107 protein-coding genes and 2 pseudogenes (2 of these 109 running past the window's edge) are annotated in these 115343 nt (G+C 61.1%); 57 read left to right on the forward strand and 52 right to left on the reverse strand.

Annotated features, from left to right (window positions below):
• From P3C18_RS10305 to P3C18_RS10355, 11 genes are all read right to left on the reverse strand, one after another.
• Positions 1–822: the 5' portion of a methyl-accepting chemotaxis protein gene (locus P3C18_RS10305; protein ID WP_275961766.1), read on the reverse strand. It extends 816 nt beyond the left edge of the window; the window shows 822 of its 1638 coding nt (coding positions 1–822); its start codon is at positions 820–822; its stop codon lies off the left edge, out of view.
• Positions 823–839: 17 nt separating this feature from the next.
• Complete coding sequence (locus tag P3C18_RS10310; protein ID WP_275961767.1) at positions 840–3056, reverse strand: chemotaxis protein CheA; 2217 nt, start codon at positions 3054–3056, stop codon at positions 840–842.
• Positions 3053–3391 (reverse strand): STAS domain-containing protein, encoded by a 339-nt coding sequence (locus tag P3C18_RS10315; RefSeq protein WP_275961768.1) that lies wholly within the window; start codon positions 3389–3391, stop codon positions 3053–3055. Before P3C18_RS10315 ends, P3C18_RS10310 begins: the two co-directional genes overlap by 4 nt.
• 10 nt (positions 3392–3401) lie before the next feature.
• Complete coding sequence (locus P3C18_RS10320; protein ID WP_182834340.1) at positions 3402–3770, reverse strand: response regulator; 369 nt, start codon at positions 3768–3770, stop codon at positions 3402–3404.
• 30 nt (positions 3771–3800) lie between these two features.
• Entirely contained in the window at positions 3801–4934 is a 1134-nt protein-coding gene (locus tag P3C18_RS10325) for a methyl-accepting chemotaxis protein (RefSeq protein WP_275961769.1), read from the reverse strand.
• 247 nt (positions 4935–5181) lie between these two features.
• A complete protein-coding gene (locus tag P3C18_RS10330) occupies positions 5182–5823 on the reverse strand; it encodes a response regulator transcription factor (protein ID WP_275961770.1) in 642 nt (213 codons plus the stop codon).
• A gap of 297 nt (positions 5824–6120) precedes the next feature.
• Positions 6121–7380, reverse strand: coding sequence for a cyanophycinase (locus P3C18_RS10335; protein ID WP_275961771.1), 1260 nt, complete (start codon positions 7378–7380; stop codon positions 6121–6123).
• A 108-nt stretch (positions 7381–7488) separates the two neighbouring features.
• A complete protein-coding gene (locus P3C18_RS10340; protein WP_275961772.1) occupies positions 7489–8253 on the reverse strand; it encodes a transporter substrate-binding domain-containing protein in 765 nt (254 codons plus the stop codon).
• 169 nt (positions 8254–8422) lie between these two features.
• Positions 8423–9706, reverse strand: coding sequence for an OprD family porin (locus tag P3C18_RS10345; protein WP_275961773.1), 1284 nt, complete (start codon positions 9704–9706; stop codon positions 8423–8425).
• 78 nt (positions 9707–9784) lie between these two features.
• Entirely contained in the window at positions 9785–10108 is a 324-nt protein-coding gene (locus P3C18_RS10350) for a hypothetical protein (RefSeq protein ID WP_275961774.1), read from the reverse strand.
• A gap of 67 nt (positions 10109–10175) precedes the next feature.
• Positions 10176–11945: a cyanophycinase gene (locus P3C18_RS10355; protein WP_275961775.1), complete on the reverse strand. Its 1770-nt coding sequence runs from the start codon at positions 11943–11945 to the stop codon at positions 10176–10178.
• Between the two features lie 509 nt (positions 11946–12454).
• On the opposite strand from P3C18_RS10355, the gene P3C18_RS10360 reads away from it, so the two are divergent.
• The 13 genes from P3C18_RS10360 to P3C18_RS10420 all read left to right on the forward strand — a co-directional run bounded on the left by P3C18_RS10360 (position 12455) and on the right by P3C18_RS10420 (position 23145).
• Positions 12455–13231, forward strand: a complete 777-nt coding sequence (locus P3C18_RS10360; protein WP_275961776.1) for an ABC transporter substrate-binding protein — start codon at positions 12455–12457, stop codon at positions 13229–13231.
• Between the two features lie 90 nt (positions 13232–13321).
• Complete coding sequence (locus tag P3C18_RS10365) at positions 13322–14011, forward strand: ABC transporter permease (protein ID WP_275961777.1); 690 nt, start codon at positions 13322–13324, stop codon at positions 14009–14011.
• Between the two features lie 15 nt (positions 14012–14026).
• On the forward strand, positions 14027–14722 hold the full coding sequence (locus P3C18_RS10370) for an ABC transporter permease (protein ID WP_275961778.1): 696 nt from the start codon (positions 14027–14029) through the stop codon (positions 14720–14722).
• Positions 14723–14731: 9 nt separating this feature from the next.
• Positions 14732–15844, forward strand: a complete 1113-nt coding sequence (locus P3C18_RS10375) for a succinylglutamate desuccinylase/aspartoacylase family protein (protein ID WP_275961779.1) — start codon at positions 14732–14734, stop codon at positions 15842–15844.
• A 20-nt stretch (positions 15845–15864) separates the two neighbouring features.
• Complete coding sequence (locus P3C18_RS10380) at positions 15865–16632, forward strand: ABC transporter ATP-binding protein (RefSeq protein ID WP_275961780.1); 768 nt, start codon at positions 15865–15867, stop codon at positions 16630–16632.
• 132 nt (positions 16633–16764) lie between these two features.
• Positions 16765–17712, forward strand: coding sequence for a MurR/RpiR family transcriptional regulator (locus P3C18_RS10385; RefSeq protein WP_275961781.1), 948 nt, complete (start codon positions 16765–16767; stop codon positions 17710–17712).
• A gap of 238 nt (positions 17713–17950) precedes the next feature.
• Positions 17951–18745: an outer membrane protein OmpK gene (locus P3C18_RS10390; protein WP_275961783.1), complete on the forward strand. Its 795-nt coding sequence runs from the start codon at positions 17951–17953 to the stop codon at positions 18743–18745.
• Between the two features lie 151 nt (positions 18746–18896).
• The gene (locus P3C18_RS10395; RefSeq protein WP_275961785.1) at positions 18897–19391 is read left to right on the forward strand and encodes an LEA type 2 family protein; all 495 of its coding nucleotides are present in this window, start codon (positions 18897–18899) and stop codon (positions 19389–19391) included.
• A gap of 50 nt (positions 19392–19441) precedes the next feature.
• Entirely contained in the window at positions 19442–19783 is a 342-nt protein-coding gene (locus P3C18_RS10400; protein WP_275961787.1) for a zinc ribbon domain-containing protein YjdM, read from the forward strand.
• A gap of 284 nt (positions 19784–20067) precedes the next feature.
• Positions 20068–20595, forward strand: coding sequence for an oxidoreductase (locus P3C18_RS10405; protein ID WP_275961788.1), 528 nt, complete (start codon positions 20068–20070; stop codon positions 20593–20595).
• The gene (locus P3C18_RS10410; protein WP_275961790.1) at positions 20588–22171 is read left to right on the forward strand and encodes a GGDEF domain-containing protein; all 1584 of its coding nucleotides are present in this window, start codon (positions 20588–20590) and stop codon (positions 22169–22171) included. The genes P3C18_RS10405 and P3C18_RS10410 overlap by 8 nt, the downstream gene beginning before the upstream one ends.
• 7 nt (positions 22172–22178) lie before the next feature.
• Positions 22179–22541 (forward strand): response regulator, encoded by a 363-nt coding sequence (locus P3C18_RS10415; RefSeq protein ID WP_275961791.1) that lies wholly within the window; start codon positions 22179–22181, stop codon positions 22539–22541.
• 1 nt (position 22542) lies between these two features.
• Positions 22543–23145: a hypothetical protein gene (locus tag P3C18_RS10420; protein ID WP_275961792.1), complete on the forward strand. Its 603-nt coding sequence runs from the start codon at positions 22543–22545 to the stop codon at positions 23143–23145.
• Positions 23146–23254: 109 nt separating this feature from the next.
• On the opposite strand, the gene P3C18_RS10425 is transcribed toward P3C18_RS10420, so the two are convergent.
• Complete coding sequence (locus tag P3C18_RS10425; RefSeq protein ID WP_275961794.1) at positions 23255–24601, reverse strand: beta-galactosidase; 1347 nt, start codon at positions 24599–24601, stop codon at positions 23255–23257.
• Positions 24602–24926: 325 nt separating this feature from the next.
• Between P3C18_RS10425 and P3C18_RS10430 the strand changes: the two genes are divergently transcribed.
• Both P3C18_RS10430 and P3C18_RS10435 read left to right on the forward strand, forming a co-directional pair.
• Positions 24927–25649, forward strand: a complete 723-nt coding sequence (locus P3C18_RS10430) for a transporter substrate-binding domain-containing protein (RefSeq protein WP_275961795.1) — start codon at positions 24927–24929, stop codon at positions 25647–25649.
• A gap of 34 nt (positions 25650–25683) precedes the next feature.
• Entirely contained in the window at positions 25684–25878 is a 195-nt protein-coding gene (locus tag P3C18_RS10435) for a hypothetical protein (protein WP_275961796.1), read from the forward strand.
• A 207-nt stretch (positions 25879–26085) separates the two neighbouring features.
• Here the strand turns inward: P3C18_RS10435 and P3C18_RS10440 are convergent, their stop codons facing one another.
• Entirely contained in the window at positions 26086–26766 is a 681-nt protein-coding gene (locus tag P3C18_RS10440; RefSeq protein ID WP_275962045.1) for a hypothetical protein, read from the reverse strand.
• Positions 26767–27123: 357 nt separating this feature from the next.
• Between P3C18_RS10440 and P3C18_RS10445 the strand changes: the two genes are divergently transcribed.
• The 3 genes and pseudogenes from P3C18_RS10445 to P3C18_RS10455 form a co-directional block, all read left to right on the forward strand.
• Entirely contained in the window at positions 27124–27849 is a 726-nt protein-coding gene (locus P3C18_RS10445; RefSeq protein ID WP_275961798.1) for an endonuclease, read from the forward strand.
• 79 nt (positions 27850–27928) lie between these two features.
• Positions 27929–28510 carry a DUF1415 domain-containing protein gene (locus P3C18_RS10450; RefSeq protein ID WP_275961799.1) on the forward strand — a complete coding sequence of 194 codons (582 nt, stop codon included), beginning with the start codon at positions 27929–27931 and terminating at the stop codon, positions 28508–28510.
• 317 nt (positions 28511–28827) lie between these two features.
• Positions 28828–29955: pseudogene (locus P3C18_RS10455) on the forward strand (FimV/HubP family polar landmark protein); the annotation flags it as partial.
• Positions 29956–30077: 122 nt separating this feature from the next.
• Here P3C18_RS10455 and P3C18_RS10460 read toward each other — a convergent pair.
• The gene (locus tag P3C18_RS10460; protein WP_275961800.1) at positions 30078–31190 is read right to left on the reverse strand and encodes a hypothetical protein; all 1113 of its coding nucleotides are present in this window, start codon (positions 31188–31190) and stop codon (positions 30078–30080) included.
• A gap of 261 nt (positions 31191–31451) precedes the next feature.
• Here P3C18_RS10460 and P3C18_RS10465 point away from each other — a divergent pair, with 261 nt between their 5' ends.
• Positions 31452–31802, forward strand: a complete 351-nt coding sequence (locus tag P3C18_RS10465) for a hypothetical protein (RefSeq protein WP_275961801.1) — start codon at positions 31452–31454, stop codon at positions 31800–31802.
• 276 nt (positions 31803–32078) lie between these two features.
• Here P3C18_RS10465 and P3C18_RS10470 read toward each other — a convergent pair whose 3' ends face one another.
• Positions 32079–34046, reverse strand: a complete 1968-nt coding sequence (locus P3C18_RS10470; protein ID WP_275961802.1) for a methyl-accepting chemotaxis protein — start codon at positions 34044–34046, stop codon at positions 32079–32081.
• Positions 34047–34201: 155 nt separating this feature from the next.
• On the opposite strand from P3C18_RS10470, the pseudogene P3C18_RS10475 reads away from it, so the two are divergent.
• From P3C18_RS10475 to P3C18_RS10485, 3 genes and pseudogenes are all read left to right on the forward strand, one after another.
• Positions 34202–35233, forward strand: a pseudogene (locus tag P3C18_RS10475) (DUF2804 domain-containing protein).
• Positions 35234–35996: 763 nt separating this feature from the next.
• Positions 35997–36824, forward strand: a complete 828-nt coding sequence (locus tag P3C18_RS10480) for an NYN domain-containing protein (protein ID WP_275961803.1) — start codon at positions 35997–35999, stop codon at positions 36822–36824.
• Positions 36825–36890: 66 nt separating this feature from the next.
• On the forward strand, positions 36891–38891 hold the full coding sequence (locus P3C18_RS10485) for an ATP-binding protein (RefSeq protein ID WP_275961804.1): 2001 nt from the start codon (positions 36891–36893) through the stop codon (positions 38889–38891).
• Positions 38892–38980: 89 nt separating this feature from the next.
• Here the strand turns inward: P3C18_RS10485 and P3C18_RS10490 are convergent, their stop codons facing one another.
• From P3C18_RS10490 to P3C18_RS10500, 3 genes are all read right to left on the reverse strand, one after another.
• On the reverse strand, positions 38981–39751 hold the full coding sequence (locus tag P3C18_RS10490; protein ID WP_346015629.1) for a gamma-glutamyl-gamma-aminobutyrate hydrolase family protein: 771 nt from the start codon (positions 39749–39751) through the stop codon (positions 38981–38983).
• Positions 39752–40141: 390 nt separating this feature from the next.
• Positions 40142–41638 carry a CoA-acylating methylmalonate-semialdehyde dehydrogenase gene (locus P3C18_RS10495; protein ID WP_275961806.1) on the reverse strand — a complete coding sequence of 499 codons (1497 nt, stop codon included), beginning with the start codon at positions 41636–41638 and terminating at the stop codon, positions 40142–40144.
• A 178-nt stretch (positions 41639–41816) separates the two neighbouring features.
• Positions 41817–43163 (reverse strand): aspartate aminotransferase family protein, encoded by a 1347-nt coding sequence (locus P3C18_RS10500; protein ID WP_275961807.1) that lies wholly within the window; start codon positions 43161–43163, stop codon positions 41817–41819.
• Positions 43164–43300: 137 nt separating this feature from the next.
• On the opposite strand from P3C18_RS10500, the gene P3C18_RS10505 reads away from it, so the two are divergent.
• The 12 genes from P3C18_RS10505 to P3C18_RS10560 all read left to right on the forward strand — a co-directional run bounded on the left by P3C18_RS10505 (position 43301) and on the right by P3C18_RS10560 (position 56450).
• The gene (locus P3C18_RS10505; RefSeq protein ID WP_275961808.1) at positions 43301–44218 is read left to right on the forward strand and encodes a LysR family transcriptional regulator; all 918 of its coding nucleotides are present in this window, start codon (positions 43301–43303) and stop codon (positions 44216–44218) included.
• A 330-nt stretch (positions 44219–44548) separates the two neighbouring features.
• A complete protein-coding gene (locus P3C18_RS10510) occupies positions 44549–45466 on the forward strand; it encodes an aldo/keto reductase (RefSeq protein ID WP_275961810.1) in 918 nt (305 codons plus the stop codon).
• Between the two features lie 36 nt (positions 45467–45502).
• Entirely contained in the window at positions 45503–46804 is a 1302-nt protein-coding gene (locus P3C18_RS10515; protein WP_275961811.1) for an MFS transporter, read from the forward strand.
• 307 nt (positions 46805–47111) lie between these two features.
• Positions 47112–47783, forward strand: coding sequence for a TetR/AcrR family transcriptional regulator (locus tag P3C18_RS10520; RefSeq protein WP_275961812.1), 672 nt, complete (start codon positions 47112–47114; stop codon positions 47781–47783).
• A complete protein-coding gene (locus tag P3C18_RS10525; RefSeq protein ID WP_275961813.1) occupies positions 47783–48367 on the forward strand; it encodes a YigZ family protein in 585 nt (194 codons plus the stop codon). Before P3C18_RS10520 ends, P3C18_RS10525 begins: the two co-directional genes overlap by 1 nt.
• Entirely contained in the window at positions 48364–48921 is a 558-nt protein-coding gene (locus tag P3C18_RS10530) for a DUF922 domain-containing protein (protein ID WP_275961814.1), read from the forward strand. The genes P3C18_RS10525 and P3C18_RS10530 overlap by 4 nt, the downstream gene beginning before the upstream one ends.
• A 169-nt stretch (positions 48922–49090) precedes the next feature.
• Positions 49091–50671 carry an ABC transporter ATP-binding protein gene (locus tag P3C18_RS10535; RefSeq protein WP_275962046.1) on the forward strand — a complete coding sequence of 527 codons (1581 nt, stop codon included), beginning with the start codon at positions 49091–49093 and terminating at the stop codon, positions 50669–50671.
• Between the two features lie 11 nt (positions 50672–50682).
• Positions 50683–51786, forward strand: coding sequence for an ABC transporter permease (locus tag P3C18_RS10540; RefSeq protein WP_275961815.1), 1104 nt, complete (start codon positions 50683–50685; stop codon positions 51784–51786).
• Between the two features lie 123 nt (positions 51787–51909).
• A complete protein-coding gene (locus P3C18_RS10545) occupies positions 51910–52836 on the forward strand; it encodes an ABC transporter permease (protein WP_160016037.1) in 927 nt (308 codons plus the stop codon).
• A gap of 275 nt (positions 52837–53111) precedes the next feature.
• Positions 53112–54194 (forward strand): BMP family ABC transporter substrate-binding protein, encoded by a 1083-nt coding sequence (locus P3C18_RS10550; protein ID WP_275961816.1) that lies wholly within the window; start codon positions 53112–53114, stop codon positions 54192–54194.
• Between the two features lie 199 nt (positions 54195–54393).
• Entirely contained in the window at positions 54394–55362 is a 969-nt protein-coding gene (locus P3C18_RS10555) for a 2-oxoglutarate and iron-dependent oxygenase domain-containing protein (RefSeq protein ID WP_275961817.1), read from the forward strand.
• A 140-nt stretch (positions 55363–55502) separates the two neighbouring features.
• Positions 55503–56450 (forward strand): adenosine deaminase, encoded by a 948-nt coding sequence (locus P3C18_RS10560; protein WP_275961818.1) that lies wholly within the window; start codon positions 55503–55505, stop codon positions 56448–56450.
• A 78-nt stretch (positions 56451–56528) separates the two neighbouring features.
• On the opposite strand, the gene P3C18_RS10565 is transcribed toward P3C18_RS10560, so the two are convergent.
• The 10 genes from P3C18_RS10565 to P3C18_RS10610 form a co-directional block, all read right to left on the reverse strand.
• Positions 56529–57062, reverse strand: coding sequence for a cytochrome b/b6 domain-containing protein (locus P3C18_RS10565; RefSeq protein WP_275961819.1), 534 nt, complete (start codon positions 57060–57062; stop codon positions 56529–56531).
• Positions 57062–57328 (reverse strand): PepSY domain-containing protein, encoded by a 267-nt coding sequence (locus tag P3C18_RS10570; RefSeq protein ID WP_160089032.1) that lies wholly within the window; start codon positions 57326–57328, stop codon positions 57062–57064. The genes P3C18_RS10565 and P3C18_RS10570 overlap by 1 nt, the downstream gene beginning before the upstream one ends.
• Positions 57329–57465: 137 nt before the next feature.
• Positions 57466–59559, reverse strand: coding sequence for a TonB-dependent copper receptor (locus P3C18_RS10575; RefSeq protein WP_275961820.1), 2094 nt, complete (start codon positions 59557–59559; stop codon positions 57466–57468).
• Between the two features lie 76 nt (positions 59560–59635).
• The gene (locus P3C18_RS10580) at positions 59636–60007 is read right to left on the reverse strand and encodes a DUF2946 domain-containing protein (RefSeq protein WP_275961821.1); all 372 of its coding nucleotides are present in this window, start codon (positions 60005–60007) and stop codon (positions 59636–59638) included.
• Between the two features lie 131 nt (positions 60008–60138).
• Positions 60139–60621, reverse strand: a complete 483-nt coding sequence (locus tag P3C18_RS10585) for a copper chaperone PCu(A)C (RefSeq protein WP_275961822.1) — start codon at positions 60619–60621, stop codon at positions 60139–60141.
• A gap of 89 nt (positions 60622–60710) precedes the next feature.
• Positions 60711–62090: a PepSY domain-containing protein gene (locus P3C18_RS10590; protein ID WP_275961823.1), complete on the reverse strand. Its 1380-nt coding sequence runs from the start codon at positions 62088–62090 to the stop codon at positions 60711–60713.
• 46 nt (positions 62091–62136) lie between these two features.
• Positions 62137–63660, reverse strand: coding sequence for a hypothetical protein (locus tag P3C18_RS10595; RefSeq protein ID WP_275961824.1), 1524 nt, complete (start codon positions 63658–63660; stop codon positions 62137–62139).
• Positions 63648–65693 (reverse strand): TonB-dependent receptor, encoded by a 2046-nt coding sequence (locus tag P3C18_RS10600; protein WP_275961825.1) that lies wholly within the window; start codon positions 65691–65693, stop codon positions 63648–63650. The genes P3C18_RS10595 and P3C18_RS10600 overlap by 13 nt, the downstream gene beginning before the upstream one ends.
• A 126-nt stretch (positions 65694–65819) precedes the next feature.
• Positions 65820–66206: a DUF2946 domain-containing protein gene (locus P3C18_RS10605; RefSeq protein WP_275961826.1), complete on the reverse strand. Its 387-nt coding sequence runs from the start codon at positions 66204–66206 to the stop codon at positions 65820–65822.
• Between the two features lie 82 nt (positions 66207–66288).
• The gene (locus P3C18_RS10610; RefSeq protein WP_275961827.1) at positions 66289–67206 is read right to left on the reverse strand and encodes a LysR family transcriptional regulator; all 918 of its coding nucleotides are present in this window, start codon (positions 67204–67206) and stop codon (positions 66289–66291) included.
• Positions 67207–67398: 192 nt separating this feature from the next.
• On the opposite strand from P3C18_RS10610, the gene P3C18_RS10615 reads away from it, so the two are divergent.
• The 4 genes from P3C18_RS10615 (at position 67399) to P3C18_RS10630 (ending at position 70934) form a co-directional block, all read left to right on the forward strand.
• Positions 67399–67608, forward strand: a complete 210-nt coding sequence (locus P3C18_RS10615) for a putative quinol monooxygenase (RefSeq protein WP_275961829.1) — start codon at positions 67399–67401, stop codon at positions 67606–67608.
• Between the two features lie 9 nt (positions 67609–67617).
• Positions 67618–68634 carry a zinc-binding alcohol dehydrogenase family protein gene (locus tag P3C18_RS10620; protein WP_275961830.1) on the forward strand — a complete coding sequence of 339 codons (1017 nt, stop codon included), beginning with the start codon at positions 67618–67620 and terminating at the stop codon, positions 68632–68634.
• 167 nt (positions 68635–68801) lie between these two features.
• Positions 68802–70685, forward strand: a complete 1884-nt coding sequence (locus tag P3C18_RS10625) for a PAS domain S-box protein (protein WP_275961831.1) — start codon at positions 68802–68804, stop codon at positions 70683–70685.
• A gap of 69 nt (positions 70686–70754) precedes the next feature.
• The gene (locus tag P3C18_RS10630) at positions 70755–70934 is read left to right on the forward strand and encodes a hypothetical protein (RefSeq protein ID WP_275961832.1); all 180 of its coding nucleotides are present in this window, start codon (positions 70755–70757) and stop codon (positions 70932–70934) included.
• A 146-nt stretch (positions 70935–71080) separates the two neighbouring features.
• On the opposite strand, the gene P3C18_RS10635 is transcribed toward P3C18_RS10630, so the two are convergent.
• The 3 genes from P3C18_RS10635 to P3C18_RS10645 form a co-directional block, all read right to left on the reverse strand.
• Positions 71081–72265 carry a multidrug effflux MFS transporter gene (locus tag P3C18_RS10635; protein ID WP_275961833.1) on the reverse strand — a complete coding sequence of 395 codons (1185 nt, stop codon included), beginning with the start codon at positions 72263–72265 and terminating at the stop codon, positions 71081–71083.
• Positions 72266–72391: 126 nt separating this feature from the next.
• Positions 72392–75520 (reverse strand): efflux RND transporter permease subunit, encoded by a 3129-nt coding sequence (locus P3C18_RS10640; RefSeq protein WP_275961834.1) that lies wholly within the window; start codon positions 75518–75520, stop codon positions 72392–72394.
• A gap of 12 nt (positions 75521–75532) precedes the next feature.
• Entirely contained in the window at positions 75533–76672 is a 1140-nt protein-coding gene (locus P3C18_RS10645; RefSeq protein WP_275961835.1) for an efflux RND transporter periplasmic adaptor subunit, read from the reverse strand.
• A gap of 138 nt (positions 76673–76810) precedes the next feature.
• Here P3C18_RS10645 and P3C18_RS10650 point away from each other — a divergent pair, with 138 nt between their 5' ends.
• Positions 76811–77455 (forward strand): TetR family transcriptional regulator, encoded by a 645-nt coding sequence (locus P3C18_RS10650; protein WP_275961836.1) that lies wholly within the window; start codon positions 76811–76813, stop codon positions 77453–77455.
• Here the strand turns inward: P3C18_RS10650 and P3C18_RS10655 are convergent.
• Positions 77442–77654: a heavy-metal-associated domain-containing protein gene (locus P3C18_RS10655; protein ID WP_275961837.1), complete on the reverse strand. Its 213-nt coding sequence runs from the start codon at positions 77652–77654 to the stop codon at positions 77442–77444. The two genes, P3C18_RS10650 and P3C18_RS10655, sit on opposite strands and share 14 nt — an antisense overlap.
• A 149-nt stretch (positions 77655–77803) precedes the next feature.
• On the opposite strand from P3C18_RS10655, the gene P3C18_RS10660 reads away from it, so the two are divergent.
• Entirely contained in the window at positions 77804–80209 is a 2406-nt protein-coding gene (locus P3C18_RS10660; RefSeq protein ID WP_275961838.1) for a heavy metal translocating P-type ATPase, read from the forward strand.
• Between the two features lie 214 nt (positions 80210–80423).
• Entirely contained in the window at positions 80424–80822 is a 399-nt protein-coding gene (cueR, locus tag P3C18_RS10665) for a Cu(I)-responsive transcriptional regulator (RefSeq protein WP_275961839.1), read from the forward strand.
• A gap of 221 nt (positions 80823–81043) precedes the next feature.
• On the opposite strand, the gene P3C18_RS10670 is transcribed toward cueR, so the two are convergent.
• Both P3C18_RS10670 and tesB read right to left on the reverse strand, forming a co-directional pair.
• Positions 81044–81631, reverse strand: a complete 588-nt coding sequence (locus tag P3C18_RS10670) for an HAD family hydrolase (protein WP_275961840.1) — start codon at positions 81629–81631, stop codon at positions 81044–81046.
• A 16-nt stretch (positions 81632–81647) separates the two neighbouring features.
• A complete protein-coding gene (gene tesB / locus P3C18_RS10675) occupies positions 81648–82517 on the reverse strand; it encodes an acyl-CoA thioesterase II (RefSeq protein ID WP_275961841.1) in 870 nt (289 codons plus the stop codon).
• Positions 82518–82716: 199 nt separating this feature from the next.
• Between tesB and P3C18_RS10680 the strand changes: the two genes are divergently transcribed.
• From P3C18_RS10680 to P3C18_RS10695, 4 genes are all read left to right on the forward strand, one after another.
• Complete coding sequence (locus P3C18_RS10680) at positions 82717–83637, forward strand: histone deacetylase (RefSeq protein ID WP_275961842.1); 921 nt, start codon at positions 82717–82719, stop codon at positions 83635–83637.
• A 247-nt stretch (positions 83638–83884) separates the two neighbouring features.
• Positions 83885–85051, forward strand: coding sequence for a class C beta-lactamase (gene ampC / locus P3C18_RS10685; RefSeq protein ID WP_275961843.1), 1167 nt, complete (start codon positions 83885–83887; stop codon positions 85049–85051).
• A 13-nt stretch (positions 85052–85064) separates the two neighbouring features.
• Positions 85065–85889: a class I SAM-dependent methyltransferase gene (locus P3C18_RS10690; protein WP_275961844.1), complete on the forward strand. Its 825-nt coding sequence runs from the start codon at positions 85065–85067 to the stop codon at positions 85887–85889.
• Between the two features lie 65 nt (positions 85890–85954).
• Positions 85955–86740 (forward strand): AbiV family abortive infection protein, encoded by a 786-nt coding sequence (locus P3C18_RS10695; protein WP_275961845.1) that lies wholly within the window; start codon positions 85955–85957, stop codon positions 86738–86740.
• A gap of 32 nt (positions 86741–86772) precedes the next feature.
• Here P3C18_RS10695 and P3C18_RS10700 read toward each other — a convergent pair whose 3' ends face one another.
• A complete protein-coding gene (locus tag P3C18_RS10700) occupies positions 86773–87906 on the reverse strand; it encodes an aminotransferase class V-fold PLP-dependent enzyme (protein WP_275961846.1) in 1134 nt (377 codons plus the stop codon).
• Positions 87907–88019: 113 nt separating this feature from the next.
• Here P3C18_RS10700 and P3C18_RS10705 point away from each other — a divergent pair, with 113 nt between their 5' ends.
• The 4 genes from P3C18_RS10705 to P3C18_RS10720 all read left to right on the forward strand — a co-directional run bounded on the left by P3C18_RS10705 (position 88020) and on the right by P3C18_RS10720 (position 91264).
• Positions 88020–89264 (forward strand): TIGR03862 family flavoprotein, encoded by a 1245-nt coding sequence (locus P3C18_RS10705; RefSeq protein WP_275961847.1) that lies wholly within the window; start codon positions 88020–88022, stop codon positions 89262–89264.
• 86 nt (positions 89265–89350) lie between these two features.
• A complete protein-coding gene (locus P3C18_RS10710) occupies positions 89351–90352 on the forward strand; it encodes a response regulator (RefSeq protein ID WP_275961848.1) in 1002 nt (333 codons plus the stop codon).
• 11 nt (positions 90353–90363) lie between these two features.
• Positions 90364–90819 (forward strand): PAS domain-containing protein, encoded by a 456-nt coding sequence (locus tag P3C18_RS10715; protein ID WP_275961849.1) that lies wholly within the window; start codon positions 90364–90366, stop codon positions 90817–90819.
• Between the two features lie 82 nt (positions 90820–90901).
• Positions 90902–91264 carry a VOC family protein gene (locus P3C18_RS10720; protein WP_275961850.1) on the forward strand — a complete coding sequence of 121 codons (363 nt, stop codon included), beginning with the start codon at positions 90902–90904 and terminating at the stop codon, positions 91262–91264.
• 33 nt (positions 91265–91297) lie between these two features.
• Here the strand turns inward: P3C18_RS10720 and P3C18_RS10725 are convergent, their stop codons facing one another.
• From P3C18_RS10725 to P3C18_RS10740, 4 genes are all read right to left on the reverse strand, one after another.
• Complete coding sequence (locus P3C18_RS10725; RefSeq protein WP_275961851.1) at positions 91298–92632, reverse strand: DEAD/DEAH box helicase; 1335 nt, start codon at positions 92630–92632, stop codon at positions 91298–91300.
• A 134-nt stretch (positions 92633–92766) separates the two neighbouring features.
• Positions 92767–93861, reverse strand: a complete 1095-nt coding sequence (zapE, locus tag P3C18_RS10730) for a cell division protein ZapE (RefSeq protein WP_275961852.1) — start codon at positions 93859–93861, stop codon at positions 92767–92769.
• Between the two features lie 188 nt (positions 93862–94049).
• Entirely contained in the window at positions 94050–95396 is a 1347-nt protein-coding gene (locus tag P3C18_RS10735) for a tryptophan--tRNA ligase (RefSeq protein ID WP_275961853.1), read from the reverse strand.
• A gap of 28 nt (positions 95397–95424) precedes the next feature.
• Positions 95425–96054: an alpha/beta fold hydrolase gene (locus tag P3C18_RS10740; RefSeq protein WP_275961855.1), complete on the reverse strand. Its 630-nt coding sequence runs from the start codon at positions 96052–96054 to the stop codon at positions 95425–95427.
• Positions 96055–96213: 159 nt separating this feature from the next.
• Here P3C18_RS10740 and P3C18_RS10745 point away from each other — a divergent pair, with 159 nt between their 5' ends.
• The gene (locus P3C18_RS10745) at positions 96214–96651 is read left to right on the forward strand and encodes a DUF1043 family protein (protein ID WP_275961857.1); all 438 of its coding nucleotides are present in this window, start codon (positions 96214–96216) and stop codon (positions 96649–96651) included.
• Positions 96652–96734: 83 nt separating this feature from the next.
• Here P3C18_RS10745 and cysN read toward each other — a convergent pair whose 3' ends face one another.
• The 3 genes from cysN to P3C18_RS10760 all read right to left on the reverse strand — a co-directional run bounded on the left by cysN (position 96735) and on the right by P3C18_RS10760 (position 100456).
• Positions 96735–98636 (reverse strand): sulfate adenylyltransferase subunit CysN, encoded by a 1902-nt coding sequence (gene cysN / locus P3C18_RS10750; RefSeq protein ID WP_275961859.1) that lies wholly within the window; start codon positions 98634–98636, stop codon positions 96735–96737.
• Position 98637: 1 nt separating this feature from the next.
• The gene (cysD, locus tag P3C18_RS10755; RefSeq protein ID WP_275961860.1) at positions 98638–99555 is read right to left on the reverse strand and encodes a sulfate adenylyltransferase subunit CysD; all 918 of its coding nucleotides are present in this window, start codon (positions 99553–99555) and stop codon (positions 98638–98640) included.
• A 142-nt stretch (positions 99556–99697) separates the two neighbouring features.
• On the reverse strand, positions 99698–100456 hold the full coding sequence (locus tag P3C18_RS10760) for a Nif3-like dinuclear metal center hexameric protein (RefSeq protein WP_275961862.1): 759 nt from the start codon (positions 100454–100456) through the stop codon (positions 99698–99700).
• 110 nt (positions 100457–100566) lie between these two features.
• Between P3C18_RS10760 and algW the strand changes: the two genes are divergently transcribed.
• The 3 genes from algW (at position 100567) to P3C18_RS10775 (ending at position 104637) form a co-directional block, all read left to right on the forward strand.
• The gene (algW, locus tag P3C18_RS10765; RefSeq protein ID WP_275961864.1) at positions 100567–101709 is read left to right on the forward strand and encodes a Do family serine endopeptidase AlgW; all 1143 of its coding nucleotides are present in this window, start codon (positions 100567–100569) and stop codon (positions 101707–101709) included.
• A gap of 127 nt (positions 101710–101836) precedes the next feature.
• Positions 101837–103891 carry a TonB-dependent siderophore receptor gene (locus P3C18_RS10770; protein ID WP_275962047.1) on the forward strand — a complete coding sequence of 685 codons (2055 nt, stop codon included), beginning with the start codon at positions 101837–101839 and terminating at the stop codon, positions 103889–103891.
• A 17-nt stretch (positions 103892–103908) separates the two neighbouring features.
• Entirely contained in the window at positions 103909–104637 is a 729-nt protein-coding gene (locus tag P3C18_RS10775) for a DUF4198 domain-containing protein (RefSeq protein ID WP_275961865.1), read from the forward strand.
• 109 nt (positions 104638–104746) lie between these two features.
• On the opposite strand, the gene hisC is transcribed toward P3C18_RS10775, so the two are convergent.
• The 10 genes from hisC to P3C18_RS10825 all read right to left on the reverse strand — a co-directional run bounded on the left by hisC (position 104747) and on the right by P3C18_RS10825 (position 112814).
• Positions 104747–105799 (reverse strand): histidinol-phosphate transaminase, encoded by a 1053-nt coding sequence (hisC, locus tag P3C18_RS10780; protein ID WP_275961866.1) that lies wholly within the window; start codon positions 105797–105799, stop codon positions 104747–104749.
• Positions 105800–105920: 121 nt separating this feature from the next.
• Positions 105921–107231, reverse strand: a complete 1311-nt coding sequence (gene hisD, locus P3C18_RS10785) for a histidinol dehydrogenase (RefSeq protein WP_275961867.1) — start codon at positions 107229–107231, stop codon at positions 105921–105923.
• Between the two features lie 122 nt (positions 107232–107353).
• Complete coding sequence (gene hisG, locus P3C18_RS10790; protein ID WP_090255484.1) at positions 107354–107989, reverse strand: ATP phosphoribosyltransferase; 636 nt, start codon at positions 107987–107989, stop codon at positions 107354–107356.
• Between the two features lie 157 nt (positions 107990–108146).
• Entirely contained in the window at positions 108147–109412 is a 1266-nt protein-coding gene (murA, locus tag P3C18_RS10795; RefSeq protein ID WP_275961868.1) for a UDP-N-acetylglucosamine 1-carboxyvinyltransferase, read from the reverse strand.
• Between the two features lie 12 nt (positions 109413–109424).
• Entirely contained in the window at positions 109425–109664 is a 240-nt protein-coding gene (locus P3C18_RS10800; protein ID WP_090255487.1) for a BolA family protein, read from the reverse strand.
• A 121-nt stretch (positions 109665–109785) separates the two neighbouring features.
• Positions 109786–110094 (reverse strand): STAS domain-containing protein, encoded by a 309-nt coding sequence (locus tag P3C18_RS10805; protein ID WP_275961869.1) that lies wholly within the window; start codon positions 110092–110094, stop codon positions 109786–109788.
• Positions 110091–110723 carry an ABC transporter substrate-binding protein gene (locus P3C18_RS10810; protein ID WP_275961870.1) on the reverse strand — a complete coding sequence of 211 codons (633 nt, stop codon included), beginning with the start codon at positions 110721–110723 and terminating at the stop codon, positions 110091–110093. Before P3C18_RS10810 ends, P3C18_RS10805 begins: the two co-directional genes overlap by 4 nt.
• A gap of 14 nt (positions 110724–110737) precedes the next feature.
• Positions 110738–111208, reverse strand: coding sequence for an outer membrane lipid asymmetry maintenance protein MlaD (mlaD, locus tag P3C18_RS10815; RefSeq protein ID WP_160016086.1), 471 nt, complete (start codon positions 111206–111208; stop codon positions 110738–110740).
• Positions 111208–112005: a lipid asymmetry maintenance ABC transporter permease subunit MlaE gene (mlaE, locus tag P3C18_RS10820; protein ID WP_275961871.1), complete on the reverse strand. Its 798-nt coding sequence runs from the start codon at positions 112003–112005 to the stop codon at positions 111208–111210. The genes mlaD and mlaE overlap by 1 nt, the downstream gene beginning before the upstream one ends.
• Positions 112005–112814, reverse strand: a complete 810-nt coding sequence (locus P3C18_RS10825; RefSeq protein ID WP_275961872.1) for an ATP-binding cassette domain-containing protein — start codon at positions 112812–112814, stop codon at positions 112005–112007. Before P3C18_RS10825 ends, mlaE begins: the two co-directional genes overlap by 1 nt.
• Before the next feature lie 246 nt (positions 112815–113060).
• On the opposite strand from P3C18_RS10825, the gene P3C18_RS10830 reads away from it, so the two are divergent.
• The 4 genes in view from P3C18_RS10830 to lptA are tightly spaced (at most 7 nt apart) and all read left to right on the forward strand, a layout consistent with a single transcriptional unit that may run on beyond the window.
• The gene (locus P3C18_RS10830) at positions 113061–114035 is read left to right on the forward strand and encodes a KpsF/GutQ family sugar-phosphate isomerase (protein ID WP_275961873.1); all 975 of its coding nucleotides are present in this window, start codon (positions 113061–113063) and stop codon (positions 114033–114035) included.
• A complete protein-coding gene (locus tag P3C18_RS10835; RefSeq protein ID WP_275961874.1) occupies positions 114035–114574 on the forward strand; it encodes an HAD family hydrolase in 540 nt (179 codons plus the stop codon). The genes P3C18_RS10830 and P3C18_RS10835 overlap by 1 nt, the downstream gene beginning before the upstream one ends.
• Before the next feature lie 7 nt (positions 114575–114581).
• Positions 114582–115151 (forward strand): LPS export ABC transporter periplasmic protein LptC, encoded by a 570-nt coding sequence (gene lptC / locus P3C18_RS10840; protein WP_275961875.1) that lies wholly within the window; start codon positions 114582–114584, stop codon positions 115149–115151.
• A protein-coding gene (gene lptA, locus P3C18_RS10845) for a lipopolysaccharide transport periplasmic protein LptA (RefSeq protein ID WP_275961876.1) crosses the window boundary here: on the forward strand, positions 115138–115343 show its 5' portion. The gene runs 337 nt beyond the window's last position; 206 of the gene's 543 nt are visible here — the first part of the coding sequence; its start codon is at positions 115138–115140; its stop codon lies beyond the right edge, outside the window. The genes lptC and lptA overlap by 14 nt, the downstream gene beginning before the upstream one ends.

The following is a 115343-nucleotide window of genomic DNA, read 5'->3' on the forward strand; positions in this document are numbered from 1 at the left end:
CAGCGAGTCAGCGGTCATGCGCACATCGCCCATGATCGAGCGCAGCTTGAGCACCATCTGCTGCAGGCTGTAGAGCATGCTGCTCTGGTCGCCATCTTTCAGGCGGATATCCACGGTCAGGTCACCGGCCGCCACGCGCTGCAGCGATTCCATCGCCGCATACGGCTCACCGCCGAGCTGGCGCAGCAGGCTGCGGGTAATCATTACGCCCAACAACACAGCCAGCAGCAGGCTCAGCACGATGCACGCAACGGCAACCGCAAACACCAGGTTGTAACGGTCATGGGCCAGGTCGTACTCGCTCTTGGCCACGGTCAACTGCACATCAACCAACTGGCCAAAACGGTCGGAGACCGGATCGATCTTCTGGTACAGCTCGCTGCTGATAAATTGCTCCAGGGCCAGTTGGTCGCGCCCCTCGAGAATACGCAGCAACTTAGCGTTGGCCTCGTCGGCTTCCTTCAGCAGCGGTTTCAGCTCATCAACCAGCACCTGCTCCTCACCCACCAGTCGGGTCGAGGTGAAGCTGGTCCAGCTCTGCTGAATCGCCTCTTCGGCCTTGTTCACGCTGCGCAGCGCTTCCTGCCAGCTGAGCGCGCCGATGCGGACCTTGTGCGTGGTATCGACGATGCTTACCGCGTAGTTGTCGGAAATCACTTTCAGATCACGCAGCGGTACAACCCGGTCGTTGTAAACCGTTTCCATGCCGGCGTTGGATTCGCGCATACCGAAAATTCCCAGCACACCGATCAGCAGCAGAAACAGGATAAGCACCCCTGCGAGCAGGAGCAGGCGGGTCGCCACCGTCATTTTGTCGAACATTTTCTTCTCCCGGCTTTTTATTGAGTCCGCGCCACGGCGGCAGAGCCATCTGCGCGTCGGAGGTTGGCACTGACTGAGTTTTCAGCGGCTGCACTGGCACGCTGAATCAAATGGGCGACATCAAGAATCAGCGCCACACTCCCGTCACCGAGAATGGTGGAGCCACTGAGCACCTTGTTTTGCGCAAAAATCTGTCCCAGGGGTTTGATCACCGCCTGCAGTTCACCAACCAGTTGATCGACCACCACGCCGGCGCGGTTGCTGCCGAACTGCAGCACCACCAGGCTCTCGCGCGCGCCAGCGCTCGGCGGCAGGCCAAACAGGCTGCGCAGGCGCACATAGGGCAGCGGTTCGCCGCGCAGGTTGAGCAGGTCATGCAGCTCGACCTGCGGGCCGAGGTCGACACACTCGACCACCTGATCCAGCGGCAGCACGAAGGCCTCATCGGCAACCCGCACCTGGAAGCCATCGATAATGGCCAGGGTCAGCGGCAAGCGGATGCGCACCGTGGTGCCCTGGCCGAATACGCTAAGCACCTCGACTTCGCCGCGCAATTTTTCGATATTGCTGCGCACCACATCCATACCCACGCCGCGTCCAGACAGGTTGGTCACCGTCTCGGCGGTGGAGAAGCCAGCCTCGAAAATCAGGCGGAACACTTCACTGTCGCTGAGCACCTGATCGGGCTGCACCAAACCCTTTTCCAGCGCCTTGGCGAGGATGCGCGGCCGATCCAGGCCACGGCCGTCGTCGGTCACTTCAATCACAATGCTGCCGGACTCGTGATAGGCATTCAGGCGCAGTGCGCCGCGCTGCGTCTTGCCGGCGGCCAGGCGGTCGGCCGAGCGTTCGATACCGTGGTCCATGGCGTTGCGCACGATATGCATCAGCGGATCGGCGAGCTTCTCCACCATCGACTTATCCAGTTCGGTGTCCGCACCGGTAATCAGCAGCTCGATGTCCTTATCCAGCTCCTTGCTGATATCGCGCACCACCCGTGGGAAACGCTGGAACACTTCACCGATGGCCACCATGCGCAGCGACAGCGAGGCATCGCGAATATGCTCGACCAGGGTCGCCACCGCTTCATTGGCTTCGCCCATGGCCGCCGGGCAGCCCTGGCGCAGCGACAGGCTGGCTGCCGCACCGGCAATCACCAGTTCGCCCACCAGGTTGATCAGCTCATCCAGCTTGCCGACCTCGACCTTGATAAACACCTGCTCATGCACGCGCTTGTCGTCGGCTTGCTTCTGCTTGCTCAGCGCCGCCGACACCAGCGGCGGCGCCACCAGCTGTTCTTCCACCAACAAGGTGCCCAGCGGCGGTGCCGGCTGCGGCGCGGCAGACTGCAGGGCGAGCACGCGTTGCAGTTCGTGGGCAGTCAGCGCGCCGCTCTTGAGCAGGATTTCGCCGAGTTTGCGCGGCGACTCAGGCAGGCTGACGATCAGGTTGAGGTAGGCCTCGATCTTGCTGTGCGGCGGCAGGATCAGCAGCTGGCTGTCCTCGCGAATAAACTCGAAGGCATCCTCGACCTCCTGCTTGCTGGCCTGGGATTCGAACTCAATCTCGAAGCCCAGGTAATTGCTTTCGGCATCAAAGTCTTCGGCCAGCGGCAGGGTATCGGTCAGGGTATGCAGGTAGACAATGCGCCCCAGCTTGCTCAGGTAGCGCAGAAACGACAGCGGGTCCATGCCGTTGCGCAGCACATCGCTGTTGGGCCGTAGCGAGATATGCCAGAGGTCGCTGCCGACTTCTTCGCCAGTCAACACATCGACCTTGCCGCTTGGCACCTGCGACAGTTGCGTTTGCTCAGGAAGCGGCGCCGCGGCAACGGGCTCGACACCTTGTTCCAGGTATTCATTGAGCTGGCTGATCAGGTGCGCGCGCAGCTCGGGGTTGGGGTCGATGGCTTCGCTGCGGTCTTCGACGGCGGTAATCAGGCTGCCGATGTAATCGCCGCAGGTCAGTAGCAACGAAAGCATGCTGCCATCCAGGGATTTTTCGCCGTTGCGCACCTGATCCAACAGGCTTTCCACCACATGGGTGAAGTTGATCAGCGACTCCAGGCCAAACAGCCCGGCCGAGCCTTTGATGGTGTGCGCGGCGCGGAAGATGGCGTTGACCCGCTCGGCGTTGTAGCCGTCGCTTTCGATTTCCAGCAGCGCATCTTCCATGTCCACCAGCAGTTCGCGGGCCTCCTGAACCAATGCACCACGGGCCTGATCAAGGTTCATGGGCGACCTCCGCGAGCATCCAGCGGAATCACCATGGGGTCGCCGAGTTCGGCCACCAGGTTGAGCAGATCGAGCACTTCACGCACTGCCGGCGAGTGCTGGATAAAAGCTAGGCTGCGGCCCTGGCGCTGCGCCTCGCGTTTGAGCAGCAGGAGGATCTGCACCCCGGTGCTGTCGAAATCCTCGACCGCACCCAGGTCAATCTCCAGCTGTTTATGGCTGCCCAGCAGGCCGAGCAGTTCATCCTTGAGCTGGACAGCGCTGTAGATATTGAATTCGCCTGCTATTTCGAAGATGTACCGTCCAGTTTCTTCACGACTGTTTATTACGGTCACGGCTACGTCCTCAGGGCAGAATCAGTTTCGACACTGCATCGAGCAGCACCGGCGGCTGAAAGGGCTTGACCACCCAGGCGCGCACGCCGGCGGCCTTGCCTTCGGCCTTCTTCGCCTCACCGGCTTCGGTGGTGAGCATGATCACCGGGGTGAACTTGTAGGCCGGCAACAACTTGGCCGATTTGACGAAGGTGATGCCGTCCATATTCGGCATGTTCACGTCCGAGACAATCAGGTTGATCTTGCGACCATCCAGCTTGCTCAGTGCGTCCTTGCCATCACAGGCCTCCAGCACGTCGTAGCCGGCGCCCTTAAGGGCAATGCCGACGACTTGCCGAAAACTGGTCGAGTCATCCACTACCAAGACCGTCTTTCCCATTACTGTGCGTCCCGTGGTTCTGAAGTTGCGTTAAAAGAAGGTGACCGAAGATTGCTCGACGCTGGCGGCGCGCTGACCGCTGTGCACGCGCTGCTGCTCCAGGGTGGTGTAGCTCGACTCCAGGCGGCGCAGCCAATCGCGGCTGGCCGGCACCACCGGCTCGCCCAGGCTGTCGCGCAGGCGCTGCATGTCCTCGCTGATATGCGAAATGATCTGGCTGACACGGTCCTGGAACTGCAGGTCAACCAATACCGCGTTGACCGTCTGCTCGACCTCACGACTGTTGTCCTGGAGCATCTGCAGGCGCTGCTCCAGCTGCGCCACACCATCGCCCAGCTCGCCGAGCACCTTGCCGACGATGCGTTCGGCGGCCTCGATGCCGTCATGGCTGTTGGTGTCCATCTGCTCGGCCCGCGCCACCATGGATTCCATGGAGCGGCCCATAATCTGCACCTTCTCGGTGATCTTGGTGCCAGTTTCGCCGGACATCGACGACAGCTTGCGCACCTCATCGGCCACCACCGAGAAACCGCGCCCAGCCTCGCCGGCCCGCGCCGCTTCGATGGCGGCGTTGAGCGCCAGCAGGTTGGTCTGCGAGGCAATCTTGGCGACATCCTCGGCCATGCCGTGCAGCTCGGTGACAAAACGGCTGAGTTCGCGAATCTCCACCAGAAAGCGCTCGCGCTCGCCCTGGGTGTCGTCGAGCATCTTCACCGCCTGCGGCAGTTCGACCTGGGCGCTGCGCAGCACCTCGAACACGCCGCCACCGTCTTCGCCGGCGCCGAGGTCCAGGGCCTGGCTGATCTGCTGGCTCATGCTGATAAATTTCTCGGTCAGGCCGCCAGTGGCGCTGGAGGTCTGGCCATTGACCAGTTCGATATGGCGCATCCACAACGGCAACACCGCATCGAGCAGTTCGCGCAGCGCCGTCAGGTTGCTTTGCACCTCATCGAGGGCCTGCGCCGACACCTGCGGCTCAAGCACCGCTTGCTCCAGCGCCGGGCTGGCGACCAGCAACCACAACCACAGCAGCAGCACCGCGGCGGCCAACAGGCCGTGCCACCAGACGTCAGCCAGCACCAGACAGGCTGCCGGTAACAGCAACACACCAGCCACCAGCCAGGGACGCGAAACGTAAGCAAACAGTCGTGGATGCTTGATCATGGGGATTCTCGGTACTGACGAGGGAGGTTAGCGCTACCCGTGTTACAGCACGACGCCACAGCGCCGCGCTGGAAAAACTATAGGTCAGGCTCAGAGCATCAGCGAACCGACCACGCACTTAACGGCGACAAGCCACCTGATGGCTTACTGCCATCTGCTGCGGTGAGCTTATAAAATTGACGCCAAAAGGCTTATCAGTGATTTACCGGTGGGCGCAGGTAAATCTACCTAGGTAGAAAACGCGGTTTTAGTCGTCCAGCTTGATAATCCCGCGGCGCAGGGCATACATCACCAGACCGGCGAGGTCGCGAATGGCCAGGCGTTCCATGATCTGTGCACGATGGGTATCCACAGTTTTCACGCTGAGATTGAGGATAAACGCCACTTCCTTGTTGCTCTTGCCCTTGGCCAGCCAGTACAGCACTTCCTGCTGGCGACTGGTGAGCAGCTCCAGCGGGTCTTCGCCGCCGCGCCCGGAGGCCGCATCAATCACCTGCCCGGCCACTCGCGGGCTGAGGTAACGGTGGCCGCCCAGTACCGATTGCAGGGCCAGTTGCAGCTCGATCACCGCCGCATCCTTGAGTAGATAGCCGCTGGCGCCCATCTGCATGGCCTTGAGTACATAGTCGCGGGTGTCGTGCATGGACAGCAGAATCACCGGCAGCTGCGGCCAGCGTGAACGCACCATGGTCAGCGCTTCCAGCCCCGAACAGCGGCGCATGGTCAGGTCGAGCAGCAGCACATCGGGCTGATGGCTTTCGACCAGCGCCTCGACCTGATCACCATCACTGCCCTCGGCCACCACCTGATAGCCTGCCTCGATCAGCAGCGAGCGAATGCCCGCACGGACCAGTTCGTGATCATCGACCAATACAACCCGCGCAGACATTTACAGACTCCTCAGACGGGGCATACCCCCGGTACAACTGGCAGACACCGTTCCCTGGCTTGGCATTGTTATCGTGCAACGCCTGGCAGCCGGCTGACCAGCCCCAAACGCGCGGCGCATTCTGCGTGAGGGCCAACAGCCGAACAATCAGCCAGTTACTGAGGCGAAATGTAGGGCAGATGCGCGCATCGTGCAGGAAACCTTGCCCACAGGACTGAAATAGCAAAGCCACTTCCTAACAGAAAGTGGCTTCGCTCAGTGGCCGCCGCCAGCAAAAGCCGGCGGGCCGCAGTTCGCTTAGTTAGGACGGAAATCCATCAGCAAACGCAGGTAGGAAAGCATGTTCTTGCCGCCAACGGTGCCCTGGTAACCGTGGCTATCGAACTGGCTGCTTTTGAACAGATCGACGCGAAAGCGCGGGTTGGTTTCATAAGTACGCCCCAGAGTCGTGGTCACGCGGCTGTCGAACAGATCGGCGCTGACTTTGACGAACTCGCGCGGTTTGCGCCGGCCAGCGCTGGTGCTGTTGTTCGGGCTGCTGAAAATATCGGTGGAGGCGGTCATCGCCGAGCTGTAGCGCTCGCGGCCGCGCAAGCTGGTCTTGCCGCTGGCGATGACGAACTGGCCGGTTACCGGGCGATAGCGATCACCCGCCGTCAAGTAGCTACCCAGCACGTCATACAAGGCGTAGCTGCTGCCGGTACCGCGCTCTTTGTTGCGCAGATCGAAGATAAACACGCCGTTTTCACCGATGACTTCCATTTCCACCTGGCCCAGGGTGGCGTTGTTCTGCACCAGCAGCGCGGTGTTTTCATCGACACCGAAGGCAAACGGCACCTGGGTGTGATCCGCCAGGCGCACGATACGGCCCTGACGGCCACGCTCGCTAAAGTGGGTATCGAGCAAACCGTAATTGAAGAAGCCAAAACCGCCCTGCATGTCATAGGACAGGTCATCGCCACCCGGCGAGGTGTACACGCCATAACGCAGCGCGTCATAGCTTTCACCGCCGGTGACCATCGGCCCCTGCACCATGATCGCCGTACCGGCACTGGTGCCCGCCAATACCGCGCCAGCGTTATGCCGCGCGCGAATGGCCGCCAAGGCTGGGCTGTCGGCACGGGTCGCGGTTTGCAGGGTCTGGGTCAGACGCGACTGGTCGCCACCGCCGAAAAAGAAGCCGGTCATGCTGTTGATCTGCGCGACCACCTGCGGATTGCTGTTATTGCTGATCTGATCCAGGTCGATAGGGATCCACTGCGCATCAGCGGCGCCGTAAGTCTCCAGCAGCTGGGCATAGAACTCGCCATTGGCTTTGGAGTTGGCGGCATCGGCAGTGCCGGCATCCGGGTCGTCGCTTTCCGGGATCGAGGCCGCGGTAATCACGCCAATTCGCGCCTGGCCATTGCCACCGGCCAGTTGAATCAGGCGCTGATAGATCGCCGTGTTGTCATCCTTGAGGCCGCCGCCAATCAATATCAGCGGGCCGGCGCTGTAGCCGGTGACGGGTAGAAGGGCGAGCAGCAACGCGCTGCACCGCATAAATGATCTGATCATGGTTCGAGTTCTCCGATGTGCGCTCGGCGCACGCTTGTTGTGAGAGTTGTAAAACGGGAACTGCTGCAGATAACGCCGCGTGGCTCTCTGGGTGGCTGACTCCTTCGGCTAATACACCGTGAATTGTTTGAAGTACTGCTTCTCGATGCGCTTGTAGACGCCGTTGCTGAGGATCACGCTGAGGGCTCTATCCAGCCGCTCACGCAATAGGTGATCGCCCTTGCGCACGGCGATGCCCTGGCCTTTGCCAAAGTGTTTGGGAGCGACCACCTTGTTGCCGACCTGCTCGAAACCCTGGCCCTGGGCCGTGTCGAGAAAGCCGAAATAGCCGGACACCGCGTCATCCAGCACCAGGTCAACGCGCCCTGCGCCGAGCGCCTGGTACATGCCCTCGGCGGAATCGAAGCGCAGCAGCTCGGTGTGCTGCTGGTATTTGTCAGTGAGGAAGCGGTCATAAGTGGTGTCGCGCTGCACACCCAGGCGTTTGCCGGCAATGCGCCTTGGGGTGATGATCACCTGATTGACCAGGCCCTTGCGGGCGAAGAAGAACGCCGGGGTCTGCGCATATTTGGCGGTGAAGTCGACCAGTTCGGCGCGCTGCGCGGTGATCGACATGGACGCCAGAATCAGGTCCGCACGCTGCTCATTGAGTGCCGGAATCAAATCGTCCCAGGCAAACCTGACCAGCTGACAATCGGCCGCCATGGCCTGACACAGGGCCTGGGCGATATCGACATTGAAGCCGCGTAATTGGCCGCTCGCATCGATTTGCTCGAAGGGCGGAAACTGCCCTTCCATGGCGATACGCAGGGGCTGCGCCTGTACGCTGCTTAGCAGCATCAAGCCCAGCATAAATAGGGTTGTTCGTAGCATTTCGGTGCCCCTTGCAAGCGCTGTCAGAGCGACAGCCTGGGGTCAGAGGCCAGGCTCCAAGCCGAGAAAAGAGGCGCCGCACAGGGCGCCTTAAGGCCAAAGGAGCAATGGGAGCTGACCTTGAATAACCAACCGGCCGCTTCACCAGCATGAGCGGCCGGCGACTGCCTTACAGAATGCTCAGCGGGTACTCGACGATCAGGCGTACTTCGTCGAGGTCGCTGTCAAATGCGGTGGAGCGGTGCGTGGCCTGACGCAGGCGCACGGACAGGTCCTTGGCGGCACCGGACTGCACCACGTACTTGGCTTCCAGATCGCGCTCCCAGTGCTTCTCGTCATCGCCCGCCCAGCCGGCGAAGGCGCCATTCGGATCGGCCTTGGTGCCGTCGATGTCATCACCCTTGATGTAACGCGCCATAAAGCTCAGGCCCGGCACGCCGAAGGTCGCCATGTTCAGGTCGTAACGCACCTGCACGGAACGCTCGTTGGGGGCGTTGAAGTCGGAGTACTGCACGGAGTTGGCCAGCCAGATCGAGTCGCCACCGATGTAGTCGAAGAACTCGTCGCCATTGACCTTCTGGTACGCCAGGCTGAGCTTGTGCGCGCCGAAGCTGTAGGCGGCTTTCAGCGAGTAGGTCAGGGTATCCAGCTCACCTGCCAGGGCATCACCCTGGTCATCGGTCTTGTAGGCCACCAGGTCGAAGTTCAGCGCCTGATCGTCAGCCAGCGGGATGGTGTAGTAGACGTTGGCGAAGTACTGACGCCAGATGTCTTCGGCTTCGCTGCCGTAGAGCGCTACGCTGAGGTTGTCGGTGAAGTTGTAGGTGCCGCCGACGAAATCGACGCTGCGTGCTTCGACTTCCGCGTATTCACTGGTCAGCTCGCCATCGGAGTTGCTCGAGTTGCGGCGATTGATCGCGGTGAAATGGCCCGCTTCGAGGGAGAGCGCGTCGAACTCACTGCTCGACAGCTGGAAGCCAGTTGCGGTCTCCGGCAGCAGGCGCGAGTCGCCAGTGGCGAAAACCGGGGCGGTGGGACGCTGCTCACCGAACTTCAATACTGTGGAGGAAACCCGCAGCTTGACCGCGCCGCCCAGCTCGCCGGTGTTGTCTTCGATGCGGCCATCGCCGTCCACCGGCATGATGCCGTTGCCGACGCTGCCGCGCCCGCCATCGAGCTTGATGCCGCCATAACCATGGGCATCGACACCGAAGCCGACGGTGCCCTGGGTAAAGCCGGACACATAATGCGCCTGGATGCCGTGGGCCCACTCATCACGAATATTACGTGTGGAGTTACGATAATCGCGGTGCATCCAGAAATTGCGATTGAGCAGGTTCAGCGTGCTGTCGGCAATAAAGCCCTTGGACTCTTGCTGCTCGCCGGCGACTGCCAGTTGCGAGCTGGCCGCGGCAACTGCCAGGGCGATCAGGCTCAGTTTTACAACGTTCATGGCTTACTCCATTGGTTTTTTATTGAACATCTTGAAAATCCGTCGCCGGGCAGCGACGCATTCCTTCCAGCACTGCCGCTAGGCAAACTGCTCCAGCGACAGCTCGGGCGGACACACGCCCTTGCTGATCACCGCCTCCAGGCACAGGGTCGCTGACGACTCTGCCCAGCAAACGAAATAGCCTTTGGCTTTCAATCGTTTGAGCTTGAATGGCCACTCCAGCTCGGTGCTGTTCTGGAGCGCCTGCAAGCTCGCCGGCAGCTGGATAATCGAGTAGAAGCCGGCCGTGGTTTGCACCCGCTCCAGCACCCGCAACGCTGGCTGTGCGGTGACTAAGGCGTGATTGCTCTGCGGCTGCAGCAGCTTTTCCAGGGCGAACGATTCCAACCTGCTGATTTGCATACAGGGACTCGCACTTTTCATCGGTGATTGGGGCGCCGCGACTAAGCGCGGCGCTTGGCGGTTTAGCTCAGCGCTTGAGCAAGCCACTGACCCTGGCCAGGGCCTGCGCCACTTCGGCTCGGGTCACCGGGGCATCCGGGTTGAAGCGACCCTTCTCGGCCTGCAACCAGCCCTCGCCCACCGTCAGGCTGGCAGCGTCGGCATAGGCTTTATCGACGCCAGCGAGGTCGGTCAGCGCAGCAGTTTTCGCCAGGCTGATGCCCTGGTAGCGCTCCACCAGAGCCTTGCAGGCCAGCGCCCACTCCTTGCGGGTGACCGGCTGGTTACCGGCAAAAGCATCAGCGCTGGTCATCCAACCGTTGGAAAGCACGGTGTTGAGCTGATCGCGCATCGGATCATCCGCACCGATATCTGTGAGCGTGGGCAGCGCATCCAGCTTGGGCTCAGCAGCCAGGGTCATCTGCAGGGCGTTGGCCAGTTCCAGGCGACTGATCGGCCGTTGCGGCTCGAAGGCGTTCTGCCCATTGAGGGTCATCAGGCCGCGGAAGCTCACGGCGCGAATCGCTTCGCCCGCCGCGCCGTTGCCGGCATCTTTAGGTGCGCTGGTAGCTGGGTCGCCGAGGTTGGCATTGACCGGGCGAATATCCAGGCGCACACCGCCCACGCTGTAGTTGGTCAGCGAATCGTAGAACTGGCTGTGGGCGCTGAAGTCAGCGGTTTTGCTGAACTCGAAACGGTAGCCGTAGTGGTAGCCGTTGAGCGGGTTGTAGCGGGTCATCAGGCCGACCTGGCGCGTCGCGGTGTTGTCTGCCAGGCCATAAAGCACCGCCCGGCCAATTGCCGAAACGGCCGACAGATCGGTGATCAGCTGGTTGCCCACCAGGTATTCGTTGCCGGCCTCGATGGCGGCTTTGCCTTCGGCAGGCTGCACCTTGCCGCTGGCCAGGTCATAACRGTCGCCGTTGCCGAGCATGGCCAGGCGCACGTTGCTCAACTGGGTGCCGTAGACACCGAATGTCTTCTCGGCCTGGCTGGCGTCCATCACCGTCAGGTAACCCTCGCCCAGCACCTGCACCTGACCATCGGGCTGCACCCACATGGCGGTGTTGGTATCCAGGCCGAAGCCGCGTGTGGACTTCTGCTCGGCGAGGTAGGCAGCCATGCGCGCGGCGCGGCCGGTGCTGGTTTCCTCGATCTGGTCGAGGTGCTGATCGATGATACCGCCGCTGAACAGGCCCGAGCCTTTCAGCACCGCAGCGCCGCGCTGGTCGGCCTTGCTGGCCACGCCGAAGTCCAGGGTATCCATGACCACGCCATAAGCGGTGGGCATCTGCGCGCCGAGGATGCTGGCACCCGCGCTGGTACCGGCGACCACGCCGCCCTTGTCATACAGCTTGCGGACTTCCTGCATCAGCAGCGACGGGCTGCCATCGGCATTAAACAATGCACGGGCGATACGCGCCTGATCGCCACCGACAAACCACACCGCGCTGGCCTCGCCCAGTGGCTTGACCACGGCCGCATCGTTCATGGTTGTCTGGTAGTTGCTCTTGTCGATGCCGACGATGCTGATGCGTTCGGCCGGGATGCCGAGGACCACCAGCTCGCTCATAAAGCGCTTGCTCGAACCCTGGCTACCGCTGGCGGTTGGCATGATCACGATGCGCGCATCTTTCTGGCCACCGGCCAGTTCGATGAACTTGGCGTACACCGGCGAGTTGCTCGCACGCAACATGCCGCCGACGGCCAGTAAATGACCTTCAGCCAGGGCTGCAGAGCTTGCACAGGAAAGGATCAGGGCGGCCACCGCCACGCGCTTGTTCAGCTGCTTTTTCATTCTTATTGCTCTTGTTATGAGAACTCGTGCGAGCCGGTGTCCCGGTCCCGTCAGCGCCTCCCTGCAGCAGGTAAAACACCGCGCCAGCCCTGGCTTTTCGGTTGTGAATTTAAATTTTCACAATCTCGCTTTGTGAAATTTTATATACCAACAAGAAAACCCGATCAAGCCTTTAGCGCCGACAGCTTGTCGCTCCAACAGCGCCAAAAAAATCTTCACCAGCAGCTATCCGCCGCGCTAGAGCGGCTTGAGCCATTTATCCGACAGAACGCATTTGACACAAATATTTCTAATAAGTAGTTTTATGAAAATAAACATGTCAAACCTACTCGCACTCAAACCCCAGGCCAGGCCTACTTAGCCCGGCCGAAACGAACAGAAGCCCACAAGGCTTCAGGTTGTAAGCCGCGCCATCTGGCGAGGCCATTGCTACAGGCAGTACCTGCTGATCACAGGCGAAGGCATGACGATCAGCGCAAACCCAAACGCCCCATCAAGGAGTCAATAAGATGAACAAGATCACACTTCTCGGCGCTCTGGCGCTCAGCGCCGTCAGCACACTCAGTGTCGCCAGCCAGGACAACCTGCGCATCGGTATCGAGGCGGCCTACCCGCCCTTCGCCTTCAAAACCCCGGACGGCAAGATCAGTGGTTTCGACTACGACATCGGCAACGCCCTGTGCGCGGAAATGAAGGTCAAATGTGAGTGGGTCGAGCAGGAATTCGACGGCCTGATCCCCTCGCTGAAAGTACGCAAGGTCGACGCCGTGCTGTCGTCCATGTCGATCACCGAAGACCGCCTGAAATCGGTGGACTTCAGCAAAAAGTACTACCACACCCCCGGCAAGCTGGCGATGAAGGCCGGTAGCGAAATCAAGGACCCGCTGGTCGATCTCAAAGGCAAGAAAGTCGGCGTGCAGCGCGCCTCCACCTACGACCGTTTCGCCAGCGACCAATTCGAGAAAGCCGGCATTGAAGTAGTGCGCTACGCCTCGCAGAACGAAGCCTTCCTCGACCTGGCTTCCGGTCGTTTGGACGCCACCCTGGCGGACATCATCAACATCGATGAAGGCTTTATCAAAACCCCAGCCGGCAAGGGTTTCGCCCTGGTCGGCCCGGACTTCAACGACCCGAAATACTTCGGTAACGGTGCCGGTATCGCCGTACGCAAAGGCGACAGCGAAAACGCCGCACGCATCAGCGCCGCCATCGACGCCATTCGCGCCAACGGCACCTATCAGGACGTGCAGGCCAAGTACTTCGAGTTCGATATCTACGGCAAGTAAGTACCGCTAACGCGCACGGTGCCTCCATTGCGAGGCACCTTTATCTCGTTGTAGCGCAGGCCATTCGGCCTCTGCGTGAGGAACCCCATCATGCTCCACGGCTACGGCTCGACCATTCTCGAGGGCGCCTGGCTGACCCTCAGTCTGGCCCTGACTTCCATGACTCTGGCAATTGCCCTGGGCCTGGTTGGCGCAGCGTTTCGCCTGTCACCGCTGAAATGGCTGGCACTGCTCGGCGAAGGCTACGCCACAGTTATTCGCGGCATCCCTGATCTGGTGCTGATTCTGCTGATCTTCTACGGCGGTCAGGACCTGGTAAACCGCGTGGCCCCGCTGCTCGGTCACCAGCAGTACATCGACATCAACCCCTTTATCGCCGGGGTCTGCACCATGGGCTTTATCTTCGGTGCCTACCTCTCGGAAACCTTTCGTGGCGCCTTTATGGCCATCGCCAAGGGGCAGGCCGAAGCCGGTGCGGCCTACGGCATGAGTGGCATGCAGGTGTTCTGGCGGATTCTGGTGCCGCAGATGATTCGCTTCGCCATCCCCGGCTTTACCAACAACTGGCTGGTGCTGACCAAGGCCACCGCACTGATTTCCGTGGTGGGCCTGCAGGACATGATGTTCAAAGCCAAGAACGCCGCCGACGCCACCCGCGAACCCTTCACCTTTTTCCTCGCGGTTGCCGCGCTGTACCTGTTGCTCACCACGGTGTCCCTGCTGGCCCTGCGCCTGCTGGAAAAACGCTACTCCGTGGGCGCCCGCCTGGCCGAACTCTAAGCGAGACCTTCTACCGTGCTCGATTTCCAACTGATTGCCGACAGCCTGCCGCTCTACGGCAGTGGCGTACTGGTGACCTTCAAACTGCTGGTGATTGCCCTCGTGCTGGGTCTGACGCTGGCCATTCCATTGGCACTGCTGCGCGTTTCACGCGCGCCCTGGCTTAACGGTCCGGCCTGGCTCTACACCTATGTAATCCGCGGCACGCCAATGCTGGTGCAGCTGTTCCTAATTTATTACGGCCTGGCGCAGTTCGAAGCGGTACGGGAGAGCGTGCTCTGGCCGTATTTCTCCAGCGCCACCTTCTGCGCCTGCCTGGCGTTTGCCATCAACACCAGTGCCTATAGCGCGGAGATCCTGGCGGGCAGCCTTAAGGCCACGCCCCATGGCGAGATCGAAGCCGCTAGAGCCGTGGGCATGTCACGCGTCACCCTGTACCGCCGCATCCTCCTGCCGTCGGCCCTGCGCCGAGCGCTGCCGCAGTACAGCAATGAAGTGATCATGATGCTGCACACCACTTCGCTGGCCTCGATCGTCACCCTGATCGATATCACCGGTGCGGCGCGCACTGTCAGCTCGCGCTACTACATGCCATTCGAGGCCTTTATCACCGCCGGGCTGTTCTACCTGGTGCTGACTTTTATCCTGGTGCGCCTGTTCAAGCTGGCCGAAGGCCGCTGGCTGGGCCACCTGGCCCCGCGCAAGAGCTGAGGGAAAGCTATGCAACATATTCAGCACCGGTTGCCCTGGAGCACGGCGGGAACGGAGCGCCGGCTTTCACTGTTTCGTTTTGGTAGCGGCCCGCGCAAGGCCTATATCCAGGCCGCCCTGCATGCCGATGAGCTGCCGGGCATGCGCGTGGCGGTGGAGCTCAAACAGCGGCTACTCGAACTGGAACAACAGGGCCACCTCAATGGCGTAATCGAACTGGTGCCCGTGGCCAACCCGATTGGTCTGGGGCAGATGTTTCAGGCCACCCATCAGGGCCGCTTCGACCTGGCCAGCGGGCAGAACTTCAACCGCGACTTTCCTGCGCTGGCCGAGCTGATCGCGCCACAGCTGGAAGGCCGCCTGGGCGACGACGGGCAAGCCAACGTGACGCTGATTCGCCACCTGATGATTGAGGCCATTGCCAAGCTGCCATCCGCCAGATCAGAGCTGGACGGCCTGCGCCGCCTGCTGCTGCGACAAGCCTGTGACGCTGATGTGGTACTCGACCTGCACTGTGATTTTGAATCGATCATGTTGCTCTACGCCCTACCCCAGCACTGGCCCAGCCTGCAGCCATTGGCCGCGCGTCTGCGCGCCGGCGCGGTGTTGCTGGCCGAGGACAGCGGCGGCAACTCCTTCGATGAAGCCTGCGCCGTACCCTGGCTACGCCTGGCCGAGCGTTACCCGCAGGCGCAGATTCCACTGGCCTGTATGGCTACCACCATCGAGCTGCGCGGCATGGCCGATACCGACCGCACTCAGGCGCAACACAGTGCCGACGACATTCTCGGCTTTCTCGCCGAACAAGGGCTGATCAGCGGCGACTGGCCCGCCGCCCCCATTACCTGTTGCGAAGCCACACCCTTTGCCGGCGCGCAGTACGCCTACGCGCCGCACCCCGGCGTGGTGAGTTATCTGCAACCGCTGGGCGCACGGGTAAAGGTCGGCGACCCGCTGTTCGAGGTGATCGACCCGCTGAGCGATCAACACTCCGTGGTGCACGCCACCACCTCAGGAATCCTCTACGCCCGCGAACGCTTGCGCTATGCCCAGCCCGGCCTGTGGCTGGCCAAGGTCGCAGGCCAGCACCCGATTCGCCAGGGCCGCCTGCTTACCGACTAACAACAAGAGAATCCGCTGCCATGTACACCTTGGAAATCGACAACCTGCACAAACGCTATGGCACCCATGAAGTGCTCAAGGGCGTGTCCCTGACCGCCAGGGCTGGCGATGTCACCAGCATCATCGGCTCCAGCGGCTCGGGCAAAAGCACCTTCCTGCGCTGCATCAACCTGCTGGAGCAACCGCACAGCGGGCGCATTCTGCTCAATAACGAAGAGTTGAAACTGCAACCGAGCCGAGCGACCGGCGCACTAAAGGCCAGCGATAGCAAACAGCTGCAACGCATGCGTTCACGCCTGGCCATGGTCTTTCAGCACTTCAACCTGTGGTCGCATATGAGCGCCCTGGACAACGTCATGGAAGCGCCGGTGCATGTACTGGGCATGAGCAAGAAGGACGCCCGGGAAAAAGCCGAACACTACCTGGCGAAAGTCGGCGTCGCCCATCGCAAGGACGCCTACCCCGCGCATATGAGCGGCGGTGAGCAGCAGCGCGTGGCCATCGCCCGCGCCCTGGCCATGGAGCCTGAGGTAATGCTGTTTGATGAGCCTACCTCGGCGCTGGACCCGGAGCTGGTCGGCGAGGTGCTCAAGGTCATGCGCGACCTGGCCGAGGAAGGCCGCACCATGGTGGTGGTCACCCACGAAATGGGCTTTGCCCGCGAAGTGTCCAACCAGTTGCTGTTCCTTCATCAAGGCCGCGTCGAAGAAAGCGGCTGCCCGCGCGAGGTGCTGGCCCAGCCCAAGTCCGAGCGCTTGCAGCAGTTTCTCGCCGGCAGCTTGAAATAGACGGAGCCTGTAGGCCGACCGCGCGCAATGCCACAGCCGCGGCCGGCTTCGGATACACTTCAGCCGCAACGACCCAGGCCTGCCCCGACCCGGCGCGCACGCCCAACCCTTCAACGTGCTGAAAGCCCATCCATGCCGACTTCTGCCAAGAACGTAACTGTCTACGCCGCCCCGGTGATGCGCAAACTGGCGGAAATCGCCCCGCACCTGCAGCCCTCGCTGCGCAAGGTGGCCGACTTTATCCTGCGCCACCCATTGAAAGCCGCGACCCTGACCATCGAGGAAATGGCGGTGGAGACCGCCACCTCGGCGGCGGCCGTCAACCGTCTGGCCAAGGCCATCGATCTGGGCGGTTATACCGGGCTAAAAGCCGAACTGGTCAGCACCTTGCAGCAGATGGTGTCGCCGGTGGACAAGCTGCGCAACGAACTGGCGCATCGTCCGGACGGCACCTTCGGCCTGCACGAGCAGGTACAGATCGCCACCAGCAACCTGGCCACCGCAGGGGCCAATAACAGCGCGGACACCTTCGAAGCTTTTGTCAGCTGCCTGATCCAGGCCCGCAAGATCTACATCCTCGGCTTCGGCAACAGCGCCTATATGGCGGGCCTGGCAGCGGCCAACCTGGTGCCGTTCTGCGCCGATGCCACGGCAGTGAGCATGGAAGGCGGCAACGAAAACGCCGCGTATCGCCTGGCGGCCATCACCGAACAGGACGTGCTGCTGTCGATCTCCCTGCCGCGCTATTCCCTCGATACCCTGCAGCTGTCGCGCTTTGCCAGCGAACGCGGAGCGACCGTGCTGGCGATCACCGACTCGCCCGCCTCGCCGCTGACCACCATCGCCAAACACGCGCTGTTTGCCCCTGCCGATCACCCGGTGCTGATCAGCTCCAACACCTCGGTGCTGGCCTTGATCGAAGGCCTGGTCGCCGGCGTGATGGCGCGCAACAAGGAAGCCGTGCAACTGGCCGCTGAGCTGACCGAAAGCGTAATGTCCTACCTGCATGTAGCGGGCAACGACAAGCCGGTGCGCAAGCCGATCAAGCGCCGAGCCGGCACCACGCCACGGCAGAGCTAACCGCCAGCACTCGAGCAGGCGCACCAACTTAAAGCCGAAACTGTCCAGCCGGTCAGTTATCAGTGCATGCAACGTATTTACATTCCCCTGGAAACCACTAGAGTGCGCGCCCGCAGCGCTCTAGTGGTCGCGTCGTGGGCAAATGCAGGACTTGGCCTTGTTCTTGCTCAAGCCTCGACAGCCTGACCACTCAGACAGGTTTAAAACGATAATTCAGCACTTTGGGGAGCACCACTCGATGAACCGTACTCTTTCCTCTCTGGCCCTGGCAGGCGGGCTGCTGGCGGGCGGCCAGGCCATAGCGGGTGACCTGCTGCACTGGCAGAACAACAGCCTGACCTACCTGTATGGCCAGGATTACAAGATCGACCCGGAAATCCAGCAGACCGTGACCTTCGAGCACGCCAGTGGCTGGGCTATCGGCGACCTTTTCTTCTTCGTCGACACCATCAAGTACAACACCGACGCCACCAATGGCGCAGGCGACGGCCACACCTTCTACGGCGAGTTCTCACCGCGCCTGTCGTTCGGCAAGCTGTTCAACAGCAAGCTGGAATTCGGCCCGATCAAGGATGTGCTGCTGGCCACCACCTACGAATTCGGTGAAGACGATGTCGAGTCCTACCTGATCGGCCCAGGCTTTGACCTGGCGATCCCCGGCTTCGACTACTTCTCGCTGAACTTCTACAACCGCACTACCGATGGCAAGCGCGACGGCGATAACGTCTGGCAGATCACCCCGGTGTGGAGCTACACCATCCCGGTGGGTAAATCCGACATCGTGATCGACGGCTTTATGGACTGGGTGGTGGATAACGACAAGAGCTACCACGCCAACCTGCACTTCAATCCGCAGATCAAGTACGACCTGGGTAAAGCCATGAGCTGGGGCGAGAAGCAGCTGTATGTCGGTATCGAATACGACTACTGGAAGGACAAGTACGGCATCAAGGACAGCGGTTTTGTCAGCGACAACTTCGTCGGTGCGACCGATCAGAACACCGCCAGCCTGCTGGTAAAAGCGCACTTCTGATACGCAGCGGCAAACCCGCCAGCACCTGTGACTGCAGGCTGGCGGGCATCCGCCGCAACAACCTATCTCGCGCTAATTTGCCCAGCTGCGGCGTAATCGCCGCAGTATCAGGGTCTTCTACTCTGTGATTACTCAGCAGTGGAAACCCAGCATGCCCAACGCCCTTCACCGCACACTCGCCCGCGCCCTGCTTGTCAGCCTGCTGCTCAGCCTCGCTGCGTGCAGCACCCTGGCCCCGCGCGACCCATTGCGCATCGAGCTGGTGGGTATCGAACCGCTGCCCGGCGAAGGCCTGGAAGCACGCTTCGCGATCAAACTGCGAGTGCAGAACCCCAATGACCGGGCCATCGATTTCGACGGCGTAGACCTGGAATTGCAGGTTAATCAGCAACCACTGCTCAGTGGCGTTAGTGACCAGCGCGGGCAAGTGCCCCGTTACGGCGAAAGCATCCTGCGCATTCCCGTCAGTCTTTCCGCCTACGCCGCGCTTCGCCAGGCCTGGGGCATGGCCGGCTATCAGGACGGCCAGGGCCTGCCCTATGAACTGCGCGGCAAACTGGCCAACGGCCTGTTCGGCACCTGGCGTTTCAATGACCGTGGCACACTGAACTGGCCGCAATTGCCCGCGCCCGGCGCAGCGCGATAAAACCCTATACAATATGCGGCCTTTTCTTATCGACCCATCAAGGACCCGCCGTGAGCACGTTGCCGCCCTGCCCTAAATGCAACTCCGAATACACCTATGAAGACGGCGCCCAGCTGGTCTGCCCGGAGTGCGCCCACGAATGGTCGGCCACTGGCGCGAGCGACGCGGCAGATGACCCCAAGGTGATCAAGGATTCGGTGGGCAACGTGCTGCAGGACGGCGACACCGTCACCGTGATCAAGGACCTGAAAGTCAAAGGTTCATCCCTGGTGGTCAAGGTCGGCACCAAGGTCAAGGGCATCCGCCTGTGCGACGGCGACCACGACATCGACTGCAAGATCGACGGCATCGGCGCGATGAAGCTGAAATCCGAGTTCGTGCGCAAAGTCTGAGCACAGCACCTGCCATAAAAAAGCCCCGGCCAACTGCCGGGGCTTTTTTCTGCGCGCGCGATACACCAGTAAAACTACCTAGCAATGCACTACAGGCTATTACTGACAACCTAGTCGAACTACCCGCTTTGCAATCCTGGGCTACCCTTCTGGCTACACTAGCGAGCCGGCAAAGCCCACGCACAGGGTATTGCGCGAGGTGTCGCCCGCTACAACGACTTAAACCTTGAACGTGTAACTTCAACAATTAAACAGTGGTGCTATAGCCCAAGGCAGATTCGACAATGAGTGTGCGGTCCATTATTCAACATATCGCTATCACCACCCTGCTCTCGCTGCTTTATTCGATTAGCGCCAGTGCGACTCAAGGCCCGGAACCCACCCGCAGTAAAACCCTGTTGGCCCTGCACTGGGTCGATGATCAGGGCGTGCCACGGCAAACCCGCCTCAAGCTTGAAGATTTGGACGCCATGCCGCAGAGCACCCTGACCCTTGAGCTACCGGAAACCTTAGGCATCCAGGGCAGCCACAGCTGGCAAGGCATCAGCCTGCAGGAGCTGCTCAAGCTGAGTGACAGCAGCGGCCAATCGATTCGCCTGCAGGCGCTGAACGGCTATTACGCGACCCTACCGGTCAGCGATGCTGAACAGTTCAATCCAGTCCTGGCTTATCGGCGCGACGGGCAGAATTTAACCATCCGCGAAAAGGGCCCGTTTATCCTGATCTACCCATTCAATAAATTTAAGCAACTTGGCCAACAAGTTTATATAAACCGCTCAGTCTGGCAGATCAATGAAATCCATATTGAATAAGACTTATCTGGGCGGATTATTCAAACGACCGACACGTGGCAGCTGGCTGACTGAAGCATTACTGTTGGCCGTTATTCTGATGGCTGCGGCCACACTCTTTGCGCTGCGCATTACCCAGCTGGAAATGCACACCCTGGCCAAACCCCAGCAGAACCATGACCTGTGGTACGTCACCAATACCGCGCTGGAACTGCACAACCTCGGCCGAGTGGCCCGTAAAGCCTACACAACCCAAACGCTGCATGAGGCGCGGGACGAACTGGAGGTGCGCCTGGATGTATTGGCCAGCCTACTCAAACCCGCCGAATTCGCGCCGAAAGTAGCGAAAAGCATCCTGCACACCCTGCCGCAGGCCCAGCAAACCCTGGGAATGCTTAGCGAGCGCATTGAGTCCTGGAGTTATCGCCTGGCCAACAGCGCCGACCCATCGCAGGTCACCCAGGAGATTGCCAACCAGGTCGACACCCTCTCAGAAAGCCTGCGCCATGTGGTGCTCGCCGTGCATATCGCCAGCACCAACGCGCAGGACCAGGCACGCATCAAGCACTACGAAAAGTTCGTGCTACTCGCCTGGATTCTGCTGGCCCTGCTGATCGGCATCACCCTGTTGGTGATCAAGCTGATCAGGGACCGGCAAATCATGAAACGCCTGTCCAGCCACCTCGAGTCACTGAACAAACGCCTGGAAATGCGCGTCAACCGCCGTACCCGCCAACTGGCCGAGAGCAAGGCGCTGCTGATGTTTATTCTCGATGCCAGCCCCAGCGAGGCGGCGCTGGTAAATGCCGAATCCGGCGATGTGCTGTTTATCAACAAGACCCTGCTCGACAAGCTGGAACTCAGCTCGCCGCCACCGCAGCTGTTCCTGAAAAGCCTGCTGGTCGCCCCAGAGCAAGGTGAGGCGTTTATCGACGAGCTCGATCAGTACGGTCGCGTCGATAACTGGGAAGCCCAGGTCATGCCGCACAAGCCGTACTGGAGTTCGTTGTCGGCCAAGCTGGTGGAGATCGAAGGCAAACTCGCCCACCTGCTCTGGGGCTTCGATGTCAGCGAGCACCGCAGCCTGCTCAACCTGCTGGAAACCCAGGCCAACACCGACTCACTGACCAAGCTGTACAACCGGCGCGCGTTTTACAAACTCGGCGAACAGGTGCTGGACGGCTGCAAACGCTATGAACATCCGTGCAGCGTGCTGATGATCGACATCGACCACTTCAAGCAGATCAACGACACCCACGGCCACGCGGTTGGCGATGAGGCCATCTGCAGCCTGAGCCAGACCTTGCGCGACACCCTACGCGATGCCGATATCATTGGCCGCATGGGCGGCGAAGAGTTTGCCGTGCTGTTGCCGCACACCGACCGGCAACAGGCCCTGGACAGCGCCGAGCGACTGCGCCAGGCCGTCGCAGCCACCCCGATAAACAGCACCAGTGACACCCTGCATATGACCATTTCAATAGGAGCGGCCGTATTCAACGCGCAACAGAACGCGACCCTGGAGCAGATGTTGATCACAGCTGACAAAGCGCTTTATCAGGCCAAAACCACTGGCCGCAATCGTGTGGAGATTTGATACCGCCATGACAAAGAACTTTTTGATCGTTGATGACAGCATGGTCTCGCGCATGATGACCAAGAGCATCCTCGCCAGCCTGCAACCCGGCTGGACGGTGTTTGAAGCCGCCAGCGGCCAGGCGGCGATCGAGACCTGCCGCGAGCACCCCATCGACCTGATCAGCATGGACCTGAACATGCCGGGCATCAGCGGCCTGGAAGCCGCGACGGTGATCCGCCAGGAGTACCCCGGCATCAAAATTGTCATGCTCACGGCCAATATCCAGTCGGCCATCCAGGAGCAGATCCAAGCCCTTGGCCTGCCCTTTCTGGCCAAACCGATAACCGCCGACAAGGGGCCAGCGCTCTTGCAAGCGCTGGGACAGTGACATGCTCAAACTATCAAGCCTGCAAACGGATGTGCTCTGCGAGATGTTCAACATCGGCATAGGCCGCGCCGCAGCCGCCATGAGCGAAATGCTCCAGGATGAAGTGCTGCTGTGCGTGCCCGAGCTGCACTTTGTCACGGTCAGCGAAGTGACCGAACACCTCGGCAAGAAAAGCGCCTCGATGTACTGCATCCGTCAACCATTCCAGGGCATGTTCTCCGGCAACGCGCTGCTGATCTTTCCCGAGGACAAGAGCCTGGAGATGGTCAAAATGCTGATCGGTGACGTACCGCCCGGCACCGAGCTGCTACAAATCCAGCGCGACGCCCTGCTGGAAGTCGGCAACGTGGTGCTCAACGCCTGCCTGGCCTCGCTGGCGGAAATGACCAGCACGCCATTTGAATGCAGCATGCCCTCGGTCGACTCCGGCGACACCCGCAAAGTGCTCGGCACCCGCGTGCAGAATCATGTGGTGATGCTGATCCATATCCGCTTTGAGCTGAAAAAACAGGATATCGAAGGCTTCGTGGTCTTCGTGATGAACTCGACCTCCTACGAAGACCTGCTGCAGGCGGTAAACCGCTTTATTGCGACCCTTGGTTAATTGACCCGGGGATCGAAGTGCTCCACCTATTCAGTGTGAGCACGCCTCAACTCCAAACGGCCGAAGGGGATAGCAGCAACTTGGCCATCACTGCTCCCCCCCCTGCCGCTTACATAACGATGATTTGCATTTCAGTCCCCACATCTACAGCCAACCCAGCACCGCTCGCGTTGAAACTCCGACTAGTGCCCTGCAATGGGTTGTAGATCGTACCTTTGCCTTTACGCGCAAGGGTCACACGGCCGGGCTCCTGCGCCCAGAACAGCCAGACCCAGCGTCCGTCTGCACGCTGCCAAGCCGTGCTCAACATTCCCCGAGGAGCATTGGCAAACGCAGGTGCATTCAATGGTTTGAGACTCGGCCCGGTAATCTCCAGGAAACGCTTCAACGTCTTGTAGGCAGGCTTCTGGCTGCCATCCAAACGCAGCAACCCATACTTCTGATCACGCAAGGTGGCACGGGCATCAAGGTCACTGAGGTTGAAAAGAAAGATCCGGTCGTAGTCCATCGCACTCATCAGGGCAATGCGCTTGACCAGGTAATCGGCCTGGCCTTGCTCACCAATAATCGGCTGCCACTCCACCTGGCCACTGTAGCTGGACCAACCGAATTCGGTTGCCCAGATCGACTCGCTACCCAATTCACGTAGGCGCTGGTTGAGCACCGTGCCACGGACAAGGAAGTCCTTATCAGCAACCACATCACCCTCTGGCTTCAAACTGTATGGGTGATAGGCCGTTACGCGGTCATTACTGATGCTGCCCATGCCATCTAATGCCTCCAGCATCAAACCACCGCGTAAAGGCATCTGGCTGTAGTAGGCCATCCCGCCCATCACGCGCTGCGCATCGGGACTAACCTGCTCAAGCTTATTCAAACTGACTTCAAGCAACTGGTTGTATGCCGCCGGATCCTCCATTGGCTGCCAGAAAGGAGGGATGTTCTGCTCGTTCCACACCTGCCAGGCATCCACAGTGGGGTAGCGTGAGGCGAGATAACCAAGGCTATTGGCAAACATCTGCGCAGAAATCGGCGGGTACTGGTCGTAGTTCGGCGTGCCCGCTGGCGCACTGCTGGCGAATGGGGCGGAGCCCACCATAAACAGAAGCGAACGGACATCCTTCTCAGCAAGTACCTGCGTCATTCGATCCAACGTATTCAACTGCCATTGCCCAGGTGCCGGCTCCAAGCGGTCCCAGTGCAAATCAACGCGAACCCAATTCAAGCCCAGCGCCTGCATCTGATCGAGCTGATTACGATACGCCGCTTCCTCAAACCAAAGCAGCTGGGCATTCACGCCCAAGAAGTCAGACCACACCACATCACGTGGGCCTTTAAGCGAGAGCGATGGCTCAGCTTCCAAGCTGGGACATATCAACACCATCAGGCTAAACAGCATGACTGAGAGTTTTTTACGGCTAGGCGTTGCAAAGGAACTGCATGTCCAGAGTTTCATGTCTGGCTCTCCTATCAGGTGGGCACGACACCAGACTAGGGAGAGTCAACCAATGCTTCGCGCCCTCAAGGATAGAACTGAGAAGCACCAATCAATTTTCTGACGCCAATCTACAGGCGGTATATTTAGTCAATTTCAATTTCCTCTATCGATCAAAAAACAACCTAAAAAAGGAAATAAGTCATAGCAAAACGCAGTAACACCACCGCAAAAACATCACCAAAGCCATATGCAAAAAAGGCCGAACACACAACATCTGCCGCGTAATTGGCTAGCATCAATACAGAGCAAATCGCTCGTTCGAGGCGTCCGCCTGGAGGACCTCATGCGTATTGTTGCGCTGTGCCTGATGCTGCTACTGCCATGGGCTGTGCAGGCTGAACCATGGAAGGTGGTGGGCGATGAGCAGTTTGCGCCCTACAGCTTTGTCACCATCGAGGATGACCAGCCGCGCGGGCTGGATGTCGAGTTGGTGGAGGCCGTTATGCAGGAGGCCAAGATTCCCTACAGCCTGCGCTTGTACCCTTGGGAGCGGGTCAAACGCATGATTGATCGCAGCGAAGTGGCCATGGCCTTCCAGTTCGCCGGCACCCCTGAACGGATGCAGCAATACGAGCTGGTCGGGCCGATTCGCACCGGCTCCACGGTGTTTATGACCTCGCGCAAAACCACCCTCACCGACTGGGCCGAACTCGACGACCTGTCGCCTTACACCATTGGCCAGGTGCGCGGTTATGCCTACCAGTCGGACTTCGACAAGGCCGAGCTGTCGCGCGATACCAGCGCGCAGAACCCACGGCAGCTGGTGTCGATGCTGCTGGCCGGGCGCATTGATGTGATAGTCGGCGATCGGGTGCAATTGATGTACTTCGTGCGCGAGCAGCGCGCTGAGCAAAACGTACGCCTTCTGCCCAAACCGCTGGTGGAAATGCCGCGCTATGTGGCCTTCGCCAAGGGTGATAGCGCCCGTGCCAAACAGTTCTCAGCAGCGCTGGAGCGTTTAAGACAGGCTGGCACCCTGGATAGCATCCACAAGCGCTGGCACTAAGCCGCGCCTTTTATACCTTTGCTCAGGAGCCATCATGCGCGTCGCCCTTGCGCTATTACTGCTATCAACCACCCTCGCCCTGAGCGCCTGCGGCCTCGGTGAAACGGCGGCAACCGCCAGCCTGCAAGCCGAGCAAGCGGCGCAACTGCAGCAGCAGACTGAACAGCTGAAACAGCAGATCGAAGCGGCCAATGCACAGAGCAATAAGCGCTTGGAAGAAGGCTATTAAATAGAGGCGTAGAAGCTGTTTACGGCCTTGTGAGCTAGAGCCCTGCAAGGCAAAAACAGGCGAGGAAGCGGAGTGTACGGGCTGTACATGAGCATTACTCGTTTCACTCGCCCTTCGGGCCGCGCTGAAGCGCGTTAGCCGAAAACGGCTTGCAGAGCCTGTTTTTAACGCAGCAGGGCCGACGCGCAACAGACCGTAAATAGGTTCTTATTGCACCGGTAGGAAGTTCATAAAGAGCAAACCCTGGGCATAACTCACGCCCATACGCCGGTAGCGCTCATCCAGCACATCGGTGAGCAGATCCAATCGCGCGACTATCTTGCCGAACTCCACGGCATAGCTGAGGTTATGCCCCTCGGCGGAAATCTCGTTAGACAGCAGCCAGGGCTTGCCGCCGGCATCCGTGCGCTGGGCAAGCATCCAGCTGGCCTTCTCGAAATTACGTGCGGCGTTATGGATAAACTGCGGGTCCAGCGTGTCGCTCAGGTAGTACTCGGTGCGCCCGCCGTGGGCGGTAATCAGCATGCTCGCCAATGAATAGATAAACGCCCCCACGCGGTCCCCCTGGTACTCGGCGCTCAGGGCATAGCTCAGCGCCGCCACATCGGTGCGCCCGCCCAATTGCGGCAGCGGCTGATCCAGCTCAATGGCGCGGTGTACCGCACGCTTGGCGAATTCCACATCAGCCAGGCCAGTTTTGCGCCATTCGCGCGGGTTGCGCAGGTACAGCTTGTCCATCAGACGGTAGAGGCTATTGAGGTTATTGCGCATGCCCAGGGTAGCCATGCGGTCGGCATGACTCTGGAAGAACTCGGTGGGCTTGATCGGGCTGCGGTTGCTGATGATGGTCTGATGGTCTTGCCGGCTCGAACAACCCGCGATGGCCATTACTGCCGCCAACAGAGTCGCCAACAGCGCCCAACGGCGGATTGCCACAGCACTGCCGCCCGACCAGGCGGGGCCCATTTTTAGCCATTGCCAACGCTGCACAGTACTCATCAGAGGAGCTCGTCCGCTGCGGTGTGATGGGGTAACGCTAGCAACAAAATCCAGATTGGCCAGTTTTCCTCCTGAATACATGACTTTCAGCACAATCAAGCACCTAGCCGCATAAGCTCAGGTGGACTGCCAACAGACCGCCTCACAGGCAAAAGGTTGGCGACCACTGATCAGGGCACCTTCAAAAGGCCCGTCGCAGAGCGCTTTAATCGGTATGATCCGCAGCTTTTTGGCTGCGAGTGCCCCATGCTGCGTCTGCTTGTGCTGTTTTGCCTGTTAACCACCCTGCCCGCTTTTGCCGATGCCCCGAAAACCTTCAGCGCCGCGAAGAAAATCGCCTGGCAGTTGTATGCCGAGCGACCCAACACCTTCTATTGCCAATGCGCCTACAGCGGTAACCGGGTCGACCTCGGCAGCTGTGGTTACAAAGTGCGCAAGCAGGAGCGGCGCGCCGCCCGAGTGGAATGGGAACATGTGGTACCGGCCTGGGTGATTGGCCATCAGCGTCAGTGCTGGCAGAACGGCGGCCGCAAGAACTGCGCACGCAACGACACCAGCTTCAAAGCCGCCGAAGCCGACCTACACAACCTGGTGCCGAGCATCGGCGAGGTAAACGGCGACCGTTCCAACTACGCCCTCGGCATGCTCAGTGACAAACCCACGCAGTACGGCGCCTGCCCGATGGTGGTCAACTTCAAGGCGAAAACCGCCATGCCGCCAGCCCACGCGCGCGGGGCCGCAGCACGCATCTATCTGTATATGGCCGAGCGTTACCAGCTGCGTCTGTCCAAGCTCGACCGCCGCACCTACGAAGCCTGGAACCGCCAATACCCGATCAGCGAATGGGAGCGCTGGCGCAATCAGCAGGTCGGCTGCGTGATGGGCCACGGCAACCCTTATGTCGGCACCATCGACCTCGGCCGCTGCAGCCCGCTACGCCGCGCCGGCAACCCGCAACGCAACAGCGGCTAAGCACAGACAATTGCCGAGAGAACTCTGCGCGCCGCTATTGACGCTAAACTTCACGCTAAGCCAACCCGAGTATTGCCCTATGCCCAGCACCGCCACCCCGAGCGCCGCCCACGCCATTGCCGAAACCCGCGCCTGGGTTGATCGCGCGGTGATCGGCCTAAACCTCTGCCCGTTCGCCAAGGCGGTGCAGGTCAAAGGGCAAGTGCGCTATGTGGTGTGCGCCAGCGCCGAACCGGAAGAACTGCTCAGCGCCTTGGTCGACGAGCTGCACGCGCTCGCCAAGTGCGAGCCAAGCGAAACCGACACCACCCTGCTGATCCACCCCGCCGCGCTTACCGACTTTCTCGATTTCAATGATTTTCTCGCCGTGGTCGACGATGCCCTCGACGAGCTCGGCTATGCCGGCATCCTGCAAGTGGCCAGCTTCCACCCGCAGTTCCAGTTTGCCGACACCGACGTCAATGATGTCAGCAACGCCACCAACCGCTCGCCCTACCCGACCCTGCATATCCTCCGTGAGGCCAGCATCGACCGCGCCGTGGCCGCCTTTCCCGACCCGGAGGCGATCTTCGAAGCCAATATCCAGACCCTGGAAGACCTCGGCACAGATGGCTGGGCCGACCTGCAGGCGCAATGCCGCAAAGATGCGCAAAACAGCTAAACCGTAAACGCGTGGCGACCAGAAACACCTGACCGCGCAACAGCCGCACCTATCCCACTCAGCACCCACGCCTATTCAAACGGGCGTGCGGACGCTGTGCGCCCGACGAATGGACGCTATTGCCACCGAGAACCTTGAGAGATTTGCAAGCTGATCAACACAATTAATCGGCGCGACTCAATAAAATCCCACCTCTTTCGAAACTGCCAATACTGGCCGAGTTGATTGCTGAGTAGGGTCACCTCTGCGGCCGGGACGGCAACAACTTTCAAGACCCTCTCGCTGGTCGAGAAACAGATAACACAAGGGATAACGCTATGGCTCGGGTTCGTAAACTGGTGCTGGCAATTGCAGCGGCTTCGGCGCTGTCATCCGGCATGGCGCACGCTCTAGGGCTGGGTGAAGTGACACTGCAGTCAGAACTCAATCAACCCTTGGTGGCTGAGATCGAGTTGCTGGAAAGCCGTGGCCTGGACGCCAACGAAGTGATCCCAACCCTGGCATCCCCAGAAGCCTTCAATAAGGCCGGGATTGATCGCCAGTTCTTCCTGACTGACCTGAAGTTCACCCCGCTGATCAAAGCCAATGGCAAGAGCGTTATCCGGGTGACCTCGAATAAGCCAATGCGCGAGCCTTACCTGAACTTCCTGGTGCAGGTGCTCTGGCCAAATGGCCGTTTGCAGCGTGAATACACCCTGCTGCTGGACCCGCCGCTCTACACCGCGCAAAACGTGATCCCTGCCGCCATCCAACAGCCGCTAACCGCAGCGTCTTCTGCACCACGCACACAATCATCTGCAGCGCGCCCAGCGGTTACTGCAACTCAGCCAGCATCCCCCGGCGCGGCTGCCACACCATTGGCAGGCAATGAGTACAAGACCACCGCCAACGACAACCTCTGGGACATTGCCAACCGTGTGCGGGCTGACGGTAGCGTGCAGCAGGCCATGCTAGCGATCCAGGAGCTGAATCCGCAGGCCTTTATCGATAACAACATCAACCGCATGAAAAGCGGCCAGGTGCTGCGCCTACCCGATGCCCAACAAATCAACAGCCGCACGCAAAGCGCCGCCATCGCGCAGGTTAATCAGCAAACCGCAGCCTGGCGTGAGGCGCGCAGTGTTGCTGCCAGCGCCCGTCAGCTGGATGCCAGCAAGCGCAATACCGCAGCCGCTACGCCGGCCACAATTGAACGCCGCGATAACCTGAAACTGGTTGCAGACGGCAGCGATAAGGCGGGCGCCGGCAGTGACAAAGGCAGCGCAGGCAACAAGGCCCTGCTTGATCAGTTGGCGATAACCCAGGAAAGCCTCGATTCGACCAATCGTGAAAACGCTGAACTGAGAAGCCGTATTGCCGACCTGCAGAGCCAACTCGACAAACTGCAGCGCCTGATCCAATTGAAAAACGATCAGATGGCCAAACTACAGGCTTACCTGGCCGCGCAAAATCAGGCTCCAGCGGTAACGCCTGACGTGTCAGCCGCTACCACTGGCCATCAAACACCGGCTATTCCTTAAGCCCTAAAGCGCTCAAAGCCCAGAGCTGTGGGCTTTGAGCGTGGCACTTAGCTACTCGCCGGGGTGCACTTGGCCTGAGCGGTCTCGGGAGTCAGGTTGCGCACCGAGGTGTAGAACAGCTCGCAGGTTTGCAGCTTGTCAGTGACCTGCCATTTCTCGCTGCAGCTGCTCAGCACTGGGCTCGCGTCCTGGTTGGGCTGTTCGCCCATCCGGGCCTGCCAGCAGGCGGCGCTGAGATCCTGCCCCAAGACCTTTAAGCCGGCAGCATCGGCTTTCTGCTGATCGCCGTCGTAGTTTTCCGGGTCAGCGGCATACCAGATGTAGCTGGGGTGGTTGGCGCCAAGCACGGCCACTTGCTGCCCAGCGGCAGGGCTGATCTGCGCCAGACCAAGGACATCGACAGAAACCCCGTACTGCTGCTTAACCCAGCTGCGCACCGGGCTGCCAAAAGCCACCATTGGCAGCGTTTGGCCGCCTTCGCCAGCGGTCAACTGCATAACCATCTGCGTCTGGTAGGCGTTGAAATAGCTGTAAACCCCTTCAAGCGCGCTACCGGCGTTGGCAGGCGCGGCAATCGGGGCAATATCGATGATGGTCTGGAAGGCCGGTGTCTGCGCGGCATTGATGCCATTCTGGGTCAGCAGATCGGCCCAACGGTTTGTGGTGCTCGACTCCAGATAGTCCTGCGCCTGGGTCAGCGAGTAATCCGGCGGGAAGTGCAGCAGTTCAACGCTCTTGCGGTTATCCAGCGCCATGCCCAGCGGCAGAAACAACGACCAGTTGTATTGCCACTTGCCATCTTTATTAAGCAGTTTGGCGCCCGCGTAGGCCAGCTCCCCAGTCTTCAGCAGTTGTTCGAGCGGTTTACCGTAGCCTTCAGGCACCTCGGTGAACTTGGCGAAGAGGTCTTGCTGTTCGCGGTGGACGCTGACCTTGGCGGTGGCATAACCATCACGCTGCAAGCTCTGACGCAGGTAGTGCTCGGCGGTCTGCTCCAGCGTCCAGTCGCGATAGCAGATCACATTGCAGTTATTGGGATAGGCAAACAAACGGGTAACGCGTTCCGCGCTGCCCAGCTTGACCGTGACATCCGCGGCCTGAACGTGACAGGCCAGCAACCCAGCGGCTGCGACAAGCAATAATCCTTTGCGGCTCAACATAAACGACTCCTTAAATGGGGGCTTCTGCGCTTCCGGCTCCAGGCCCAGGGCTGAAGTGCGGAAGCGAAGGCGGCGGGTTGAATTGTTTTTGCTCCGCCAGCACGCCAATACTGCCAAACATCAGCGTCTCGAACACACCTGATCAGCTTTACGCGGCCGTGCTGTTTTACACAGGCTTTACATTGCGCCCTGCAATGCCGCGCAACAGCCAGTGTCGAAACTACAAGCCGGGAAAGACCGGTTTGCAGAGGAGTTTCGATCATGCAGTCGCGTATCCCCCTTATCACCGGCCTGCTGGCCAGCCTGGCGCTGTTTGCCCAGGCCCCAGCGCAGGCCTCCAACCGTGACGCAGCGATTGCCGGAGCCGTGGTGGGCGCGGTGATTGGCGGCGTTATCGTCAGCCAAAGCCGCCCCGTACAGGTCTACGCCCCGCCACCGCGCGAGTACTACCCGCCGCCACCGGCCTATTACCCACCACAACGGGTGTACTACGAACGCCAGCCGGTTTATTACCAACCGGCCCCCGTGTATTACGTGCAGGAACGGCCGCGCCATAAACGCTGGCATGGCCACAAACACCGTCGGCACGACGGCCATGGCTATCGCTGGTAAACAAAAAGCCCCGCAGTTGCGTCAGGTTGTTCACATAAGAAAAATGCCGCTTCGCCCTTGCCAGGGAAGCGGCATTTCTTTGTGCTCACCACCGTAGGATGGGTGCTAACCCATCAATTGGCTGATGGGTTAGCACCCATCCTACGGCCTGAACCACTGCCAAAGACTTAGAGCGAGGAAGATTTCAAAGCCCGCCGCTCTATAGGGCGTAAAGCGGCCCCACTTAAATGAACAGCATTGCCGTAACTACGAGGCTTTCTGGGGTTAACCCGCGCCTTACTCCGTGCGGAAACGCACCACCAGTTGCTTCAGCTCACTGCTCAGGCCACTTTGTTCCTGGGCGTAGCTTTCCACCTCGGCTGCCTGCACGGAGATCTGCGTTACCGCGTCGTTGATGGCGACGATGTTCTGGTTGATCTCCTCGGTCACCAGGTGCTGTTCCTCGGTGGCGGTGGCGATCTGCATGGTCATGTCGCGGATCATCTGCACCTTGCCTTCAATGCTCTCGAAGGCGGCCATGACCTCATCGGACAAGACGATGGCCTTGCCCGATTCGACCAGGCTTTGGTCCATGCTCACCGTCACTTCCTTGATGCGGTTGACCAGCAGGTTGAGGATATTGTTGATCTGCTCGGTGGAGTCCTGGGTGCGCTTGGCCAGGTTGCGCACTTCATCGGCCACCACCGCAAACCCGCGGCCCTGCTCGCCCGCGCGGGCGGCTTCGATGGCGGCGTTCAAGGCCAGCAGGTTGGTCTGCTCGGCGATCTGCTGAATGGTCGAGAGGATATTGTTGATATTGACCGTTTCCTTCTCCAGCTCCTGCAGCACCTTGCTGGAGTTCTGGATGCTGGCGCCGAGCTTGTTGACCCCCGACGTACTGCGCGCGATCACCTCTTTGCCATTGCGCGTGGCCACCAGCCCCTGCTCCGACACATCGGCGGTTTGCACACAGGTCTTGGCCACCTCATTGGCCGCCGAGGACATCTCGGTCACGGCCGTGACAATCTGCTCCACCGAACTCAACTGACGCTGCAGCGTGGCCGACATCGCCGTGGTGCGTTTATTGGTATCGCTGGACACTCCATCCATGCTGATGGCGTTTTCCTTGATCACGCGGATCATGCCCTGGATCGACTCGATAAACTGATTGAACCACTTGGCCAGCTCGCCGGTTTCATCGCTGCTGAGCAGGTCCAGCCGGCGGGTCAGGTCACCTTCACCCTGAGCGATGGTGCGTAGCCCGTCCTTCACCAGATTGATCGGGTTGACGATACGGTTGGCGATCACCACCCCAGCCGCGCCGAACACCAGCACCAGCACGATGCAAACAATCAGGGTGATCCAGGTCAGCTCACGGGCGCTGGCGTAGATCTCGTCCGCCTGCTTGAAGCCGACAAACTTCCAGCCCAGCTCCGGCGAGGTGTAGACGTTGGCCATATACGCCACCCCGTCGATCTCCACCTCGACCAAGCCGTTTTCGGTCTTGCCGATGGTGGCAAAGTACTCGCCAGGCAGCTCGCTGACCTTCTTGAAGTTGTTGTCCGGCTTCAGGCCATCCACCAGCAAAGTGCCGCTGCCCTCGGCCAGCATGAGAAAGCCGGTTTCGCCAAAGCGCACCTTCTGCGCCATATCGGTGAGCGCCTTGAGCGACACATCCACCGCCACCACCCCGGCAAACTGCCCGGCGTTGTCCTTGAAGCCCTTGAGCACCGAGACATACACCGCGTCATCCGGCTCCCAGTAATAACCGTCGCGGCGGCCCAGAGTGAAATTGGCGTCGCGGCCAATGGGGTACCACTCACGCGTGCGCGGGTCCCAATCACCGTAATCCCCGGTGCCCGGCCACTCCACATAGCCGCCCTTGGTATCGCTCATATACACGTAACCGAAGGTGGGGTTGTTCTTACCGATGCTGGAGAAGTAATCGAAAATCTGCTTCTCCCGCCCACCATTGGCGGTGGCCACCTCACCCGGCTTGCGCGCCTCACCGAAGTAGGTGGTCAGCTCACCGTTATCGGCATCCTTGACCGCGGGGTATTCCGCCAGGGCCGAAACGGTGTAGCCCACCGAATCAAAGAAAGTGGCGAAGCTGTTGTTCACCAGCTTCATATCCAGGCTGCTGGATACCAGGAAGTTCTCTTTGGCCTGCTGCGTGACATTGCGAATCGTCAGCAGCGCCACCACCAGAACGGGAATCAGGGTTGCAACCAGAAAGCTCAGCAACAGTTTGGATTTGATACGCATGGGGCTTCGCCTTCTAGCTGTCTAGTAATACGCTCTATCGGCGCTACTAGAGGATAGTTAAGGCTGCTCACCGCGCTAGGCGACTTGGACTTAGCCAAAAACAGCCGAGCCAGCCAAACGGCAAACCGCCGCAGAATAAAAACAAGAGGCCAATCATGCAGCACGAAATTCTCGCCCCCCTGCCACTGCTGCAACCCGACGGCACGCTAACCGAGCCCGGTTGGGCTCGCCAGCCGTATTGGCACTACCAACGCCAGGCCGTCGCCGCGAGCAGTTGGCGGATCAAGGAATGGGACTACTACGCCGTGGTGTCACCCGAGCAGTTCGCCATCTGCCTGACCGCCAGCAACCTCGGCTATGCCGGGCTCTATGCCATTTGCCTGGTCGACCTGACGCAAGGCCGCAGCTGGCAGATCGATACCTTGCAAGTACTGCCACTGGCGCGGCATGCCTTTCCGGAGCGCGCCGACAGCGGCGAAATCAGCTTCAGCAACGCTCAACTGACCCTGCAGATACGGCGCAGCGGCGATGAACATCGGCTGCATTTCTCCAGCGCGCAGTTCCAGGGGCCCCACGGGCGTGGCATCGAGGGCGATCTAACCTTGCGCCTGCCGCCGGACCATCAGTCGATGAATATCGCCACGTCCTGGCCCTAGCAACGCAAAGCCTTCTACTACAACAGCAAGTTCAACTGCCTGCAGGCCAGCGGCCAGTTCAGCCAAGCCGGCAAGCATTACCCACTAAGCCCAACGCGCGACCTCGGCGTGCTCGACTGGGGCCGTGGCGTGTGGACCTACAACAACACCTGGTATTGGGCCTCGGCGTCCGGTTATGTCGAAGGCGAGCTCTTTGGCCTCAACCTCGGCTACGGTTTCAGCGACCGCAGCCCCGCCACGGAAAACCTGCTGCTGTACCGCGGCGTGGCGCACAAGCTGGATCAGGTCGCGTTTGAGTTTGACCGTAACGACTGGCTGAGACCCTGGAAGATCCGCAGCAACGATGCCCGCCTGCAACTGGATTTCACCCCGAGGGTCGATCGCAACAGCAAGCTCAACTTGCTGTTGCTGGCCTCCGAACAGCACCAGGTGTTCGGCCATTACAACGGCCACGTCACCCTCGACGATGGCCAAGTCCTGGCGATTCACAACCTGCCGGGCTTTGCCGAGGAAGTGCGCAACCGCTGGTAAACCGCCCTAATCAGCGCGTCACGCCGCTGGTGTATTGGCTCTGCTTACTGGTTTCGCCCTTACGGCGAGTTACTTTCTCTTTGCTCGCGCGAAAGAGAAAGTAACCAAAGAGAAAGCGCGCCCGGCATCCGGGTTTCGCTGCGCTCAACTCCCCTCGCTCCGGTGCTGTTCCGAGGGTCGTCACGGTGGGCCATCCCTGGCCCATCGTCCCTCGTTTGGCATCCATGCCAAACGCCCCTCTCCACAGCACCTCCACTCGGCCTCCTGACGGGATTCGGGGACCGCGTTGTTTGGACTATTTGTGGACGGCAAAGCAAAACGTAAAAGCCGAAACAAAAGCATCGCGGGCAAGCCCGCTCCTACAGTTTGCTGTGCTTCTAAAAACACCAATCTCACAGACGACGCCAAACGCCCCATCAGGAGGCCGAGTGGAATCGTTGTGGAAGGGGTTGAGCGGCATGGATGCCGCGAGAGCCGCGATGGGCCAGGGATGGCCCTTCGCGGCGTGCCCCTGGAGCAATGATGGAGCGAGGGAACCCGACGAAGTCGGGCCGGATGCAAGGGGCAAGACCTTTTGCTTACTTTTGGGGCGTTTGCCAAAAGTGAGCCGCCGTAAGGGCGGAACCGTTAGTAGCAACAACACATAAGCGGCGGATACCCACCAACCCAAGAACAGACCCAAGACCAAAAGCCAATGCGCAAACTATGGCGCATGGCCATCAATTCGCAGTAATGTCGAGCCAACCTCATTCAAGGAAGAAGCATGGCCGCCAAATCCAGCCCACCTCGGCAGCAGAAGCACCTTGCCGTGCTGATCGACGCCGATAACGCCTCCGCTGCAATCGTTGAAGGCCTGTTCGAGGAAATCGCCAAATACGGCGTCGCCAGCGTCAAACGCATCTACGGCGACTGGACCGGCCCACAACTGGGCGGCTGGAAGAAGGTACTGCTGGAACACTCGATTCAACCCATGCAGCAGTTCGCCTACACCACCGGTAAAAACGCCACCGACAGCTCACTGATCATCGACGCCATGGACCTGCTCTATACCCGGCGCCTCGATGGTTTCTGCCTGGTCTCCAGCGACAGCGACTTCACCCGCCTGGCCGCCCGCCTGCGTGAAGAAGGGCTGGAAGTGATCGGCTTTGGCGAACAGAAAACACCCAAGCCTTTTGTCTCCGCCTGCGACAAATTTATCTACACCGAACTGCTGCGCAACGACGCCGAACCTGCCGAGCCGGAAAGCACCGGCAACGGTGCGCCAGCCGCTACACAAACACCATCCGCCGCCGCAGAAAGCAAACCTGCCGCGACGCCAGCACCAGCCAAGGTCAAACCGCAGAAAGTGCCGGTGGACTTTATTGCCAAGGTGATTGACGACAACTCAGACGAGGATGGTTGGTGCCACCTCGGTGCCCTCGGTACCAATATCAGCAAGCTGCGCTCGGACTTCGACTCACGCCTTTATGGCCACAAGAAGTTGAGCGATCTGATCAAAGCGCAGAACAGCCGGTTTGAATTACAAGAGCGTGGAGCCACCGCCACAGGCGGAAAAGTTCTCTATGCGAAAAACCGAAAACCGGTCAAATGAAAAGACTTGGCAGGCGCATGCCAAAAATAAAAAACAATCCACTCTTAGTTTTAAAACGGTGAGGTTATGAGCAACGTAAATATTGTAAGAGCGGTTGAGAACATCAAAGCCAATACAACAATCTACACACCAATCATTGAAGTTATAGTCAACGCGATACAGGCTATCGAGTCATCCCAACAAGAAAATGGCACCATAAAAATAACAGCAATTCGGTCAAAACAAGTTGAAACAGACGACTCACTGGCAGCAATTGAAAACCTAATCATTACAGATAACGGAATTGGATTCACAAAAGAAAACAGGGATTCATTCGACACCTTATATAGTGATCACAAATTAAATATTGGAGGAAAAGGGTTCGGACGCTTCACCTGCTTAAAATATTTTCATAACCTCAAGATAGACAGCCACTACATAGAGAACACTGAGCGAATGCACAGATCATTCTCCATGGGAAAAGGCAATGAAATAATAATAAACGAGAAAATATCAACATCCACAGAAACAGAACATCGAACATCTGTAACGCTCTCTGGCGTAAAGACAAGCAGCCTCAACAAAAAACTCAACACTCTAGCCAGAAGCCTTACTGAGCGACTACTTCCATATTTCATAACAAAAGACTATAACTGCCCTACAATCACCTTATGCGAAGAAGATGACTCCGGGCTCATAGTGCTCAATGATTTCATAAAGAACACATCAGGACTCATACGGGAAATACCCCTACCAGAAAACACATTCACAATCCCCTCAAAAGAGAAAAACGAGCTTTTTGAGGTAAGACTTTTCAAAATATATTCACCAAAAAATCAAAAAAGTCGCATTAGCCTCGTGGCCCACAAACGCGAGGTAACAGAAACGCCAATCCACAACTACATTCCAGAATTTTCCGATGAGTTCTATGACAAGCATTATGACGGAACCGAAAACAGAGAACGAAACTACATAATCAAAACTTACGTATTCAGCAGCTACCTAGACAGCAACGTTTCACTTGAGAGAGGAAGTTTCGACTTTCAAAAACAAGACGACATGCTATTTGGTATATCGCAATCCGAAATTGAGAAACAAGCGGCAAAACTTACTGCAGCGGCAGTCACTGACGAAGTAAGCGCACGGCAAGACAAAAAGCGAGGTGAAGTCAACGAATACGTAAGATCAGAAGCACCTTGGCACAAGGACCTAGTAAAGAACGCTGACATTAGTTCGTTGTCATATCACGCGTCAAAAGAAGAAATAGAAAATTTTCTACAAAAAGAAAAATTCAAAATTGAAGCTGAAATAAGGCATGAAGTCGCGGCCTTATCTATTGCGGGCACCCAACATGACTCAGAAGAAATTTCAAAAATAATTGACAAAATATCAGACGCCAGCAAGAACGATTTAATCCACTATGTCGTGCTGAGAAAAAACATTCTAAATGTTTTTGAAAAAGCTTTAGAGACAACAGAAACAGGGGATTATCGCAGCGAAGACGAAGTGCACAGCATAATATTCCCAACAAAAAAAGACAGCGAAAACACTCCTTACAGCAGTCATAACCTCTGGATAATTGATGAGAGACTTACATTTACAGACTTCATCTCTTCAGATCAACCGTTAAATGGGGGAAAGTCTGAGCGACCTGACCTGTTGGCTTATGGGACAAGAGTTGCATTTCGCGGGGAGAACGAACCAAGCAATCCTGTAACCATATTTGAATTTAAAAAACCAGGGCGCGACGACTTCGTAAATCCATCTTCAAAAGAAGACCCAATTCAACAAATCATTAGATACACCAATAGCATACGAAACGGGGCATTCAAAACCCCCAAAGGGAAGAAAATACTAGTCGGTGACAACACCCCATTTTACGGATACGTGATCTGCGATCTGAATAAAAAAATCGAAGATTGGCTTAAGTACGAAAAAGACTTCAAACCAATGCCAGACAGCAAAGGCTGGTTCAATTGGGTATCCAGCATAAACTTATACATCGAAGTAATCAGCTGGGATAAAGCATTAAAAGATGCAACCATGAGAAACCGAATTTTCTTCCATAAACTTGGAATCGACGTTTAAATAAAACATCACCAAGTAATTATCTTCAGAATAAAAATACCCGTCATTCGACGGGCATTTTTATTCACGCTACAAGCTCGCTACATCGATCAAGCAACCTCTGCGACCTTGCCCTTCTCCAACTTCTTCACCTGATACTCCCTCGCCGCCTGATGAAACGCCTCCAGCAGCGCGTTGTAATCCGCCTTCTCCCAATAGCGATACTCGGGATGCCACTGCACACCAACGGCAAACGCCTTGGCGCCAATCACACTGACCGCCTCGATCTGCCCGTCCTCGGCCACGGCCTCAACCTGCAAGCCCTCGCCCAGTCGATCAACCCCCTGACCATGCAGTGAGTTGACCTTGATCTGCCGCTCGCCGAACAGCGAATGCAGCACGCCGCCCTCGGTCAGGGCCACGTTGTGCATCGGGCCGTAGGCCACATCATCCGGTACATCCTTCACTTCACGGTGATCAAGACGACCTTCAACTTCATGCACTTCGCGGTGCAGGGTGCCGCCAAACAGCACGTTCATTTCCTGCATGCCCCGGCAGATGCCAAGGAAGGGAATGCCGCGATCAATACAGGCACGCAGCAGGCGCAGTACGGTTTCATCACGGGGTTTGTCGGCCAGACCGAGGCCGGGATGCTCGTCGCCGTAGAAGCTGGGGTGCACGTTGGAGAGTGAGCCGCCGAACATGATGCCGCTGACGCTATCCAGCACCGTGTCCATGTCCAGATCATCGCCAAAGGCCGGGATCATCAGCGGGAAAGCACCGAAACCGGTGACGGCGTGGATGTACTTCTCACCGACCAGGTGAAACCAGCCGATATCACGGCTGGTCAGCTGCCAACGGCACAGGGGAAGGCCAATCATGGGTTTTGTCATAGGGAGTCCTCTTCATTAATGATTGAAGTGGGCTGCCCTTGGGAGAGCGGGCTTGCGGGCCAGGAAACCCTGAACCCGCTCACCCAAGGGGTGCCGTAACCTGCGGTCACTGCACCAACGCCGCGCCCGCGCGGCTGGTTTGTTGCGTAAAGCGGTACTGCTCCCCTCTCCCATTTATGGGAGAGGGGACGGGGGAGAGGGCTGAAAACACCGCAAAACGGGCAGCATCCCCTCTCCCTAACCCTCTCCCCAACGGGGCGAGGGGACTGATCGCATGCACGCGGATGGTCACGAAAGCTCGCGGCCAAGGCCGCTCCTACGGTCGTCATCCACATCCAAAAAGGGGGCTGATCCTGCGATCAGCCCCCTTTGTGTTACTTAGCCATTACTCGGGAAAGCAAACTGCGCCGCTTCATGCGAAGCGCGCTGCGGCCAGCGCTGGGTGATGGCCTTCTTGCGGGTGTAGAAGCGCACACCGTCCGGGCCGTAGGCATGCAGGTCGCCGAACAGCGAGCGCTTCCAGCCGCCGAAGCTGTGGTAGCTGACCGGTACCGGCAGCGGCACGTTGACGCCGACCATGCCCACTTCGATTTCGTCGCAGAACAGGCGGGCCGCCTCACCATCGCGGGTGAAGATGCAGGTGCCGTTGCCGTATTCGTGGTCGTTGATCAGCTGCATGGCTGCTTCCAGGCTGCCGACGCGGACGATGCACAGCACGGGGCCGAAGATTTCGTCGGTGTAGATGGTCATCTCAGGCGTGACTCTGTCAAAAAGCGTGCCGCCGACGAAATAACCATTCTCATGGCCGGCCACCACCAAATCGCGGCCGTCGACCACTAGGCTTGCGCCCTGGGCCACACCGGCGTCGATATAACCTTTAACCTTGTCACGCGCAGCGCCGGTAACCAGCGGGCCCATGTCCAGGCCGCAGGAGGTGCCGGCACCGATTTTCAGCGCTTTGATCTGCGGCACGATCTTCTCGACCAGTGCATCGGCGATCTGGTCGCCTACGCACACGGCTACCGAGATGGCCATGCAGCGCTCGCCGCAGGAACCGTAGGCAGCGCCCATCAGTGCGCTGACGGCGTTGTCCAGGTCGGCATCGGGCATCAGTACGGCGTGGTTCTTCGCGCCGCCCAGGGCCTGTACGCGCTTACCGCGCTTGGTGCCTTCGCTGTAAATGTATTCGGCAATCGGCGTGGAGCCAACAAAGCTCAGGGCTTTGACTTCCGGCGCTTCGATCAGCGCATCCACCGCTTCCTTGTCGCCGTGCACGACGTTGAGCACGCCTTTGGGCAGACCGGCTTCTTGCAGCAGTTGGGCGATATACAGGGTGGAGCTTGGGTCACGCTCGGACGGCTTCAAGATAAAGCAGTTGCCGCAGACGATGGCCAGCGGGTACATCCACAGCGGCACCATGGCCGGGAAGTTGAACGGGGTGATGCCGGCCACGACGCCGATTGGCTGCATGTCGCTCCAGGCGTCGATATTCGGACCGACGTTGCGGCTGTACTCGCCTTTGAGGATTTCCGGGGCGGCGCAGGCGAATTCGACGTTTTCGATGCCGCGCTTGAGTTCACCGGCGGCGTCTTCCAGGGTTTTGCCGTGCTCTTCGCTGATCAGCTTGGAGATGGTCGCTTCGTGCTGCTCCAGCAGCTGCTTGAAGCGGAACATCACCTGGGCGCGCTTGGCTGGCGGGGTGTTGCGCCAGGCCGGGAAGGCGCTCTTGGCCGAGTCGATGGCCAGTTGCATGGTGGCACGGTCGGCCAGGGCGACTTTCTTGGTTGCTGCGCCGGTGGACGGGTTGAACACGTCAGCGCTACGGCCGGTGCCGGCAGTCAGTTCGCCGTGGATCAGGTGGTTAACGATGGTCATGGGTCTTCCTCGTTGGTAGTTCGTTGGGCAGATGAGCCATGGCTCATTTACCGAAATTCATGCCCTGTTGCGGGCGTCCCCTCTCCCGCCTGCGGGAGAGGGTTAGGGAGAGGGGCTTTTTGCGCTGCAGCCCTCTCCCCCGGCCCCTCTCCCATGCATGGGAGAGGGGAGACAAGCATCAATCCAGGCTATTCAGCACATCGCCAACGGCGTTGAACACGGAGTCCAGCTGCTCGGGCGTGGTGTTGAAGGTTGGCCCGAACTGCAGAGTGTCGCCGCCGAAGCGCACGTAGAAACCGGCGTTCCACAGCTTGATGCCGGCCTCGAATGGGCGGATTACCGGGTCGCCGTCACGCGGGCTGATCTGGATCGCGCCGGCCAGGCCACAGTTGCGGATGTCGATGACGTTCTTGCTGCCCTTGAGGCTGTGCAGCTTCTCTTCAAAGATCGGTGCCAGAGCGGCGGACTGCTCGATCAGGTTGTCGCGCTTGAGCAGCTCCAGGGTTGCCAGGCCAGCGGCGCAGGCAACCGGGTGACCCGAGTAGGTGTAGCCGTGGCCGAACTCGACCATATGCTCGGGAATCGCCTGGTTCATAAAGGTGTTGTAGATCTCGCTGGAGGCGATTACTGCGCCCAGCGGAATCGCGCCGTTGGTGACCTGCTTGGCGGTGTTCATGATGTCCGGCACCACGCCGAAGTACTCGGCACCGGTCCACTTGCCCATGCGGCCGTAAGCGGTGATCACTTCGTCGAAGATCAGCAGGATGTTGTGCTGGGTGCAGATTTCACGCAGACGCTGCAGGTAGCCAACTGGCGGCACGATCACACCAGCGGAACCGGACATCGGCTCGACGATCACCGCCGCGATGTTCGAGGCGTCGTGCAGTTCGATCAGCTTCAGCAGCTCGTTGGCCAGTTCCACGCCGCCGGTTGCCGCCATGCCCTTGGTGAAGGCCAGGTGCGCTTGCAGGGTGTGCGGCAGGTGGTCGGCGTCCATCATCTGGCCGAACATCTTGCGGTTGCCGCCGATGCCGCCCAGCGAGGTGCCGGCGATGTTTACGCCGTGATAGCCACGGGCACGGCCGATAAATTTGGTTTTGCTCGGCTGACCTTTCAGGCGCCAGTAGGCCTTGGCCATCTTCACCGAGGTGTCGGCGCACTCGGAGCCGGAGTCGGTGTAGAACACGTGGTCGAGGCCGGCCGGGGTCAGCTCGGTGATTTTTTCCGCCAGCTGATAGGACAGCGGGTGGCCGTACTGGAAGCCCGGCGCGTAATCGAGGGTGCCCAGCTGCTTGGCCACGGCTTCCTGAATTTCCTTGCGGTTATGCCCGGCACCACAGGTCCACAGCCCGGACAGGCTGTCGAACACGCGGCGGCCCTTGTCGTCGATAAAGTAGTTGCCGTCGGCACCGACGATCAGACGCGGGTCGCGCTTGAAGTTGCGGTTGGCGGAAAACGGCATCCAGTGCGCATCCAGCTTGAGCTGGCTGGCCAGGGACGGGGTGGCGGTCTGCGGCATGTTCATGGTGCGGCCTCGCAAGGAAGGGCGGTGTTCTTATAAGGAGAAGCAGTTGCCAGCAAAGGTGCCACGGGCTTAGAGTCAGGAAAACACGACTCTTCTTATCTTTAGTTAACCATCTACTAAACAATGAGCCACCACCAATGAGCACCCGTCGCCCCGATCCGCTGGCCCAGGTCAGTGATTTTGATATTCGCCTGCTCAAGCTGTTTCGCAGCGTGGTGGAATGCGGCGGCTTTTCCGCTGCGGAAAGCGCCCTGGGCATCGGCCGTTCGGCGATCAGCCAGCAGATGAGCGACCTGGAACAGCGCCTCGGTTTACGCCTGTGCCAACGCGGCCGCGCTGGCTTTGCCCTGACCGAAGAAGGCCGCGAGGTGTTCCAGAGCACCCAGCAGTTGTTGGCGGCGCTGGAGAGCTTTCGCACCGAGGTCAACGGCCTGCACCAGCACCTGCGCGGCGAGCTGAATATCGGCCTGACCGACAACCTGGTGACGGTGCCGCATATGCGCATCACCAACGCCCTGGCGCGCCTGAAAGAACGCGGCCCGGACGTGCATATCCATATCCGCATGACCCCGCCGAGCGAAGTCGAGCAAGGCGTACTCGATGGCCGCCTGCATATCGGCGTGGTGCCGCAGACCGTGGCGCTGTCGGGGCTGGAATACCAGGCGCTGTACGACGAGCGCTCACTGCTTTATTGCGCGGTCGGCCACCCGCTGTTCTATGTCGATGATCAGCAGCTGGAGGATGAGCGCCTGAACAGCCAGGAAGCCATCGCCCCGACCTTCCGCCTGCCGCCCGAGGTGCAGAGCCACTACCAGGCGCTCAATTGCACAGCCAGCGCCTCGGACCGTGAAGGCATGGCCTTTCTGATTCTCACCGGGCGCTATATCGGCTACCTGCCCGACCACTACGCCCAGGCCTGGGTGCAGCAAGGCCGCCTGCGCGTGCTGAAACCGGCCAGCCGCTTCTACGACATCAGCCTGGCCTCAGTCACCCGCAAGGGCCGCCGTCCGCATCTGGTGCTGGAGAGCTTTCTCGAGGCGCTGGCCGAGGCATAGCGACACACCAGGTAACAACTGACCACGTAACCTTGGGCGGAGCCGGGACTCACAGGTCTATGCTCGGACGAAGCCACGCCTGGCGCGGCTTAGAACCTGTTCACGATCTCGCGAGCTAGAGCCATGCAAGGCGCTACGTTAGTAACAGCCTCTGGCTGGTCAAAGCGGCGAGGAAGCGGACTGGGCTCGCACACGAGTGTACGAGCTGTACATGAGCATTCCGAGACGCCGCGTCCCGGCCTGTTTTTAACGCAGCAGGGCCGACGCGCAGCAGATCGTGAACAGGTTCTTAGATCCCTTTACCTGTGCAGTGTTACCACGGAGGACCCTATGCCTAGCCGTCGTCACTTCATCCAGGGCAGCGCCAGCCTGCTCGCTCTCGCCGCCACGCCCTGGCTGCCTTCCCTGGCTTACGCCGACCCCAGCCAACTGCTGAAACGCGCCATCCCGAGCAGCAGCGAGCTGCTGCCGGTGATCGGCCTGGGCACCTCACGCACCTTCGATGTCAGCCTCAGCAATGACAGCCTGAAACCGCTGGATTCAGTGATGCGCACCTTTATCAACGGCGGCGCCAGGCTGATCGACACCGCGCCCAGTTACGGCGCCTCCGAGGCGGTGACGGGCGAGCTGCTGAAACGCACCAAAACCCAGGGCAAGGCCTTCCTCGCCAGCAAGATTTCCGCCACCGGCCGCGAGCGCGGCATGGCGCAGATCGAGGCCAGCCTGCAGGCGCTGCAAACCGACAAGCTCGACCTGGTGCAGGTGCATAACCTGCAGGACACCCGCACCCAGCTGGCCTTGCTGCGCGAGCTGAAAGCCGAGGGCAAGGTGCGCTATATCGGCATCACCCATTACATCGAGTCGGCGCACGACGACCTGCTGGAGGTGCTGGAAAAAGAATCGGTGGATTTCGTCCAGCTCAACTACTCGGTGGGCGAACGCAATGCCGAGAAACGCCTGCTGCCCTACTGCGCCGACCACGGCATCGCCACGCTGATCAACCGGCCGTTCCAGCGCGCGCAACTGCTCAGCCGGGTCAAGGGCAAATCACTGCCCAGCTGGGCGATGGAGACCGACGCCACCTCCTGGGCGCAGCTGTTGCTCAAATTTATCCTCGCCAACCCGGCGGTCACGGTGGTGATCCCAGCCACCTCCAACCCGCGTTATATGGCCGACAACCTCAAGGCCGGCATCGGTCGCCTGCCGGATGCGGCGCTGCGCGAGAAGATCGTCCAGGCGTTTAGCTGAGATGCTCGCGGCTGCCCGCGATTTGGAAGCGAAGCGATGAGCCCGGCGCAACGCCTGGCCCAGGCGATCAACGCGCGGCCGGCCGAGCTGCTGGCGGTGCTGTGCGGGTTTGGCCTGTTCTTCTGCCTGTTCAGCGGCTATTTCATGCTGCGGCCGATTCGCGAGGCCATGGGCATTCGCGGCGGCGTGGAAAACCTGCAGTGGCTGTTTACCGCGACCTTTCTGCTGATGCTCGCCGCCGTGCCGCTGTTTGCCTGGCTTAACTCGACGGTGGCGCGGGCGCGGTATATCGATTGGGTGTACGGCTTCTTTATCCTCAACCTGCTGGCCTTCGCCGCGCTGTTTCAACGCAGCGGCGACGACATCTGGGTGGCGCGGGTGTTTTACGTATGGATCTCGGTCTACAACCTGTTCGTCGTCTCGGTGGCCTGGAGCCTGATGGCCGATGTGTTCGACAGCGCCCAGGCCAAGCGCCTGTTTGCCTTTATCGCCGCTGGTGCCAGCTGCGGCGGCTTGGCCGGGCCGGCGCTGGGCGCACTGCTGATTGAGCGCCTCGGGCAAAGTGGGCTGATCCTGCTGGCGGCAGTGCTGCTGGGCATGGCGATTCTGGCCAAGCAACAGCTGATGGCCTGGCGAGCGATTGCCGGTGCCGGTCGGCCGGGCGCACCACCCAGCGAAAGCCCGCGCCAGCCGGTGCTCGGTAACCCGTTCAGCGGCCTGACTCGTGTGCTCGCCTCGCCCTATCTGCTGGGCATCAGCGCCTTCGTGATCCTGCTGGCCACCGCCAGCACCTTTCTCTACTTCGAGCAGGCGCGCCTGGTGGCGCAGACCTTCACCGAGCGCAACGAACAGATCCGCGTATTCGGCCTGATCGATTTCAGCGTGCAAGCCCTGTCGCTGATCGCGCAGCTGTTTATCACCGGGCGCATCGCCCAACGCTTTGGTATTCGCGCCCTGCTTGCCGGGGTGCCGTTGCTGGTCTGCCTGGGTTTTATCGGCCTGGCCCTGGCGCCAACCTTCGCCATGCTCGCAGCCTTGATGATTGTGCGCCGGGTTGGCGAATACGCCTTTGTGCGCCCCGGCAGGGAAATGCTCTTCGCCCCGCTGGACGCCGAGAGCAAGTACAAGGCCAAGAACTTTATCGACACCGTGGTCTACCGCGCCGGCGACGCCGTCAGCGCCTGGGCCAAAGCCCTGCTCGACATGCTCGCCAACGGCGTATTGATCGCCGCCGTGGCCGGCGCCATTTGCGCAGCTGCCTGGGGCGCGCTGGGCTGGTATTTGGGTGGGCGCAGGGAGCAAGCGAGCCCCGGACCGCGCGGCCAGAAACACCCGTAGACGCTATGTCCATGCGCACTATCTGCGGCATCGTAGGGTGGATGACGCTTTACCCATCCACCAATAGCGGTGGTGGATGAAAAAGGCGTCAGCTACGCGCCGCAAATTCCCCGGATTGCATCCGGGCCACCAAGGCAAAGCGCCGCCCCCAAAACCACCGCAGCACGCCACTTTCACGCACAACCCTGGTGCAAAAGCCGGGTTGCAGCGTACCTAGGTCAGTTTTTCTGCCCCTTGCGCTTGTCACCCAAGCGGCGCTGGGTTATCAGTGCAGTCGTCCGAAAACCTGACCACTGCGGAACCGCCCATGACTGTTGAAGTACTTGCGCACCGAGCCGATCCGAACAACAAACCTGCCGGCCGGATTCGGCAGAAGAACGAAGAGGCGATCATCAAGGCCGCCGAGGAAGAGTTCGCCCGTCACGGCTTCAAAGGCACCAGCATGAACACCATCGCGCAGAACGTTGGGCTGCCGAAAGCCAACCTGCATTACTACTTCAGCAACAAGCTGGGGCTGTATCAGGCGGTGCTGGTGAACATCCTCGAACTGTGGGACAGCACCTTCAACAACCTGACCGTAGACGACGACCCGGCCACCGCGCTGGCCGGCTATATCCGCGCCAAGATGGAATTCTCCCGCCGTCACCCAAAAGCCTCGCGCATCTATGCGATGGAAGTAATCAGCGGCGGCGAGACCCTGTCACAGATGCTCAATCAGGATTACCAGGCCTGGTTCCGTGGCCGCGCCGCAGTGTTCGCCGCCTGGAGCGCAGCCGGCAAGATGGACCCGGTGGACCCGGTGCACTTGATCTTCCTGCTGTGGGGCAGCACTCAGCACTACGCCGATTTTTCCTCGCAGATCTGCCGCGTTACCGGCCGCACGCGCCTGACCAAGCAGGACTATGAAGAAGCCGGCGACAACCTGATCCGCATCATCCTCAAGGGCTGCGGCCTGACGCCTCCCGTCAAAGACGCCTGATGCCTTTCACCCTGCTCGGCCCTTGCGAGTACCGCGAGGAGATTCGCAAAAGCCGCTTTATCGCCCTCGCCGCGCCGGTCACCAGCGCGGCCGAGGCACAAGCATTTATCGCGGCGCACAGCGACGCCAGCGCCAGCCATAACTGCTGGGCCTGGAAGGTTGGCCAGCAGTACCGTTTCAGCGACGACGGCGAGCCTGGCGGCACGGCTGGCCGGCCGATCCTCGCAGCCATCAACGCCCAGGAGATGGATCAGGTGGCGGTGCTGGTGATCCGCTTCTACGGCGGCATCCAGCTCGGCACCGGCGGCCTGGCTCGCGCCTACGGCGGCAGCGCCAATAAATGCCTACAGGCCGCCCCACGTCGGGAGTTGATCACCCGCGAGGAGTACCGCTGCCATTGCCTGTTCGCCGAACTGCCGCTGCTCAAGGCGCGCCTAACGGAACTCGACTGCCTGCTGGAGCGCGAAGACTACGACGCCACAGGGGCCGAGCTGCAGCTGGCCATCCCCGCGCCAAGGGTTGCCGAGCTGCAGCGGTTGCTGGCGGATATCAGCCGTGGCCGTGAGGCGTTGCAGCCGCTATGAAGCGCCTAGCCTGGCTTTGCCTGTTCTGCAGCGCTGTGTTGCAGGCGCAGGTGAGTGAGCAGCTGGAGCACACCTACTACGATGTCGATGCCAGTGCGCACGCCTTGCTGTACTCAGCGCTGGATCAGGCATCGCCGATTCGCCATGACGGCAAGGTGTTTCATGGCTACACCGATTGGCGCGTGAACTGGCGCTTCTGGTGGTGGGAAGAACCTGACGGCCGATGCCGCATTACCCGCACGGAAACCACGCTGCACGCCAGCATCACCCTGCCCCGCCTGCTTGCTGCCAGCCCCGCGCACCAGCAGCACTTTGTTGCCTACATCAGCGCCCTGCAGCAACACGAAAACGGCCATTACCAGATCGCCCAGGCCGCCGCCCGGGCAATTGATCAGCGCCTGCAACTGACGGCCGAACAACCCAGCTGCCTGCGCTTGCAAGAACAGGCCAATCAACAAGCAAACGCTGTGTTGCAACTGCATGTCGAGCAGGAACAGCGTTACGACCGCGACACCGAATACGGCAAGACCCAGGGCGCCTGGTTGCGCCACTAGGCCAGCGTGCAGCCTCGATTCGGTGCAGCAACACAGCCCCGCCTCAAACACGCGCACCATCACTGGGCAGCCTTGATCAAACAGCGGATGGGCGAACGCTGCACAGCGGCTTTTCTGACTCACTGGCCAGCTTTTTGCTTTAGCTCGGGCAGTTGTCATTCCCGAGCCTCTGTCCATGTCCAGTTCCCCTTCTGTTCCACGCTTGCAGCTGAGCGGTATCAGCAAGCGCTACCCCGGCTGCCTGGCCAATGACCGTATCGACCTGAGCATCGCGCCTGGGGAAATCCATGCGCTACTCGGCGAGAACGGTGCTGGCAAAAGCACCCTGATGAAGATCATCTACGGCGTTACCCAGCCCGACAGCGGCGAAATTCGCTGGCACGGTGAAGCGCTGAAAATGCGCGATCCGGCCATGGCGCGCAGCCTTGGCGTAGGCATGGTATTTCAGCACTTCTCGCTGTTCGAGACCTTGAGCGTGGCGGAGAACATCGCCCTGGCCATGGGCGCAGCGGCCGGCACACCGAAACAGCTGGAGCCGAAGATTCGCGAAGTCTCGCAGCGTTATGGCATGGCCCTGGAACCGGGCCGGCTGGTGCACAGCCTGTCCATCGGCGAGCGGCAGCGGGTGGAGATCGTCCGTTGCCTGATGCAGGACATCAAACTCTTGATCCTCGATGAGCCGACCTCGGTGCTCACCCCACAGGAGGCCGAAGAACTGTTCGTTACGCTGCGCCGTCTGGCGGCCGAGGGCTGCAGCATTCTGTTTATCAGCCACAAGCTCGGCGAAGTGCGTGCCCTGTGCCAGAACGCCACGGTGCTGCGCGGCGGCAAGGTATCGGGGCATTGCATACCGGCCGAATGCAGCGATCTGCAGCTGGCGCGACTGATGGTCGGCGACGCTGAGGGACTGGAAAGCAGTTACCCGAAAGCTGACGGCGGCCTACCGCGCCTGCGCGTGGATGATTTGAGCTGGCAGAACGCCGACCCATTCGGCAGCTCCATGAGTAACCTGCGCCTGGAAGTACGCAGCGGCGAAATCGTCGGCATCGCCGGGGTCGCCGGCAATGGTCAGGACGAACTGCTGGCCCTGCTTAGCGGCGAAACCCGCCTGCCACGTAACGAGCGCGAACGCATCAGCCTGGATAGCCAACCGATTGCCGACCTGTACCCGGATGCGCGGCGCAAGCTGGGCCTGGCCTTTGTTCCGGCCGAGCGCCTGGGTCACGGCGCGGTGCCGGATATGAGCCTGAGTGATAACGCCCTGCTCACCGCTTTTCAGCAAGGCCTGCTGAGCAAGGGCCTGATTCAACGCGGCAAGGTGCGCGCTCTGGCTGACGAAATCATCCAGCGCTTTGCGGTGAAAACACCGAATGCTGAGGCGCCCGCGCGCAGCCTGTCCGGCGGCAACCTGCAGAAATTTATCCTCGGCCGCGAGATTCTGCAGAACCCCAAACTGCTGGTGGCCGCGCACCCGACCTGGGGCGTGGACGTCGGCGCAGCGGCAGCGATTCATCGCGCGCTGATTGCCCTGCGCGATGCCGGCGCGGCGATTCTGGTGATTTCCGAAGACCTCGACGAGCTGTTCCAGATCAGCGACCGCATCGGCGCGCTGTGCAGCGGCAAGCTCTCGCCCCTGGCCGCCACGGCAGAGACCGAAGCCGTTGATGTCGGCCGCTGGATGGCTGGTGAATTCGCCCCGCTTCCCCCTATCACAAGCACGCCGGCAGCCGCTGCTGCCAGCCTGAGCTGACGGAGTTTTCCATGCTGTTATCCCTCGAACCGCGCGGCCAGCAATCGCGCGCCATGCTTTGGTTATCACCGCTGCTCGCCGCCGTGCTGACCCTGTGCAGCGGCGCGCTGCTGTTCGCCCTGCTCGGCCACGACCCGCTGGACACCCTGCACACCCTGCTGATCGCACCGCTGGCCGACTGGTATGGCGTCTCCGAACTGCTGGTCAAGGCGCTGCCGATTCTGCTCTGCGCCCTCGGCCTGGCCGTGGCCTACCAGGCGCGTATCTGGAATATCGGCGCGGAAGGCCAGCTGCTACTCGGCGCGCTGRCCGGCAGCGCCATGGCGATCCAGATCATCGACTGGGACAGCCGCTGGGCGCTGGTCTGGGTGGTGCTCGCCGGCGTGGCGGCCGGTGCGGCCTGGGGCGGCCTGACCGCCTGGCTGCGCACGCAGTTCAATGCAAACGAAATCCTCACCAGCATCATGCTCAACTACATCGCGCTGAACCTGCTGCTGTTCTTCGTGCATGGCCCGTTGAAGGACCCAGCCGGTTTCAACTTCCCCGAGTCGGCGATGTTCGGCGATGCCAGCCGCCTGCCGCTGGTCAGCGAGGACGGCCGCCTGCACGCCGGCCTGTATTTCGCCCTGCTGGCCTTGGTGGCGGTGTGGGTGCTGCTGCACAAGAGCTTTCTCGGCTTCCAGATCAAGGTGCTCGGCCTCGACCGCCGCGCCGCCGGCTTTGTTGGTTTTCGCGAGAAACGCCTGGTGTGGTTTGCCCTGCTGGTCAGCGGCGGGCTGGCCGGGCTGGCGGGTGTCGGTGAAGTGGCCGGTCCCATCGGCCAGCTGGTCCCACAGGTCTCACCGGGTTACGGCTACGCGGCGATCACCGTGGCCTTTCTCGGCCGTCTGAATCCGCTCGGCATTCTGTTCGCCAGCCTGCTGATGGCGCTGCTCTACCTAGGCGGCGAGAACGCGCAAATGACCATGAACCTGCCCCAGGCGATCACCCAGCTGTTCCAGGGAATGATGCTGTTCTTCCTGCTCGCCTGTGACGTGCTGATTCTTTATCGGCCGAGGCTGAAGTGGAAATGGGCGCAACGAAAAACTAAAGCCAACGCCGAGGCCCTGGCCTGACAAAGAACCTGTAGGGGCGGCCGGGCGGCGTACCGCTTGCTCGCGATCCGCGGCGACACCGATCGCGAGCAAGAACTGGGCGCCCCCCTCGCTCCTACAAAAGCTATTCACATAGGAACTCCCATGGATCTCGACCTGTTAAGCAATATTTTCTACGCCATGGTGCGCACCGGTACGCCGCTGCTGCTGGTGGCGCTGGGTGAACTGATCTGCGAGAAGAGCGGCGTACTCAACCTCGGCCAGGAAGGCATGATGCTGTTCGGCGCGGTGATCGGTTTTATCGTCGCCCTGAGTACCGGCAACCTGTGGCTCGGCGTGCTGCTGGCGATGAGCGCCGGCATGCTGCTGTCGATGCTGTTCGCCGCCGTAGCCCTGGGCTTTAACGCCAACCAAGTAGCCACCGGCCTGGCGCTGACCATCTTCGGCGTCGGCCTCTCCACCTTTGTCGGCGCGGCCTGGGTCGGCAAACCGCTGGCCGGTTTTGAGCCCATTGCCATTCCGCTGCTTAGCGAGATTCCACTGATCGGGCGCATGCTGTTTGCCCAGGACATTCTGGTTTACCTGTCCTTCGCCCTGTTCGGTTTAGTCGCCTGGGTGCTGCTGAAAAGCCGCATCGGCCTGATCATTCAGGCGGTCGGCGAAAATCCCGATGCCGCCAGCGCCATGGGCCTGCCGGTACTGCGCGTGCGCACCCTGGCGGTACTGTTCGGTGGCGCCATGGCCGGCTTGGCGGGCGGTTACCTGTCGCTGGCCTATACGCCGATGTGGGCCGAAAACATGACCGCTGGGCGCGGCTGGATCGCCCTGGCGCTGGTGGTATTTGCCAGCTGGCGGGTATTGCGCGTGTTGCTCGGCGCCTATCTGTTCGGCCTGGCCAGCATCATCCATCTGGTGGCACAGGGCATCGGCCTGTCGATCCCTTCCAACCTGCTGGCGATGCTGCCCTATGTGGCGACCATCTTGGTGCTGGTATTGCTGTCGCGCGATGCAATCAAGACCCGCCTGTTTGCCCCGGTGTCCCTAGGCAAACCTTGGCAGCCGGGGCACTGAGTTTTTACTTTGTTCGCGGCTAAAGCCCCTCCCACAGATCAGCACCGAACTGTGGAAAGGCTTCAGCCGCAACACCCCAGCAGCACCATCGCACCAGCACGCAGCACTCTCGGCCTCTTACGCACCAGCACAGCACCCGCACAGAACCCCGCCCCGGCGGGGTTCTGCGTTTTAGCGCGGCGGGCAGGCTAATTGTCCAGTTGGTCAGCTTTTTGCAATCCAACAGGCAGCTGTTTAACAACAACGTACCCACACACATCGGAGTTCCGCCAACCATGTTCGAGAAGAGCAAAAAACCTCTGCTGCGCACCCTCGTTGCCGCCCTTGGCTTTAGCGCCACATTGGGCGCTTCTGCCGCCGCCCCGCTGAAGGTCGGCTTTGTCTATATCGGCCCGATTGGCGACCACGGCTGGACCTACCAGCATGAGCAGGGCCGTCAGGCGGTGATCAAAGAGCTTGGTGACAAGGTCGAGACCAGCTACGTGGAAAACGTACCGGAAGGTGCGGACGCCGAGCGGGTGATCCGCAACATGGCCAAGGGCGGTTATGACCTGATCTTCACCACCTCCTTCGGCTATATGAACCCGACGCTGAAAGTCGCCAAGCAATTCCCCAAGGTCACCTTCGAACACGCCACCGGCTACAAGCAGGACAAGAACCTCGGCACCTACCTGTCGCGCTCTTATGAGGGCCGTTACGTCGGCGGTTTCCTCGCAGCGAAGATGACCAAGACCAAGAAGATCGGCTACGTCGCCTCTTTCCCGATCCCGGAAGTGATCCGCGATATCAACGCCATCCAGCTGGCTTTGGACAAGTACAACCCCGGCACAGAGATCAAGGTGGTGTGGGTCAACTCCTGGTTCGATCCGGGCAAGGAATCCGATGCCGCCAACGCGCTGATCGACCAGGGCGTCGACGTAGTGTTCCAGCACACCGACAGCCCGGCACCGATCCAGACCGCTGAGCGTCGCGGCGTCTATTCCGTGGGCTACGCCTCGGACATGGCGCACTTCGGGCCGAAGGCCGTGCTCACTTCGATCGTCAACGACTGGGGCCCGCACTACGTCAAATCCACCCAGGCGGTGATCGACGGTAAATGGAAATCCGAAGATTTCTGGGGCGGCCTGACCGAAGACACCATTCGCCTGCCGATCAGCGATCTGGTGCCGGCAGATGTGAAAACCGAAGCCGAGCAGATCATCGCCGACATCAAGAGCGGCGCCTTCCACCCGTTCACCGGCCCGATCAAGGACCAGAGCGGCGTAGAAAAAATCCCGGCCGGCGTCGCCGCCACCAACGCCGAACTGGCCTCGATGAACTACTACGTGGAAAACGTAAAGGCTGAACTGCCGAAGTAAGCGGTTGACTGTGGGAGGGGCTTTAGCCGCGAGCTGTTTGGTTGTCGCGGCTAAAGCCCCTCCCACTAAACATCGCCTAGATGCCGTCCCTGCTAACCACAAGCAGAACCGCATCAAAAGGGTGCCCTGTATACGGGGCGCTCTTATTCGCTGCCCTGGGTACGAGAAGACTCGCAGCATGCCCCCACCCGGAGCCTCTATGAACACCCTACCGATTATTGACATCGCCCCGCTTTACTCAGCCGATTCATCCGCCTGGCCAGCCGTGGCTGAGCAGATAGACCGCGCCTGCCGCGAGTGGGGCTTTTTCTATATCACCGGCCACCCGATCAGCCAGGCGCGTATCGCCGAACTGCTGAGCGCCGCCAAGACCTTCTTCGCCCTGCCGGCTGCGGACAAACTCAAAATCGACATCACCCAGACCGCCCATCACCGAGGTTACGGCGCGATTGCCACCGAGCAGCTGGACCCGAGCAAACCGAGCGATCTCAAGGAAACCTTCGATATGGGTTTCCACATGGACCTCAATCACCCCGAGGTGCTGGCCGGCAAACCGCTGCGCGGCGCCAATCGCCATCCAGACCTGCCCGGTTGGGCAGCCCTGATGGAACAGCACTACGCCGATATGCAGGCACTGGCGCAAACCCTGCTGCGCGCCATGACCATTGCCCTGAATATCGACCGCGATTTTTTCGACACGCGCTTTCATGAGCCGATCAGCGTGCTGCGCATGATCCACTACCCGCCGCGCCACACCGCCAGCAGTGCCGAACAGCAAGGCGCGGGTGAACACACCGATTACGGTTGCACCACCCTGCTCTACCAGGACGACGCCGGCGGTCTGCAGGTGCGCCATCGCGATGGCCAGTGGATCGACGCGCCGCCGCTTGCCGGCAGCTTTGTGGTGAACATCGGCGACATGCTCGCGCGCTGGAGCAACGACCGTTACACCTCGACCCCGCACCGGGTGATCAGCCCGCTGGGCGTGGATCGCTACTCCATGCCGTTCTTCGCCGAACCGCACCCGGATACCGAAATCAGCTGCCTACCGAACTGCTCGGACGCCAGCAACCCGCCCAAGTATCCTTCAGTAACCAGCGCCGAGTATCTGCTGTCGCGCTTTGCCGATACCTACGCTTACAGGCGTGAAGAACAGGCGGGCGCATAACACCGCCCGCGCCCCGGAGGAACGGCCTTGGCCGCGAGAGCGTTGCGCGGTCAAGGCGATTTAGCGCCCGTCTGATACGGCGAAATCCTGTCCTTACGGTTAAACTTTGTCGCGACCACGCCTGATAACGAGATCTGACCATGTACGACTGGCTCAACGCCCTGCCCAAGGCCGAACTGCACCTGCACATTGAGGGGTCGCTGGAGCCCGAGTTGCTGTTTGCCCTGGCCGAGCGCAACAAGATTGCCCTGCCGTGGAACGACGTCGAAGCGCTGCGCAGCGCCTACGCGTTCAACAATCTGCAGGAGTTTCTCGACCTGTATTACGCCGGTGCCGACGTGCTGCGCACCGAGCAGGATTTCTACGACCTGACCTGGGCCTACCTGCAAAAGTGCAAGGCGCAGAACGTCATCCACACCGAGCCGTTCTTCGACCCGCAAACCCACACCGACCGTGGTATTCCCTTCGAAGTAGTGCTGCGCGGCATCAAGCAGGCACTGGTCGATGGCGAGAAACAGCTGGGCATCAGCCACGGCCTGATCCTGAGCTTTCTGCGCCATCTGCCCGAGGAAGAAGCGTTCAAGACCCTGGAGCAGGCCAGGCCGTTTCGCGATGCGTTTATCGCCGTCGGTTTGGACAGCTCGGAGATGGGCCACCCGCCGAGCAAGTTCCAGCGCGTGTTCGACAAGGCGCGCAGCGAGGGCTACCTGACCGTCGCCCACGCCGGTGAGGAAGGCCCGCCCGAATACATCTGGGAAGCCCTGGACCTGCTGAAGATCGAGCGTATCGACCACGGCGTGCGCGCCATCGAAGACGAGCGGCTGATGCAGCGCATCATCGACGAGCAGATCCCGCTGACCGTCTGCCCGCTGTCCAACACCAAGCTGTGCGTGTTCGACGACATGCGCCAGCACAACATCCTGCAGATGCTTGAGCGCGGGGTGAAGGTGACGGTGAACTCGGATGACCCAGCCTACTTCGGCGGCTACGTCACCGAAAACTTCGCGGCCCTGCATGACAGTCTGGGCATGACCCAGGAACAGGCCAAGCGCCTGGCGCAGAACAGCCTGGATGCGCGCCTGGTTTAAGCAAAATCATCGCGACTGAAGTCCCGCCCACAGTGCGTATACGCTGTGGGCGGGGCTTCAGCCGCGACAGATATAAACTCAGTGATCCAGCTTGCGCCGCTTGCCGGTGACCATCGACAGCGGCAGGTTTTCCTTCAGGCGGTAGCTTTCAAAAAGCGCCGCCACGATGTGCAGGCCCACCAGGGCCATCAGCGCATCGGCGCAGAATTCATGGAGTTCCAGCGGTAAATCAGCGCCCCAGAAGTAATCGACCTCCTCCATCAGAAAGCCGGTCACACCCAGGCCGAGCATCAACAGCATCATGCCGATCATCACCAAGCCGCCCAGCGGGGAATGCCCCATGCGGTGGTAATCACGCCCGCTGAGCAATGCCCGCAGGTGTTCGGCCAGGCGCGCCCGGGTCGGCCAAAAGTCCGCCCAGCGCGCAGCCGGTGAGCCGATAAAACCCCACACTAGGCGGATCGCCAGCCAGGCCACGGCGTAGTAACCGAACCAGCGGTGCCAGTTCTCGCCCTCTTCGGTGAAGAAGTAATTGGCCAGGAAAGCGCTCGCCAGAGACCAATGGAACAACCTGACCAGCGGGTCCCAGAGGCGTGTGGTGGCGTTGTTCATCAGTCTTCAACGCCGCCTTTGATGACCTTGCCGCTGACCGGATCGAAGTAGATTTCGACCTTCTGGCCTTCTTTGTTGAAGCCGTAGATTTCGTAGCAGTTGCCACCGGTCACTTTGAACTTCTTGATCTCGTAGCCCTGGGCTTTGAGGTCGGCCTGGAATTTGTCCTGGTCCTGCCACTGCGCCTTGTCGGCGGTGGTGCATTGGGTGGCGGCGAGGGTCAGCGGGCTGGCCAGAACCAGAGACAGCAGAAGCAATTTGCGCATGGTGAAGTCCTCGTGATGCAGGGGAAGTTGTGTGTCTGCGGGGACTACTGTCGCGCGGCAAGCTTAAGGCTGTATTAGGAAACGCAAAGGGCCCATCAAATGATGAGCCCTTTGCCAACACGCCAGATCTATCAGGATCAGAAATCGTAATCGACCTTGGCCCACAACGTCCGGCCTGGCTCGTCGATCCGGGTATCGGCAGGGAAGCCGAAACCGGCATCACCACCCAGGTTGAGGTGCTCGGCGTATTGCTTGTCGAGCAGGTTATCCACCCCGGCGCTGAGCTTGACCTGCTTGGTTACACGGTAAGCACCGTTGAGCGAGAGCACGCCGAATCCGGCGCTGTTGCTGAAATCCTGCCCCACCACGTTGCCGCGCCCGTCCGCAATGCGGCCCTGACCATCGACCACCCGCCACAGGCCGCCGACGCTCCAATCGTCACGCTGATAGGTCAGGCCCAGGCGCGCTTCAAGCGGCGGCATCTGCGGCAGTGCTTCGCCGTCGCTGCTGTTTTTGCCCCAGGCATAGGCCAGGGTGGCATCGGTTTTCCAGTTGGTCGTCAGGTCATACGCCACACCTAACTCGCCGCCCATGATGCGCGCATCGACGTTGTCGGCCTGGGTGCTCATGCCGCGGTAGTCGAACAGGATGTAGTCACGCACCTGACCGACATAGGCCGAGGCCCAGGCCTGCAGGGCGTCGCCCTGGTATTGAATACCGACATCCAGCTGGGTGGTCTTCTCCGGCTTGATGCCGTCGAAGGCGTTGTCCGCGCCAGCCGGGCCATTGAGGCCGGCGGAAAACAGCTCCCAATAATCGGGGAAGCGCTGCACGTGACCGATACCGGCATAGACGGTAGTCGGCGAGCCGGACAGGTCGTGCTCGTAGCGCACAAAGCCACTCGGTAGGGTATCGGCGCGGGTCTCGCCAGCCGTCGGGTTGGGCGTCGACATGCCCATCATGTCGCTGAAGCTCGGCCGGTAATCCTTGGCCGAAGCACGGTCCAGGCGCGCGCCGGAGACCACTCGATCACGCTCGTCCAGACGCCAGGTGGACTCGGCGAACAGGCCGTAGTTGTGCATCAGCGCGTCCTTGTCCCAGGGGAAACGATCGGCGTCGGTGTAGTTACCCATCATGCTCAGGGTGGAGCTGCGCTGGCGGTGTTCGCTGCGCTGGGCATCGACGCCGGTGATCAGCTCGACATCCTCCCACGCCCAGGTGGCGGCCAGGCGTGCACCCAGGGTGCGGCGGTCAACCTGGGCCGCCATCGGGCCGCTCATCATGCTGGTCGGGTCGGGCATGCGCAGGCGGAAGTTGTCCATGATGTGATCGGCGTAGTTGTAGTAAACCTTGGCCTCGACCTTATCCAGCACGCCACCGAGGTTGCTGCGCTCAACGCGCAGGCCCAGGCTTTCACGCTTGAACTGGGTGCCATCCATACCACGGCCGCCGTAGCGCGCCTCGCCATCGCCACGGCCGGCGGTGAGTTCGATCAGCGTATCGTCATCCGGCGTCCAACCCAGGGCCACGTCGCCGTTCCATTTATCCCAGCGCGAGGGGATGGTGTCGCCGTTTCCGTTGTCGTAATCGTCCGAATGCGAGCGGTTACCGGTCACCCGCAGGTAGCCCTGCTCGCCGCCCACAGCGCCATCCAGGGTCTGGTCGAAACGGCCGTTGGAGCCCGCCAGCACGCTGGCATGCAGACGCGCACCCAGCTCACCGAAACGCTCCGGCTCACGGTCGAAACGCACCACACCGGCCGAGGCACCTGGGCCCCAAATCACCGTTTGCGGGCCCTTGGTCACGGTCAGCAGGTCAAAGGTTTCCGGCGAGATGTACGAGCTGGGTGCATCCATCCGCCCTGGACAGGCGCCGAGCATCTGCCCGCCATCGGTGAGCAGCAATAAGCGCGAACCGAACATGCCGCGCAGCACGGGATCACTGTTGCTGCCGCCGCTGCGAATCGCGGAGAAACCGGGAATGGTCTTCAGGTAATCGGCGGCGTCACTGGCCGGCACCGGCTGGCGCGGGTCCTTGGGGTCGGCCACCACAGTCAGTGGCGAGCTTTGCTGCACGGCGGTGACCACCGTTGGCGGCAACTGCAGCGCGTGGTGTTCCGGGTCGTATTCGGTGGTTTGCGCGGCATGCGCCTGAGTGGCCAGCAGCAGGCCGATACACAGCGGCGCCAGACGGAAAGGTAAAGCGCTGATCAAAAGCGAACGAGTAGACATGACTATTCCAGAATCGAGACAAAACCAGGGAATGGCCAGCACCGCATACGCGGCACCAGCAACAGGGCAATGGCGATCAGGAATAGGCAGGCGGTGCGCGGCTGCGCGAACCGGGGAAAATAGCTGAGCGGGCAACGCCGCTGCGTACCGGCGCACTATGCCGATCCGCAGGCGCAACGGCCGTCAGGGCTAGCGTTGGACTGGCACAACCGGTGGCTGGGCTGTTGAGCAACAGGGTGCAATAGCCGCACTTGGCCCACAACGCGTCGTGATCCAGCGGGTTGTCATGGCTACCGACATGCTCCCCGCAAGCCAGTTCCGTCAGCCAGGCCGGTTCAGCCGGTGCAGTGAGCTGCGACAGCAACGGCCCGACATTGAGCAACAGCATGGCCAATAGGGCCAGCCAGTTTGCGCGGTAATCGGCAGTAAAGGAGCGATTGCGGGGCATCACGACAACTCAAGAATCCTGCGCCGAGTATGACTAACGGCCTGAGCAGGACGGCTGATGCAAATCAATGACGGTGAACATCACCGTACAACAGCAACCCCGCCACAACGCAGCGGGGCTGGGTGCGCAGATTAGTGCGCGTGGCCTTCGCCATGAGTTTTCTCAACGGCAGGGGCGTCCTTGTGCACGGCGATTTCCACTTCGACCGCACCGGCTTTTTCGAAGGTCAAGGTCAGCGGAAAGCGCTCACCGTCCTTGGCCTGCTGCTTCAGGTTGAACAGCATGACGTGGTAGCCCATCGGCTCGAACTTCACCTCACCACCAGCAGGAATCGCCACGTTCTGCACCTGCTGCATCTTCATCAGGCCATCGGCGTGGATATGTTCGTGCAGCTCGGCCTTCCCGGCCACCGGGGTACTGGCGCTGAGCAGGCGATCCGCTTCGGCGCCCTTGTTGTGCACCACAAAATAAGCGGCCGCCGTCGGCGCTACGGCCGGCATTTCCCGCGACCAGGGGTGTTCGATATGCAGCTCGCCGGCTTTGTATTCGTGGGCGCTGGCAAACAGGCTTGGGCTCAGCAGAGCGGCAATCAGCAGGGTCTTTTTCAACAACATGGTGTTCCTCCGGTTGTGGACTGACTGTCCATGACAAGTGTTGTAACGCGAAGCCTTGGCGCCGGCCAAGCCCGCGCCGGTTATTCCATTCAACTGTTGGCCAAACGCTGCCCTGGCAGACGCGAGAGCAACAGCCAATCCAGCGCCCAGATCAGCAGCAAAGACGCGCCCACCAGCGGGAAGGCCGCGCCCAGCAGGCCCATGATCACTATTGCGGTTTTCCAGCGTGGCAGGTCGTGGCGCAGTGGTGGTACGCCAAGCTTTCCAGTCGGACGGCGTTGCCACCACATGATCAGGCCGCTGACCGCGCTGAGCAGCACCAGCAGGCAGACCGCGAGCATCAGCAACTGGTTGGCCAGGCCGAACAGCTTGCCTTCATGCAGCATCACCCCGGTTTCCACGGTTTTTGCCACCACGCCGTAATCCTTCCAGCGCACATCGGCGAGCACCGCACCGCTGTACTGATCGATATGCAGAGTGGCGTCGTTACGCGGGTCGTCGGCAAACAGGGCGATGCTGTACACCCCGGTTTCACCTTTCGGCAGGGTGATGCTGTAACCCGGCTTTACGCCGCGCTCAGCGGCGGTGTCGACCACGTACTGCAGCAGATTGGCCGGGGCGGCAGGCGTCTCGGCAGTGGCATGGCCGTTATGCGCGGCGTGTGGATCGGAGGCCGGCAGTGGTGTGGTTTCCACCGCCCAGGCCACGGTCTGCTGACTGCTGGTATTGAGGCTGCCGGTGAGCTTGCCGGACTGCGGTACGTCGTCCCACATCGCCGCCGGGAAGTGGTTCCAGGCGCCGGCAAACTGGGCGCCCCAGAAGTCGGTCCAGGTCATGCCGGTGAGCAGCATAAACAGCAACAGCAGCGAGCCCCAAAAGCCCGTCACCGCATGCAAGTCACGCCATAGCAAACGCCCACGGGCACTCAGCCTTGGCCACAGCACACCGGCACCGGAACGCCCGCGCGGCCACCACAGGTACAAACCGGAGACCACCAACACGATGCCCCAACCGGCGGCCAGCTCGATCAGTCGATCGCCCAGGGTGCCGACCATCAGGTCGCCATGCAGCTGACGGGCAATGGCCTGCAGATTAAGCTGCGAGTCCTGGCTGCCGAGAATCCTGGCACTGTAGGGGTCAACAAACACATTCAGGCTCTGACCCTCAGCCTCCAGCACAAACTGCGCACTGCGTTCGGCGCTTATCGGCGGCAGGTACTGGCTGATGCTCGCCCCGGGATACGCCTGGCGCACCAAAGCCAGCTGCTGATCCGCCGAGATCGCCTGCTCGGCAGGCGTGACTTGCAGCAGCTCGGCATACATCAGTTGGTCCAGTTGCGGCTTGAACAGGTAGATGATGCCGGTGACCGAGAGCAGGATCAGAAACGGAATCACAAACAGCCCAGCATAGAAATGCCAGCGCCAGGCCAGGTTGTAGAACGAGATGTTCGGCGTCGTCGGCTTCTGCATAGTCAACTCCAGGCATGGCCACAATCAGTGATGGATCGGCAGCGGTTCATCGGTGCTGCCCTCGGCGCAGCAGGCCCAGGCCCACCAGCGCCAACAGCACATGCGCCAGCGCGACGATGCCCAGCAGCAGGTGCTTGTAGCCATTGCCAAGGCCTGCGAGAAATTCCCACTTGTGCAGGTAGGCAAAGGTCCAGCCTTCCGTGCGGTCGGCATCCTGCACGCGGCTGGCCAGGGCACCATCTAACGGGTCGATAAACAGCGCGGTGTTGTGTGCATCGGCATAGCTGGCCTTGAACACCGGCAGACGCTTGAAGACGAAGCCGTATTCATGGTCGAAGCTGTGCTGCAGCGTGAGCGTCTGCGCCTCACCCAGCCCCAGGGACTTGGCGTAATGATCGAGGCGCTGCTGGGCATAACGGCGCGGCGTGTCATTGCCCAGTTCACGGCCCTGAGCATCCAGGTAGTGCAGGCTGGGCATGCTGGCGAACTGCTGCCCCTGGGCACGCCAGATCGGCTTGCCGTCGAGTTCAAGCAGGCTGAGCATGTACAGCTCTTCACCGGCCAGCAGCCAGTCGGCTGCCGGTGCGCTGTCCAGCTCGGCCACAGCAAAGCTCGGCACAAAGGGCGCTGGCCAGGGCTGCGTGCCCTGCTTGTGCAACAGGTGCCAGGCACCGCTGCTGGCAAAGCTCAGCGTCGCTAAGGCCAGCCCCAGCCCCCACCAGCCATGCAGCCGCCGGTTGAAGGTACGGGCACGCCGACGGGCGATAAAAAATGGCCGGGAGCCATTTTTAACGTCGCTCGGCGACGGCCCGTAGGGTCGCCGCCATGGATGGCGGGCGATAAATAGCGTGATACCGAACAGCGTCGCCGAGACAATCGAGGCCAGCAGCACCAGCATCAGCACCGGCCGCAACGGGCCCGCCGCATCCAGCCAGCGAAAGCTGTGCATCGTCTGGAAGAACGCGCTGAACCAAGCCTTGCGCTCATCCACCAGAGTGCCGAGGCGGTCATGGAACAGATCGACATACAGGCGCAACGAGTCATCGCGCTGGGTATCGATCCGCGCCACCGGCAGCAGGCGGTTGATAAAGGCATATTCGCTGGTAAAGCGCTCGATGCTGCCGGCGTAGGCCAGCGGCTCGTCACGGCCCAGGTAATGCCGCGCCAGGCTTTCGGCATGAGGGCCGGCCAGCTCGACCGCCTGACCACTGCGTGCATGCCAATAACGCGGCTGCAGCTCGCCGGCCAGACGCGCCTGGTAATACGGCTCAGCGGCCAGCACCAGCAGGCGCAAGCCCTGCACTTGCGTAACACCCGCAGCGCCGAGCACCTGCGCAGGGCTGCGCAGGTTATCCAGCGGCAACACCTGCTGCGGTGTGGCCATGGTTTGCGGACGCGGCTGCAGATAGCCCATCAGCGGGTGCAGCATGCCGCTGCCCGCCCAGCTGAAGATGCCCAGGCAGGCCAGCAGCGCCAGGCGCTTGTGCCACGGCATCAGCCGTAGCAGGCGCTGGCGCCAGGTCAGGCGCGGCAGCTCGTGCGCTTGCAGCGCCGCCGTCAAAGCTTCCACTCCAGGCCGACATACAGGCTGCGACCGTCACCGGGCATAAACAGCGCGGCATCCTGGCCACGGGCATTGGCCACAACGCCGGTAGTGGCGATATAGGTCTTATCCGAGAGGTTGCGCCCTTCGACGAAGAAGCCCAGACCTTCACGTGGACGATAACCGCCCTTCAGCCCCCAGATCGCATAGGCTTCTGCATACAGCGACTCGGCGTGGTCAGCGGCGTAATGCACCGGGACCCACTCGACCGTCGGGCCGGCGTACCAGCCACCCCGCTGCCACAACGCCTCACCCTTGAGGAACTGGCTCGGCACGCCGGCAATGCGGTTGTTGCCATAGGCCGGGTCGTTATCGAAGCGGAAGTCATTGAGCAGGTACTGGCCACGCAACACCAGCTCACCCAGCTGCCAGGCAGCACCGAACTCAATGCCCTGGTGGATCGTGCGGTCGGCGTTGGTGGTGACCACCAGAGTTGGGTTGAGCGGGTTGACGTAGCCCAGCAGCTCGTGGCGGATCTCGCTGCGGTAAACCGCCAGGTCCAGGTCCAGATTGCCCTGTTTGAACCGCATACCGGCTTCCAGGGTGGTGGCCTTCTGCGCCTCGTTCTCGGTGACGATGGCGCCACCGGTCAGCTCGCTGAAGGTCGGCGGCTCATAGCTCTGGCTGAGGTTGCTGAACAGCTGTACGCCGTCGGCCAGGTCATGGCGCAGGCCGATACGACCGATGCGTGCGCTGTAGCTGCGGTTGAAAGAAGCATCCTGATAACCAGTCGGCATGCCGACGAAGTTGAAGCTGCTTTTCAGTTTGTCGTCGATATCGCGCTCGCTATGCAGCCAGGTCAGGCCGCCGATCAGTGCCCAGTCTTCGGCTAGCGGCACTTCCAGTTCGGTAAAGGCATTCAGGCTGCGCGCGGTCTGCACCTGGCGATCCACCTGGTTGCCGCGTTTACCGGCGACGTTGACGTAGTTTTCCGCCTGATTGCGGCCCTGCAGCGCCTCCACGCCAGCATTCCAGCTCCAGCCGTCGCTGTTGTGCCATTTGTGGGTCAGGCGCACGCCGACATCTTCGCTGTCGACTTCCAGCACCTGGAAGATCGGGTGCCACAGCGATTTCTCGCTGTAGAAGCTCGACAGTTCCAGGCTGTGTCCGCCATCCAGTTGCAGAGTGGTGATATTGCCGATGCGGTTGAGGGTGAAGTCGCGCTTGTTATCGCCGGTCACCGTGCTCAGCGCGGCCTGCTCGGGGTTACGCCGCAGCTGCGCCTTGGTCAGGCTGCCGGGGATTTCCGAATCGGTTTCAACATGGCTGATATAAAAGCGGGTCGACAGTCGCTCGTTGATACGCCCGCCGATATTGGCGAAATAGCGCTGGTTTTCCTGGCGCGCGTGATCGCGAAAACCGTCCTGGGAATAATCGGAAAAACTCAGGTAGGCGTCCCAGTCGCCAAAGTCTTCGGCCACCGCTCCGAAGATGCGCTGGTAGTCGAAACTGCCCGCTTCGGTGCGCAGCTGCACCTTGGGCGCAGTTTTGCCGGTGGGCGTGACGAAGTTGATCGCCCCGCCCAGGTTGGCGGCGCCGTAGCGCCAGGCGTTGGCGCCACGCATGACTTCGATATGGTCCAGGGCAATCGGCTCGATGCTCTGGAAGTCGCCACTGCCATCAGCCAGGTTCAGCGGCGCGCCGTCCTGCATCAGCAGAATGCCGCGCTGGTGGAAGGTGCGCTGCAGGCCCGAACCACGGATCGACAGGCGCGACTCCTCGGCGCCGGAGCGCGACTGGATATACACGCCCGTGGCCTGGCCCAGAGCATCCTGCGGCGAACTGGCGCGGCCGGTCTTATAGGTTTCGCCATCGATCACGCTGGCGCCGCCGGGAATCCGCGCAAACTCGGCGCGCTTTTCGGCAATGCTCGGCGCAGTGGCATCAGGCTGCTGCTGACCGATCACGGTGCTGTCTTCCAGCTTGAGATGTTCGGCAAAGGCGGAACTGGCCAGGCTGACACTGACGGCCAGCAGACTGACTACGGATATCTGACGCATGAACTTCCCCAACTTCGGCTTATCGGGTGCCGCCTAAATACAGGCTTTGGGCACCGACAAACGCAGTTTCTTATCTGGTCTCAAGTAATAAGCGCGGCAAGCAAATGCGGCCGCAGCAAAGACAACTCAAGCTAGAACGGGGGATGCGCGGGGATTGGCCGAAGGCCAGAGATAGCGGACAGGTCGCGGGGTGAAGAAGAAGGTCAGCAGTGGCGCGCGGCTGGGGACCAGCAAGCCCAGCAGGCCGAAGAACGCCGCGAGAATGATCGCGCTGAAGGTGGAACTCAGGGCGCAGCCGGAGCCGGTGGCGGGGTTGGGCGCTACCACACCGGAGCCATCCAGATCGGCACCAGCGCCGAAGTTGCCGTCGAACGAGCAGTACTGGCTGCTCAAGCCGCTGAGCTGCAGACCAGCCATCTGCCCGTGACCGATACTGCAGGCGAACGCACTGAACAGAACGCTGAAATACAGCATCCAGGCCAGCAGGCGACGGTCAGTACGGGTCATTTTCATGGGGCGCGACTCTAGCATTGCTCTGGGGCGCATGTGACGCAGCAGCACTGCGATGGATTGCCGCAGCGCGCTGACGGCAATCTTAGTTCGGCCAAGGCGCATCCGCCAACAACTCTGCGCAGCGGAGTTGAACGAACTCACGCAGCAAGAGCACCGGTTTGCTCAGCTGCGCCCGGTGCGCGCAAATCAGGTTGAGCGGTGTCGGCTCGCCACGCAGTTCAGGTAGCAGCACCTGGAGCCTTCCGGCGCGCACATCGCCGGCCACATCCAGCCAGGATTTGTACACCAGCCCGGCGCCACTCACCGCCCAGCGCCGCACCACATCGGCGTCATCACTGACCCGGTCACCCTTAACGCTGATGCCCTGCTCGCGCTTGCCGTCGCTGAAGCGCCAGCGGTCATGCAGCCGTCCGCCGAGCATATAGATCAGGCAGTTGTGCTCGGCCAGTTCCTCCACCGCCTGTGGCGCGCCATGCTTGCGCAGGTACTGCGGTGCGGCGCACAGCACGCGCCGGTTAGACGCAGCCACTGGCAAGGCGACCAGGCTGGAGTCCTCCGGTGCGCCATAGCGCAGGGCAATGTCCACCGGCTCGCGGAACAGATCGGCCACGCGATCCCCCAGCAGCAGACGCAGCTGCACCTGCGGGTGCGCCTGCTGAAACTCATCCAGCCAGGGCAGCAAGGTATTGCGACCAAAGTCCGATGGTGCAGACAGTTGCAACGGCCCGCTGATGCCAACCTTGCTGCCGGCCAGTTGCTGCCGGCCGTCATCCAGACTCTGCAAGGCCAGGCGCGCATGGCCGAGAAACAGCTCGCCCTCCGGGGTTAGGCGCAGGCTACGAGTGGAGCGGCTGAACAGGCGCGCCTCCAGCTGCTGCTCCAGGCGCTTGAGCGCGGCGCTGGCCACCGCAGGGGAAATGTCCAGGCGCCGCGCGGCGGCCGAGAGATTGCCCAGATCAGCGGTGGTGACAAACAACTGCAGATCATCAAAACGCAGCATGGCGGCTCATTATCAAAAAAATATTGAAAGAGACTCTAGTAGCAGGCTGTTTTTCTCGTCAATCAAATAACCGAGCATGGCAGCACTTGAACCGGAGTCCGCCATGACCACGCCATTGACTTTGATTGCCACCATCACCGCGCGCCCCGGCCATGCCATGCCGAGGCGGTTGAGGCCGGCCTGCGCCAGCTGGTGCCGCCTAGCCAGGCCGAAGCCGGTTGCCTGCAATACAACCTGCACCTGCATCAGGAGCAGCCCAGCCGTTTCATCATGGTCGAGCAATGGCAGGACGCCGCCGCCCTTAGTGCGCACCAGCAGACCGCGCACTTTCTGCATTTCGTACAGACCTGCGGCAGCTTGCTGGAACAGGTCGATCATCAACTGATGCAACGCATTCTCTAAGGAGCCCTTATGAAAGCTGTCGCCTATTACCAATCCCTGCCTGCCGATCACGCTGACGCTTTGCAGGATGTCGAACTACCGGCACCCACGCCCGGCCCGCGCGATCTGCTGGTCGAGGTCAAGGCCATTTCGGTCAACCCGGTGGACACCAAGATCCGTCGCAACGTCGCCCCGGAAGGCGCCGCCGCCAAGGTGCTCGGTTGGGACGCCAGCGGTATCGTCAAAGCGGTGGGCAGCGAAGTCAGCCTGTTCCAGCCCGGCGACCGGGTCTATTACGCCGGCGCAATCAACCGCGCAGGGGCCAACAGCGAACTGCATGTGGTGGATGAGCGCATCGTCGGGCGTATGCCGGCAAAACTGCCGTTTGCCGAAGCCGCCGCCCTGCCGCTGACCGCGATCACCGCCTGGGAACTGCTCTTCGAGCGTCTGCAAATCACCCAGGGCAACGCCGATCAGGGCCAGAGCCTGCTGATCGTCGGCGCCGCCGGTGGCGTCGGTTCGGTGCTGGTGCAGCTGGCCCGTCAACTCACCGGCCTGACCGTGATCGCCACCGCATCTCGCCCGGAGACCCAGGCCTGGGTTCGCCAGCTGGGTGCACACCATGTGATCGACCATCGCCAGCCGCTGAGTGAAGAGCTGAAACGTATCGGCATTGATCAGGTGACCCACGTCGCCAGCCTGACCCAGACCGATCAGCACTTCGCGCAACTGGTCGAAGCCCTCGCCCCGCAAGGCCGCCTGGCGCTGATCGATGACCCGGAGCAGCCACTGGACATCATGCAGCTCAAGCGCAAAAGCTTGTCGCTGCACTGGGAGCTGATGTTTACCCGCTCGCTGTTCGAAACCGCGGACATGATCGAGCAGCATCGTCTGTTGAATCGGGTGGCCGAGCTGGTGGATGCCGGCACCTTGCAGACGACCCTGGGCGAGCACTTCGGCAGCATCAACGCGGCCAATCTGCGCCGCGCCCATGCGCTGCTGGAGAGCGGCACGGCCAAGGGCAAGATCGTCCTCGAAGGTTTTTAAAGCCGCTTAGCCACCCCGGCTCACGTGCTGCGTGGGCCGGGCAGCTTTTTTATCGCGCGCCCTGCATTCGACAAGCCGCAAGCTAGACTTAGGCCATTGCCTCCAGCAGTGTCGCTGGCAACAAGACCATCAATCCTCTCGACCTGGCTAGCCATTGGCGGTAAGGGATGCGACCCGATCTTCAAGGCCCACTGCGCCTGGCTGGCGTATATATCCTGTTCAGCGCCCTGTGGATTTTCGGCAGTGACTATCTGCTGCATGCCCTGGTCGAGGACAGCGAACTGGCGGCCGAGCTGCAAACAGGCAAAGGCCTGCTGTTTATTCTGCTCAGCACCGGGCTGATATTCCTGCTCAGCCAGCGTGACCGGCAGGCGCAGCGCCAACTGCTGGAAAAACTCACCCATAACAGCCGCCTGCTGCACCACACCCAGCGCAATGCCGGGCTCGGCAGCTGGGAGTACCGTAACGCTTTCTACTGGAGTGACGAGGCGCTCTGCCTGCTCGGCCGCGACGCTGATAGCCAGCCGTGCACCAGCGAACAGCTGCTCAGCTGGCTGCACCCCGCCGAACGTGCTGCCGTACAACGCGCTTTACTGGCCTTGCTGGAAGGCCACACCCCCATGATGGTGAGCGCCCGTCTGCTGCAACCCCAGCCACAGCAGGCCACCTGGCTGATGCTGCGCGGCGAGGTCGACGAGCACGGCCACATCCTCGGCACGGTGCAGAACATCAGCGCGCAGAAACATGATGAAAGCGCCCTGCGCGAAAGCGAGCAGCGCTTTCGTCTGCTGTTCGAGCAAACCCCACGGATTGCCGTGCAAGGCTATGACCGCGAACGCCGGGTGATTTACTGGAACCAGGCCAGCACCCTGCTCTATGGCTATGCCGTGCATGAGGTGATGGGGCGCCGCCTGGAAGAGCTGATCGTGCCGCTACCGGCGCGCAGCAAGGTGGCCAGTGCGATCAACCTGTGGCAACTCGGTGGCTCGCCGATTCCTGCAGCCGAGGTGCAATTGCAGCGCAAGGACGGCAGCCTGGTGTGGGTCTATTCCAGCCACCTGATGCTGCGCAACAGCCTCGACCAGCTGGAGCTGTACTGCGTCGATATCGACCTCACCGAACAGAAGAAAATGGACAGTGAGTTGCAGGTCAGCGAAAGCCGCTACCGTTCGCTGGTCGAGCACCTGGGTGATGCCGTTTTTATCACCGATACCGACGACAAACTGAGCTTCCTCAACCCGGCCTGGGAGCAGATCAGCGGTTACCCGATCCACGAAAGCCTGGGCAGCCCGTTGCAGCGCTTTATGCCGGAACTGGGCCAGGCCACCCTGCGCCAGCGCCTGGAAGAACTGCGCAGCGGTAAACTCGGCAGCCTGCGCCTGGAATGCCAGTTGCTCACCCTCAGCGGCCAGGCGCGTAGAGTCGAGCTGCACCTCAACCTGAGCCTGCCCGAGCACAGCCTGCACGGCAGCCTGCATGACGTACATGAGCGCCATCAGACCCAGCATCTGCAGCAGGCGCGCAATGCGGTGCTCGACGAACTGCTCGGCCTGCGCCCACTGCACAGCATCCTCAACGGCATCACCCGTCGCCTGGAAAACCTGCAACCGCAGATGCGTGTGTCGATCATGCTGCTCGATGAGCAGCAGCGCCTGCATCTCGGCGCCGCACCGAGCTTGCCGGAGGCTTATTGCCAGGCCATTGAGGGGATTGAGGCGGCGCTGGAGGTTGGCTCCTGCGGGCATGCCGCGGCGAGTGGCGAGCTGGTGATCGCCGAGGACCTCAGCCAGCATCCCTATTGGCGCGACTACCAGAGCGTTGCCCTGGCCGCCGGCCTGCGCGCGTGCTGGTCACTGCCGTTCAAGGATGACAGCGGCCAGGTGCTGGGCACCTTCGGCATCTACTACCCGCAGCCCAGCCGACCGAGCGCCGCAGATATCGCCCTGGTCACCGAATTCACCCGCCTGGCGGGGCTGGCCGTACAGTTCAGCGCCAACCCCAGCACAGCCAAAGTGAGCGAATCAGACCAACGGTACGCCAGCCGTGATTGATTTGTTACAGGTCAATGAAAGTTCATATTGAGCGACTAGACTGGCCCTTCTTGCATAGGAGGCTCGTCGATGAACGTCATGATCCAACCGGTAAAAACAGCTGCAGGCCCGGGCTGGCAAGTAAGTTTTGGCAAGCAGAGTGTCACTTTCCGCAGTGAAAGCGAGGCCCATCAGTTTGTCAGCACCCTGCAAGCGCGCCTGAGCGCGCCGCATAGGCTGCCATTCGAGCAACAGCGCGCCGCCAGCTAACAGCCCGTTGAAAAACTACCTACGTTGGCAATACGGCGTTAAAAACAGGCTCGGAATGCTCATTTACAACTCGTAAACTCCGCTTCCTCGCCTGTTTTTGCCTTGTCTTGCCTGCCTCGCCTACGTTTTTTCAACGGCCTGCGACCCTATGCGCGAATCGCGTTGCGCTCGACCCAGCGGGTAAATAGCGAAAAGCTCACGGCCAATACCCCGCAGCCGAAGATCACCACGGCAATCGGCCAGGCACTGCCGTCATGCAGCACGCCCACCATGGCGGCGGCACTGGCGGCGATGACGAACTGCAGACTACCGAGCAACGCCGAAGCACTGCCGGCATGGCTGCCCTGCCCCGCCATGGCGCACGCCGAGGCGTTGGGCAGGAGAATGCCCAGGCTGGCAATGCAGCCGAACAAGGGAATCAGCAGCGGCCACAACGCCTCTGGCTTGGCCAGCGCCACCAGCAGCAGGGCCAGGCCACAGGCCAGGTAAAACCACACGGTCTTGCCCAGCCAGTACGCCGGCCCGTGCCGCGCCACCAGCCAAGCATTCAGCTGCGCCACCAGAATAAAGCCCAGGGCATTGCTGCCGAACAACCAGCCGTAGTGCTCGGCGGGGATGCCATACAGCTCGATAAACACGAACGGCGAGCCGGCGATATAGGCAAACATCCCGGCAATCGCACAGCCGCCGGTCAGCGCATAACCGAGAAACGGCAAATCAGCGAACAGCCGCTTGTACTCCCCCAGGGCGCCGCGCAAAGGCGCTGGCGGCGAGTCCTTGGCCAGGGTTTCCGGCAGCCACTTAGCCACTGCCAACAGACAGACAAAACTGAACAGCGTCAGGCAGATAAAGATCGACGGCCAACCCAGCGTGCTGAGCAGCAGCCCACCGCCCAGCGGCGCGAGAATCGGCGCCAGGCCCATCACCAGCATCAGCTGGGAAAACACCTTGGCCGAGCTGATCGGGTCGCACAGATCACGCACCACTGCCCGCGACACCACCATCCCGGCGCAGCCACCCAGGGCCTGGACAAAGCGCGCGGCAATCAGCCATTCCAGGCTCGGCGCCAGGGCGCAGGCCAATGACGCCAGGCTGAACAGCATGACCCCGACCAACAGCGGTTTACGCCGGCCAAAGCGGTCAGCCAGCGGGCCGTACGCCAGCTGTCCAATAGCCAGGCCGGCAAAGTAGGCGGCCAATGACAGCTGCACATGCTCCACATCGGTGGCGAACGCGCGTGCCAGGGTTGGGAAGCTCGGCAGATAGAAATCGATGGCCAACGGGCCAAAGGCGCTTAACGCGCCAAGAATTAACAGAAGACGTAACGGCATGGGTGTCCAGAAATGAAATAACCGATGGAGCCGCTGCAGCCCGGATCAACCCCGAGCTACAACGGACTGACAAACCGCTCCCGGCGTGCATCCGGGCGACGGCTTGCCCTTACCAGCGGGCGCTGGTCAAACCGACGTGTCGGCCTTTTTCCGGCCCTTGCCGATTTTCTCTGCCAGCGACTCCACCAGCAGGTAGAACATCGGGATCAGGAAGATCGCCAGGAAGGTCGCCGCCATCATCCCGCCGATAACCCCGGTGCCAATCGAGTGACGGCTGGCCGAGCCTGCGCCCGAGCTGATCGCCAGCGGTACAACACCGAGAATAAACGCCAGCGAGGTCATGATGATCGGGCGGAAACGCAGGCGCGAAGCCTCCAGCGCCGACTCGAAGATGCCCATGCCCTGATGCCTGCAGAGCACGGCGAACTCGACGATCAGGATGGCGTTCTTCGCCGCCAGACCGATCAGGGTGACCAGACCCACCTGGAAATACAGGTCGTTCTCGATGCCGCGCAGCCACACCGCGAGAATCGCGCCGAACACCGCAAACGGCACCGCAGTGACCACCGCCAGCGGCAGGGTCCAGCGCTCGTACTGGGCAGCAAGAATCAGGAACACCATGATCAGGCCGAAGACGAAGGCACTGCTGCCCGAGCCTTGCGACGCCACTTCCTGGAACGCCGAGCCGGTCCAGCCAATGCTGTAATCGCTGCCCAGCACTTCATCCGCCACTTGCTGAATCGCGTTCAGGGCCTGGCCGGAGCTGAAGCCAGGTGCCGGTCCGCCGAGGATCTTCGCCGCAGGATAGACGTTGAAGCGTGCGTAGGTGTCCGGGCCGAGAATCCGCTCGACCTTGACCAGGCTGGCCAGCGACACCAGTTCGCCACTGCCCGCGCGCACATAGACCTGGGACAGGTCTTCCGGCTTGCTGCGGAACTCTGCTTCGGCCTGCAAGCTGACCTGGAAGGTACGCCCATACAGGCTGAAATCGTTGACGTAGTAGCTGCCGAACGTCGCCTGCATGGCGGTGAATACATCATTCACCGCCACGCCCAGGGCGCGCGCCTTGGTGCGGTCCAGGTCAATAAAGTACTGCGGCACGTTGGCGCTGAAGGTGCTTTGTACCCCAGCCAGCTCAGGGCGCTTGGCCGCAGCGGCGAGGAAGGCTTGCACCTTGGCCGCCAGCTCAGCGGTGGTGCCGCCACTGCGGTCCTGGATAAAACCTTCGAAACCGCCAGTGGTGCTCATGCCGGTGATCGGTGGCGGGTTAAAGCTCAGCACCACACCATCTTTCTGCGCAGCACCCATGCCCATAAATTCGCCGGTCAGGTTGCGTGCATCCAGCTCAGGCGTGGTGCGCTCGCTCCAGTCTTTCAACGGCACGAAGGACACCCCGGCGTTGCTGCGGGTGCCGAAGGTCAGCACGTCGAAGCCGGCAAAGGTCACCACATCCTGTACGGCAGGGTGCGCCATCAGTTGCTGGGTCACGTCGCCGGTAAGCTTCTCGGTGCGGGTCAGCGAGGCGGCTGGCGGCAGGAAGTAGGCGTTGATCACATAACCCTGGTCTTCGTTTGGCACCAGGGAGCTGGGCACCCGGTTGAACAGCACCACCATCAGCGCAATCATCGCGCCGAACAGCAGCAGGCCCACCGCCGAACGCTTGAGGAAGAAGCGCACGCCCGCGGTGTAGCCGTTGGTCAGCTTGTCGAAGACCCGGTTGAAGGCGCGGAACGGCGCGGCCGGCTCATGGTGCCCAGGCTTGAGCAGCAAGGCGCACAGCGCCGGGCTCAAGGTCAGGGCGACGATGCCGGAGATCACCACCGACACGGCAATGGTGATGGCGAACTGTTTATACATCTCCCCGGCCAGGCCGCCGAGGAAGCCCACCGGCACGAATACCGCGCAGAGCACCAACACGATGGCGATGATCGGCCCGGTGACCTCTTCCATGGCTTTGATGGTCGCTTCACGCGGGCCGATCTTGTCGGTGGCCATCACCCGCTCGACGTTTTCGATCACCACAATGGCGTCGTCCACCACGATACCGATGGCCAGCACCATGCCGAACAGGGTCAGCAGGTTGATCGAGAAGCCGAGCATGTACATACCGGCGAAAGTGCCGACCAGCGAAACCGGAATTGCCAGCACCGGGATCAGCGTGGCGCGCCAGTTCTGCAGGAAGATAAACACCACCAGCACCACCAGGATCAGCGCTTCGAAGAAGGTGTGGATCACCTCCTTGATCGATACCTGCACGAATTTGGTGGTGTCGTACGGCACTTTGTAGGTCATGCCGCTGGGGAAGTTCTGCGACAGCCGCTCCAGGGTCTTGCTCACTGCCTCGGCGGTGTCCAGGGCATTCGCGCCGGGCTGCAGATACACGCCGAAAGCGGCGTTCTGCTGACCGTTGAGCGAGGTCATCAGCGAGTAATCCTGGGCACCCAGTTCGATCCGCGCGACATCCTTGAGCAACAAACTGGCACCGGTGTCGTCGGTGCGCAGAATGACGTTTTCGAATTCTTTCGGGTCGGTGAAACGGCCCTGGGTGGTTACCGTGTAGGTGAAATCCTGCTCCTGCTTGAGCGGCTGCTGACCAAAGCTGCCGGCGGCGAACTGCGAGTTCTGCTCGCGGATCGAATTGACCACATCGGTCGGTGTCAGGTTGTACTGCGCCAGCTTGTCCGGACGCAGCCAGATGCGCATGGAATAGTCTTTCGAGCCGAACTGGCTGACATCACCGACGCCCGGCAGGCGTTTGAGCTCGTCGATCACGTTGATCAGCGCGTAGTTGCTGATATACACCGGGTCGCGCGAGCCATCCGGCGAGTACAGGGTCACCACCTGAAGAATGTCCGAGGACTTCTTCTGCACCTTGACGCCCTGTCGGCGCACTTCTTCCGGCAATTTGGCCAGGGCAGCCTGGACACGGTTGTTGACGTCGATGGTGGCCTGATCGGGGTCGCGACCTACCTCGAAGTACACCGACAGGCTCATGGCGTTACCGCCGGAGTTGGACTGCTGGTAGATCATCCCCTCAACGCCGTTGATCGACTGCTCCAGCGGCGCGGCCACTGTTTCGGCAATCACCTGGGCGCTGGCACCAGCGTAACTGGCGCTGACCGACACCTGCGGCGGGAGGATCTGCGGGTACTGGGCAATCGGCAACGAGCGCATGGCCATCAGGCCCGCCAGCACGATGATGATCGAGATGACCGCGGCAAATACCGGACGGTCGATAAAGAAGCGTGAGATCACCGGGGACGCTCCTTAGGATTGGCTGGCGGCTGGGGCGGCAACTTTTACCGGGCTGTCCGGACGCACCTTCGGCAAGCCCTCGACGATCACCCGATCACCGGCGTTGATGCCGGAAACAATCACCCAGCGGCCTTTGGCGGTGTGCCCAGTGGTGACCTGGCGCATGCGCGCCACGCCGCCTTCATCCACCACATACACAAAGGTTCCGGCCGGGCCCTGGGCAATCGCGCGCTCCGGCAGGGTCATGGCATTGGGGATGCTCAGGCCTTTGACCTGCACCCGCACGAACTGGCCCGGCAACAGCGTCTGATCCGGGTTGGGCACCACGGCGCGAGCGCTGACGGTGCCGGTGCCGCGATCCACCAGGCTATCGGTAAAGTCCACCTTGCCTTCCAGCGGGTAGACGCTGCCGTCACCGAGCTTGATCTGCACGCTCATCTTGCCGTCTTCCGGCAGCACCAGGCTGCCGTTCTGCAGGCCGCTGCGCACGCTTTCCACATCGGAATCCGGGGCGGCGAAGTTGACGTAGATCGGGTCCAGCTGGGTGATGTTGCTCAGCAGGCTGGCACTTGGATCGCCGGCCACCATCAGGCTGCCTTCGGAGACGGTTTCCTTACTGGTGATCCCGGAGATCGGCGCTTTTACCGTGGTGTAGTCGAGGTCGATCTGCTTGGATTGCACTTCGGCCTCAGCGGCCTGGATATTCGCCTTGCTCTGCTCGAAGTTGGAGACCGCGTTGTCCAGCTCGCTCTCGCTGGCAAAGCCCTTTTTCTGCAGTTCGCGGATGCGCTTGAGGTCGCGCTCGGTCTGCCGATAGCGCGCCTGCTCCTGCGCCAGCGCGCCCTTGGCGCGGCTCAATGCGGCCTGGTAGGTGCGCGGGTCGATGCGAAACATCACCTGGCCTTTCTTGACCTGGCTGCCTTCCAGATAAGTGCGCTCCTGCAGAATGCCACTGACCTGGGCCCGCACCTGCACTTCACGGAAACCCGCAGTGCGCGCGGAGTACTCAAGCTCCAGCGGCAGAGCCTCGGCCTTGACGGTCTCTACCACCACCTCGGGCGCTGGCGGAGCATCGGCGGCAAACAGCGGGGCGGCCAAAAAAGCCAACAGCAAGGAACCGGCAGTAACCGGCAGACGACGGGGAAAAAGCATGGGTGTCTCCGAAAAAACGCAAGGCGCAACGTTTGAGACCGGCAATGCTAGTTACATACACAAGTGTTTGTAAATAGAACATTACCCTTAAGTTCATTACACTTTGTGCTGAGCCTAGCCAGAAATACGCCTGCCGCCATGCGTCGAACCAAAGAAGAAGCCGAGAAAACCCGTTGCGCCATTCTTGAAGCCGCCGAAACGCTGTTTCTGGAAAAAGGCGTGGCGCACACCAGCCTGGAGCACATCGCCCGGCATGCCGGGGTGACGCGCGGCGCGGTGTATTGGCACTTTGCCAACAAGGCTGATCTGTTCAACGCCATGCTCAACCAGGTGCGCCTGCCGCCGGAGCAGCTGGCCGAACGCATGCGCGGCTGCCCCGAGCACGACCCACTAATGACCCTGCGCGAGCTATGTATCGAGGCCATCGAGAACCTGGCCCGCGACCCGCAGAAGAAACGCATCTTCACCATCCTGCTGCGCAGGTGTGAATTCACCGAAGAACTGCGCGAGGCCGAAGAGCGCCAGGAAGCCTTTATCAACCTGTTTATCGCGCTCTGCGAGCAGCAGTTCAACACGCCGTCAGTGCGCCTGCGCCTGCATGCCGGGCTGACGCCGCGCCTGGCTGCGCGTACCGTGCATGCGTTGCTGATCGGCCTGTTCTACGACTGGTCGCGCGACCCCAATCTGTTCGACCCACTCAGCGACACCGCGCCGATGGTCGACGCCTGCTTTCGCGGGCTGATCCGCGACTGGCCAAACCCTGCAGGGCTTACGCCAGGCTGACGCCGTAACCCTGCTCGACGATGGCGACCATCAGCTGATCCACCGACACGCTGCTGCTCACCCGCACTTCACCACCGGGAAACTTCACTTTCACATCAGCCGCCGGGTCACAGGCCAACAGCGCCTCGGTGATGGTCTTGACGCAATTCTGGCAAGTCATGCCATCGACCCGGAATGCGTGAACCTGAGAAACCTGCATAAACAACCTCCTGAATAAATAAGCCGCCATGGTAACCGCACAGCTGCAGTCTTGGCCTTGCCATAAGGGTAAGGTCAAGGGATAAAAGGCCTTGACCTTGACAGCATGGCAAGGTTGATCCTGTGCTGGAACTCAATGGAGGACCACCCATGTCCAGCCTCACCACCTTCAACCTGCCCATCATCGGCATGACCTGCACCAGCTGTGCCGGGCGGGTCGAGCGCGCCCTGGCCAAGGTGGCCAATGTCGCCAGCGTCAGCATCAACCTGGCCAGTGAACAGGCGCGGGTCGAAGCGCCTGCCGACAGCCTGGAACAGTTGGTCAATGCCGTTAGCGCGGCCGGCTATGCGGTGCCCAGCGAGCGCCTAGAGCTAGCTCTTTCCGGCATGACCTGCGCCAGCTGCGCGGGACGTATCGAACGCGCCCTGGCGCAACAGCCGGGCGTGCTCTCGGTCAGCGTCAACCTGGCCAGCGAGCGCGCGCAGCTGCAGGTGCTGCGCGGTACTGATCTCAACGACCTGCTGCAGGCCGTCAGCCAGGCCTGCTACCGCGCCAGCGTGCTGGACGATGCAACACAGGCTCAACCAACGCCCGAGCGGCATCTGCAGCGCGAGCGCTGGTCGCTGCTGCTGGCGATTGTGCTAACCCTACCGCTGGTCATTCCCATGCTCGTCGAACCCTTCGGCCTGCACTGGATGCTACCGGCCTGGCTGCAGTTCGCCCTGGCCACGCCGGTGCAATTTATCTTCGGCGCGCGCTTCTACCGCGCCGCCTGGAGCGCGCTACTCGCCCGTGCCGGGAATATGGATCAGCTGGTGGCCATCGGCACCAGCGCCGCCTATGGCCTGAGCCTGTATCAATGGGCGGCAAGCCCGACTGGCAGCATGCCGCATCTGTACTTCGAAGCCTCGGCGGTGATCATCACGCTGATCCTGCTCGGCAAATACCTGGAAAGCCGCGCCAAACGCCAAACCAGCAGCGCCATTCGCGCCCTGCAGGCGCTGCGCCCGGAACGCGCCTTGCGTCTGCAGGGTGGCGTCGAGCAGTGGGTAGCGCTGGGCGAGCTGCAGCTGGGCGACTGCATTGTGGTCAAGCCAGGCGAACGCTTCCCGGTCGACGGGCGGGTAACGCAAGGCCAGAGCCATGCCGACGAAGCCCTGATCAGCGGCGAAAGCCTGCCACAGCCCAAGCAGCCGGGCGACAGCGTCACCGCCGGGGCCATCAATGGCGAAGGCCGCCTGCTGGTGGAAACCACCGCACTCGGTGCGGAAACCGTGCTGTCACGCATCATTCGCCTGGTCGAAGATGCCCAGGCAGCGAAAGCGCCGATCCAGAAGCTGGTGGATAAAGTCAGCCAGGTTTTCGTGCCCAGCGTGCTGCTGATCGCTCTGGCCACATTGTTCGGCTGGCTGCTGCTTGGCGCAGGTATCGAAACCGCGCTGCTAAATGCCGTTGCAGTGCTGGTGATCGCCTGCCCCTGCGCCCTTGGCCTGGCCACGCCCACGGCAATCATGGCAGGTACCGGCGTGGCGGCGCGCCACGGCATTTTGATCAAGGACGCCGAAGCCCTGGAAATCGCCCATTCGGTAACCCTGGTGGCCTTCGATAAAACCGGCACCCTGACCGCAGGCAGCCCGCGCATTGCCCATCTGCGCGCGGTCGATGGCCCTGACGCAGAACACAGCACCCAGCTGCTGCAACTGGCCGGCGCCCTGCAGCGCGGCAGCGAACACCCGCTGGCCAAAGCGGTGCTGGACCCATGCACAGAACAGCAGCTGAACCTCGCTGAGGTCAGCAACAGCAAGGCGCTGGCCGGGCGTGGTATCGCCGGGCAGATCGGCGAACGGCAGCTGGCCCTGGGCAACAAGCGCCTGCTGGAAGAACACTTTCTGCTACCTGACGAACTGGCTGCCGACGCCCTGGCCTGGGAGGCCGAAGGCCGCACCCTGTCCTGGCTGCTGGAATTGGCGCCGCAACCGCAGGTGCTCGGTCTGTTCGCCTTTGGCGACACGCTCAAGCCGGGTGCAGCCGAGGCCATCGCCGCGCTGACCGCTCAAGGCATTGCCAGCCATCTGATCAGCGGCGACAACCCTGGTAGCGTCAAGGCCGTAGCCGAGGCCCTTGGCATCAGCGCCGCGCATGCCGAAGTGCTGCCGGCGGACAAGGCATCGATTATCAGCGAGCTGAAAAAACATGCAGTGGTGGCCATGGTCGGCGATGGCATCAACGATGCACCGGCGCTGGCTGCCGCCGATGTCGGCATCGCCATGGGCAGCGGCACCGATGTGGCCATGCACGCCGCCGGCATCACCCTGATGCGCGGCGACCCGCGCCTGGTGGCCGACGCCCTGGATATCAGCCGGCGCACCTACAACAAGATCCGCCAGAACCTGTTCTGGGCCTTTGCCTATAACCTGGTCGGCATTCCCCTGGCGGCAGCTGGGCTGCTTAACCCGATGCTCGCCGGCGCGGCTATGGCGCTGTCCAGCGTTAGCGTGGTGAGCAATGCCTTGCTGCTAAAAACCTGGAAACCGAAGAGCTCGGAAACCGTGTAGCCCGGATGAAATCCGGGAGCGCGTTGCTAGGCGCTGAACCGCCCCGGATTGCATCCGGGCTACCAGGCTGAATCCCTAAAAAACCAAGGAGCGACCTTGGACAACGACAACGATTTCACGCACAGCCGTAGGATGGGTCGGGCCGCGCAGGTGCCAACCCATCATCGCCTGATGGGTTTCACCCATCCTACGCAAGCAGATTGGGAGACAAAAAATGAATATCGGCCAAGCCGCCAAGCAAACCGGCCTTAGCGCCAAGATGATTCGTTACTACGAAAGCATTGACCTGCTGCCCGCAGCCGACCGCACCGACAGCGGCTACCGCCAATACAGCCAGCAGGACCTGCATCGCCTGGCGTTTATCAAGCGCTCACGCGACCTGGGCTTTTCCCTGGCCGAAGTCAGCCAGCTACTGGTCCTGTGGCAGGACCGTCAACGCGCCAGCGCCGACGTAAAAGCCCTGGCTGCCGCGCATATCAGCGAACTGGAACGCAAGATCAGCGAACTCAGCGGCCTGCGCGACACCCTCAAGGATTTGATGGACAACTGCCAGGGCAACGACCGCCCGGACTGCCCGATACTCAAGGATCTGGAATCCGGCTGCTGTCATTAACAGACGCTGCGATTAACCGTAGCCCGGATGAAATCCGGGGCATTGCCGGATACGCGCGCCGCCGTCCCGGATTGCGCTGCGCTTATCCAGGCTACTCGAACTGCCCGATCTTTAAGGACCTGGAGTCCGGCGGCTGTCATTGAATAAACACACGTAGGGTGGATGCCGCTTCACCCATCCACCACAGGGGCAATTGGTGGATGGATAAAACGCCATCCACCCTACAACAGCTGCTGCAACGCCCGGCAATCCACGGCGAAATGATCGGCCAGCTCCGGCCAGGGGTTTTCTGCCAGGTTGACCAACACGCTGCGCGCCCCAGCCGCGCGAGCGCATTCCAGGTCAAAGCGGTAGTCGCCCACCATCACCAGCTCGCTCGGCGCGACCTGCCAGCTTCTGGCGAAATGCAGCAGCCCGCCAGGGTCAGGCTTGGGCGGCGCTTCATCGCGGCCGATCACGTCCGGCACGGCAAAGCAGTCATCCAGGCCAATGGCGCGCAGGGTCAGCAGCGCCAGTTCATGGGCATTACGAGTGAGAATGCCGAGGCGACAGCCACGCCCGTGCAGCTCGCGCACCAGCTCAATCGCCCCAGGGGCCGGCTCGGCGGTCAGCGCCAGTTCACGCTCATGTTCCAGCAACCAGGCGTGTTTGGCCGCAGCCACGGCCTCAGGCAGCGCGGCCAGATGACCAAGAATGTCGTCTTCCAACGGAATATCCAGCGCCCGCTTGATTGCCTCGAAGTCGTGCACTGCCAGGGTCAGGGTGCCGTCCATATCGAACACCCAGTGCTTCGCACTGCACAAAGTCACTTCCAATCCTCACGGCTCATTTCCAATCCTCACGGACTCGGGTCAGTCCCTCTTGCGCCACGGAGGCGACCAGCTGGCCCTGGCGATTGAAGATGCTGCCGCGCGAGAAGCCGCGGGCATTGCCGGCCCAGGGGCTGTCCATGCTGTACAGCAGCCAGTCGTCCATACGCAGGTTGCCGTGGAACCACAGCGAGTGGTCGAGGCTGGCGACCTGCATAAACTTCTGGAACACCGACACGCCATGGGGCTGCATCGAGGTGGTCAGCAGGTTGAAATCGCTCGCGTAGGCCAGCAGCAGCTTGTGCAATTGCGGCTCGTCCGGCAGCGGCGCGGCAGCACGGAACCACACATGCTTGATCGGCTCGCACGGCTTGGGCGCGAAGGGGTTGATCAACGTGATCGGGCGAATTTCGATGGGTTTGTCGCTGGTAGCGCGCTCACGCATACGCTCGGGAATTATCGCCTCGACCATGCGCGCCAGCTCGGTTTCCGATTTCAGCTCTTCCGGCCCCGGCACTTCTGGCATCAAATTCTGATGGTGAAAGCCTTCTTCATCGAACTGGAACGACGCGCTGCAGGTAAAGATCGGCTTGCCCTTCTGGATCGCCGTTACCCGCCGCGTGCTGAAGCTGCCGCCATCACGCACGCGCTCAACCTGATAAACCACCGGCAGCGTGGCATCGCCTGGGCGCAGAAAATAGCCGTGCATGGAATGCACATGGCGCGCGGTATCCACCGTCTGGCTGGCCGCCGAGACGCACTGACCGAGCACCTGACCGCCATACAACTGGCGAAAGCCGAGGTCCTGGCTGACCCCGCGGAATAGATTTTCTTCGATGGTTTCCAGGGTCAGCAGGGCGACCAACTCATTCAACACCTGACTCATGCATGCTCTCCTGTTAACGCATCTGGCCGTGTATGGGGGTAGTGCGGGCGAGATGGTAAAGACTTTGCCAACGCTTGTCGGCCCGACTGAAAGATGGATGCGGACAATAATGGCAGCATTATGGCCAATCGACAGCCAGCCTTGAGTGTCGGATAAGACTGCCGCCATACTTCGGCCACTTCCACCCGAGCCCGCCACCATGCGCCTGCCGCTGGTTTATCACGACGATTACAGCCCGCCCTTCCCGGCCAACCACCGCTTCCCCATGGAGAAGTTTCGCCTGCTGCGCGATCACCTGGTGGACAGCGGCCTAAGCACCGACGCCGAGCTGCTACGCCCTGAACTCTGCCCCGCCGAGGTACTCGCCCTGGCCCATTGCCCGGCCTATATCGAGCGCTTTGCCAGCGGCGAACTGGCTTATGAAGAGCAACGCCGCCTCGGTCTGCCCTGGAGTGCAGCCCTGGCGCAGCGCACCATTCGGGCCGTGGGTGGCTCGCTGCTGGCGGCGGAGCAGGCGCTGCAACACGGTCTAGCCTGTCACCTGGCCGGCGGCACTCACCATGCGCATTACGACCACCCGGCCGGCTTCTGCATCTTCAATGACCTGGCGGTGATCAGTCAGTACCTGCTGGCCAGCGGCAAGGCTCAGCGTGTGCTGATTTTTGACTGCGACGTGCACCAGGGCGACGGCACCGCGCGCCTGCTGGAAAATACCCCGGAGGCGATCACCGTTTCACTGCACTGCGAAAAGAACTACCCGGCGCGCAAGGCCACCAGTGACTGGGATATTCCCCTGCCCAACGGCATGGGCGATGCCGACTATTTAAAGGTGGTGGATGACACCCTCAACTACCTGCTGGCGCTCTACCAGCCGGATATCGTGCTCTACGACGCCGGCGTGGATGTGCACCAGCACGACGCCCTCGGCTACCTCAACCTGACGGACGCCGGCATCGCTGCCCGTGACGCAGCCGTGCTCAACCACTGCCTGGACCGTGATATCCCGGTGGTTGGGCTGATCGGCGGCGGCTACGACAAGGACCGCATGGCCCTGGCCAGGCGCCACGGCATTCTGCATCACAGCGCGGCAAAGGTATGGCAGGCGCACGGGCTGGGATAAAGGCTAACGTATTGCATTGGACCATCACCACTGAGCCCGAGATGGCCTGGTCCCGTAGGGTGCGCCGTGCGCACCAAGGATTTGCAACCGGGTTGGTGCGCATGGCGCACCCTACCTGTTGCAGTCTCTGCAAGACGGGTTCTAGTCTGCCCAGTCAGGCAACGCATCAACGGCACAGAGCCGGGATAAAACCAGCACCGGGCGCGGTCATATCGCGCATCTTTACGACCAAGGAATTGCTAACAACATGTACGGAAAACTCAGCACCCTGCCGGCCCTGCTGGCCGCACTGGCATTCGGCACCTGCACTGCCGCGCACGCAGACGACACACTGCAGTCGCTGGTGGACGCCACCATTCGCCCGGTGATGGCGGAACACGATATTCCCGGCATGGCCGTGGCGATCACTCACAACGGCCAGGCCCACTACTTCAACTATGGCGTGGCGCGCCTGGACGAGCAGCAGCCCGTGACCAGCGACACCCTGTTTGAAATCGGCTCGCTGAGCAAACCGCTCACTGCCACCCTCGCCGCATTGGCTCAGAGCACCGGCAAGCTGACCCTCGCCGACAGCGCCGGCCAGCACTGGCCCGAGCTGCAAGGCAGCAAGCTGGAACACGCTAGCCTGCTCAACCTCGGCACCTACACCGCCGGCGGGCTGCCGCTGCAGTTCCCCGACAACGTGACCGACCCGGCCAGCATGCTCGCCTATTACCGCCAGTGGCAGCCCGAGCATATCGCCGGTACTCACAGACGCTATTCCAACCCCAGCATCGGCCTGCTGGGCATGCTCGCCGCCAAGAGCATGGGTCAGCCGTTTCCCACGCTGATGGAAGGCACGCTGTTCCCCGCGCTCGGCATGCCGCACAGTTATATCCAGGTGCCGGCGGCGCAGATGCCGCGCTACGCCTACGGCTACAGCAAAGACAACCAGCCGCTACGGGTTACGCCGGGGATGCTCGACGCCGAAGCCTACGGGGTGAAAACCAACGCCAAGGACATGCTGCGTTTTGTCCAGGCCAACCTCAGCCCCGCAGGCCTGGATGCGGACCTGCAGCGCGCCATCGCCATTACCCACACCGGCTATTACCGCGTCGGCGAGCTGACCCAGGGCCTCGGTTGGGAGCGTTACCCCTACCCGATCAGCCTGGAGCGCCTGCAGGCTGGCAATTCCCCGGCCATGGCCATGGAGTCACAACCCGCAACACGCCTAGCGCCACCTGAAACCGAGCCAGGCGACAGCCTGTTCAATAAAACCGGCTCCACTGGCGGCTTCGGCGCCTACGCGGTGTTTGTCCCCAACCAGGACCTTGGCCTGGTCATGCTGGCCAACAAGAACTACCCCAACGCAGCCAGAATAAAGGCCGCGCACGCCATACTGAGCGCGCTGGATAAGCATTCCCCCACACACTGAATGGAATACCGTCATGGATGACTCTTTTGCGCTGAACAAAGCCAACTGGAACGAGCGCGCGGCCTTGCATGCGGCTTCGCCGGACTATCAGATCCCACTGTTTATCGCCTCACCCGCGCATTTATCTGAGGTGGTGCGCTTTGATCTGCCCCGCCTCGGCGATATCAGCGGTCTGCGTGCGGTGCATCTGCAATGCCATATCGGCACCGACACCCTGTCGCTGGCCCGCCTGGGCGCGCAGATGAGCGGTCTGGATTTTTCCTCCGCCTCGCTGGAGCAGGCCCGCCAACTGGCGCATGCCTGCGACACCCGCATAGAGTTCGTCGAAGCCTCGGTCTACGACGCTGCCAAGGTGCTTGGCGCGCAATCGTTCGATCTGGTTTATACGGGCATCRGCGCGCTGAACTGGTTGCCGCATATCAATGACTGGGCACGCAATGTCGCCGCCCTGCTGAAACCCGGCGGCCGCCTGTTTCTGCGTGAAGCCCACCCCGTGCTGATGGCGCTCGACGAAGACTGCGAGGACGCCCTGCAGATTGCCCACCCCTATTTCGAACACAGCGAACCAACCGTCTGGGATGACGAGCACACCTACGTCGAAACCGACACCCTGCTGACCGCCACCATCACCCATGAATGGAACCACGGCCTGGGCGAAATCATCACGGCGCTGCTGCGTCACGGCATGCGCCTGACTGCCCTGGAAGAACACACCAGCCTGCCCTGGGACGCCCTGCCGGGGCAGATGAGCCTGGGTGAGGATGGCGAGTGGCGGCTGAATAGCCAGCCAGAACGGCTACCACTGAGCTATACGCTGCAGGCGGTCAAGGTCGGGTAAACCGTAGGATGGCGTTGAGCGTAGCGATACCCATCGGCAGGTATCGCTGCGACGCCAGGAGAGTGATGGGTATCGCGATGCTCAACCCATCCTACATATTTAATGAAAAATCTTCGGCTACGCCTCAACCCATTCGCCAGGTTATCCAAAGTATGAGTACAAATAACCAGTTAAACCCATACAAAGGAAAGCTCAATATTTCCGCCATAGCATGCGGAATGAATGCAGCAATAAAAAATGCAAACCGCCTCGCCAATGATGCGCGGCTTCTCTTCGAACACGAACGCTGGCCCACGGCGGCTTCGATTGCCATTCTCTCTATTGAGGAGTCGGGCAAAGTACCAATCCTCCGACGCTTTGTCGGAGCAACTGAACAGGAACTAAAAGGCCTATGGAAAGAGTATCGATGCCACACAAGCAAGAACGTCGCCTGGATCCTTCCTGATTTAGTTGAAAAGGGTGCCAGGAGCCTCGAGAGCTTGAGTTCAATTTGCGACCAAGCCTCAGACCACCCCAATGTTCTTGATGCTATCAAACAGATCGGTTTCTACTCGGACTGCTTGGGCTCAACTAATTGGTCAATGCCATCCGATATAGCAGACAAGCTATTGGCAGAGCACCTTGTAACGACTTCAGAGTTGCTTGCAAATAAACGGCATATAACTGAGCGAGAGCTCGAACTTTGGGAAACTCTTGTCGTTCCGGTAATAAACGGCCCCAATGAGGCAGCCCACCAGGGTTTAATCGCGTGGCACGAGACGCTTATACGAGAAGGCCTTGCCGAGCCAGGAAAAATCACTATGCAGGCATTTATCAAAGGCACTCAGGATGAAGAGAAAGCCAAAGAATAAAACCCGCATAAGTAATTAATCCTGCTATCAAACTACCCCGCCAACACCTTATCCAGCGCCTGCTCCAGAGTCGCCACGGTGCGCTCGATATTGCCCAGCTTATCCAGCCCGAACAGGCCTAGGCGGAAGGTCTGAAAATCCGCCGGCTCATCGCACTGCAGCGGCACGCCGGCGGCGATCTGCAGACCCTGGGCGGCGAATTTGCTGCCGTTTTTGATGCTGCCATCGGTGGTGTAGCAAACCACCACACCCGGTGCTTCGAAGCCTTCGGCGGCGACGCTTTTAAAGCCCTTTCTGGCCAGCAATGCGCGCACGCGATCACCGAGTTCCTGCTGCTGGCTGCGTACGGAGGCAAAGCCAAGGGCCTTGGCCTCGAACATGGCATCGCGGAAACGCGCCAGGGCATCGCTGGGCATGGTGGCGTGGTAGGCGTGGCCGCCCTGCTCGTAGGCCTGCATGATCTGCAGCCATTTTTTCAGGTCGCAGGCAAAGCTGGTGCTTTGAGTGGCTTCAACGCGGGCCTGGGCGGCTTCGCTCAACATAACCAGGGCACAGCACGGTGAAGCGCTCCAGCCTTTTTGCGGGGCGCTAATCAGCACGTCAATACCGCAGGCCTGCATATCCACCCAGAGGGTGCCGGAGGCAATGCAATCGAGCACAAACAGGCCGCCAACCGCATGCACGGCATCCGCCACCGCGCGCAGGTAGCCATCTGGCAGGATCATCCCGGAAGAGGTTTCCACATGCGGTGCGAACACCACCTGGGGCTTTTCGGCGGCGATAACTGCCAGCACATCGACCAATCGCGGCGGCATGAACGCGGCCTGACTGCCCTCGGCGACCGGACGGGCCTTGAGCACAATCGATTCAGAAGGGATCTGGCCCATCTCGAAAATCTGCGTCCAGCGGTAGCTGAACCAGCCATTGCGCAGCACCAGGCACTTCTGCCCGGTGGCCAACTGGCGAGCCACCGCTTCCATGCCGAAGGTGCCGCTACCGGGCACGATGGCCACGGCCTGGGCGTTGTAGACCTGTTTCAGGGTGCTGGAAATATCCTTCATCACGCCCTGGAACGACTGCGACATATGGTTGAGGGAGCGGTCGGTGTAGACCACCGAGTATTCGATCAGGCCGTCGGGGTCGATGCTGGGATAGAGGTCAGACATAAGGGGCTCCAGGCAGAAAAGTCTCCAACGACCCTGCCCGAAGCCAGGGCAAATGACAAGGTCGCGGCGGCCTCGGTTAGAATGCACGCCCTTAATCCCCGCCCGATATCGCCATGACCGACAGCCGCCAACCACCTGCCCCTCGCGTTGCCATTATCGGCGGCGGCCCCGCCGGGCTGATGGCGGCCGAGGTATTGGCCCAGGGCGGCGTGCAGGTCGACCTTTACGACGGCATGCCCTCGGTGGGGCGCAAGTTCCTCCTGGCCGGGGTCGGCGGCATGAACATCACCCATTCCGAGGCCAAGCCGGCTTTTGTCGCCCGCTACGGCCAGCGTCAGTCGGAAGTAGCAGAGCTGCTGCAGGACTTCGATGCCGACGCCCTGCGCGCCTGGATTCACGGCCTGGGTATCAACACCTTTGTCGGCACGTCGGGCCGAGTTTTCCCCACCGATATGAAAGCCGCGCCGCTGCTGCGCGCCTGGCTCAAACGTCTGCGCGAACTGGGCGTGCGGATAAGCACCCGCCATCGTTGGCAGGGTTGGGATAACCAGGGTGCGCTGCGGATCACCTCGCCCACCGGCGAACACAGTGTAAATACCGACGCCACCCTGCTGGCCCTAGGCGGCGGCAGTTGGGCGCGGCTGGGCTCGGACGGCGCCTGGGTCAGCCTGTTACAAGACCGTGGCGTGACTATCGCACCCTTGCAGGCCAGCAACTGCGGCTTCGATGTCAGCGCCTGGAGCCCGTTTCTGCGCGACAAGTTCGCCGGCGCGCCGCTAAAGAACGTCAGCCTCAGCCTGCCCGGAGAAACACCTCGTCTGGGCGAGTTTGTGCTGACGGCCAGTGGCATCGAAGGCAGCCTGGTGTATGCCCTGTCGGCGGCTATTCGCGAGGCGATCAACCAGCATGGCAGCGCTACCGTGCAGCTCGACCTGCTGCCGCAAACGCCGCTGGCCAAGCTGCAGGCGGCTCTGAGCAAGCCACGCGGCTCGCAGTCGATGGCCAAACACCTGCATCGCCAGGCCGGGATCGACGGGGTCAAAGCCGCCTTACTGCGCGAGCTGGCCAGCGCTGCTGCCTTTAATGATCCGGCGCTACTGGCCAGCACGATCAAATCCCTGCCGATCACCCTGATTCGCCCACGGCCGCTGGATGAAGCGATCAGCACGGCCGGCGGCGTGCCCTTCGAACAGCTGAACGGCCAGCTGATGCTCAAGGCCCTGCCGGGCACCTTCTGCGCCGGAGAAATGCTCGACTGGGAAGCGCCCACCGGCGGCTATCTGCTGACCACCTGCTTTGCCAGCGGCCGTCGCGCCGCTCTGGGCATGCTGGAATGGCTGCAACAGCCGGCCGAATAAGCCGCCGCGCACAATCTCAAACGACTATGCTTGAGGGAAACCGCCCCAGAGCGGTGCTCTTCAACGCGCACAGGTAATCTCCAGCCGTGATCCCTCTAGTGGTCTGCGACGACTCGAACATGGCGCGCAAGCAGTTGATCCGCGCCCTGCCGCCCGAATGGCCAGTGACCATCAGCCAGGCCACCAACGGCCAGGAAGCCCTTGCTGCGCTGCGCCAGGGGCTGGGCCAGGTGATGCTGCTGGACCTGACCATGCCGGTGCTGGATGGCTACGAAACCCTCGCCGCGCTGCGCGCCGAAGGCCTGGCCTGCAAGGTGGTGGTGGTTTCCGGTGACGTGCAGGAGGAGGCGCTGCGCCGGGTCAAGGAACTCGGCGCCCTGGCCTTTATCAAGAAACCCGCCGACCCCGAGGTACTGCGCGCCACCCTGCTCGAACTTGGCCTGTTCGACCCCAAGGCCACACCCGGTGCTATCGCCCAGGCGGCGGTGCTTGATGAGCTGAAAGTGAATTTCCGCGATGCCCTGCGCGAGGTCACCAACGTCGCCATGGGCCGCGCCGCCGCGCTGCTGGCCAAGGCGCTTGGGGTCTTTGTGCAACTGCCGGTGCCGCAGGTGAATATCTTCGAGGTCAGCGAGCTGCATATGACCCTGACCGATGCCATGCGCGGCGAGCGCCTGAGCGCGGTATGCCAGGGCTTTATTGGCGATGGCATCGCCGGTGAGTCGCTGCTGCTGTTCCACGATTCGGAAGTCGCCGATATGGCGCGCCTGCTCAACTGGCAGCCGAAGGATGATCTGGAAACCTCGGAAATGCTCCTGGACCTGGCCAGCATCCTGATCGGCGCGTGCCTGGCCGGGATTGCCGAACAGATCGACGTGCGCTTCTCCCAGGGCCATCCGCAACTTCTCGGCCAGCACTCGTCCATCGAGCAGCTGATTCACCTCAATCAGCGCCGCTGGAAAAAGACCCTGGCGGTGGAAATCAGCTACAGCCTGGAGGCGCACAACATCCACTTCGACCTGCTGCTGCTGTTTACCGAAGACTCGATCAAGCGCCTGACCAACAAGATCAACTACCTGATGAACTAGGCGGTACGTCCATGCCCGCACAGATAGATATTCAAGAGGTGCACTGGCTGCTCGATATCGTGCAGTGCATCGATGTCGGGGTGATCGTCCTCGACCGCCAGTACCAGGTGGAAGTGTGGAACAGCTTTATGGAAAACCATTCGGGCATGGGCCCGGACGAGGTGCATGGCAAAACCCTGTTCAGCCTGTTCCCGGAGATTAACGAAACCTGGCTACGGCGCAAGGTCGATACCGTGGTGCAACTGGGCACCCGCGCGTTCAGCCTGTGGGAGCAGCACCCCTACCTGATGCACTTCAAGAACTACCAGCCAATAACCGGCCAGGAAGACTTTATGTACCAGAACGTCACCCTGCTGCCGCTAGCCGGGGCCAAGGGTGATGTGGAGCATATCTGCGTGGTGATCTACGACATGACTGCCGCCGCGACCCACAAGAAGCAACTGGAAGCGGCGCAGGCCAGCCGTTAATCTCCCCCTTCGCCAGGCCCCGTTAGAGGGCCGGCGCAACCGTTATCAGCCTGTTCGACATCACTCGTGCAGGAGTCATCCGATGCTGCAAAGCGTTGAACTGAAAACCTTCGTACCGGCCCGCGATTTCGCCTTGAGTCAGGCGTTCTACCGTGCCTTGGGCTTCAAACCCGGCTGGGTCGGTGATGACCTGGCCTATTTCAGCCACGGCGATCACTGTGCCTTTCTACTGCAGGACTTCTACGTCAAGGAGCAGGCGGAGAACTTCGTTATGCACCTGCTGGTGGAAAACGTCGACGCCTGGTGGCAGAAGGTACTGGATGAGCAGCTTGGCGAACGCTTCGGCGTACGCCTGGTGCCACCCCAGGATCAGCCCTGGGGCATGCGCGACTTTGTGATCATCGACCCCAGCGGCGTGCTCTGGCGGATTGCGCAAAACATTTAGCCTATCTGGTGGACAAGCTTCGCGTTGTCCACCCTACGGCTTTCTGCCGCCCTTGGGCTTACCGCCAAAGCTCGGCACCTTGCGCACCGCCTTGACCGACGGCGCGGCCGGCTCATCCGCCTCCATCCAGCGCCCAAGGCTGCCGCCCTTGCCGCCGCCGACCACTTTCGGCTTCTTGGCCTTCTTCGGTTTTTTCACCACCTGGCCGCCGGGCAGGGTCTGCGGTACGCGGTGGTCGGGGATAAAGTCCGGCTCATCAATGCGCTGCAGCACTTGCTGGGTCAGGGTTTCGATGGCCGAGAGCAGCTGCACTTCATCGGCGCAGACCAGCGACACCGCCTGGCCGGTGGTGCCAGCACGGCCGGTACGGCCGATGCGGTGTACATAGTCTTCGGCAACAATCGGCAGGTCGAAATTGACCACCAGCGGCATGTCGTCGATATCCAGGCCACGGGCTGCCACATCGGTGGCCACCAGTACCTTGACCTCGCCATCCTTGAACCGTTGCAAAGCCCGCTGGCGGGTAGCCTGCGGCTTGTCGCCGTGGATCGAGTCGGCGCTGATGCCGTGGCGCTGCAGCTCGGCTTCCAGCTCATCAACGCCTTTGCGGGTTTTCACGAACACCAAAGCCTGGCTCCAGCGCTTGGCCTGATACAGGTGCAGAAACAGCTCGCTCTTGCGCTTTTTATCCACCGGAATCAGCCACTGCTTGACCGACTTGGCCGCAGCGTTACGCGGGCTGACCTCGATGCTCAGCGGATCATTAAGCATCTCGCCGGCCATGCTGCGGATGGCTTCGGAGAAGGTCGCGGAGAACAACAGGGTCTGGCGCTTTTTCGGCAGTGCGCGGAACACACTGTCCAACTCGTTGGCAAAACCCAGGTCGAGCATGCGGTCGGCTTCATCCAGCACCAGGGTTTGCACCTGGTTGAACTTCACCGCGTTCTGCCGGAACAGGTCGAGCAAGCGGCCTGGGGTGGCCACCAGCACGTCCACGCCTTTACGCAGCTTCATCATCTGCGGGTTGATGCTCACCCCGCCGTACACCGCATAACTGCGCAGCGGCAGGTGCTGGCCGTAGGTGATAAAGCTCTGCAGCACTTGCTCGGCCAGCTCACGGGTCGGCACCAGCACCAGCGCACGCACCGAATTACTCGCTACCTCTGGCCCTTCCATCATCAGCCGCTGCAGCACTGGCAGGGCAAAACCGGCGGTCTTGCCGGTGCCGGTCTGCGCCGCAGCCATCAGGTCGCGGCCCTGCAGGACCGGCACAATGGCCTGGGCCTGCACGGCGGTGGGGGTTTTGTAGTCGAGGCTGTCGAGGGTGCGTAGCAGAGGCTCGATCAGGCCGAGGGAGGCAAACGTCATAGGGCTAACCGCTGAAATAAATCGATGGCGCAGAGTTTATCCTGCCTGAGTGCAGACGGCCCGGTTGTCTTCAACAGGCCATCAATACAAAGCCCGGATTAATCCGGGCTTTGGCAGCGAGCGAACTGCGCAGATTAGGGCTTGTGCGGGCGCGCGAGAAATTCATGCGACTGCATTTCCAGCAGACGGCTGAGGGTGCGCTGGAACTCGAAGGTCAGGCGACCGCCGGTGTAGAGGTCCTTCAGCTCCACTTCGGCAGAGATGATCAGCTTGACGTTGCGGTCGTAGAACTCATCCACCAGATTGATAAAGCGCCGCGCCATATCGTCCTTGGCGGTGCTCATCTGCTCGACGTTAGCCAGCAATACGGCGTGGAAGATCTTGCCCAGTTCGATGTAGTCGTTCTGGCTACGCGGGCCATCGCACAGCTCGCGGAAGTCGAACCAGGCCACGTCGTCACCGACCTTGCGCGCCACGATGGCGCGGTTCTCGATCATCAGCGGCTCGTTTTCCTGCACCTCGCAGTGCTCGGGCAACAGGCTGACGAAACTCTTCTGCAGGCTCTCCTCGGCGGCGGCATCCAGCGGCCAGTGGAACAGCTCGGCCTGTTCCAGGGCGCGCAGGCGGTAATCGATACCGCTGTCGACGTTGACGATTTCGGTGTGCTGCTTGAGCAGGGCGATGGCCGGCAGGAAGCGCGCGCGCTGCAAGCCGTCCTTGTACAGGCCGTCGGGCACGATATTGGAGGTCGCAACCAGACTGACGCCGTTTTTGAACAGCTCCTCAAGCAGAGTCGCCAGGATCATCGCGTCGGTAATATCGCTGACGAAAAATTCGTCGAAGCAGATCACCCGCGCCTCATCGGCGAAACGCTTGCCGATGATAGTGAGCGGATTTTTTTCGCCCTTAAGGGTGCGCATTTCTTCGTGCACGCGCTTCATAAAGCGGTGGAAGTGCGTGCGCACCTTGCGCTCGAACGGCAGCGAATCGAAGAAGGTGTCGACCAGGTAAGTCTTGCCGCGACCGACGCCGCCCCAGAAGTACAGGCCCTTGACCGGCCCCTGCGGCTTTTTGCCGAACAGCTTGCCGAACATGCCGGAGCTGCCCTTGTCGGCGGCGACCAGATCGTCATACAGGCGCTGCAGATGACGCACCGCAGTTTCCTGGGCGGCATCATGGAAGAATTCAGGGCGTTTAAGGTCAGCCTGGTAGCGTTCTAGGGGCGTCATAAATTCGTTAGCCGGGCAAGTAAAACGGGGGCGTCACTTTAGCGACGCCCCCGTTGATTGGCAACGGCTTATAGACAGCGTACCGGTCCGTGGGAGGGGCTGGGCGGCACCCCGCTTTAGCCGCGACACTCTGCCGGTATCGCTGCGTCGCGGCTAAAGCCCCTCCCACAAAGCCATCTAGTAGCGCGTCACTCCTGAGGAGCCAGCGCCTCGCGCAGGCGCGCGATAGCGGCCTCACAAGTGGCGCTATCAGCGAATGCCGGGCTTTGCGCCACACACTCGTCGTCCAGCCAGACGCCAAAGCCGCCGTCCTGCTCGCGGATATCCAGTGCTTCGCCGGACTGCAGACGCTTGTTAACCATGCCTGCCGCTTTGCCATCGGCAAACGACTTGGACAGCAACAGCTGCTCGCCGGCGGCATCCAGCAGGCGGAAGCGGAAGCTGCCGTCGTCGTCGCGGAAGCTGACAAAACGTGCGCTCTTGCCGGCTTTTTTCTTCTCGCCCGCCGTATTGACGGCTTGGCTGCGGAAGGAGCGCAGGCCCACGGCCTCACGCAGCTCACCGAGAAACGGCGTGGCGGTCTTGCGCGCCTTGGCGGCACCAGCGAGGAGGATGTCTTCCAGATCGGCCGGTTTGCTGATCAGTGCGTGATAGCGCTCGCGCGCCTCGCCCAGCTCGGCTTCCAGCAGGTTGCACAGCGCCTGCTTGGCTTCGCCCCAAGCCATGCCGCCTTCCAGCGCAGCGCGGAAGTCCGCCTGCTGGGTCGGTGCGGCAAAGGCCTGATACAGGGTAAACAGGTGCGAATTGTCCGGGTCTTTCGGCTCGCCCGGCAGTTTGGAGTCGGTAACAATCCGCGCAACGGCGTCCTTGAGCTGCTTGGCGCTGCCGAACAACGGGATGGTGTTGTCGTAGCTCTTGCTCATTTTGCGCCCGTCGAGGCCTGGCAGGGTCGCTACGTCTTCTTCGATCACCGCTTCGGGCAGGGTGAACAACTCTTTACCTTGGCCAAACAGGTGGTTGAAGCGCTGGCCAATATCACGGGCCATTTCCACGTGCTGGATCTGGTCGCGACCAACCGGCACCTTGTGCGCGTTGAACATCAAAATGTCCGCGGCCATCAGCACCGGGTAGCTAAACAGGCCCATGGTGATACCGGCATCCGGGTCTTCGCCTTGCTCAACGTTCTTGTCCACCGACGCCTTGTAGGCGTGGGCACGGTTAAGCAGGCCCTTGCCGGCGACGCAGGTAAGCAGCCAGCACAGCTCGGGAATCTCGGGGATATCCGACTGACGGTAGAAAGTTGCCTTGTCGGTATCCAGACCCAGCGCCAGCCAGGTGGCGGCGATTTCCAGACGCGAACGCTGAATGCGCGCAGGGTCGTCGCATTTGATCAGCGCATGGTAGTCAGCCAGGAAGTAGAACGAATCCGCATCGGCGGCGCGGCTGGCAACGATGGCCGGGCGAATCGCGCCCGCGTAGTTGCCCAGATGCGGCGTGCCGGTGGTGGTGATGCCGGTAAGGATACGAGTGGTCATAACGTTCGCTTATTGGGGCTCAATCAGATCAGAGACGCGGCAATAGTAGATCTTTGAGATCGGTCAGCTTGCCGTGAAAAAAGTGGCCGCATTCTGCCACTTTCAGCAGCTCATGGGCACGCCCGAGTGCCGCCGACCACTGGTAAACCACCTGCGGGTCGATCACTTCATCGTCTTCGGGCTGAATCAGGATCAACGGGCAGTTGCTGGCTGGGGGCACGTCTTCGCTCAGACGATGCACCGCCGGGGCCACCATAAATAGCTTGTCGAGCGTTACGCCCTGGGCTTCCAGACGCGCGCCCAGGGCAGCGGCGACAAAACCACCAAAGGAAAAACCCAGCAGGGTCAGCGGTAATTCAGGGCGCTGCGCACGCAGCCAGTTGGCCACGGCCTCGGCATCGTCCACCTCACCGCTTTCCATATCGTGGCTGCCGGCGCTGGCGCCGACGCCGCGGTAATTAAAGCGCAACGTGGCCAGGCCACTGTCACGGGCAGTGCGCTGCAGGGTGGAGACCACCTTGTTGAGCATGGTGCCGCCCTGCACCGGATTGGGGTGGCAGATCAGCGCCACGCCCCGGGCGTCGGGGGTGTCCAGCCACAGGGCTTCGAGTTGGCCGCTGGGGCCGGCAATCATCAGAGGGGTTTCGCGGGTGAGCAACAGGGAACTCCGTGACCTCGCAGTGGGTCGACTCGTCTATCTGACAGCCTGCGCTGCTACACAGCCATACCGCCGCACACATCTCGGCATTGCATTGCGGTATACAGCACAGGTTCGAGCCGTTAACGTAAAGCAAAGCCGTTTAGAGAGGAAGGACTCGTGGAACAGACGCTTACCGCCTGGTTGCTACCCGCCATTACCCTGGTAGCAGGCATTGCCATTGGCTTCCTGATTGCCCGCCTGGCGCCCAATGCAGCCCCTAGCCGCACCCAGCGCCAGCTGGATGAAATTCAAGAACGCTTCGATACCTACCAAAGCGAAGTGGTGACTCATTTCAACACCACCGCCAATCTGGTGAAAAAGCTCAGCCAAACTCAACTGGACGTGCAACAGCACCTGTCTGACGGGGCCAACCGCCTGGCACTCGACGAACTGACCCGCCAGCGCCTGCTCGCCACCCTGCATGCCGATGAAAGCAGTGAAAAGCGCGAACGTATCAAGGCACCGGCCCACCATGAAATGCCTAAGGACTACGCGCCGAAAAGCGCCGATGTGCCAGGCATGCTCGATGAAAGCTACGGTTTGAAGAACAAATAAACGCCGCTGACTCGGTCGTTTCGGCGACCGAATAGGCAATAAAAAGCCCCGCAATAGGCGGGGCTTTTTAGTGTGCAACGGCTTTAGATCGCGCCGCGATCACGCAGCAGAGCCAGTACAAGCTTGACCCCTTCATCCACCGACACCGACTGCGTATCGATCACCAGATCGGCATTCAGCGGCACGTCATACGGGAAGGACTCGCCCGGGATATTGTCGCCACCCGCCGCGTACAAGCCTTGCGGGTCACGCTCGGCGCAAACCTGCGGGGACGCCTGCACGTAGACAGTGATCAGGCGTTCGGCACCGATCAGCGCCTTGGCCTGCTCACGGCCTTCGGCATCCGGGGCAACGAAGGCTGCCAGGGTCAGCAGGCCGGCTTCGTTGAACTGACGCGCAACGTGTGCGGCACGGCGCCAGTTCTCGGTACGCCCGGCGCGATCCTGCGGCAGCCCCTTGTTCAGGTCATGGCGCAGGTTCTGCCCGTCCAGCACATACACCGCGCGACCGGAGTCGAACAGTTTGCGCTCTACGGCGTAGGCCAGGGTGCTCTTGCCAGCACCGGACAGACCGCTGAACAGCACGGTCGCTGGCTGCTGGCCGAAGCGCGTAGCACGCTCGTCAGTAGACACATGCGCCAGCTTGCCGTGATGGCCGCCCGAACCCTGCGCGCCAACTGGCTCGGCGATGATCATGCCGGCGCCGACGGTGCCGTTGGTCAGGCGATCAATCACGATAAACGAGCCGGTGGTGCGGTTGTGCGCATAGCCGTCCAGCGCGATCGGTGCATCCAGGGCAATGCGCACCTGGCCGATTTCGTTGAGCTGCAGGCTGCTCGCCGCGCCTTCTTCCAGAGTGTTCACATCGACGCGGTGGTTGATGCTGGCAATCGAGCCCGGTACATAGCTGGTGGCACGTTTGATGTCGTACTTCTTGCCCGGCAGCATCGGCTCTTCAGCCATCCACACCAGCATGGCGTCGAAGCTGTCGACCACCTGCGGACGGTTGTCGGCATGCACCAGCATGTCGCCACGGGAGACGTCGATTTCGTCTTCCAGGGTGATGGTAATTGCCTGACCTGGACCGGCCTGTTCCAGTTCACCTTCGAAGGTGACGATGGATTTGACCTTGCTGCCCTTGCCCGACGGCAGGGCGATGACTTCATCGCCCTTGCGCACGATGCCGCTGGCCAGGGTGCCGGCGAAACCACGGAAGTTCAGGTTCGGTCGGTTGACGTACTGCACCGGGAAACGCAGGTCGGTGAAGTTGCGATCACCGGCGACTTCCACGGTTTCGAGGATTTCCATCAGCGACTGGCCGGTGTACCAAGGCGACTGCTCGCTCTTGTTGACCACGTTGTCGCCTTTCAGCGCCGACATCGGCACGAAGTGCAACGAGCTTGGCTTGAGCGCGATACCTTCGGCGAACTTCAGGTAATCGGCCTTGATCTGCTCGAATACGCCTTGATCGAAGCCCTTGAGGTCCATCTTGTTGATGGCCACAACGATATGCTTGATACCCAGCAGGCTGGCAATAAAGCTGTGGCGCTTGGTCTGGGTCTGCACACCGTAGCGCGCGTCAATCAGGATGATCGCCAGATCGCAGGTGGAAGCACCGGTCGCCATATTGCGGGTGTACTGCTCATGGCCGGGGGTGTCGGCGATGATGAATTTGCGCTTGGCGGTACTGAAATAACGGTACGCCACATCGATGGTGATGCCTTGCTCGCGCTCGGCCTGCAGGCCATCAACCAACAGCGCCAGGTCGATGTCTTCACCGGTGGTGCCGACTTTCTTCGAGTCGCGGGTGATGGCTTCCAGATGGTCTTCGTAGATCATCTTCGAGTCGTGCAGCAGGCGGCCAATCAGGGTGCTCTTGCCGTCGTCGACGTTGCCGCAGGTAAGGAAACGCAGCAGTTCCTTGCGCTCGTGCTGGGCCAGGTAGGCGAGGATGTCTTCGCTGATCAGATCGGATTGGTGCGACATATTAAAAGTACCCCTGACGTTTTTTCTCTTCCATGGAACCTGCAGCATCGTGGTCGATGACGCGGCCCTGACGCTCGGAAGTACGGGTCAGGAGCATTTCCTGGATGATGTCAGTGAGGCTGGTGGCCGTGGATTCCACAGCGCCGGTCAGCGGGTAGCAGCCGAGGGTGCGGAAACGCACCATCTTCTTGGTGATACGGGCTTTCTCTTCGTCGGAGAGGTGTTCGAGGATGCGGTCGTCGTCGATCATGATCAGCGTGCCGTTCTTCTCGATCACTTCACGCTCGGCGGCGAAATACAGCGGCACGATCGGGATCTGTTCCAGATAGATGTACTGCCAGATGTCCAGCTCGGTCCAGTTGGACAGCGGGAACACGCGGATCGACTCGCCCTTCTTGACCTTGCCGTTGTACACATTCCACAGCTCGGGGCGCTGGTTCTTCGGGTCCCAGCGGTGCTTGCTGTCGCGGAAGGAGTACACACGCTCCTTGGCGCGGGACTTCTCTTCGTCGCGGCGCGCGCCACCGAAGGCGGCGTCAAAGCCGTACTTGTCCAGCGCCTGCTTGAGGCCCTCGGTCTTCATCACGTCGGTGTGCTTGGCACTGCCGTAGGTGAAGGGGTTCATGTCCTGCGCCACACCATCGGGGTTGATGTGGGTGATCAGGTCCAGGCCGTACTCTTTGACCATCTTCTCGCGGAAGCTGTACATCTCCTGAAACTTCCAGCGCGTATCGACGTGCATCACCGGGAACGGCAGCTTGCCCGGAAAGAACGCCTTGCGTGCCAGGTGCAGCATCACGGCGGAGTCTTTACCGATGGAATAGAGCATTACCGGGTTGTCGAATTCGGCGGCCACTTCACGAATGATGTGGATACTTTCCGCCTCCAGCTGTTTCAGGTGGGTCAGTTTATCGAGCATGGCTACTCACGAAATGCGATGTGTTTGGGCCGGCGGGCCGTGGACGAGGGCGCACTCTAGCACAGCACCCTCTTCTAATCAGGAGCCAGGTTAGATCGAAACGATCTAGCTTTATACCTGCAGGAAAGGCCGTAATTGCGCCTCAGATTGGGTTTGGGCAATCAATAAACAGATGCTCAATGGCAAAGCGCCTTGCCAGATAATCACCTAAAGCCTGCACGCCATATCGCTCGGTAGCGTGGTGGCCAGCGGCGATAAAGCTGATGCCGTTCTCGCGGGCGCTGTGGAAGGTCTGCTCGGAGGCTTCGCCCGTCAGGTACAGATCAACCCCGGCGGCAATCGCCTGATCGATATAACCCTGACCGCCGCCGGTGCACCAACCGACTCGGCGAATCATCGCCTCACCTTCGACCAGCAGCGGCTCACGGCCGAGCACCTGATGCACATGGCGGGCGAAATCGCGCGGGCTCATGGCCTCGGCCAGCGAGCCGATCAAGCCGACGGTGCGCGAATTTTCCGGCTCCAGCGGGCCTTCCACCGTAATACCCAGCTGCGCGGCCAGTTGCACGTTATTGCCCACCTCAGCGTGCACATCCAGCGGCAGGTGATAGGCCAGCAGGCTGATGTCGTTGGCCAGCAGGGTTTGCAGGCGGCGGCGCTTCATCCCGGTGATGCAGGGGTTTTCGCCCTTCCAAAAGTAACCATGGTGCACCAGCAATACATCGGCTTCGGCTTCCACGGCGGCATCGACCAACGCCTGACTGGCGGTGACCCCGCTGACGATGCGCCGCACCTGCGGCCGGCCTTCGACCTGCAGGCCATTGGGGCAGTAATCGCTGATGCGCGCGGCATTCAGGTAGCGGTCGGCTTCTTCCACCAGGGTCGCCAGGGCAATGGCCATAGGGTTTCCTTATCAACAGTTGCGAGGCGCTGCTTTATTCGCAGCGGCTTCTCTATAATGGCGCACCTTAAGGGGCGCACCCGCCCCCGGCAACCCTCAGGATTGGATCGATGTTCAAGGCCCTGCGTTTCCTCGGCTGGCCCCTGCTGGTCGGCGTGCTGTCAGCACTGCTGATCATGCAGTATTTCCCGCAATGGGTCGGCTTGCCGGGGCAGGACGTGCACGTGCGCCAGGCGCCGTTCTATAGCCGCATGCAGGAAGGTCCGGTGTCCTATGCCGAGGCGGTAACCACCGCATCGCCTGCCGTGGCCAACCTGTACACCACCAAATTCGTCAACAAAGCCGCGCATCCGCTGTTCGAAGACCCACAGTTTCGCAAGTTCTTCGGCGATAACCTGCCCAAACAGCGGCGCATGGAGTCGAGCCTGGGTTCGGCAGTGATCATGAGCCCTGAAGGCTACCTGCTGACCAATAACCACGTGGTCGCTGGCGCCGATCAGATCGTCGTGGCCCTGAAAGATGGCCGCGAAACCCTGGCGCGGATCATTGGCAGCGACCCGGAGACCGACCTCGCGGTGCTGAAGATCGACCTGAAGGACCTGCCCTTTATCATCCTCGGCCGCTCGGACAATATCCGTATTGGTGACGTGACCCTGGCCATCGGCAACCCGTTCGGCGTCGGCCAGACCGTAACCATGGGCATTATCAGCGCCACCGGGCGCAACCAGCTGGGCCTCAACACCTACGAGGACTTTATCCAGACCGATGCGGCGATCAACCCCGGCAACTCCGGCGGCGCGCTGGTGGATGCCTACGGCAATCTGGTCGGCATCAACACCGCGATCTTCTCCAAATCCGGCGGCTCGCAAGGCATCGGCTTTGCCATCCCGGTGAAACTGGCGATGGATGTGATGCAGGCGATTATCGAGCACGGCCAGGTGATTCGCGGCTGGCTGGGTATCGAGGTGCAACCACTGACCCCGGAGCTGGCTGAATCCTTCGGCATGGACGGGCGCCCCGGCATCGTGGTGGCCGGTATTTACCGCGACGGCCCGGCGCAGAAAGCCGGCCTGCAACCAGGTGACCTGATCCTCAGCATCGATGGCGAAGCTGCCGGCGATGGCCGGCGCTCAATGAACCAGGTGGCGCGCGCCAAGCCAGGACAGAAGATCAGCATCGACATCCTGCGCAACGGCAAACCACTGCAACTGAGCGCAGAAATCGGCGTACGACCGCCCGTCAACGGCAGCTGACTCCCCTCCTTTTGCAAATTGCGCAACGCAAGCGATAACTCCTCTCAGATTTAATGTTATGTTATTACATTAAATCTCAATTGAAGGATGCTCTCCCTTGCGCGCCGCCCACGCCTTACTCGCCAGCCTGCTGGTTCCCAGCGCCTTTGCCGCTGCAGCAGAAAACCCCGTTGAGCTCTCTGCCACCACTGTAACCGCGCGCCAGGAACAGGCGGACGGTCCCGTGAAAGGCTACCGCGCCACCCGCTCGGCCAGCGCCACCCGCACCGATACGCCGATTGAGAAGATCGCCCAGAGCATCAACGTGGTGCCCGCGCAGGTGCTCGATGACCTGGGCACCACGCGCATCGACCGCGCCCTGGACTTTGCCGGCGGCGTGTCCAGGCAGAACAACTTCGGCGGCCTGACCTTCCTCAATTACAGCGTGCGCGGCTTCACCACCGGCGAGCTGTATAAGAACGGCTTCGCCATCAACCGTGGCAGCTACAGCTCGCCAGACGCTTCCGGCATCGAACGCATCGAGGTGCTCAAAGGCCCGGCTGCCAGCCTGTATGGCCGGGGCGACCCAGGCGGCATGATCAATATCGTCAGCAAGAAACCCCAGGCCGAGGCCTTCAGCCAGCTCAAGGCCAGCGCCGGCAGCTGGGATCGCTACCGCAGCAGCCTGGACGTCAACACCCCGCTGAATGACGACGCCACCCTGCTGTCACGAATCAACCTGGCGGTCGAGGACAACCAGAGCTTTCGCGACCATGTCGGCAGCGAGCGGCAGATCGTCAGCCCTTCACTGAGTTGGCAGCTGAACCCCGACACCCTGCTGCTGATCGAGAGCGAATTCAGCCGCACCGAGTCTGTATTCGACCGTGGTATTCCGGCGGTGAACAACCGCATGGGCGCGGTGAAAGACTCCAGCTTTATGGGCGAGCCGAACGACGGCAGCATCCGCAACGACAACCAGATGCTGCAGGTCAGCCTTGAGCATTACCTCAATGACAGCTGGAAGCTGCGCCTGGCCAACCACTACGCCCAGGGCCGCCTGCAAGGCAACAGTTCCGAGCCGTCGCGCCTGGTCGGCGACACCCTGACGCGCTTCTATCGCCAGCGCAGCTTCGAATGGAACGACAGCATTACCCAGGCCGAGCTGCACGGCAGCTTCAACCTCGGCAGCTGGCAGCACCAGACCCTCGCTGGCCTGGAGTACGAGAACTACCGCAACAGCCAGAAGTACCCACAAAGCGCGACCACCCTGGGCTACGGCCAGAACATCTACCAACCGCATTACGGCCAGGCCAAGCCGGCCATCGTCAACCCCAACGATTTCTTTGAGCACACCGAGAGCTATGCCCTCAACCTGCAGGACCAGATCAGCTTCAGCGAGCGCCTGAGTGGCTTGATCGGCGCGCGCTTCGAGCGCTTCGAACAAACCGCACTGAACCGCAGCACGCGCGTCAGCAACGAGCAGAACAAGGATGTCGCCACCGCCCGCACGGGTCTGCTCTACCAGCTGACGCCGCAGGTCGGGGTTTTCGCCAACGCGTCCACCTCGTTCAAGCCCAACAGCATCAGCAGCCAGGGCACGGTGTTCAAACCGGAGAAGGGCCTGGGCTATGAGACCGGGCTCAAGCTCGACCTGCTCGACAGCCGCCTGGGCGCAACCATCGCGCTGTTTCATATCGACAAGGAAAACGTGCTGACCGCTGACCCGGCCAACCCCGGCGACAGCATCGCCGCTGGCAAGGCGCGCAGTCAGGGCCTGGATATGCAGTTCAGCGGCCAGCTCAGTGATGCCGTGCGCATCATCGGCGCCTACGCCTATATCGATGCCGAAGTCACCGAAGACAACAGCCTGCCGGTGGGCAGCAAGCTGCTCGGCGTCGCCCGCCACAGCGGTAGCCTGCTGACGGTCTATCAGTTTCAGGATGGTGGCCTGCGCGGCTCGGATATCGGCGCGGCATTCAACTATGTGGGGGATCGCTCGGGGCAAGCCGGCAGCAACTTCGAATTGCCGGCCTACAGCACCGTCGACCTGCTGGCCCGCTACCAGGCCAGCGAGGACCTGAGCATCGGCCTGAACCTCAACAACCTGTTCGACCGCGAGTACTACGAGCGCGCCTTCAACAGCGTCTGGGTAATGCCCGGCGAGCCGCGCAACCTCAGCCTCAGCCTGACCCTCAATCTCTAACCCACAAGGAACCCACCATGCACATAGCCAAACCCGCCCTACTCACTGCATTGTTCGCCGCCCTGCTCGCCGGGCACGTCCAGGCCCACGGCCTGTGGACCGAACAGCGCCGCGGCCATATCGAAACCATCTACGGTCACGGTGCGGAAGACAACGCCTTTAAGGCCGAGAAAATCAGCGGCGCCTGGGCCTATGACAGCGCCGGTAAGATGATCCCGGTCACCGTCCAGCGTCTGGATGACCACGCCCGCCTGCAACCACTAAAAACCCCGGCCGCACTCGGTGTAGCACTGGACAACGGCGCCTGGTCGAAGACCCCGGACGGCCAATGGATCAACCAGGGCCGCAGTAAAGTGCCAAACTCGACCGAATCGCTGCATACCTACAAGTACAGCCTGGCGATTTACCAGGAAGGCGCCAAGCTGCCGAAGCTGGATCAGCTGAAGATGGTCATCCTGCCCGAAGTCGACCCGCTCAAGGTCGGCCCCGGCAAGCCGCTGGCGGTGCGTGTACTGGTGGATGGCAAGCCGGCTGCCGGGGTCGAGCTGGTCGGTGACTACCGTGGTGCGCCACACCAGGTCAGCGCCACCACCGATGCCGACGGCCGCGCCCAGGTGCTGGTGCGCAACGAAGGGCTGAATATCATCAGCGCGTCCATCAGCCTGCCGGTTAAAGGCGACAAGGATATCGAAACGCGCGGTCTATTCACCTCGCTGACCTTCCTCGGCGAAGCGCACCACGAGTAACACGCAAGCAATAAAAAGCCAGCGCGGCTTACGCGGCGCTGGCTTTTGCGTAGCCCGGATGCAATCCGGGGCAGGTAGTGGCGCTCCCGGATTGCATCCGGGCTACAAGCTACAAGTCTTGCAGCGCATCCAGCAGCGCCTGGTTCTGCTCCGGCGTGCCGATGGTGATACGCAGGAACTGGGCAATGCGCTGTTGCTTGAAGTGACGCACGATCACCCCCTGCTCACGCAGGCCGGCTGCCAGGGTCGCGGCATCCTTGCCGGGATGACGGGCAAACACAAAGTTCGCTGCCGATGGCAGCACCTCAAAGCCCAGCTGCTGCAGCCCGGCCACCACCGCTTCACGGCTGTCGATCACGCGCTGGCAGGTCTGCTCGAAGTAGGCTTGGTCCTCGAACGCCGCCGCCGCGCCAGCAATTGCCATACGGTCCAGCGGGTAGGAGTTGAAGCTGTTCTTGATCCGCTCCAGGGCTTCGATCAGATCAGGATGGCCGACCGCGATACCGACCCGTAGCCCCGCCAGGGAGCGTGACTTGGACAAGGTCTGGCTGACCAGCAGGTTGGGGTATTTATCCACCAGACTGATCGCCGTCTCGCCGCCAAAATCGATATAGGCCTCATCCACCAGCACCACAGTATCCGGGTTGGCCTGGAGCAGGCGCTCGATGGCCTCCAGCGCCAGAGGGCAGCCGGTCGGAGCATTGGGGTTGGGGAAGATGATGCCGCCGTTGGGCCGCGCGTAATCGTCCACGCGAATCTGGAACTGTTCATCCAGCGGCACCTGCACGGAGTCGATGCCATACAGGCCGCAGTACACCGGATAGAAGCTGTAGCTGATATCCGGAAACAGCAGCGGCTGGCCGTGCTGGAACAGGCCGTGGAAGGCATGCGCCAGCACCTCGTCGGAGCCATTACCGACAAATACCTGGGCAGTCTGCACGCCGTAATAATCAGCCACAGCCTGCTTCAAGCGATCGCTGTTGGGGTCCGGGTACAGGCGTAGGTTGTCATTGACCTCGGCCTGCATGGCCGCGATGGCCTTGGGCGACGGGCCGTAGGGGTTTTCATTGGTGTTGAGCTTGACCAGCTTGGCCAGTTTCGGCTGCTCACCCGGCACGTAAGGCACCAGGTCTTTAACGAAGGGGCTCCAGAATTTGCTCATCTGCCCTTCTCTCCTCGAATTCTTCGGTTTGCGCAGGGTGGAAAACCGCGAAGCGTTTTCCACCGGACAAGACGGTGGACAAGCAAAGCGTTGTCCACCCTACAAAACTACAAAACAACCATCAGTTCTTGATGCGGTACTCGGCGCTGCGGGCGTGGGCGGTCAGCGACTCGCCACGGGCCAGCACGCTGGCAACCTTGCCCAGCTCCGACGCACCCTCGGCCGAACAATGGATGATCGACGAGCGCTTCTGGAAGTCGTACACACCCAGCGGCGAGGAATAGCGCGCGGTACCGGAGGTCGGCAGCACGTGGTTGGGCCCGGCGCAGTAATCACCCAGAGCCTCAGCGGTGTAGCGGCCCATAAAGATCGCGCCAGCGTGACGGATCAGCGGCAGATACTCTTCCGGGTTTTCCACCGACAGTTCCAGGTGCTCCGGGGCAATGCGGTTGGCCACTTCAATGGCCTGGGCCATATCGGCCACCAGAATCAACGCACCACGACCTTCCAGCGAAGTGCGGGCAATCGTCTCGCGCTCCAGGGTCGGCAGCAGCTTGGCAATGCTCTCGGCGACGCGGTCGAGGAAGGCGGCATCCGGGCTAACTAGAATCGACTGAGCGTCTTCGTCGTGCTCGGCCTGGGAGAACAGATCCATGGCGATCCAGTCCGGGTCGGTCTGGCCGTCACACACCACGAGAATCTCCGAAGGACCGGCGATCATGTCGATGCCGACCTTGCCGAATACATGACGCTTGGCAGTGGCGACATAGATATTGCCGGGGCCGACGATCTTGTCCACCGGCGGCACGCTCTCAGTGCCATAGGCCAGGGCGGCCACAGCCTGTGCGCCACCGATGGTGAACACCCGATCAACGCCGGCGATGCAGGCGGCAGCCAGGACGATCTCGTTGATTTCGCCGCGCGGGGTTGGCACCACCATCACCACTTCTGGCACGCCGGCGACCTTGGCCGGGATGGCGTTCATCAGCACCGAAGACGGATAGGACGCCTTGCCACCCGGCACATACAGGCCGGCACGATCCAGTGGGGTGACCTTCTGTCCCAACACCGTGCCGTCGGCTTCGGTGTAGGTCCAGGAATCCTGCTTCTGCCGCTCGTGGTAGCTGCGCACGCGCTCGGCGGCTTTCTCCAGGGCGCTGCGTTGCTGCGGGGTGATGCGGGTCAGGGCCAGCTCGAGGCGCTCACGCGGCAGAATCAGATCAGCCATGCAGGCGACATCCAGGCCATCGAACTGCTTGGTGAACTCGACCAGGGCAGCATCACCGCGCTCACGCACGGCCTTGATGATGTCCAGCACGCGCTGGTTGACCGCATCATCCGAAACACTTTCCCAACTCAGCAGATGATCCAGATGCTGGGCAAAGTCCTGGTCAGCGGCATTGAGTCGGCGGATAGCGATAGGAGCGGTCATAGCGGGCCTCTTAAATTGGCAAATGCTCAAGCGCCCGTAGAGTAACAACCACTCCGCGCGGGCACCTGAGAATTTTGGCTATAACGCGGATAGGCTAGGCCGCACTGGGGCGGCCATCAGACTCAGCGGGGGTGTCGCGCTTCAACCGCATCGCGCAGGGTGTCGATCAACGCCTGGATGCGTGCGTGCTGCATCTTCATCGACGCTTTATTAACGATCAGCCGCGAGCTGATCATCGCGATCAGCTCCTGAGCTTCCAGACCGTTTGCGCGCAGGGTGTTGCCGGTGTCGACCACGTCGATAATCTTGTCGGCCAGCCCCACCAGCGGCGCCAGCTCCATCGAGCCATACAGCTTGATGATATCGACCTGACGGCCCTGCTCGGCGTAATAACGCTTGGCCACGTTGACGAACTTGGTGGCAACTCGCAGCCGACCTTTCGGCTCGGGCGCGCCGACGGCACCGGCAGTCATCAGCTTGCACTGGGCAATCCGCAGATCCAGCGGCTCATACAAACCCTGGCCGCCGTATTCCATCAGCACGTCTTTACCGGCCACGCCGAGATCGGCGGCGCCGTGTTCGACATAGGTCGGCACGTCGGTGGCACGCACGATCAGCAGACGTACGTCATCCAGGGTGGTGGGGATGATCAGCTTGCGGCTTTTATCCGGATTCTCGGTCGGCTCGATACCCGCCGCGGCCAGCAGCGGCAGGGTGTCATCGAGAATCCGGCCTTTGGAAAGGGCAATGGTCAGCATTACAAAACCTAATTTCTAGAAGCGGTTTAAAAACGTCACGAGCGTAGGTCAGGCAAGGCAAAAACAGGCGAGGAAGCGGAGTTTACTGGTGTAAATGAGCATTCCGAGCCTGTTTTTAACGCAGCATCACCGAGCGCAGTAGTTTTGAAACTGCTTTCTAGCCCGGCACGCGGCGAATCTTCGCCCCCAGCAACTGCAGCTTCTCTTCGATGCACTCGTAACCACGGTCGATGTGGTAGATGCGGTCGATCAGGGTGTCGCCCTCGGCAACCAGCGCCGAAATCACCAGGCTGGCCGACGCACGCAGGTCGGTGGCCATCACTGGCGCGCCCTTGAGGGTTTCGACGCCAGTGACGATGGCGGTGTTGCCTTCGACCTGGATCTGCGCGCCCATACGAATCATTTCATGCACGTGCATAAAGCGGTTTTCGAACACGGTTTCGATCACCGTGCCGGTGCCCTCGGCAATTGCATTGAGGGCAATAAACTGCGCCTGCATATCGGTGGGGAACGCCGGGTAAGGAGCGGTGCGCAGGTTCACGGCTTTCGGCCGCTTGCCGTGCATGTTCAACTCGATCCAGTCGTTGCCGCAGGTGATTTCTGCACCGGCTTCCTGCAACTTGGACAGCACGGCTTCCAGGGTGGTCGGATCGGTGTCCTTGACCTTGACCCGGCCACCGGTAACAGCCGCAGCCACCAGGTAGGTGCCGGTTTCGATACGGTCAGGCATCACGCTGAAACGCGCGCCGTGCAGACGCTCAACGCCATCAATGGTAATGGTGTCGGTGCCGGCACCGCTGATTTTCGCGCCCATGGCGATCAGGCAGTTGGCCAGGTCGACCACTTCCGGCTCGCGCGCGGCGTTTTCCAGCACGCTGCGGCCTTTGGCCAGGGTGGCGGCCATCATGATGTTTTCAGTACCGGTCACGCTGACGGTATCAAAGAAGAAGTGCGCGCCACGCAGGCCGCCTTCCGGCGCCTTGGCCTTGATGTAACCGGCTTCGACATCAATGATCGCGCCCATGGCTTCCAGGCCACGAATGTGCAGGTCAACCGGACGCGAACCGATGGCGCAACCACCTGGCAGGGCCACTTCGGCATAACCGAAGCGCGCAACCATCGGGCCGAGCACCAGGATCGAGGCGCGCATGGTTTTCACCAGCTCATAGGGCGCAACCAGGGTCTTGATCGCCCGCGCGTCGACTTCGACGCTGAGCTTTTCATCAATGATTGGTTCAATACCCATGCGACCGAACAGCTCGATCATGGTGGTGATGTCGTGCAGGTGCGGCAGGTTGCAGATGGTGACGGGCGCGTCACCGAGCAGGGTGGCAGCGAGAATCGGCAGGGCAGAGTTCTTCGCCCCGGAAATGCGGATTTCGCCATCGAGGCGCACACCGCCGGTAATAATCAGTTTGTCCATGATTCTCTCGGTTTAGGAGCGCGCGGCCCAATCGGCACGGCTGAAGAATTTCATACTCACGGCGTGGATGCTGCCATCGGCGATCCAGGCATTGAGGTGAGCGTAGATCTGTTGCTGGCGCTTGACCGGGCTAAGGGCGGCCAATTCGTCACTGATCAGGTTCAGCTGAAAGTTGCAGCCTTCGCCTTCAACTTCCACCTGGGTATCTGGCAATTTAGCCTCAAGGAGACTCTTTACTTCTAAGGCCTGCATGCTCAACCTCGATCACTGCATGAATTAACGACTGCCGAGCAGACGCTCGCGGGCCGAGCATCATACAAAAAAGCCCCCCGCCTGCGAACCCCGCATTATTCCTAGCCGACCGAAGCCCTGCTCAGGCCTGCAGCGGAATAATTTCAAGCAAACCGCAAACCCCAGCGATCTCGCGCATGTCCTTAGGCAGATTGCTCACGCTCAGGGTCTTGCCGGCCGCACTGGCGTCACGCATAAACGCCAGCAACAGCGCCAGCCCGACGCTGCTGGATTTCTCTACGCCGCCGCAATCGAGCACGCAAGTAGCGGCCGGGCTGACCTTGAGCAGGCGCGCGCCTTGCTCACGCAGCGCCGGGGCGCTCAGGTAATCGAGCACGCCGGTCAGGTTAAAAACCCCAGGCGACGCCTCACTGATGCTGGCCTTGCTCACGATGCATTTGTCCCTTGGCGGGCTTTGGCGACGGTCTCGGTCCAGTTGTCGATGACCTTGTCCAGGTCATTGCGATTGTCCTGCATGGCCTGAGCGAACTGGTCACGGAACAGCTTGCCGACGTTGATACCGTTGATCACCACGTTGCGCATCTTCCAGGTGCCGTCCTGATTAACCATGGTGTAGGACAGCGGATAGACCACACCCTTACCGTCCTTGATTTCCATATTCACCGAGGTGCGCTCAGGGTCCTGCTGGCCGCTGACCGGCAACACGCGGATATCCTGGTTGTTGTATTCGAGCAGGGCATTGCCATAGAACTGCATCAGGCTGCGCTTGAAGTTTTCCTGAAAGCGCTGCATCTGCTCCGGCGAGGCCTGACGCGAGTAACGCACGGTCATCACACCACGGGAAATGCCGTCAACATCCACCACCGGGCCGAGAATGCTGTTCAGGGCGTTGTAGAACGCACCTGGGTCGGTGCGGTACTGCTCCTTGTTGGCCTTGAGGTCGGCCAGCAGCGTGGTGGTGGTCTGCTGCACCACTTCATGGGCCGCCGGAGCCGCCAGCAACGGCAAGGACATGGCGGCCAGACAGATAAACAGGCCGTTACGCAGTGCTTTGAACATAGTCAGTACCTCTATTAATTAGCCTGGTCTTTGTTGACCGAATTGAGCAGGAACTTGCCAATCAGGTCTTCCAGAACCAATGACGACTGCGTGTCGTGAATGGTGCCACCATCGCGCAGTACCTCTTCTTCGCCGCCCACGCTAATCCCAATGTATTTCTCGCCCAGCAGGCCCGCGGTCAGAATCGAGGCGGTGGAGTCTGCCGGCAGGTTATCCACGGCATCATCCAGCACCATGGTGACGCGCCCCATATAGCTGTTGCGATCCAGATCAATCGCGGTGACCTTGCCGATGGTCACACCGGCCATGGTCACTTTCGATCTGACCGTCAAACCGGCGATATTCTCAAAGTGCGCATACACCTTGTAGGTATTGTCGCTGCTGCCAACAGTCAGGCCGCTGACGCGCAAGGCCAGCAGCAACAAGGCCAACAACCCGGCCAACAGGAACAAGCCGACACCAATTTCCAGCGTGCGGTTCTGCATCAGAAATCTCCAAACATCAAAGCGGTCAGAATAAAGTCCAGCCCCAATACGGCGAGCGAGGCGTACACCACGGTTTTCGTGGTGGCACGACTAATCCCTTCCGAAGTCGGCTCACAGTCATAGCCCTGGAACACGGCGATCCAGGTCACGACAAACGCAAAGACCACGCTCTTGATCACGCCATTGAGCACATCTTCGCGAAACGAAACACTGCTTTGCATATTGGCCCAGAACGAGCCTTCATAAACCCCCAGCCAGTCGACGGCGACCATCGCACCGCCCCAGATACCGACCACACTGAAGATCATTGCCAGCAGCGGCATCGAGATAAAACCGGCCCACAAGCGCGGCGCGACAATGTATTTGAGCGGATCAACGCCAATCATCGCCAGGCTCGACAACTGCTCGGTGGACTTCATATTGCCGATTTCCGCGGTCAGCGCCGAGCCGGCGCGCCCGGCAAACAGCAAGGCGGTGACCACCGGCCCCAACTCGCGCAATAGAGTCAGGGCAACCATCTGCCCGACCGCCTGTTCGGAGCCGTATTTGGCCAGAATGCTGAAGCCCTGCAGCGACAGCACCATGCCGATAAAGATGCCGGACACGACGATAATGGCCAGGGACATCACCCCAACCGAATACAGCTGCTTGACCAACAGCTGAAAACTGTTGCCGGTCGAACCCCGGCCAAACAGCGCGCGCAGCAGAAACAGCCCCGAGCGCCCAAGCGTAGCCACCACATCAATACCGGCGCGACCGAACAGGCGCACCCGCTCGAGCACAGATGTCTTGCGCATCAGCGCTCCCCCAGAAGATCGTCGCGGTAATTGGCCGCAGGAAAGTGAAACGGCACCGGGCCATCGGGAATGCCCTGCATAAACTGACGCACGCGTGGGTTGTCCGAGGCCATCAACTCGGCCGGCGTACCCTGCCCCAGCACCTGGGTGTCGCCGACGATATAGATGTAGTCAGCAATGCTCGCGGTTTCCGCCAGGTCATGGGACACCACAATACTGGTGATCGCTAACGCATCGCTGAGCAGACGAATCAAACGCACCAGAACGCCCATGGCAATCGGGTCCTGGCCGACGAAAGGTTCGTCATACATCAGTATCTGCGGGTCCAGAGCTATCGCCCGAGCCAACGCCACGCGACGCTTCATGCCGCCCGACAATTCATCCGGCATCAAATCCAGAGCGCCGCGCAGGCCCACTGCCTGCAACTTCATCAGCACGATGTCGCGAATCATCTCTTCCGGCAGCTGGGTATGCACCCGCAGCGGAAAGGCGACGTTCTCGAACACATCCAGATCGGTAAACAACGCACCACTCTGGAACAGTACGCCCATCTGCTTGCGCATCTCGAACAGCTCGCTACGCGACAGCGTCGGCAAATTCAGGCCATTGACCCAGACTTCGCCCTGGCTCGGCTTGAGCTCGGCCGCGATCAGACGCAGCAGCGTGGTTTTGCCACAGCCAGACGGACCCATGATCCCGGTGACCTTGCCACGGGGAATCTGGATATCGATGTTTTTGAAAATATCCCGCTCGCCGCGTTTAAAACTGACGTTCTTCAGCTCAACTGCATACGGGTTCCCGGCGCTCATCTGGACTCCTTGCTCAACGCTTGCCTGACTGACGCACTGCCCCGAACAAAGGGCACTATAGGTCGTCGAACGTACCGAAAATGGCCGCAAACTATACCATCGCGGCATTCCTCGCCCAAGATTGAACTTGTTGCCAGAGATAAGCGCCGCACAGTTTCTGTAACCGACTCGCCACTGGAAACACTGGGCAGGCGCACCTTTACCGTTATAATCGGCAGCCTTTAACCCGCACGCCGCAGAGAAGCCATGAGCCAGTCCACCGACCTGATCCAGTCAGCGCAGCGCACCATCCGCCTGGAACTCGAAGCCATCCAGGATCTGCTGGCGCGCATCAACGGTGATTTCGTGCGTGCCTGCGAGCTGATTCTCGCCAGTAAAGGCCGCGTCGTGGTGGTCGGCATGGGCAAATCCGGCCACGTCGGCAACAAGATTGCCGCGACTCTGGCCAGCACCGGCACCACCGCGTTCTTTGTGCATCCTGCCGAAGCGAGCCATGGCGACATGGGCATGATCACCCGTGACGACGTGGTGCTGGCCCTGTCCAACTCCGGTTCTACTGCAGAAATCGTCACCCTGCTGCCGCTGATCAAACGCCTCGGCATCCGCTTGATCAGCATGACCGGCAACCCGGAATCCCCGCTGGCCAAGGCCGCCGAAGTCAACCTGGACGCCCGCGTGTCACAGGAAGCCTGCCCGCTGAACCTAGCCCCAACCTCTTCCACCACGGTATCGCTGGTCCTGGGCGACGCCCTGGCCATTGCCCTGCTGGAAGCCCGCGGCTTTACCGCTGAAGATTTCGCCTTCTCCCACCCGGGCGGTGCATTGGGCCGACGCCTGCTACTCAAGGTGGAAAACGTCATGCACGCCGGCGACAGCCTGCCACGCGTCAAACGCGGCACCTCGCTACGCGACGCGCTGCTGGAAATGACCCAGAAAGGCCTGGGCATGACCGTGGTGACCGAGGACGATGGCCGCCTGGCCGGGATCTTCACCGACGGCGATTTGCGCCGCACCCTGGACCGCAACATCGACGTACGCCAGACCATTATCGATGACGTAATGACCGCCCACGGCAAGACCGCCCGCGCGGAAATGCTCGCGGCAGAGGCTTTGAAAATCATGGAAGACCACAAGATCAGCTCGCTGGTGGTGATCGACGACAACGACCTGCCAATTGGCGCGCTAAACATGCACGACCTGCTCCGCGCCGGGGTCATGTGATGAGCACTGACCTGACCAACCCCGACCTACTGCAACGCGCCAAGGCCGTCAAACTGGCGATTTTCGACGTCGACGGTGTGCTCACCGACGGCAAGCTGTACTTCCTCGTCGACGGTAGCGAGTTCAAGACCTTCAACACCCTCGACGGCCACGGCATCAAGATGCTGATCAACTCTGGCGTGCGCACCGCGATTATCAGCGGCCGCAAAACCCCCGTGGTTGAGCGCCGTGCGCAGAACCTGGGGATTCAGCACCTGTACCAGGGCCGCGAAGACAAGCTGGTGGTACTCGATGAACTGCTCGGCGAACTGGGCCTAGACTATGCACAGGTCGCTTACCTGGGTGACGACCTGCCTGATCTGCCGGTGATCCGCCGTGTCGGCCTGGGCATGGCAGTTGCCAGCGCCGACGGCTTTGTCCGCCAGCACGCCCACGGCGTGACCCGCGCTCGCGGTGGCGAAGGCGCCGCCCGTGAGTTCTGCGAATTGATCATGCACGCCCAAGGCACCCTTGAAGCCGCTCAAGCCGCTTACCTATAGGCCAACCATGCCCCGCAAGTTATTCAATATCGCCCTGTTCGCCTTTGTCGCCCTGCTGGTGGCGGCGCTTGGCTACTGGAACCTCAGCCCGGAAAGCTTTAACCAGCAAGCGCGCAGCGCTGGAACAGATAACGCCATCGATTTTTACGCCACCAATACCTATACCGTGCAATACCAGGCCGATGGCAAGCTGCATTATGAGCTGCAGGCCGACAAGGTCGAACATATCAAGGCTAGCGACATCACCCTGATGACCAGTCCGAACATGAATCTGTTCCGCGGCACCGAGCTGCCCTGGAAAATCCGCAGCGAGCGCGGTGAAGTATCGCCGGGCGGCGCTGAGGTCGAGCTGATCGACAAGGTGCGCGTCGAGCGCACTGACGCCAAAGGCCGCCCGACCATCCTCACCACCAGCCGCCTGACCGTATTCCCCGAGAAGGAATATGCGCAGACCCAGCAAGCCGTTAGAATCGACGCGGCCAATGGGGTGACCACGGCAAAAGGAATGAAAGCGTACATGAATGACGGCAGGATGCTCCTGCTGTCCAACGTAAGAGGTCAGCATGAGGCTCGTTAACACCCTCCCCCTACTACTCAGCCTCAGCGCCGCACTCGGAAGTGTCAGCGCCTGGGCATTGCCGTCCGACCGCGAACAGCCGATCCGCATCCAGGCCGACAGCGCAGAACTGGACGACAAACAAGGCGTGGCGGTTTATCGCGGTGACGTCGTCATCACCCAGGGCACCATGAAGGTCACCGGTGACACCGT

This window comes from Pseudomonas sp. 1928-m, assembly GCF_029269135.1.
GTDB lineage: Bacteria > Pseudomonadota > Gammaproteobacteria > Pseudomonadales > Pseudomonadaceae > Aquipseudomonas.

Bases quoted from the DNA above. Each gene is read 5' to 3' on its own strand.
- P3C18_RS10360 (WP_275961776.1), top strand. From the start codon at position 12,455: ATGAACAAGATCACACTTCTCGGCGCTCTGGCGCTCAGCGCCGTCAGC.
- P3C18_RS10340 (WP_275961772.1), bottom strand. From the start codon at position 8,253: ATGCTACGAACAACCCTATTTATGCTGGGCTTGATGCTGCTAAGCAGC.
- P3C18_RS10600 (WP_275961825.1), bottom strand. From the start codon at position 65,693: ATGCGTCAGATATCCGTAGTCAGTCTGCTGGCCGTCAGTGTCAGCCTG.
- P3C18_RS10810 (WP_275961870.1), bottom strand. From the start codon at position 110,723: ATGTTCAAAGCACTGCGTAACGGCCTGTTTATCTGTCTGGCCGCCATG.
- hisG (WP_090255484.1), bottom strand. From the start codon at position 107,989: ATGCTGACCATTGCCCTTTCCAAAGGCCGGATTCTCGATGACACCCTG.
- P3C18_RS10495 (WP_275961806.1), bottom strand. From the start codon at position 41,638: ATGACCATCGTTAACCACCTGATCCACGGCGAACTGACTGCCGGCACC.
- P3C18_RS10525 (WP_275961813.1), top strand. From the start codon at position 47,783: ATGCCTTTCACCCTGCTCGGCCCTTGCGAGTACCGCGAGGAGATTCGC.
- cysN (WP_275961859.1), bottom strand. From the start codon at position 98,636: ATGTCGCACCAATCCGATCTGATCAGCGAAGACATCCTCGCCTACCTG.
- P3C18_RS10450 (WP_275961799.1), top strand. From the start codon at position 27,929: ATGCCCAGCACCGCCACCCCGAGCGCCGCCCACGCCATTGCCGAAACC.
- P3C18_RS10435 (WP_275961796.1), top strand. From the start codon at position 25,684: ATGCGCGTCGCCCTTGCGCTATTACTGCTATCAACCACCCTCGCCCTG.
- cueR (WP_275961839.1), top strand. From the start codon at position 80,424: ATGAATATCGGCCAAGCCGCCAAGCAAACCGGCCTTAGCGCCAAGATG.
- P3C18_RS10420 (WP_275961792.1), top strand. From the start codon at position 22,543: ATGCTCAAACTATCAAGCCTGCAAACGGATGTGCTCTGCGAGATGTTC.
- P3C18_RS10445 (WP_275961798.1), top strand. From the start codon at position 27,124: ATGCTGCGTCTGCTTGTGCTGTTTTGCCTGTTAACCACCCTGCCCGCT.
- P3C18_RS10470 (WP_275961802.1), bottom strand. From the start codon at position 34,046: ATGCGTATCAAATCCAAACTGTTGCTGAGCTTTCTGGTTGCAACCCTG.
- P3C18_RS10310 (WP_275961767.1), bottom strand. From the start codon at position 3,056: ATGAACCTTGATCAGGCCCGTGGTGCATTGGTTCAGGAGGCCCGCGAA.
- P3C18_RS10515 (WP_275961811.1), top strand. From the start codon at position 45,503: ATGAGCCCGGCGCAACGCCTGGCCCAGGCGATCAACGCGCGGCCGGCC.
- P3C18_RS10365 (WP_275961777.1), top strand. From the start codon at position 13,322: ATGCTCCACGGCTACGGCTCGACCATTCTCGAGGGCGCCTGGCTGACC.
- P3C18_RS10380 (WP_275961780.1), top strand. From the start codon at position 15,865: ATGTACACCTTGGAAATCGACAACCTGCACAAACGCTATGGCACCCAT.
- P3C18_RS10545 (WP_160016037.1), top strand. From the start codon at position 51,910: ATGGATCTCGACCTGTTAAGCAATATTTTCTACGCCATGGTGCGCACC.
- P3C18_RS10825 (WP_275961872.1), bottom strand. From the start codon at position 112,814: ATGAGCGCCGGGAACCCGTATGCAGTTGAGCTGAAGAACGTCAGTTTT.
- P3C18_RS10560 (WP_275961818.1), top strand. From the start codon at position 55,503: ATGTACGACTGGCTCAACGCCCTGCCCAAGGCCGAACTGCACCTGCAC.
- P3C18_RS10330 (WP_275961770.1), bottom strand. From the start codon at position 5,823: ATGTCTGCGCGGGTTGTATTGGTCGATGATCACGAACTGGTCCGTGCG.
- P3C18_RS10720 (WP_275961850.1), top strand. From the start codon at position 90,902: ATGCTGCAAAGCGTTGAACTGAAAACCTTCGTACCGGCCCGCGATTTC.
- P3C18_RS10605 (WP_275961826.1), bottom strand. From the start codon at position 66,206: ATGAAAATGACCCGTACTGACCGTCGCCTGCTGGCCTGGATGCTGTAT.
- P3C18_RS10650 (WP_275961836.1), top strand. From the start codon at position 76,811: ATGCGTCGAACCAAAGAAGAAGCCGAGAAAACCCGTTGCGCCATTCTT.
- P3C18_RS10325 (WP_275961769.1), bottom strand. From the start codon at position 4,934: ATGATCAAGCATCCACGACTGTTTGCTTACGTTTCGCGTCCCTGGCTG.
- P3C18_RS10425 (WP_275961794.1), bottom strand. From the start codon at position 24,601: ATGAAACTCTGGACATGCAGTTCCTTTGCAACGCCTAGCCGTAAAAAA.
- P3C18_RS10550 (WP_275961816.1), top strand. From the start codon at position 53,112: ATGTTCGAGAAGAGCAAAAAACCTCTGCTGCGCACCCTCGTTGCCGCC.
- P3C18_RS10620 (WP_275961830.1), top strand. From the start codon at position 67,618: ATGAAAGCTGTCGCCTATTACCAATCCCTGCCTGCCGATCACGCTGAC.
- ampC (WP_275961843.1), top strand. From the start codon at position 83,885: ATGTACGGAAAACTCAGCACCCTGCCGGCCCTGCTGGCCGCACTGGCA.
- P3C18_RS10655 (WP_275961837.1), bottom strand. From the start codon at position 77,654: ATGCAGGTTTCTCAGGTTCACGCATTCCGGGTCGATGGCATGACTTGC.
- P3C18_RS10570 (WP_160089032.1), bottom strand. From the start codon at position 57,328: ATGCGCAAATTGCTTCTGCTGTCTCTGGTTCTGGCCAGCCCGCTGACC.
- P3C18_RS10680 (WP_275961842.1), top strand. From the start codon at position 82,717: ATGCGCCTGCCGCTGGTTTATCACGACGATTACAGCCCGCCCTTCCCG.
- P3C18_RS10585 (WP_275961822.1), bottom strand. From the start codon at position 60,621: ATGTTGTTGAAAAAGACCCTGCTGATTGCCGCTCTGCTGAGCCCAAGC.
- mlaD (WP_160016086.1), bottom strand. From the start codon at position 111,208: ATGCAGAACCGCACGCTGGAAATTGGTGTCGGCTTGTTCCTGTTGGCC.
- P3C18_RS10630 (WP_275961832.1), top strand. From the start codon at position 70,755: ATGAACGTCATGATCCAACCGGTAAAAACAGCTGCAGGCCCGGGCTGG.
- P3C18_RS10835 (WP_275961874.1), top strand. From the start codon at position 114,035: ATGAGCACTGACCTGACCAACCCCGACCTACTGCAACGCGCCAAGGCC.
- P3C18_RS10775 (WP_275961865.1), top strand. From the start codon at position 103,909: ATGCACATAGCCAAACCCGCCCTACTCACTGCATTGTTCGCCGCCCTG.
- P3C18_RS10460 (WP_275961800.1), bottom strand. From the start codon at position 31,190: ATGTTGAGCCGCAAAGGATTATTGCTTGTCGCAGCCGCTGGGTTGCTG.
- P3C18_RS10335 (WP_275961771.1), bottom strand. From the start codon at position 7,380: ATGATCAGATCATTTATGCGGTGCAGCGCGTTGCTGCTCGCCCTTCTA.
- zapE (WP_275961852.1), bottom strand. From the start codon at position 93,861: ATGACGCCCCTAGAACGCTACCAGGCTGACCTTAAACGCCCTGAATTC.
- P3C18_RS10520 (WP_275961812.1), top strand. From the start codon at position 47,112: ATGACTGTTGAAGTACTTGCGCACCGAGCCGATCCGAACAACAAACCT.
- P3C18_RS10695 (WP_275961845.1), top strand. From the start codon at position 85,955: ATGGGTATCGCGATGCTCAACCCATCCTACATATTTAATGAAAAATCT.
- P3C18_RS10530 (WP_275961814.1), top strand. From the start codon at position 48,364: ATGAAGCGCCTAGCCTGGCTTTGCCTGTTCTGCAGCGCTGTGTTGCAG.
- algW (WP_275961864.1), top strand. From the start codon at position 100,567: ATGTTCAAGGCCCTGCGTTTCCTCGGCTGGCCCCTGCTGGTCGGCGTG.
- hisD (WP_275961867.1), bottom strand. From the start codon at position 107,231: ATGACCGCTCCTATCGCTATCCGCCGACTCAATGCCGCTGACCAGGAC.
- cysD (WP_275961860.1), bottom strand. From the start codon at position 99,555: ATGCTCGATAAACTGACCCACCTGAAACAGCTGGAGGCGGAAAGTATC.
- P3C18_RS10485 (WP_275961804.1), top strand. From the start codon at position 36,891: ATGAGCAACGTAAATATTGTAAGAGCGGTTGAGAACATCAAAGCCAAT.
- P3C18_RS10660 (WP_275961838.1), top strand. From the start codon at position 77,804: ATGTCCAGCCTCACCACCTTCAACCTGCCCATCATCGGCATGACCTGC.
- P3C18_RS10500 (WP_275961807.1), bottom strand. From the start codon at position 43,163: ATGAACATGCCGCAGACCGCCACCCCGTCCCTGGCCAGCCAGCTCAAG.
- P3C18_RS10635 (WP_275961833.1), bottom strand. From the start codon at position 72,265: ATGCCGTTACGTCTTCTGTTAATTCTTGGCGCGTTAAGCGCCTTTGGC.
- P3C18_RS10575 (WP_275961820.1), bottom strand. From the start codon at position 59,559: ATGTCTACTCGTTCGCTTTTGATCAGCGCTTTACCTTTCCGTCTGGCG.
- P3C18_RS10590 (WP_275961823.1), bottom strand. From the start codon at position 62,090: ATGCAGAAGCCGACGACGCCGAACATCTCGTTCTACAACCTGGCCTGG.
- P3C18_RS10385 (WP_275961781.1), top strand. From the start codon at position 16,765: ATGCCGACTTCTGCCAAGAACGTAACTGTCTACGCCGCCCCGGTGATG.
- murA (WP_275961868.1), bottom strand. From the start codon at position 109,412: ATGGACAAACTGATTATTACCGGCGGTGTGCGCCTCGATGGCGAAATC.
- P3C18_RS10565 (WP_275961819.1), bottom strand. From the start codon at position 57,062: ATGAACAACGCCACCACACGCCTCTGGGACCCGCTGGTCAGGTTGTTC.
- P3C18_RS10735 (WP_275961853.1), bottom strand. From the start codon at position 95,396: ATGACCACTCGTATCCTTACCGGCATCACCACCACCGGCACGCCGCAT.
- P3C18_RS10465 (WP_275961801.1), top strand. From the start codon at position 31,452: ATGCAGTCGCGTATCCCCCTTATCACCGGCCTGCTGGCCAGCCTGGCG.
- P3C18_RS10510 (WP_275961810.1), top strand. From the start codon at position 44,549: ATGCCTAGCCGTCGTCACTTCATCCAGGGCAGCGCCAGCCTGCTCGCT.
- P3C18_RS10405 (WP_275961788.1), top strand. From the start codon at position 20,068: ATGAGTGTGCGGTCCATTATTCAACATATCGCTATCACCACCCTGCTC.
- P3C18_RS10555 (WP_275961817.1), top strand. From the start codon at position 54,394: ATGAACACCCTACCGATTATTGACATCGCCCCGCTTTACTCAGCCGAT.
- tesB (WP_275961841.1), bottom strand. From the start codon at position 82,517: ATGAGTCAGGTGTTGAATGAGTTGGTCGCCCTGCTGACCCTGGAAACC.
- hisC (WP_275961866.1), bottom strand. From the start codon at position 105,799: ATGAGCAAATTCTGGAGCCCCTTCGTTAAAGACCTGGTGCCTTACGTG.
- mlaE (WP_275961871.1), bottom strand. From the start codon at position 112,005: ATGCGCAAGACATCTGTGCTCGAGCGGGTGCGCCTGTTCGGTCGCGCC.
- P3C18_RS10375 (WP_275961779.1), top strand. From the start codon at position 14,732: ATGCAACATATTCAGCACCGGTTGCCCTGGAGCACGGCGGGAACGGAG.
- P3C18_RS10505 (WP_275961808.1), top strand. From the start codon at position 43,301: ATGAGCACCCGTCGCCCCGATCCGCTGGCCCAGGTCAGTGATTTTGAT.
- P3C18_RS10800 (WP_090255487.1), bottom strand. From the start codon at position 109,664: ATGCAGGCCTTAGAAGTAAAGAGTCTCCTTGAGGCTAAATTGCCAGAT.
- P3C18_RS10350 (WP_275961774.1), bottom strand. From the start codon at position 10,108: ATGCAAATCAGCAGGTTGGAATCGTTCGCCCTGGAAAAGCTGCTGCAG.
- P3C18_RS10390 (WP_275961783.1), top strand. From the start codon at position 17,951: ATGAACCGTACTCTTTCCTCTCTGGCCCTGGCAGGCGGGCTGCTGGCG.
- P3C18_RS10645 (WP_275961835.1), bottom strand. From the start codon at position 76,672: ATGCTTTTTCCCCGTCGTCTGCCGGTTACTGCCGGTTCCTTGCTGTTG.
- P3C18_RS10415 (WP_275961791.1), top strand. From the start codon at position 22,179: ATGACAAAGAACTTTTTGATCGTTGATGACAGCATGGTCTCGCGCATG.
- P3C18_RS10395 (WP_275961785.1), top strand. From the start codon at position 18,897: ATGCCCAACGCCCTTCACCGCACACTCGCCCGCGCCCTGCTTGTCAGC.
- P3C18_RS10440 (WP_275962045.1), bottom strand. From the start codon at position 26,766: ATGGCCATCGCGGGTTGTTCGAGCCGGCAAGACCATCAGACCATCATC.
- lptC (WP_275961875.1), top strand. From the start codon at position 114,582: ATGCCCCGCAAGTTATTCAATATCGCCCTGTTCGCCTTTGTCGCCCTG.
- P3C18_RS10490 (WP_346015629.1), bottom strand. From the start codon at position 39,751: ATGATTGGCCTTCCCCTGTGCCGTTGGCAGCTGACCAGCCGTGATATC.
- P3C18_RS10345 (WP_275961773.1), bottom strand. From the start codon at position 9,706: ATGAACGTTGTAAAACTGAGCCTGATCGCCCTGGCAGTTGCCGCGGCC.
- P3C18_RS10830 (WP_275961873.1), top strand. From the start codon at position 113,061: ATGAGCCAGTCCACCGACCTGATCCAGTCAGCGCAGCGCACCATCCGC.
- P3C18_RS10610 (WP_275961827.1), bottom strand. From the start codon at position 67,206: ATGCTGCGTTTTGATGATCTGCAGTTGTTTGTCACCACCGCTGATCTG.
- P3C18_RS10715 (WP_275961849.1), top strand. From the start codon at position 90,364: ATGCCCGCACAGATAGATATTCAAGAGGTGCACTGGCTGCTCGATATC.
- P3C18_RS10480 (WP_275961803.1), top strand. From the start codon at position 35,997: ATGGCCGCCAAATCCAGCCCACCTCGGCAGCAGAAGCACCTTGCCGTG.
- P3C18_RS10430 (WP_275961795.1), top strand. From the start codon at position 24,927: ATGCGTATTGTTGCGCTGTGCCTGATGCTGCTACTGCCATGGGCTGTG.
- P3C18_RS10705 (WP_275961847.1), top strand. From the start codon at position 88,020: ATGACCGACAGCCGCCAACCACCTGCCCCTCGCGTTGCCATTATCGGC.
- P3C18_RS10625 (WP_275961831.1), top strand. From the start codon at position 68,802: ATGCGACCCGATCTTCAAGGCCCACTGCGCCTGGCTGGCGTATATATC.
- P3C18_RS10760 (WP_275961862.1), bottom strand. From the start codon at position 100,456: ATGGCCATTGCCCTGGCGACCCTGGTGGAAGAAGCCGACCGCTACCTG.
- P3C18_RS10700 (WP_275961846.1), bottom strand. From the start codon at position 87,906: ATGTCTGACCTCTATCCCAGCATCGACCCCGACGGCCTGATCGAATAC.
- P3C18_RS10725 (WP_275961851.1), bottom strand. From the start codon at position 92,632: ATGACGTTTGCCTCCCTCGGCCTGATCGAGCCTCTGCTACGCACCCTC.
- P3C18_RS10320 (WP_182834340.1), bottom strand. From the start codon at position 3,770: ATGGGAAAGACGGTCTTGGTAGTGGATGACTCGACCAGTTTTCGGCAA.
- P3C18_RS10580 (WP_275961821.1), bottom strand. From the start codon at position 60,007: ATGCCCCGCAATCGCTCCTTTACTGCCGATTACCGCGCAAACTGGCTG.